This window comes from Mesorhizobium sp. B1-1-7 (assembly GCF_006442705.1).
GTDB lineage: Bacteria > Pseudomonadota > Alphaproteobacteria > Rhizobiales > Rhizobiaceae > Mesorhizobium > Mesorhizobium opportunistum.
The window spans coordinates 1-108238 of the sequence record NZ_VFWQ01000017.1 but is presented as its reverse complement, the minus strand read 5'-3'; the positions used below and the strand labels follow the sequence as shown (position 1 = coordinate 108238).

Sequence of the window (108238 nt, the reverse complement as noted above, 5' to 3'; positions counted from 1 at the left end):
GACGCGCAGGCCTGTCCGGATCGTCGCTCCGGCCTCGCGGGCGGCATGGGCGAAGGCGTGTGTCGCTCCCATCGGCTCCAGCGTCCATGCGCGGCCGACGCTGTAGCCGCCGGCCACCTTGAAGCCGATGCGCGGATGGTCGCGCGCCAGATCCTTGCCCATGATCTTTTCCATCGGTACGCCCGCCGCCCGGTAGCGGTCCGCCACCGCGGCAGCGGCTTCGAAACTCGCCTCATCGTCGGAGATCAGCAGATGCGCGATTGCCGCGAATTCGAAGGGAACGGGTCCGTCGGCAAGCTCGGCATAGATCGCGACGCTGGCGTCCAACAGTTCGACCACTTCTCTCTGCGGGCCGCTGAGCAGGGTGCCGGTGTTCCGCCCCGAGGATTCCGCCGCGATCATGCTCTGCTCGATGATGGTCGCCTTGAGGCCCCGGCGGGCCAGTTCATAGGCAAGCGTGCAGCCGGCAATGCCGCCGCCGATGACCAGGGCGTCCACCGGCGCCTTGCCGAAATCCCTGACGATGGCCATCGTGATCCCTCCATCAATGCCTTCATTCTCGTATACTCGTATACGAGAATGAAGGGCCGCATTCAAGAGCTTCCGGCTGCCACGCAATCAGCACGGCACAATTTTGCCGGACCAAGGCCCGTTCTTTACGATTTTCCGTGGCGTCTACGAGGCTCGCATGAGTTTGCCATAGCGCTTGACCAGCCGATCGCGCTTCAGGCGCGTCAGCCTGTGCGTCCAGAAGAGCCCGTCGAGCTGATCGATCTCATGCTGGTGACAAACCGCCAGCAGACCATCGGCGTTCTCGAACTGCTCATTGCCATCCAGATCCTGATAGCGAACGATTATGCGCGCGTGTCGCTCGATATCCTCGGTGACGCCGGGCATCGAAACGCTGCCTTCCGCATGACGGATCATTTCGGTCGAGGCCTGGATAACAGATGAATTGACGTAGAGCGCCGGCTTTGCGGCGGAAGGCAGCTGGATCACCACCAGGCGTCTCAAAATGCCGATATGCGGGCCGGTGATGCCGATCCCGGGCGCCGCGTGCATGGTATCGATGAGGTCGTCGGCCAAACTGTGCAAGTCGCTGTCGAATAGTTCCGCCACCGCGCGGAGGAGGGGATTGGGGAACGTTATGATCGGCCGAACCGCCATGGAGCTCCTCCTACGTCACGATTCGGCTAGGCAAGCACGGATTTCCGCATCGTGTTCGCCACGCGCCGGGCTTCCGGCAGGCGAGCAACGCGCCCTTGCCGAAAAACGCGGGGCCGCCGCCGCTTGAAGAGCACCGTCCACCGTCAGCCATGTACCGCGGGCGGCCATGTGCGGATGCAGTGCTGCCTCCCACGGGCCAAGTACCGGCCCGACGCAGGCGTCCGACCCTTCGAACAGCTTGACCCATTCGCCGCGAGATTTCTCTGCAAAGATCGCCGCCAGCCGGTTGCCGAGCTCCGGCCAGAGATCGCGGTCGAATTGGTTGGCGAATTCCGGATCGGCGGCGAGGCCAAGCCGGTCGAGGAACAGCGCATAGAATTTCGGCTCGATGCACTGGACGCTGATGAAGCCGCCATCCGCGGTGCGGTAGACGCGGCACCAATGCGGCCCGTCGAGGAGGCTTTGGCCGCGCTCGGCGGCGAGCGCGCCGGATGGGGCAAGCGACATCAACAGGTTCATCATGTGGGCCGAGCCGTCGACGATCGCCGCGTCGACGACGCTGCCTTTGCCACCGGCGCGCGCGTTCATGATGGCGGCGAGCATGCCGATCACCAGATAGAGCGCGCCGCCGCCTATGTCGCCGACCAGCGTCGGCGGCGACATAGGCACCTCTCCTGGCAAGGAGCCGTACCAGAGCGCACCGGACACGCCGATATAGTTCATGTCGTGACCGGCGGTGCGGGCGAGCGGGCCATCCTGGCCCCAGCCTGTCATCCGGCCGTAAACCAGCTTCGGGTTGACGGCGAGGCAGGCATTCGGGCCGAGCCCGAGACGTTCCATGACGCCGGGCCGGAAACCCTCGATCAATCCATCGGCGGTGGCGATCAGGCGCATCAGCACGGCGGCGTCGGCGGCATCCTTGAGGTCCAGCGCGATCGAGCGCTTGCCGCGATCGAGCAGCGAGCGTTCGGGGACGCCGGGCATCGGCGCCTGCTTGCGGTGGACGACGATGACATCGGCGCCGAGATCGGCAAAGAGCATGCCGGCAAAGGGGGCTGGCCCGAGCGCCTCGATCTCGACGATGCGGGTTCCCTTCAGCATTCCGCCCTCCATGGCGTTCAGGCTCGGCATCGCGCACTTTTGGTATCGCCTGCTTTTGGTACCGTGCAGGGCGACGGTGTGTAACCCTGCCGTTTTGGCATTGAAGCACGTGCCGCCGGCATATACTTCAGGACCATGAAAAAAATCGGTTTCCTGTCATTCGGGCATTGGACGCCCTCGTCGCAATCGCAGGTGCGCTCGGCGAGCGATGCGCTTCTGCAATCCATCGATCTTGCCGTCGCCGCCGAGCAGCTTGGCGCCGACGGCGCCTATTTTCGCGTGCACCACTTTGCCCGCCAGCTCGCCTCGCCATTCCCGCTTTTGGCGGCCGTCGGCGCCAAGACCAGCCGCATCGAGATCGGCACGGCGGTCATCGACATGCGCTACGAGAACCCGCTCTACATGGCCGAAGATGCCGGTGCCGCCGACATCATCGCTGGCGGGCGGTTGCAGCTCGGCATCAGTCGCGGCTCGCCCGAGCAGGTAATCGATGGCTGGCGCTATTTCGGCTATGTGCCGCCGGAAGGCAAAAGCGACGCCGACATGGCGCGGCACCACGCCGAGGTCTTCCTCGACACGCTGCGCGGCGAGGGCTTTGCACAGCCCAATCCGCGGCCGATGTTCCCCAACCCGCCCGGCCTGCTCAGGCTGGAGCCGCATTCGGAAGGCCTGCGCGAGCGCATCTGGTGGGGTGCGGCCACCAACGCCACTTCGGAATGGGCGGCGAAACTGGGCATGAATTTGCAGAGCTCGACGCTCAAGTTCGATGAGACGGGCAAGCCCTTCCACATCCAGCAAGCCGAGCAGATCCGGATCTATCGTGAGGCGTGGAAAGCGGCCGGCCATGAGCGCGAACCGCGCGTCTCGGTCAGCCGCAGCATCTTCGCGCTGGTCGACGACCGTGACCGCGCCTATTTCGGGCGCGGCAATGAGAGCCGCGACCAGATCGGCTTCATCGAGGAGAATACCAGGGCGATCTTCGGGCGCAGCTACGCGGCCGAGCCGGATGTGCTGATCAAGGAATTGGCGCAGGACGAGGCGATCGCCGAGGCCGACACGCTGCTGCTCACCGTGCCCAACCAGCTCGGCGTCGACTACAACGCCCACGTCATCGAAGCAATCCTGACCCATGTCGCGCCTGGGCTGGGTTGGCGGTGACAAGAGCGCCAAGATAGCGACAACTGAGGAGAGGAGATTCACGCGATGGCGAAGAAAGCCTTGATTGCCTGGGGCGGTTGGGAAGGCCATACGCCGGAGCGCAGCGCCAATGTCATCCGGGCCCTGCTCGAGCGCAACGGTTTCGCCGTCACGCTGGGCCAGGGCACGGCGATGTTTGCAGATCCGGAGTTGTCGTCATTCGATCTCATCGTACCTGTTATCACCATGTCGAAGATCGAAAAGGCCGAGTTGCAGAACCTGACGCAGGCGGTTCGCGGGGGAAGCGGGTTAGGCGGTTTCCACGGCACGATGGGCGACAGTTTTCGCAACGAGCCCGACTATCAGTTCATGACCGGCGGTCAATGGGTCGCGCATCCCGGCGACATTATCGGCTACCAAGTCGTCATCACCCGGCCGGACGATCCGATCACCAGAGGCGTCGGCGATTTCGCCTACCGGTCGGAGCAGTATTACATGCATGTCGACCCAAGCAACGAAGTGCTGGCGACGACCACTTTCACTGACACGCATTTTCCGGGTATTGGCGGCGTCGTCATGCCGGTGGTCTGGAAGCGCCGGTATGGTTCGGGCAGGGTGTTTTACAGTTCTCTTGGACACACGGCGGATGAGTTCGCGGTGCCGGAAATGGCGCTGATTGTGGAGCGCGGTTTGGTGTGGGCGGCGCGGGGGTAGCAGCGAGCGCGTTTTCGTGAAAATCTGGGCCGAATTCACAGGGCATCCATGGAGATATCCAATGAGTGATTTCGAGTGGTCCGGATCCGAAAAGAAGCTCGCGCGCCATGCCTTCGATACCGCCCTTGAGGCGGCGCTCGCAAAGACGATGGCCGACTTCAAAAGCAAGGCGAGTGCGGTGACGCAGCCCTCCGATATGTGGGAGATCGAAGACTATTTGCGTGAACAGCGACGGCAAATCGATCGCACGTTCGACTATCGCTATTCGCAGCTTCTCTTCGTGTTCGCGCAGCTTATTCGAGCAGGGTATCTCGATGAAAAGCTGCTTGCCGGTCTGTCGCAAGACAAGCGGGATGTCATTCAGCGGGACCTGGCCTTTGTGGCGAGACGCTCGGCCGGTGGCTGACCGGGGCGGCGCTCCCGGGTTCGCGATTGTCATTGACGGCACTTGTGCGACTATCCATAGGCTCCTGACTTCGTCATCCTAGGGCGTAGCAGGAGCGAAGCTCCGTCGCGGAGACCCTAGGATGACGAAGCCGGGGACGCTGAGACCCTCACCTGATCCCGCCCACAACCACATAGGCGCCAGCGCTTCGCCCATCCTCCAGCCGCACCACCGCCGTGATGATCGAGCCATACGGGCCGCGCCAGACGCTGTGGAACCGCTGATGCTCGGCGGCCGGAACGAGCGCACGCCCGACTAGGCGCGCGCCGCTTCGCTGCAATGCGACAGGCTCGCCGTTGATATGCACCTTGACGCTGGCATTCTCCGCCTCCGCGTCGCCGCGCAGGTCGACAGTGATGGATATCTCGTCCTGATCGCCCGAAGAACGCGTCTCGGCGGCAAGCGCGATGACAAGCGGTGGCGCCTTGCCGTCGCCACACCGGGCGGGCCGATCCGAAAACACGTCATCGGCCAATTCAGGTGTGCGTGGCGGACTCATGCGGCGCTGCGTGGCGCGTTCGAAATCTCCGGCCATGCGCAGCAAGCGTTCATCATCATAGGCCTTGCCAGCGAAGGTCAGGCCGACCGGCATGCCGATGTCGGCCATCGTGCCCATCGGCACGGTGACGGTCGGGATGCCGAAATGGCGCCAGACCAGATTGCCGTTGGCGACCCAGGTGCCGTTGCGCCAGGCGAGGGCGGCGGACGCCTCGTCGACGTCGGCATCGGCCGGGCCGACATCGGCGGCGGCGGGCAGCACCACGGCGTCGATGCCTTGTGCATCGAGCCAATCCTCGAAATCGATGCGCCGTGTCGCTTCAAGGCCCTTGAGACCATCCTCCATCGTCGGGATATCCCTGAAGGGCGTGACGCCGACTTTCGCCCGCTCGACATACTCCGCGACATCGAAGCCGCCTTCATAGCGGTCGGCCAATGTGCCTGGCGGCTGCGGGAAGATTTTCGGGCCATCGACCGAGGCGAGGTCGGGAATGTCAGGGTCGGCATTGGCGCGCAAAAAGTCGTCCCAGCCCCAGATGCAGAGGTCCCAGATTTCGCGGTCGGCGAATTCTTTCGGCACCAGCCCGCGCTCGACCATGGTGCGCGTGCCGGGGCGGTCGCGCTCATAGTTGGAGACGACGGGAAAATCGACTTCCACCACCTCGGCGCCCAGCCGTTTGAGATCGGCCGCCGCCTGTTCCCACAGGGCAAGCACGGAGGCCCGGGTTTCGATCGGCCGGTCGGCGCGGCTGTCGCGGCCGATATACATTCGGGGCACGCCGAGCCGCATGCCTTTCAGTGATCCTGCAAGCGATAGCTCGGTGTAGCGTTGCGGCCGCATTTCGGAGCTCTTCGGCAGCTTGACCCAGGGCTGCGCGCGCCAGAAATCGCCTCGCGTCTCGGGATCGTCGGCCACGATGACGTCGAGCAGCTCCAGCATATCGTTCACGGTCCGCGTGTGCGGCACGACGACATCCATGGTCGGCACCAGCGGCCAGTTGCCGCGCACGGAGATTACGCCGCGCGAGGGCGTGTAAGCAACCAGCGCGTTGTTGGTGGCCGGCGCGCGGCCGGATGACCAGGTTTCCTCGCCGAGCCCGAAGGCGCAGAAGCTGGCAGCGGTCGCGGTGCCCGAACCGTTCGACGAGCCCGACGCGAAGGCGGCGGTCAGATAGTCGGCATTGTAGGGGCTTTCGGCACGGCCATAGACGCCGCGTTGCATGCCGCCATTGGCCATCGGCGGCATGTTGGTCAGGCCGATCAGCACCGCGCCGCCGGCCCTGAGCCGCGCGATGGTGAAGGCGTCCTCATTGGCGACGAGATGCCCGAAGGCCGGCGAGCCGGCGGCGACCGTCAGGCCTTTGACCTTGTAGCTATCCTTGGCGGTGTAGGGGATGCCATCCAGCGGCCCGAGCGTGGCACCATCGCTTCGCCGCTGGTCGGAAGCGGCGGCCTCCTCGAACATGTCGGGGTTGAGCACGGGGACGGCGTTGAGGCTGATGCCGTGGCGGTCGAAATGCGCGATGCGGCGCAGATAGGCCGCGACCAGCTCGACGCTGGTGACCGTGCCCTCATCGAGCGCGCGGCGCAATTGTTCGATCGTCGCTTCGACGATGTGAAGGCTGGCATCGGTCATCAATGGTCCCTGGCGGTCGTTCCCACGCCATGGATGAGCGAGGCGGCCAGCTTCGGCAAGAGCCAATCAGCAGTCTTTGTCGGAAGATGTTGTTCCTGCGGCCGACCTGTCCGCCACGCTCAGGCAGCGCTCTCCTTCATGCGCTCGATGATCCCGGCCATCAGCGCCAGGTCGCGGCGCGAGTCGGCGAGGTCGGTCAAAGGCTTGGTGCCTTCGGTGATGTGGCGATGGAAAATCTCCAGCTCGTTGGAGAAGGCGTCGCCATAGAGCGGCCCGAAGCTTTTCGTCACCGGGCCGAGCGGGCCGGCCTCTGTCACCTCCAGCCGGGTCGGCAGGCTGCGGATATAGGGCGTGTCGTAGATGATGCGCACGCGCCTGGTGTTGGAGCGCACCTCGATCATGGCATCGAACAGGCCGAGATCGTCGACCACCGCGTCATAGAGACAGGCGAAATGGCCGTAATCGAAGGTGACGGATGTGTTGGCACCACCATTGGTGCGGTGCGCGGCGACGACGCGCGCTGGCTCGCCGATGAGCCCGCGCATCGCGGAGATGTGGTGCGAGGACAGCGCCGTCAGCCCGCGATAGGCGCGCACCAGGTCTGCGGGCGCGTCGGCGCCGACGACTTCACGGATCAGCGCATCCCGTTCCCTGGCGCCTCGCGCGAGGAGGGCAGGGTCGATGTCGTCGGGATAAAGGACGTTCCGGCTCTTCTTGAGGAAGTGCCGGCCCTCCGAAATCAGGTCGAAGATGCGGACATGGGTGATGTCGGCGTGGGCGGGAAGCTCGTCCCTGGCCGCCAGATAGGCCGGCGCGTAGCGGCGCATGTAGCCGACGAACAGGGTCTTTTGGTAGGCCGGCATCAGTGCCAGCAACTCATCGATCTCGCGCACCGTCAGGCAAGCCGGCTTTTCCAGCAGGATGTGCTTGTCGGCGGCAATCGCGGCGCGCACGAAGCGGCTGTGAGTGTCGTCAGACGACAGCACGAACACCACGTCGATGTCGGGTGAATTGATCAGCGCCTCGGCCGAGTCGTAGGCTTTTGCCGGCGCATATTGGGAGGTGATCAGCGCCACCAGGCTTGGCGACACGTCATGGACGCCCGCGATCGCCCAGCGGTCGCGCTGATCCGCCAGAACGGGCAGATGGATCGACTGAGCGACTTCTCCAAGACCCACAAGTCCGACACGAAGTGGTGCCACTCTCAAACTCCCCTGATTTCAAGACTGTTGTTCGAAGCTCACGCCGCGCCGGTGACCAGCGCGACGAGTTCGTTGCCGGTGGTTTCCGCTGCGCGCACCGTTGCCGCCATCTTGCCCGCCCGCATCACCCAGATCTGGTCGGACAGGCGGCGCACCTGATCGAAATTGTGGCTGACCAGGATGACCGAGACCGATTGTTCGCGCAGGCGCCGGATCAGCGCCTCGACATTGGCGGTCTCTTGCACGCCGAGCGCCGCGGTCGGCTCGTCCATCACCACCAGCTTGGCGCCGGAGCCGACGGCGCGGCAGATCGAGATCGCCTGCCGTTGGCCGCCCGACAGACGGCGCACGCGCTGGTTGATCGACGGCACGTTGATCGACAGGCGTGACAGCATGGAGCGCGCCTCGCGTTTCATCGCCTTGCGGTCTAGGAACGCGAAAGGGCCGATGCGGCGCACGAGCTCGCGGTTGAGGAACAGGTTTTGCGCCACCGTCAGTTCGTCGATCAGCGCCAGGTTCTGGTGCACGGTCTCGATGCCGGCCTTACGTGCTCCGTCCGGGTTGGAGAAGGGATGCTGGCGGCCGTCGAAGACGATCGAGCCGGCATCCGGCACATGCACGCCGACCAGGCAGCGGATCAGCGTCGACTTGCCGGCTCCGTTGTCACCGATGACGGCGGTGACTTCGCCGCGGCGCGCCTGGAAGGCGACATCGGTGAAGGCGCGCACGCCGCCGAAATGCTTGCTCAGGTCCTGGCAGGCGATGATCGCGTCCGAGGCGGGGAAGGGGAGGACCGCGCTCATTTCTGGTACCGCATGATCAGCGCCGCCAGCACCACGATGGCACCCACGGCAAGCGGTTGGTAGAAGGCCGAAACGCTAAGCAGCGTCAGCCCGTTGACCAGTGCGGTCAGCATCAGCGCGCCGATGGCCGGGCCAAGTATGCTGGCACGGCCGCCAAACAGGCTGACGCCGCCCAGCACCACCGCGGCCACCGAATTCAAAAGCAGGCTGGTGTTGATCTGCGGTTCGGCCGAGCCGATGCGCGCCACCAGGAGGATTGCCGCGATGCCGGCGCACAGGCCCGAGATGGTGTAGGCGGCGATCTTGACCCGATTGGTGCGGATGCCGAGCGCGCCGGCGCTTTCGACCTGGCCTCCGGTCGCCAGGAGATGGACGCCGAAGCGCGTGTGGTAGAGCGCGACATGCGCTGCGACGACCGCCGCTATCGCCACCCAGACCGGATAGCCGAATGGGCCGAAGGAACCTGAGGCAAGCCTGAGCAGGAAGGTCGAACCGACCATGGTCGGCTCGCCGCCCGACAGGATCAGGCCGAGCCCGGTGATGGCCGACAGCGTGCCGAGCGTCACCACGAAATCGGGGATTTTACCGGCGGTGATGATGAGGCCGTTGAGGAAACCGATGGCGCTGGTGGCCAGCACGCAGAGCACGCAGGCGATGAAGATGCCGTAGCCCGCCGCATTGACCAGACCGAGGACGATGGCGCCGAGCATGACGGCCGCCGCCAGCGACAGGTCGATGCCTGAGGTCGCGACGACAAAGGTCTGGCCGATCGACAGTACGACCAGGATGGACGCCGCCAGCAGCAGTGCCTGCAGATTGGCGATGCTGAGGAAGACCGGCTGGGCGATGCCGAAGACGATGACGAGACCGACCAGGCCGACGACGGACGCCCAGTCGGCCCAGAAGGAGGGATCCAGGAGGAGAGCCGACAGGGAGGGGCGGCTCTCCTCCGCCGCGCCCGCCGAATGGGCGGCGGGCGCGTTGTTGTTGGAACTGCTCACTTCAGCATCTCGCGGAAGGGATCGGGATAGTCGCCGCCGGGGCGCGGAAAATTCTTGATCGAGGCCTCGGCATTGTCCTTGTTGATGAGCAGCACCGGCGCCGGCACATTGGCTGGCAGTTCCTTGCCCTTGGCGGCGACGGCACAAGCTTCGAGGCCCATGGCGCCGACGACATAGGGATATTGGGCGACGGTGGCGGAGAGTTCGCCAGCGGCGATCGATTTCAGCGCATCGACGATGCCGTCGAGGCCGATCACCTTGACGTCCTTGCCCGAAGTCTGCACGGCGCGTTCGACACCGAGCGCCATGATATCGTTGGCGGCGAAGAAGCCGGCGAGATCCGGATGCGCGGCGAGGATGTCGGTGGCCGCCGTCAGCGCCTTCTCGCGATCCCAATCGGCGCTGACCATCACCACGACCTCGAGCTTGCCTTCGACGGCCTGCTTGAAGCCCTTGATGCGGGCATTGGAGCCGACGTCGCCGACGATGCCGGCGATCAGCGCGACCTTCGAGCCCTTCGGCACCAGCTTCAACATTTCCTCGCCGGCCAACGCGCCGGCGGCGACGTTGTCGGTCCCGATATAGGTCGAGACGGCAAAGCCGGCGGCCTTGGCCTGTTCGGCGTCGATGGTCGAGTCGATGTTGACGATCGGCTTCTTCTTCTGGGCGACCGGCACCAGCGCCTGGACGAGATTGGAGACGCTGATCGGGTTGACCAGGTAGCAACCGAAATCCTGCATGGCCATGGCGGTCAGGCGGTCAGCCTGGCCGGTGGCGTCGCCCATGTTGGCGGCAGCCTGGACGCTGACATTGACGCCGCTTGCCTTGGCCTGCTCCTCGATGCCCTTCTGCATGGTCTGGAAGAAGGGGTTATCGAGGCCTTTGACGATGGCCGCGACCTTTGCCGCGTCCTCGGCATGGGCCGGCACCGAAGCGATTGTTGCCAGCAGACCCGCGCTGAGCGCAAGGCCGTTGAAGATGCGCATTCTGTTCCTCCACCTTTTGATTGTCTGATCATGTCTCATTGGCAAGCCGTTGCGCACGGCGTGCCCTGTGGCTGGGGCTGCGAGAGCCTGGCCGGCATTGGCAACGTCGCGACCGACAGCCGGCGAGCGCCATGCGTTTCTCGGAGTCCGGGCCCGGTCGGGACCGTTTTCATGCCAGGCATTTCTCCTCCCAGAGTGCTGACCTAGCCCCGTCAGCATTTCCGCATGTTTTATAAAAAATTGACACGCGTCAAGATTTAAAATGGTGCGCAGTGATTTCGGCGACGTGGTCCACGTGCCGGTCGCATGCCCTGCGATCAGTTGCTCACTGCCGGCAAAAATCGTGGCCGCCAAAAAGGCACTGGGTGAGCCGATGTTGCCGTCGCTCTCGATGCTGAGCGGCTGTCGAGCCCATGACGATGCCAATTCCGGCCCAGATGACGGTCGACGAGATGATTTGGACGATCATCAACAAGATGGATTGCAGACGTAAGCAAAAGCTCGCGGAAGTTGCGTCAAAGGCATATTGTCGGGGGAAACCGTGCCGATCTCGCAGCATGAGAGGAGATCATGCCTGAACAGAATGCCCATATCCGCGCAGCCATCGGACGGGTGCTTTCCAAAAAAACCGGGGTGGCCGTCATTTCGATGAAGGAGAGTATCGCGGAGTTGCTGGCGATAACCGGTGTCGCGCTGACCGTCGAGAGCCTGCAGGATCTGCTGCTGGAAATGGCAGAGGTGCGCGGCATGATGGTGGTGCTCGATCTCTAGAGCAATTCCAGGAAAAGTGTGAAACGGTTTTCCGTCTGGAATTGCGTCAAAACAAAGAGTTAGAGCAGTTCACCGTTTCCGTTAAACGGTGAACTGCTCTGAGGCAATTCCAGGAAAAGCGCCTCAGGCCAGCCGGTAACGGCCAGTGGCGGCCTCTTCGAAACGTTCTGCCTTGAGGGCTGGCGCAAGCGTGCCGTCGCCGTAGATCATGCGGCCGGCGCGGAAGGTGGCGCGGACACGTGCCACCGGCTGGCGGTCGGCAACAACCAGGTCGGCCAGAAGCCCCGGCTCGATGGCGCCGCGATCGGTGAGCCCGAGCGCCGCGGCCGGGTTGGCGCTTGTCAGCGCGGCCGCCGCCGCGAGGCCGCCGTCGCGCACCTGTGCCAGACCAAGCACGGCCGGCAGGATCGAGGCTGGATGGTAGTCGCTGGCCAGCATGTCGAGCAATCCCGCCTCATAGGCCCGCCGGGCGGAAAGATTGCCGGAATAGGAGACTCCGCGCAGCGCGTTGGGCGCGCCCATTGCGGTGTGCATGCCGAGCCGGCGGGCTTCCTGCGCCGCTTCGAGCGTCACCGGGAATTCGCTGAGCACGGCGCCCAGGCCATGGACCAGTTCCACCTTTTCCAGCGTGTCGTCGTCATGCGAGGCAAGCACGATGCCGCAGGCGCGGGCGCGGGCCGACAGATCCTGCAGCGCGTTGAGTACATCGCCCTGGCCCTCGCGGCCGGCCATCCGCTGTCCGACGATCTCGGAGGCCATGGCAACGGACATGCCACGCTCCTTGGCGATGCGGGCGATGTAGAGTTCGACGTCGCGGTATTGTCCCTGTCCGGGCGTGTGGTCCATCAAGGAGATGAGGTGCAGCTTGCCTGCATCCATCAGCCTTTGCAGCATGGCGATCGCGGGCGTGAAGGTGACCTCGAATCGGGCATGGATGCGATGATCGACAAGCAGATCGTCCTTCATCCCGGCGATAGTCTCGATGATATCGGACGTATGATCTTCCGAGCGCAGCACGCCGCTGGTGACGCTGGCGCCGATGAAGGAGAGCGCGGCATAGGCCGTCGTCACGCCGCAGGAGGCGAGCTTCTTGTCGAGCTCGGCAATGCCGATCCGCATCGGCACGTGGACGCCGGTGCGCGGCTCGACTTCCTTCTCCACCATGTCGCCATGCATGTCGATGAAGCCCGGCAGGAGCAGGCGGCCGCCACCTTCGATGTCGGCATTCTCGACAGGCTCGTCACGGATTTCGGCAATCCGGCCGTTTTCGATCCTGACGGCGCCATTGGCAACGACGCGGTCGCGCAGGACAATTTCGAAGTCACTCAGCCACATGTGATGTTTCTTGCAAGGAAGCGGTTTTCAAGATGGGAAATGGTTTCAAAGTGAATTTCGGTGGCGACAAGCTCGGCGACATCGTCGGGTGATGGAAGGCGCCGATCATCGCGACGGTGCGCCGGCTTGCCGCCGCTTCGATCACGATCTCTCCAGGACATCCCGATGTTTCTAGTTCACCCGAATGCCGGTTTCCATTTGATTTTTATGACATTTACATGAAAGCGGAATAGGTGATGCGCGCGCCCGGAGCTCACTTTTCGCCTGCGCGGCCAGGAATAGCACCAGGACCGGCACCACGGACAGCAGGCTGGCGGCCATCAACGGATCAGCGAGCGCGTGCAGCTTTCGAGCGTGCTGCCGCAGGCGGCAAAAGCCAAGGTGAACGGCCGCTTACCCGCCCAGGATGAAATCGGCGCAGCGGTCAGCGATCATGATCACGGGCGCGTTGGTGTTGCCGCTGATCAGACGCGGCATGATCGAGGCGTCTGAGATGCGCAGGCGCGGTACGCCGCGCACGCGCAATTGCGGATCGACCACCGCGCCGTCGTCGGTGCCCATCCGGCAGGTGCCGCAGGGGTGATAGACGGTCTTGGCGCGTTCGAGGATGTGGTCTGTAATCGTCTGGTCGGAAAGATCCGCATCGTCACCCGGCGACAGTTCCTCGGCGACCACGGCCTGCAGGGCAGGCTGGCGCAGGATATTGCGGGCAATCTTCATGCCGGCGAGCAGCAGAGCGAGATCATGGGGATCGGACAGGAAGCCGGTGGTGAAGCGGATCGGGTCGGCGGCATCACGTGAGCGCAGGCCGACCGTGCCGCGCGACTTTGGCCGGAGGACACAGGGGTTGAGTTCCATGCCGTGGCGCTCGATCGAACCATGCTCGGCGCTTTCGATCATCACCGGCAGGACGTGGAACTGGACATCGGGCCGGCCGTCGCCGTCAGTGTCGAAGAAGCCGCCGCTTTCGACCACGTTGGAAGTGAGCAGACCGCTGCGAAATAGCAGGTACTGGATGCCGTGGCGCAGTGCCTTCAGGCCGCGATCCTGCCCGAGCAGCGAGATCGGTCGACGTGTCAATGCATAGACGGGCGCCGCGACATGATCCTGCAGGTCGCGGCCGACCGATGGCATGTCGCGGATGACGGGAATACCGAGCCCGGCCAGATGTTCGGCTGGTCCCAGTCCCGACAGCATCATCAGCTTCGGCGTCGCCAGCGCACCGGCGGTGAGGATCACCTCGGCCCCTGCCGTCGCTGTATGGTTGCGGCCGTCCGAAGTGGTGTAGGCGAGGCCGCTTGCCGCCCCGTTTTCCAGTGTCACGCCGGTGACCAGCGCTTCGGTGACCACGGTGAGGTTGGCGTTGCCGGCCAACGGCCTCAGGAACACTTTAGCCGCTGACTGGCGTTCGCCGTTCGCGGTCGTCGTCTGGTAGAAGCCGACGCCTTCCTGTTGCGCTCCGTTGAAGTCGTCATTGTAGCGATAACCGGCCTGTTGCGCGGCTTGCACATAGGCCAACGACAGCGGATGGCGGTGGCGTGGATCGGAGACGGGCAATGGTCCCTCGGTGCCGTGGCGTTCGCCGGCCAGCCGCTCGTTGCGCTCCAGCCGCCGGAACACCGGCAACACCTCGTCCCAGCCCCAGCCGGTGCAGCCGAGGTCGCGCCAGCCATCGTAATCCTGCGGCTGGCCCCTGACATAGAGCATGGCGTTGATGGAAGAGCCGCCGCCCAGCGTGCGGCCCTGCGGCACCGGCAGCCGACGTCCGCCGACGCTCGGCTCGGGCTCGGATTCGTAGATCCAGCTGCGCGCCGTGCCGATCACCTTGGCGAAGGTGGCGGGCATGTCGATGAGCCGCGTGTTGTCGGCAGGCCCGGCCTCGACGATCAGCACGCGCTTGCCCGCATTGACCAGCCGGTTGGCCAGCGTGCAGCCGGCCGAGCCGGCGCCGGCGATGATGTAGTCGTACTCTCCGCTCATGTCAGGCGTAGCGCATGATGACGGTCTTGGTTTCGAGATAGCCGTCGATGGCGGCGCGGCCATGCTCGCGGCCTATGCCGGACTGCTTGAAACCGCCGAAGGGTGCTGCGGGGTCGAGCGTGTTGTGCGAATTGACCCATACCGTGCCGGCCTTGAGGCCATGGATGGCGGTCATCGCCTTGCCCATGTCGCGGGTCCAGATCGAGGCCGACAGGCCGTAGCGCGTGTCGTTGGCGATGCGGATCGCCTCGTCGAGATCGGCGACCGGCATCGCCGCCACCACCGGCCCAAACACTTCTTCGCGCACGATCTCCATATCGGGTCGGACATTGTGCAGGATGGTCGGCGCCACATAATGGCCCCTGGCCGGCACCGGCCGCGCGCCGCTGACCCGTTCGACGCCGGCCGCCAGCCCACGCTGGACAAACCCCTCGACGCTTGTTTTGTGCTTGGCCGAGACCAGCGGGTTGATTTGCGCATCGGCGTCGCGCCCGGCGCCCAGCGTCATGCCGTCGGCGATCTCGGCCAGCCGCGCCAGCGTGCGGTCGTAGATCGACTTCTCGATCAGGAGCCGTGAGGCCGAGGTGCAGACCTGGCCCTGGTTGAAGAACATGCCGAGGCCCGCGACCAAAGGCTCGACGCCTTCCTCCATGTCGGCAAGCAGAATCATCGGCGATTTCGAACCGAGTTCCAGCGTGAAACGGGCGACGCGTTCGACGGCGGCATGGCCGACGCGTTTTCCCACTTCCGTCGAGCCGGTGAAGGTCAGCTTGTCGATGCCGGGATGGCGGATCAGCGCTTCGCCGGTGACGGAGCCGCTGCCGGTGACGATGTTGACGACGCCGGGCGGAAAACCCGATGCCTCGATCAGCTCGGCGAGCCGGAGCAGGCCGAGCGGGGTTTCCTGCGGCGGCTTCAGCACCACGGTGCAGCCGCAGGCGAGCGCTGGCGCGATCTTCCACATGCCGATCAGCAGCGGGAAATTCCACGGCACGATGGCGCCGACGACGCCGACCGGCTCCATCACTGTCATCGCCTGATGTTTCGCACCGGGCGGCACGGGAATGGAGACCTGGAAGGTCGAGCCCTCGATCTTGGTCGCCCAGCCGGCATAATAGCGCAGCCAGTCCACGGTGCCGGCCGCGCTCAGCATGCGGGCGACGCCGAGCGACTTGCCGTTCTCGATGCTTTCGATTTCGGCCAGCAGGTCGGCATCGGCCTCGACGGCGTCGGCAAGCCTCAGCATCAAATTCTGGCGGTCGACCGGCCGCATCGATGCCCATGGTCCATCGAGCGCGGCCCGCGCCGCGCGCACCGCCTGGTCGACCAGTTCGGGGCCACTTTCCGGCACGTGCGCGACGATCTCGCCGGAGGCGGAATCGTCGACAGCGAGGCCGTCACCGGCGAGGCCCTCGACGAAGCGGCCATTGATGAAGGGACGGTGCGGACGCGCCAGGAAAGCGGCGGCGGCAGGGCTGATCGGCGGCACGGTTCTCTCGTTCACGCCATCCTCCTCGATTGCTGATGAACATCCCGGCCGAGGATTATGGAGCGCATCGGCCTGCTTCAAGCCAAAGGCAGTGCGAGTGCGCGCTCAGTCAAAACAAAGTTCCCGCTCGGACAAGACGCTCGGTCCTTCGCCGGTCAAGATTGAAGAACGGATCATCGCCAACCCGGTCTTGCCGCTCCGCCCCCCTCATCCCGCCTTCTCCCCGCGGGGAGAAGGCGGCGACGTCGCAACTCTCCTCTCGCCTCGGGGAGAGGAGAGTTGGGCGAAGCGATGGCTGGGTGAGGGGCCGGCTCGGAGGAGAGTAGTTGAGCGCATTGCTGGGCAATCCGATGGTCACCACGGCGGCGCTGCCGCTTGTGCTAGGCATGGTGATGGCGCTGTTGGCAAGGGGCGCACTGCCGGCGCCGGTGCTTTCGCTGCTATGGGCCGGCTTGCTGCTGTTCTTCTACTGGAACACGCTTGGCCCACCTGTGGTGCCGCCGGTCGCGGCTAGCCAGAAGCTGATCTATCTCGCCTTTGCCGGCATCGTCATCGGCCTGTTGCCCGAACGCCTGCTGAGTGCCCCCATGACGAGCGTGCTCATCGTCATCGTCCTTGCGGCCGCCCTGCTGTGGCTTGGCTGGCGCCGCATTGCCGGCGGTTCGCTCGATCCGCAAATGGTCGCCGCCCTCGTCGCCGGCCTGCTGGCCATCGTCGGCAGCGCGATGCTGATGTCCTTGAAGGTCTCGCCATCGCCTGCCGTCGAGGAGCCGTTCCTGGTGCCAGCGGCGATGCTCGCTTTGTGCCTGGCCGGCGCCATCATCTCGGTGCTCGGCGCCTCGATCGTCACCGGGCAATTGCTGGGATCGCTCGCCGCGCTCGCAGGCGGCTGGTGCCTTGTCCAGTATATCGCGGTGTTGCGGGGCGGCACCGCCGTCGCCTGGAGCAAAGGCAACGGGCTGCTCCTCATCTTCGCCGCCGCCACGGTGCTGATCCAGGTGGCGCTGCTGGCGCCAAAGGCGAACCCGGCGGCGCTCGTGCTTTCGCCCTTACCGCTAATCCTGGCCGCCCTGATGCCCGGCGCGCTGCGGGGTCTTCTTCCTGGCGTCCGGCCCTTGCGGCCGCTGATTGCCGGTCTGCTGATCGCCATACCGGCGATGCTGGCCATCCTGACGGCGGTCCTGTGGGCGCCGCATGGAGCCGCCCTCGGCTTTTCCTGAGCCGGATTCAAAGAACGACAACCAACAATGGGGAGAGATACGTGACGATAGGAAAACTGACGGCCATGGCCTTTGCCTGCTGCGCATTCGCGTCTGCAGCACGTGCCGACACTTATGAGATCGACGGCCAGCACGCCTGGGTCACCTTCACCATCAAACACGGCATCTATGGCATCGCGCATGGACAGTTCGATGCCGTAAAGGGCGCCATCGTCATGGACAAGGCCGATCCGTCCAAAAGCAGCGTCAAGGCCGAGATCGATGTCGGCTCGGTGCACACCGCCTATGATCAGCGCGACAGCGATCTGAAAGGCCCCGACTTCTTCAACGCCGCCGAATTCCCGGCGATCTCCTTCGAAAGCACCAAGGTCGAGAAGGTCGGCGACAAGACCGGCAAGGTATCAGGCAATCTCAACATCAGCGGTGTCTCCAAGGAGATCACGCTCGACGTGACGCTGGTCAACGAGGCGCCGGCGCCGTGGGACGCGACGCTGACCAAGGCCGCGTTCACCGCCACCGGAAAAGTCAGCACCGCCGACTTCCCGATGGCCAAGGCAGCCGCCGGTTTCGGTCTCGGTCCCGATGTCGACATCGTCATCGACATCGAGGCGGTCAAGAAGTAGCTGGCGAACGGGCGCCGTGCGGCTCGCAACAGGCCGCGCGATGCTTTGCCAGCAGACGAAGTGCGCGCTCAGTCAAAACAAAGTTCCCGCTCGGACAAGACGCGAAATGGCGGATGCCGCACTATCCCTGGCGAAGATCGGCGCACAGCCGGCACAGCATCAATCGGGATGGAACAATGCGATTTTCGGGAAAGACGGCTTTCATTACCGGCGGCGGCACCGGCATCGGCGCGGCGGTTGCCAGGCGCATGGCGGCCGACGGCGCGAAGGTGGTGCTGATGGGCCGGCGGCGCGAGCCGCTGGAGGCCGTCACCAGGGATATTGGCGGGCTGGTGGTGCAGGGCGACGCCGCCGATCCGAAAGCGGTGCGCGCGGCACTGGCCGAAGTACATGACAAGATTGGGTCCGTAGACATCCTCGTCGCCAATGCCGGCGGCCATGGTGTCGGGCCGACGATCTCGATGAGTGACGAAACCTGGAGCCTGGCGACACGCACCAATCTCGACACTGCCTTCGTTTGCGCCCGCGAATGCCTGCCCGACCTGATCGAGCGCCGAGGCAACATCGTCGTCGTCGCCTCTATCGCCGGCCTGTTCGCCGGGCCGGACGCGGCCGGCTACGTCACCATGAAACATGCCTGTATCGGCTTCGGCAAATCGCTGGCGCGCGACTATGGCCGCAAGGGCGTGCGCACCAACATCATCTGCCCGGGCTGGGTGTCGACCGACATGGCCGACGAGCAGATGGAGATGATCGTCGAAAAGCACGGGCTTGGCTCGATCGAAGAGGCCTACAGGCTGGTGACCAAGGACGTGCCGCTCGGCCGGCCGGCAACGCCGCAGGAAGTGTCCAACGTCATCTGCTTCGTTGCCTCCGACGAGGCGGCGATGATGAACGGTTCGATCCTGACGGTCGATGGCGGCGCCACCGTCGTCGACCTACCCACGTTAGCTTTTGTCGATTGATGTGGAGAGCACCATGAACGACCAGAACAGGCCGGCCGACTGGAAGCATTTCGACGATTTCGCCGCGGGCATCGCCACCAACCGTCTGCCGACGACATCAGCGTTGCGCGGTCAGACCTTCAAGATCACGCTCGACACCGGCCGCACCATCGACCTGGCCTTCACGTCAGCCGACACGGTGGCCTGGAGCGAGGGCACGGAAGCTGGCGCGGACTGGTACGAGGCGCTCGAAGTCGCCTCCAGCGTGTTCTTCATCAACATGAGTTTCGCCGCCCGGCCGACGGAGGACGAGGCGCTCATCGTCAACACCAGTACGCGCCGCGTGCTGTCGGTGCGCGAACGGGTGCGTGAAGCAGGCGAGGCGCCCGGCGAGCCACGCGTGGCGCAGACCTGGTCGGCCGGTGTGTTCGGCGATCCCAGCGTGGCGCCGACCGGCATCGTGCCGGCACCGACCCGTGACCTGATCGGGCTCACCGCGCATTACACATACAGTCCCAACCACGTCTACGAGCATATTTATCTGAGCGCCGAGCGCTATGCCTGGCAGAACCTCGTCGGCGTGCAGCGCGGCCATGGCGACGTGGATCTCGCAACGACCTGGAAATTCGCCGAGAACCAGTATGTGTTCGGCTTCCGCGAGTTCATCATCCCGGTCGCGTCGCTGTTCTTCTACAATTGGGACACGATGCGCTCGACCGGCAAATTCCTTGGCGTGACCAGCCAGGGCAAGGTCGAGAACAAGCCGGCCGGCGCTCACATCGAGAAGAAATCCAGAACCGTCTACGACGAAGGCAAGGCGCCGGTCTGACCGCGCGGGAGAACGCCATGAACAAGAACTATGAAGCGATCAAGGCGCATTACGCCGGCTCCGACGCCATGGATCTGGCCGCGATGATGGCGCCGATCACCAGCCGCACCGCCTGGACCGAAATGGCTGGCTTTCCCTATGCCGGCACCTATGTCGGCCCCGACGCCATCATAGCGGGCGTCTTCAAGCGCATCGGCGAGGAGTGGGACGGCTACAATCTGAAGCTCGAAAAGCTGGTCGACGGCGGCACCACCATCGTCGGCATCGGTACCTATTCGGGTGTCTACAAAAAGACCGGCAAGCCGATGTCGGCGCGCGTCGTCCATGTCTGGGAGATGGAGGACGGCAAAGTGCTGAGTTTCGAGCAGTTCACCGACACCAGGCTGGTCGCGGCAGCGACAGCCTGAGACATGCGGCCGGGCGCGCTGACGCGCCCGCCCGATGAAAACCTGGGAGGATGAAATGGGAAACAGTCTGAAGGCAATGCTGGCGGGGAAGAGAATGCTGGCGGGCCTGGCCCTGTCGGCCGTGTTCGCGGCCGGCGGCACCAGTATGGCGAATGCCGGCGATACCGAGATCGTCATCGGTGCGCCGATCTCCCTGACCGGGCCGCTGGCTGGCGACGGCAAGGAGCAGAAGTGGGCCTACGAGCAGGCGGTGGCCGACATCAACAAGGCCGGCGGCATCATGGTCAAGTCGGCCGGCAAGAAACTGCCGGTGCGGCTCGTCATCGCCGACGACGAAAGCTCGGAAGGCAAGGTCGCATCGGCGCTGGAGAACCTCATCAAGGTGCAGAAGGTCGACGCGCTGCTCTCGACCCATTCCGGGCCGATGAACATCGCCGGTGCCATCGTCGCGGAAAAATACAAGAAGTTCTACATGATCACGACGGCCTTCCCGTTCGAATGGCAGCCGTTGAAGCTCAAATATTCGGCGCTGTTCTTCTTCCACCCGGGTCCGGGCGCCGAAGTGCCGTTCGAGATCTGGAACAAGCTGCCAGCCAATGAGAAGCCGAAGAACCCGGCGTTGGTCACCGAGGATTCGCCCGACGGCAAGGGCTTTGGCGGCGCCTTCGAGGCGGCGGCCAAGAAGTATGGCTACACTTTCGCGGTCGACGATCCCTGGGCGATCGGCGCCACCGACTATTCGGCGCTGATCACCAAGCTCAAGGCGGCAGACGTCGACGCCATGCTGGTGTTCGGTTCGCCGGCCGACACGGTGACGCTGCTGCGCCAGATGAAGGAGCTCGGCTTCTCCGTGCCTTATCTGCATGGCTGGAAGGGCACCTGGACGGGCGAGTTCCACGAAGCGCTCGGGCCGGATTCCGATTACATCCTGACCGACGGCTTCTGGTCGGCGAGCTACCCTTACAAGGGCGCCAAGGAGCTCGGCGACCGCTACGAGGCCGAGTTCAAGAAAGACTCCGTCACCGTCGGCGCCTTCTATGCCAACGCGCAGGTGCTGGCGCAGGCGATCGAGAAGGCGGGTTCCACCGACGCCGACGCGCTGCATGAGGCGATCTTCAACCAGGAATTCAAGGACACGGTGGTCGGCGATCTCAAATTCGACCAGACCGGCTTTGCCCTGATCCCCAGCGTCGCCACGCAATGGTGGCAAGGCAAGCACCAGCTGATCTACCCGGACGGCAACTGGACCTACAAGCCGGCACCGGCCTGGGACAAGCGCTGAGCAATCGGTGCGGCGGAATGGGGCGGGCGCCGCTTCTGTGTCCGCCCCAGCATCCTTGACGACAGACTGGAGAACGGAAACACGATGCAATCCGACGAAACCTTGCTTCGCCTCGAGGCGGTACAGAAGCGGTTCGGCGGGCTCGTCGTGCTCAACAACATCGACATCGCCGTCGGCGCCAACGAGCTGATCGGGCTGATCGGTCCCAATGGCGCCGGCAAGTCGACGCTGTTCAACCTCATCACCGCGCTCTACACCCCGACACAAGGGCGTATCCGGTTTCGTGGGCGCGACATCACCGGCACGGCACCGCATCGCATCTGCCGGCTCGGCATCGCGCGCACCTTCCAGCTGGTGCGCACCTTCCTGACCATGACGGCGTTCGAGAACATCATGGTCGGCGCGGTCTATGGCGGTGGCGGGCGCGTCAGGCACGCCACTGCCGCGGCCGAGGAAGCGCTGGAACTGGTCGGCCTGACCGCGAAACGCGATGTCCGCACCGCGCATATGACATTGTCCGACCGGCGGCTGCTGGAGATCGCGCGGGCAGTCGCGTCCAGCCCGGCGCTGCTCTTGCTGGACGAGCCGATGGCAGGGCTGAACCCGACCGAGATCCAGCGCATGGTCGATGTCATCCGCCGCGTGCGCAACGAGCGTGGCGTGTCGATCCTATGGGTAGAGCACAAGGTGGACGCCATCATGAAAGTGTGCAGCCGGGTGATCGTGCTCGACCATGGCGAGAAGATCGCCGACGGCACGCCACGCGAGATCGTCGCCAACCGCAAAGTGATAGAGGCCTATCTTGGCGAACCGGCTGCTTGAAGTGAACAATCTGGAAGTCGCCTATGGCGATGTCGGCGCGCTGTGGGGCGTGTCGATCCATGTCGACCCCGGCACGATCGTCGCCATTGTCGGGGCCAATGGCGCCGGCAAGACGACGCTGCTGAAGACCATCTCCGGCCTGCTCAAGCCGAAGCGCGGCGAGATCTTCCTCGCCGGCGCGCCGCTGGCCGGCAAGGCGCCGGAGGAGATCGCCGGCATGGGCATTGCGCATGTGCCGGAAGGGCGCGGCCTGTTCCGGCAGATGACGGTGCTGGAGAACCTCGAACTCGGTTCCTTCCAGCCCAAGGTGCGGAAGCGCTTCAAGCAATCTTTGGAAAAGGCCTACGCGCTGTTTCCACGACTGAAGGAGCGGGCAGGGCAGAAGGCCGGTTCGCTTTCGGGCGGCGAGCAGCAGATGCTGGCGATCGCTCGCGCCACCATGTCGGACCCATCGCTGCTCATCCTCGACGAGCCGTCGCTGGGTCTCAGCCCGATCGTGGTGCAGCAGATGTTTGCGCTGATCGGGACCTTGCACAGTCAAGGCGTCACCATCCTGCTCGTCGAGCAGAACATCCACCAGGCGCTGAAGGTGGCCGACTATGCCTTCGTGCTGAAGACCGGCGAGCTCGCCATGCAAGGCACGGGCGCCGAACTGCTTGCCGATCCCGAAATCCAGAAGGCCTATATGGGCGTGTTGGAGTAGTGATGACGTTCAACATTCCGCCTCCCGACATCCTGCTGCAACTGTCGCTCAACGGCGCGCTGGGCGGCGCCATGTATGGCGTCGCCGCCGTTGGCTTGAGCCTCATCTTCGGCACCATGCGGCTGATTTTCCTGGCGCAGGGCGCGATGATCATCCTGGCCGCCTATTTCGTGCGGGCGCTGTTCTACGGGCTGGGCATCGACCCGTTCCTGTCGCTGCTGATCGTCATTCCGGTCGGGCTCGTCGTCGGCTGGCTGATCTACCAGGGCCTGTTCCGCAAGGCAGCCGCAGCGGAGGACCGCAACATCTCGCTGCTGATCGCCGTCGGCCTGATGTTCCTGATCCAGAACCTGATGACGGTGGTGTGGGGCGGCAATACCGCAGCGATCGTCACCTCCTACACGGCGAGCGGCATCGAGATATTGGGCGTGCGCACCTCCTTCACCCGCTCCATGGGCTTCCTGATCGCACTCGCCGGCACCGGGCTGGTGGTGCTGTTCCTGCGCAAGACGCTGGTCGGCAAGGCGGTGCGCGCGGCATCCGAGGACATGGAAGCGGCGACGCTGATGGGCATCAGCCCGCATCGTGTCAACGCGATCGCCTTTGCCATCGGCATCGCGCTGGCGGGAGCGGCCGGCGTCGCGGTCGCGACCACATTTCCATTCAACCCGTTCGCCGGTTTCATCTTCAGCCTGAAGGCGTTGGTGGCGCTGGCGCTGGGCGGCATCGGCAATGTCGCGGGTGCGCTTGCCGGCGGCATCCTGCTCGGCCTGATCGAGGCCTATGTGCAGTATTTCATCTCGGGCGGCTGGACCAACGCGATTGCCTACGGCGTGTTCTTGGCGGTGCTGATGTTCAAACCGGAAGGCCTGTTCAGCCGGCCCTACAAGAAGGCTTGAGCACCATGCTGAAGCAAATCTGGAACAACCAAGCCAAGGCGGGAATTGCCATTGCCGTCGTCGTGGCACTCGCCCTGGTGCCGCTGCTGCCCGGCGCGATCGACAGTTACGCCTTCTCGTTCCTGTTCTTCGTCTTCATCTACGCCATAATGGCGCAGGGCTGGAACATGGTTGCCGGCTTCGGCGGCCAGATCAGCCTGGGCAACCATGCCTTCTTCGGGCTCGGCGCCTACACCACCGCCATCCTGTGGAGCGGCAACTATCTCTGGGGCTCGCTCTATGACGCCTATCCGCGCATCTACTATTTCGACCCGGTGACGATGGTGCTGGGCGGACTGGTGGCGGCTGTTGCCGCCATCATCATCGGCCTGCCGCTTTTGTCCAAGCTGCGCGGCGACTATTTCGCGCTGGGCACGCTCGGCTTCGGCGAGATCGTCAAGGTGATGTTCATCAATGGCGGCGACTTCACCGGCGGCGCCTTCGGCGTGGTGGCGCCCGCCAGCACCTTCGACACGCTCTTGCCGCACTATCTGGTCGGGCTCGGCCTGATGGTCGGCACGGCACTTGCCATCCGCTTCTTGATGCGCTCGCGCTACGGGCTGGCGCTGATCGCCGTGCGCGACGACGAGATGGCAGCGTCGGCCAACGGCATCGACACGCTCAGGGTCAAGGTCGCCGCCTTCGCCGGCAGCGCCTTCATCGCCGGCATCGCGGGCAGCCTCTACACCTACTACATCTTCCATGTCGGCCCGGACTCAGTGTTCGCCCTCGACTGGATGCTGCTTCCGCTGATGATGACCGTAGTCGGCGGCACCGGCACGCTGCTCGGCCCGATCCTCGGTGCTTTCGTGATGTACGGGGTGTTCGACCTCGCGCGGATCGTGGTGCCGGACTACCACCCGGTGATCTCGGGCCTGACGATCATCCTGGCGATGCTGTTCCTGCCGAAGGGGCTGATGCGAAGTTTTGCGGGGAGGGTGGCGTGACGCGGTTCAGATTTGCAACGACCCTCAAGAAAACCGAGCCGGCCGAAAGTTTGCAAGGAGCGGGTGCTCTCTTCCGGTGGCGATCTCGCCGGCAAGCAGCTCGCCGGCGATCAGGCCAAGCGTTGCGCCGCTGTGGCTGAAGGCTACGTAATATCCCTTGATGTCCTTGAATTGGCCGAATACCGGATCGCCGTCCGCGGGGATCGGCTTGGGGCCGACGCCATAGCTTTCCAGCTCCAGCTTCGGATGGCCCTCGAGAACTTTCGAGGCTTCGTCGAGAAGCCCCTGAAGGGTCGAATCCTTCACGCCATAAGTACCGTCCGAATTGACGACCACTTCTTCTTCCGACCAGGCGGAATCGAGCGCAAGGGCTCCGCCCGGCGTCGGGCGGATGGCGACACGCGGCGTGTTGAGCACGGCCCGAAGGGGCAAGTGCAGCGGCTTGGTCCTGACCAGCAGCGCGATCGGCGTCCCGTCGGCAATATATTGGCCGGAGTCCGCGACCATTCGCGGCACAGCACCGCCGGTCGCCAACAGCACCGCGTCGGCGGCGAAGCTGATGCCGCTTGTCGTGGTGACGCCGGTGGCGCGGCCGTCGACGACCGTGACCGCCGCGCTTCCGGCATCGGTGACCAGTTGCCCGCCGCGCTCCGTGAATTCCCCAATCAGTAGCTCGATCAGCGACGGCAGGTCGACCCAACCTTCGCCCGGATTGAAGATCGCGCCCTGGGGCGTGACAGCATCTGCAGCGATACCCGGGGTGACCGACGCTATGGCGCCCGCGGACAGATGCTGCGCGTCATAGCCAAGAATTTTCTCATGAGCGAAGACATCCGCGATCTCGTTTGAGGCGCTGTCCGCATCCCATGTCAGGCCGCCGTCGAAACGCAGCCAGGCAGCATCCGGATATCTCGCCGACAGCGTCCGATAGCGATCGATACCGATCATGCGCAGGCGATGGTATTCAGCCGACCGCTTGCGGGCGGAATTGAGCCAGGCGAGCGAGCGGCCTGAAGCTCCCTTGGCAAGTGGCCCGTCATTGACCAGGACGGTTTCGATGCCGAGCCGTGCAAGATGAACGGCCGAAGAGACGCCGAAGATACCGCCCCCGACAACAACGACCTTTGCGACCGAATGTGATGTAGCCATGGGATGTTCTTTCGCTGTGTGGAGGTGGATTGGTCCATGCGGTGGTGCGATCAAAGCACTTCGGCAAGGAAGTGCTTCAGACGCGCGCTTTTCGGAGTGTCGAAGATCGCGGCAGGCGTCCCGGCCTCGATGACGCGGCCTTCATCCATGAAGACGACCTGATCGGCGACCTTGCGGGCAAAGCCCATTTCATGGGTCACGACGACCATCGTCATGCCGCGGCGGCCTAGGTCCGCCATCAGGTTGAGGACGCCCTTCACCAGTTCGGGATCGAGAGCGCTCGTTACCTCGTCGAACAGGATGACCTCCGGGTCCATGGCAAGCGCACGGGCGATTGCCACACGCTGCTGCTGGCCGCCGGAAAGGCTCCCGGGACGATGGTGTTTGCGGGCGGCAAGGCCAACATCGGCCAGGCGCGCCTCGGCGATGCGCTCGGCCTCCGGCACTGGAATGCCCTTGACCTTGGTCAGGGACAGCATGACGTTTTCCAGGGCTGTGTGGTCGGGAAACAGGTTGAATTGCTGGAACACCATGCCGACACGCCGGCGCAATTTTTCGGGCTTCATCGCCAGGATGCTCGCGCCGTCGAGCAGCACGTCGCCGCCCTTGGGCTCGACCAGGCGGTTGAGGCAGCGCAGCAGGGTCGACTTGCCTGAACCCGACGGACCAATGACGCATGTGACCGTGCCCGGCTTGACCGTCAGGCTGACCCCCTTGAGGACATCGAGATCGCCATAGGCCATGTCGAGATCGGTGATGGCGAGACTGCCGCCCTTGAACCGGGGAAGCGCCGAGCTGCCGCCGGGGCTGGTCTGCGAAGATGGACCGCCGATCGCGCTTTCCAGTTCGCTCACCTCGGCGAGGCCGCTGGTGACGAGGCCTGCCTTTTGCTTTCCGACCCGCAGCGAGTTGTCGATGTAGTTGACAACGTGGGTCAACGGCACGGTGATGACGAGATAGAACACGCCAGCCAGGAGCAATGGCGACAGGTTTCCCGTGACCACCGCCTGGTCCTGGCCGACACGAAAAATCTCGCGCTCCGACGCGAGCAGGCCGAGGAAGTAGACCAGGCTCGAATCCTTGACGTTGCCGATGAACTGGTTGACCAGAGCCGGCAGGACGCGGCGGATGCCTTGCGGGACCACGATCAGCCGCATGCCCTGTCCGTAGCTCATGCTGAGCGCCCTGCAGGCTTCCATCTGTCCGCGCTCGACGCTCTGGATGCCGGAGCGGAAGATTTCGCCGATGTAGGCGCCGGCAATCAGGCTGAGGGCGAGAATGCCGAGCGGATAGGGCGAAGGCCCGAAGATTTCACGGCCGATGCGGGCGAAGCCCTGGCCGATCAGCAGAATCGTGACGATCGCCGGAAGGCCCCGGAAAACGTCGGTATAGATCCGGGCCGGAATGCGCAGCCAGCGTGATTGCGAGATGCCCATGACAGCAAGGATCATGCCGAGGACAACACCGATCACCGTGGATGCAGCGGCGAGGATCAAGGTGTTCTTCAGCCCGATGGTGATCATGCTTGGCAGCACGTCCGCCATGGCTTGCCAGTCGAGGAAACTGCGCCGCAGGTTTTCAAGCCAATTCATTCGGCCCCTTTCCATTGCTCCGTTCGCGCAGCCAAAAGCTGGGCGAAAGCGTGTCCGCAGCCGCCGGCCATCACGACCGGCGGCCGCGTGCGCGGTTACTTCTGGGGGAGGTACTGGTCAGGCATCGGGGAACCGGGGAACCACTTCTCGTAGAGCGTCTTCCAGGTGCCGTCCTGCATCGCCGCATGCAGGGCGGTGTTCAATGCCTCGCGAAACTTGTCGTTGCCCTTGCGCAGGACGAAGCCCGCGGGTGCGTCGAAGGAGGGGATGTTCACCGCGATCTTCAAGTCCGGATAGCGAACCGCATAGTCCTTGGCTGCCTCGTAATCGAGGAAATGAGCGTCCACCGTGCCATTGTTGAGCGCCGAGACGGCCGAATTGTTGTCAGGAAATTTGACGAGATCCGTTCCGACAAAATTCTTCGCTGCGTAGATTTCCTGCAGCGTACCCTGGACGACGCCAAGACGCTTGCCCTTGAGCCCGTCCGCCGACTTCATGGCCTTGTCGGCGGTAAGCACCGAGAGATAGCCTGCGAGATAGCCATCCGAAAAGTCGACAGTCTTCTTGCGCGCATCCGTCGTGCCGATCGCGGCGACCGCGACATCGAAGCGCCCGTTGGCAACCGAGGGCATAAGCGCCGAGAATTCCTGACCGGTGAAGATCACCTGGTCGGGTTTGAATCCCAGGCGGCCGGCGACGTTGCGAAACAATTCAAGGTCGAACCCGGTGAATGTGCCATCCGCCTGGGTGAAAGCGTATGGCTTGGCGTCTCCCATGGTGCCGACGCTGATGACCTTCGCATCGATGAGGCCATAGGGATTGTCATCCGCCGCGGCAGCCCGCGAAGCCAGACCCGCTCCGACGCATAGAACCATAAGTGCCATTGCGCCGGTCTTTACCGGCGACATCAACGACTTGAGAATTCCCATCCTGCTCATGTCTTCTCTCCACTCTGAAGGGTTGTTTTTCTTGGCACGTTCTTCTTGGCGTTTGCGTCGAGCCGGTAATTTCAGGCCTCACATCGTTGGTCGCCGCGGAAGCGGCTCGCACGGTGGCCGTCATCATGCCTCCTGGCTCGCGCATCTCTAAAAGAGACCGGTCTCTTATTGCGTGAGACCGGTCTCTTTGATAATGGTTATCGCCAGATTGACCTTCCGTCAACAACTCTTGTAGTCGTTCGTCCGATGAAAAGAACCGCGCCCAAAACCCGCTCGATAACAGTCAGCGACGTCGCCCGCGCGGCGGACGTGTCGAAGGCGACAGCCGCGCGCGTGCTCGGCGGATACGGTATTGTCAGCGATACGATCCGCGCGGACGTGATGGCTGCGGCCAAGGCACTGGATTATCGTCCGAACGAATTGGCCCGCAGCATGACGACCGGCCGGTCCGGCATCATCGGGGTGGTTGTCGGCGACATCGAGAACCCGTTCTTCAGCCTGGCGGTGCGCGGCATCAGCGATGCGGCAAGGGCGGCCGGGTTCAACGTGATCCTGGCCAACTCCGGCGAGAGGATCGAAGTCGAAAAGGCGGCCGTACGGCTTTTGATCGGCAAGCGTGTCGACGGGCTGATCGTCACGCCGTCGGAATCGCGCGACATATCACACCTGCGCGACATCCATCGTTCTGGCCGGCCGCTTGCGCTGCTTGACAGGGCGCTGCCCGATCTGGATGTCGATACCGTCACCGTCGATGATCGCGGCATAGCCATGCGGGCAACCAGCATCCTTGCGGATGCCGGCCACCGCAACATCGCCTATGTGACGGCGGTCGACGCCGAAGGGCAGGAATACCGCAATCTCGGGCAAATCTACACCTCGTCGGTCCGCGAGCGTATCGACGGTTTCCTCATCGTGTGCCGAGAGGCCGGAATGGACCGGCCAGAGCGTCACGTTTGCCTTGGCGCAACAAGCCCTGTCGAAACCCGTAGGATTGCTGACAAGCTGCTGTCCGGACCAGATCGTCCGACGGCGATCCTTGCTTCCGACAGCGTCATAGCGCTGGAGATATTCAAGGTGATCCGCGAGCGCGGGTTGCGGGTTCCGCAGGACATTTCGCTGATCACCTTCCATGATGCGGATTGGACCAGCGTGACAACCCCGCCCATCACCGTCATCGACCAGCCCGTCTACGCGCTTGGCAAGGGGGTCGCGGAATTGCTCATCCGGCGGTTGAAGGGCGACACACAACCGCCCGAAAGGCTCATCCTGCCGACCACGATCATTGAACGCGGATCCGTTGGCCCGCCCTCAAACAGAAGGCCGTAGGCGCCAGTCATTCGTGGTGCCGCGACTGCAGCTCAGCCCAGCAGATTGCGTGCCGTGCGCATGAAAATCCTCGAGCCGATCGGGATCAGGTCGTCGGGAAAATCATAGTCGGGATTGTGCAGGGCAGGGTGCCGCTCGCCGGCGCCGAGGAAGAACATGGCCGACTTGGCGCTGTGGCCGAACAGGCCGAAATCCTCCGAGGCGCGCATCGGCAGGGCTTCTTGTCCGTGCGCCACACCCTCTTCGTCGAGCGCGCGCTGAAGATGCTCCACGGCGTCCGGTGCGTTGACGCTGGCGACGAAGATCTCGTGATAGTCGAAGCGCGCGGAAAGCCGATGCCGGCCGGCGATCTCGGTGACCAGAGCCTCGGCTGCAGCGCACAGATCCGCCATGCGCTCGTCGCGGCGGGTGCGCAGCGTTGCCCAGACCTCTCCATGCGCGGGCGCGATGCCGAACACGGCTTCGCCCATCGCGGCATGGGTGACGGTGACCATCGAGAAATCATCGTCGGCGAAGGTCGCGCGGCCGAGCGCGGGCAAAGCCGGCATCAGCTCGCTGATCGCCAGCATCGGCGAGATGCCGGTCTCGGGCATGGACGAATGCGCGGTCTTGCCCTCCAGCACGATGCGCATGCCGCGCGAGGCGCAGTTGACCACGCCGGGCTTGAGCCGCACCTCGCCGAACGGCACGCCGGGCAGATTGTGCAGCGAAAACGCAAAATCCGGCGCGATCTCGCCGAAACGGGGATCGGCGACGACGCCGGCCGCGCCATTGCCAGTCTCTTCCGCCGGCTGGAACATCAGCACGACGCGGCCGCTGGCGGGCCGCTCGCGCCCGAACTGGCGGCCGAGCGAGGCGAGGATTGCCGTGTGCCCGTCATGGCCGCACATATGCGACTTGCCCGGCACGCGTGAGGAATGCGGCACGCCCGACAGCTCCTCGATCGGCAGCGCGTCGAGTTCCGAACGAAACAGGACGGTCGGTCCGTTTTTGCCGCTGTCGTAGATGGCCGCGACGCCGTGGCCGCCCAATCCGGTCAACACTTTGTCCGGTCCCGTGTCGGCGAGGAAGGAGACGACCTCTTGTGCCGTCTTCTCTTCCTCGTTCGAGATTTCAGGCTGCTGGTGCAGCTTGCGCCGCCACTCGGTCAGCTCAACGATGTCGCGATTGGTCAAGGTCATGCTTTGCGCTCTGCATCAAAAACCGATGATGAATTGCTAGCGACAAATGACCGTGCCTGCCACAGTCCAAGTGCCGGGCTTCAGCGGGCCAGAGGCGCGGCGACGCGCGCGAGAACGGTGTGCACCCCGTTCGCAACGGCCGACGCCGCTGTGAACGGGGCCTGGGATTTGCCTTACTGGTTGATCTCGGGTTCGACCAGCTTTGCCAGGTTCCTGAGCGATTCCTGCCAGCCGAGATAGCAGGCCTCGACCGGAATGACGTCCGGGATGCCGGCCTGGGTGATGTCGATTTCGGTGCCGACCGACACTTTTTTCAAGATCACCGTCACCTGGATTTCGCCTGGCAAATTGGGATCGTCGAACCTGTCGGTGTAGCGCAGGCGCTCGCCGGGAACGAGTTCGAGATACTCGCCGCCGAAGGAATGGCTGTCGCCGGTTGTGAAGTTGCGGAAGGACATCTTGAACGTGCCGCCGACCTTGGCTTCGAATTGATGGACCGTGCAGGTGAAGCCGTTCGGCGGAAGCCACTTGGCCAGCGCGTCGCCTTCGACGAAGGCGCGATAGACTTTTTCCGGGCTGGTGGTGAGAACGCGGTGCAAACGTACGGTACCGGGCATATCCTATCCTTTCATGATGCCTGTTCGACGCCCCTAGGACGAACGGGGCCTGGCCAGTCCGACACAGGCTGTCAGATTTTTCGGGGCTCGGCTACGGGCCTGTCTGGCCATGGCCCGCGGCGGATCAGGCCGATTTGGGACTCGATTTTATGACGCCTGGCCCAATCGCCGAAAACCAGGAACCGGATAGCCATTATGAGGAGAGTGTTTATAACGGTCGCTGAGATCGAGATACCCAAGGGGAGACGATGCGTTACATACGTCCGCTTTCAATAGAAGATGCCGTTGGCCAGTTGGCCGGATCGGCCGGCACATCGGCCATTCTCGCGGGAGGCAGCGACCTCCTGGTCAGGATGAAGGGCGGTTTTGTCGAACCCGACCTGATCGTCGACATCAAGGCGATCGCGTCCCTGGGCGAGATCAGGGAAACGGCCGAAGGCTTCAGCATCGGCGCCGCCGTGCCCTGCGCGGTGCTCGGCGAAAACAAGGCCCTGAAGAAGGCATGGCCGGGCGTCGTCGAAGCGGCCAAGCTGATCGGCTCGAAGCAGGTGCAGGGGCGCTGCACCATCGTGGGCAATCTCTGCAACGCCTCGCCGGCGGCCGATAGCGTGCCGGCGCTGGTCGCGGCCGGAGCCAAGGCTGTGATCGTCGGTCCCTCGGGCAAGCGCACCATTGCCGTGGAGGCCGTGCCGACCGCGCCGGGCAAGACGTCGCTGGCCAAGGGCGAGATCATCGAGGCAATCCTGCTCGACAGCCAGGCGCCGCGTTCGGGCGATGCCTATCTGCGGTTCATTCCGCGCACGGAGATGGATATCGCCGTGGTCAGCGCCGGGGTGAACCTGACGATCGACGAACACGGCGTCATCAAGGCGGCCCGCGTGGCGCTGGGTGCGGCGGCACCGACCGTGCTGCTGGTCGAGGAGGCCGCCGAGGCGCTTGTCGGCAGGAAGCTCGACGAAGCGGCACTGGAGCGGCTCGCCAAGGTCTGCGCCGGCGCCTGCCGCCCGATCGACGACAAGCGGGGTACAATCGATTTCCGTAGGAAGGTCGCGGGTGTGCTGGCCAGGCGTGCCGCCACTTCGGCCTATACACGTGCAGGAGGCAAATGATGGCCGGCGTAGCAGTCTCAACCACAATCAACGGCGACAGCGTCGAGTATCTTTGCCAACCTGACGAGACGCTGCTCGACGTGCTGCGCGACCGGCTCGGGCTGACCGGCGCCAAGGAAGGCTGTGGCACCGGCGATTGCGGCGCTTGCAGCGTCATCGTCGACGACCGGCTGGTGTGCTCGTGCCTGGTGCTGGGCGCGGAAGCCGAGGGTCGGCGCATCGAGACCGTCGAAGGCATGGCGCATGGCGACAAGCTGCACCCGCTGCAGCAGAAGTTTCTGGAGCACGCGGCGCTGCAATGCGGCATCTGCACGCCGGGATTCCTGATCGCGGCCAAGGATCTTCTGGCCAAGAACCCCGACCCGACCGAAGAGGAAATCCGCTTCGGTCTGGCCGGCAACCTTTGCCGCTGCACCGGCTACGACAAGATCGTACGCGCCGTCCAGGACGCCGCAAACGTGATGAAGGGAGCGCACGCATGAACTTCGATCCGCGGTTTTCCGGGCGTAAATTCGCATCGGTCGGCACGCGCCCGATCCGTCCCGACGGCGTCGACAAGGTGACCGGCCGCGCCCGCTACGGCGCCGACTTCAACATGGCCGGGCAATTGGTCGGGCGTGTCCTCAGAAGCCCGCACGCACATGCCAAAATCCGCAAGATCGACACCTCGAAGGCGGAGAAGCTTGCCGGCGTCAAGGCGGTGATCACCGCCGCCGACCTGCCGGACCTCACCGATGGCGATGCCGCCATGTACGACATCCTCGACAATTGCATGGCGCGCACCAAGGCGCTCTATGACGGCCATGCGGTGGCCGCTGTCGCTGCGGTCGATGCCCGCACGGCCAGGCAAGCGCTGAAGCTGATCGAGATCGACTACGAGGTGCTGCCGCACGTCACCGACGTCGACGAGGCGATGAAGCACATGGCACCCCTGATCAACGACGCCATCTTTACCGAGGGCCTCGAGGAAAAGCCGGTAAAACCCTCCAACGTCACCAAGCGCAGCCAGTTCGGCCATGGCGACGTCCACCAGGGTTTCGGCCACGCCGATTTCATCGTCGAGCGCTCCTTCAAGACCGAGCAGACGCACCAGGGTTATATCGAGCCGCATGCCTGCGTGGCGAGCGTCTCGTCCGACGGCACCGCGGACCTGTGGGTCTGCACGCAGGGCCATTTCGTCTACCGCCAGCATTGCGCGCAACTGCTTGGCATGGAAGCCTCCAAGCTGCGCGTCACCTCGTCCGAGATCGGCGGCGGTTTCGGGGGCAAGACCCATGTCTGGGCCGAGCCGGTGGCACTCGCTCTGTCGCGCAAGGCGGGGCGGCCGGTGAAGCTGGTCATGACCCGCGACGAGGTCTTCCGCGCCTCGGGCCCGACCAGCGCCACCTCGATCGACGTCAAGATCGGCGCCCGCAAGGATGGCACGATCACCGCCGCCGAAGCGACGCTGCGCTATTCCTGCGGCCCCTATGCCGGCTCCTGGGCCGAGATCGGCGCGATGACGGCGTTCGCCTGCTACAAGCTCGAGAACGTCAAGACGGTCGGCTACGAAGTGCTGGTCAACAGGCCGAAGACCGCCGCCTATCGCGCGCCGTCGGCACCGATGGCCGCCTTCGCGGTGGAAAGCGCTGTCGACGAGCTCGCCAAGGAGATCGGCATGGACCCTGTCGACTTCCGCATCAGGAACGCCGCGCAGGAAGGCACGAGATCGTCCTATGGGCCGGTCTACGGCCCGATCGGCATCGGCCCGACGCTGGAAGCGGTGAAGAACCATCCGCACATGAAGGCACCTCTGGCCAAGAACCAGGGCAGGGGCATGGCCTGCGGCTTCTGGTTCAATTTCGGCGGCCAGACCTGCACCGATCTGAACATCGGCATGGACGGGTCGGTGTCGCTTGCCGTCGGCACGGTGGACGTCGGCGGGTCCCGCGCCTCGCTGTCGCTGGTGGCGGCGGAGGAGCTCGGCATCGACTATTCCCAGGTCAAGGCCATCGTCGCCGACACGTCGAGCCTCGGCTACAACGACATGACCGACGGCAGCCGCGGCACCTTCTCGTCGTCGATGGCGACGATCTCGGCCGCCCGCAACGCGATCAAAATCCTGCGCGAGCGCGCCGCGCAGATGTGGGACATCTCCGTCGACGACGTGGTCTGGGAACAGGGCCATGCGGTCGCCAAGGGCGAGAAGCACGGCAATCTCGGTAAGCTGTCGCTGAAGGAGATCGCCGCCCAATCCGGCAAGACCGGCGGGCCGATCGCCGGCCACAGCGAACTCGTCGCCGATGGCGCCGGCGTGTCCTTCGCCACCCATATCTGCGACATCGAGGTCGACCCCGAGACCGGATCGACCAGGGTCATCCGCTACACGGTGGTGCAGGATGCCGGCAAGGCGGTGCACCCGACCTATGTCGAGGGCCAGTACCAAGGCGGCGCCGCGCAAGGCATCGGCTGGGCGCTGAACGAGGAGTATATTTACGGCAAGGACGGCCGGCTGCAGAACGCCGGCTTCCTCGACTACCGCATCCCGGTCTGCTCCGACCTGCCGATGATCGACACGCAGATCCTGGAGATTCCCAACCCCAACCACCCCTATGGCGTGCGCGGCGTCGGCGAAACCTCGATCGTGCCGCCGCTGGCGGCGATCGCCAACGCGGTGTCGAACGCGGCCGGCGTGCGTATGACCCACATCCCGATGTCCCCGCCACGGATTCTCGCGGCGATCGAGGCGGAACGGGAAGGGTAGGGCGAAAGCTAGGGATAAGGTGTGTTGAGATTCAGGTCAGGCCGAGCCGAAAGTGGCGGGTTCCGAGAACCGGAGCGGAGCGTACTTGAAGTACGTGAGCACCGGAAGCGCAGGAACCTGCCATTTGCAGGCCGGCCTCACCTGAATATCAGCACACCGTAGCGCCGATGGTCGAAGTCACCCTTTGGGGCGCCCTCGGCCAGCTCGCCGGCGGCAAGAGCAAGGTCGAGGTCGAGGCCAAGGACATAAGAGAGCTGTTCAGGAAACTGGCCGAACAGTATCCCGGGTTCGAGCCGTGGATCGATCGCGGGATTGCGGTGGCGATCGATGGGGTGATTTACCGGGATACGTGGTCGAAGAAGCTGCCGCAGGGGGCGGAGATTTTTTTGCTGCCGCGGTTGGCTGGGGGGTGAGGGGAGGCTGGCTCGCAATCGTTTAACATCGAACGTCTTGATAGGGCCGGAAGCGGTCGGTCCGCATTCGGGTCGTTACATCGGATAGGCGCCGCTGCCCCCACGAGTAGCCGACATATCGCTAAGCTTGTTCCTGCGGCGCAGCGTCAACACCAACTGCTGCCGCTCTGTCCAGTCGCTGAACAAGCCCCCAACTCTGAACCCGATATTTGTTCAAGGGGCTTTCCTCCTGAATCTGTTTGAGGGCCAGCCCTGCGTTTCTCATTATCTTCTCATGAGCCTCACTGGGATTCACCAGTTGCCTCCACTGCGTAAGGCCCCGTCGTATTTTCAGGAAATCCTCGCCTTCATGACGCTTCAATACCTGCACGTATTCCTCAACTGGAACGGCTGCCAAGGCCTCGGTGACGTCACTATTGTAACCCTCCCCGTCTAACGTCAGGAATAGCTCGTCAACCGCCGGCTTAGGATCTTGATCGACATCCAGTTCCGCAAGGCGGACTCGCAGATCCTCTGGCACCGGAGTTCCGTACATTTCGATGCCGCTAATATCAAAAGCGCCTTTGAAGTCGCGATTTGCCTGCACGTAAAACTCGAAGAGCTCGTTGCCCCGCACCGCCCGGTCAAGCGTCCGGTGGGCATTTACGACGCCTATGGTCTCGTTAAGAGAATAGTATTTGGCTTTGGTAGAAAAGCATTCCAAAAAGGGCGCCAAACCTTCGTCTACGGTGCCGTTGAATGTATCAAACAAAGTCCGCCACGCTCGCCGTATCTGCTCGGCAGCCTCGTTCGCCTCCACCCTATCATTGAGCGCGTCGGCGTGACGGTCGACATTTTCTTTCGAGAAATACCCATCCTGGATGCCATTCAATAGCACGGTATCAAGCTCGTCCGTGTGGGAGTACCCATAATCATCCAGCAACTTTACCCACTTCTGCTGCTCGGGCGTTAAAGCGCCTTCCTTGTCGTCGTTGTACCCAGCGTAGATACCCTGCCTGCTCATGATGAAGTTAACTGAGGGCGCCACCTCAGGTTGGAGATGGCACCACCCCAGCAGCACGATGGAACTAACCACACTTTCCAGAACGCCGGCCTTGTAACCCTTCACCAGCGGCTCGGCCTGCTCGGCGAAACCAAAAAGCTTTCGGATGACGCGTACGTTGTCGATGGAGAGGGCAGTAGCGCGGTCCTTCACCATCTCTTTAAGTCTTGCATCGCCCTCAAGGCCTTTGAGCGCTATCTCGACACTCTCCTGAGCGGTGGGCGTAAAGCTTAGGTTTATGTCGACAACCTTCTCCAAATATCCTTCGAACGCAGTGCGGTCGCGAAGCTGCTCATCGTTCAGGAGCAGGACAACTTTGCATTGTCGTTCTTCCTTGAGCTGGGAGATCAGACCCATTACGTCGGTGATCCGAAGCTGGTCTCCCTTTCTTTCAAGGTCGTCGATGCAAATCAGCCGATTGCGGATGAGGAGCGTCATTACTGAAATGGCGGCCCCGTAGTAATTTTCAAAAAGCTTCCCCACAAACCCGGAATTCTTTTTGAAGACCGAAACTCCGTCATTGTAGATCGAGCTTAAGTTGTTGGGATCGAATTCCGCGCCGATACGATCACGTGCGATGGTCTGGTTGACGATCTCTCGCTTCACATCCTCGACGTTGTTCAAGCCAAAGAGGGAAACATAGGCGTATTTTTCGCAGGCAAGGCCACCCTCGGCTTTGGCGGCAGTGTTAAGAACGTCGTTCCATGTGTAGGTCTTTCCTGTACCCCAGTTGCCGCGGATGCAAAGCACCTCCGGCAACCCAGACTTCAGAAATTCGACAATCTTTTCACGAACCAGCTTGGTCGACATCCTGAGCCCGAATCCTTCAGCGTTATTTCGTACCGATTTGTAGCAGAGACCGTAGTTGAATTTTAGGACACGCAAAGCTCAGACCGGAAAATCAAGGCAAAAGCGAAGCAACTGGGGATTCACTTCCCTGTTCCAAGTTGTGGAGTCGTCATACCCTCCGGGAATCAGGCGAAGGGCAGTTACGGGTCCTAATCTGGACATCACGCCGCCTGACCCGAACGTCTGCTTTCGGGAAACGACCAAGTAGACATCAATGGCCGCCATCGAGCGCAAAGCAGCCATTCAGGATCAGCCCTCGCCGCGGTCGTTCTCCGGCACCGGCTAATGGTGGATCTGGCCTTCGAGGGCGCCGTCTCACGCATTGCGGTCGACAACCGGCATGCCCGCAGCGTCTACTGACAAGGCATCCGTGCTTCGGCTACAGTTCTGCCGGGATCATCCAAGGGAGGACATCAAGGTGACCGAAGCCAACCCGAGGCCACTCGCGGAAATCGCCAGCTACCATGCCCACATCTACTACGCCGGGCAGGCCGAGCGGCAGCGGGCCGAATGGCTGCGTCTTCGCATTGGGGAACGGTTTCGGGTGCGCCTGGGGGCCTGGCATGACCAGAAGGTTGGGCCGCATGAGCAGGCGATGTTCCAGGTCTCGTTCGCCAACGACGTCTTTGCTTCGCTGGTCCCGTGGCTGATGCTGAACCATCGGGGCTTGAGCATCCTCATCCACCCGAATACCACCAACCCCAAGCGCGACCATCTGGTCGATCCGGTCTGGATAGGCCGGCCGCTGGGGGTGCATGGCGATGTCCTGCCGGACGAGCACGAGGCGGAAGAGGCGCTGGAGCCTAATACCGAGCCGACGCTCAAGGCATAGCGGTTCCCAGCGCAGCCGCGACCTCCAGCGTGGGCGCGGAGCGTCTGCTTCGAACAACCGCAGGGCATTGCGTGATGCCGTTGGGTGCGCTTCTATCCGTGACGGGGTATAAAGGGGGGGATCATCATTTGTCTGGCAGGAACCAAACGTCCACCGGCCACGAAGCGAGCGAGGCGGGCTGGCTCGACCTTCATTTCGAATCGTCGCGCCCCGAATATGAGGCTGCCTTGCTCGATGCCGGCATCCGCCCGGGCTGGCGTGTGCTCGACGCCGGTTGCGGCAGCGGCGGCTTCCTGCCGCTGATCGCCAGGGCCGTCGGCCCCTCCGGCTCCATCGCCGCACTTGACCTTGCGCCCGAAAACATCGCCCGGGTCGAGGCGCTCGCGGGAACGCTGTCCGGGCCGCCGGAAATTGCCACGCATGTCGGCAGCATCCTGTCGCTGCCATTCGCCGACGCATCGTTCGATTGCGTCTGGTCCGGCAATGTCATGCAGTATCTGACTCCTGCCGAATTCGAGCTTGCCGTCGGCGAGGCCAGGCGCGTCCTGAAGCCGGGCGGTATCTTCGCCGTCAAGGATTTCGATTCGACCATCCTGCAGATCCTGCCCATGGATCGCGCCCTGCTGGCGCGTTTCATGACGGCCAGGCTCAAGGGATTTCGCGACCGGGGCGTGCTCGGCACCGATTGCGGTTCGACGCTTCCGGCGCGCCTGCGACAGGCGGGCTTGGAGGTCGTCAGCCGCAAGGGCTGGCTGGTCGAGCGCTGGGCGCCCGCGCCTCGCTTCACGCGCGACTATGTTCGCGACCTGCTGGCCTATTTTGCCAGCGTCGCGCCAGGCTATGCCCTGCCTGACGCCGACCAGGCCTATTGGCGGGAGTTGAGAGAGCGGCCCGATCGCCTGCTCGACGACCCGGACTTCTGCTACCGCGAGTTCTTCGTCATGGCGGTCTGCCGGATGTAGGTCTGGCGGATCTAGGTCTGGCGGGTTTAGGTCTGGCGCAAGGGGCGGCGGACGGTTGCGCGGAAGCGCAGATCGCGCGTCAATGCACCACCGCCCGCAGCCGCTCGCGCAGCTCCCTCGGCGCCACGTCATACCGGCTCTTGAAGGCGCGTGAAAAATGGGCGCTCGAATTGAAGCCGCAGGCAAAGGCGATTTCGGAGATCGAGGCCGAGGCGCGGGCGGGCGACAGCAATTCTTCCTTGCTCCGTTCGAGCCGGCGGTCCCAGACGAAACGCTCCAGCGTAGCACCTTCGCCTTCGAAGGCGCGGTGCAGATAGCGCCGGGAGCAGCCCATGTGGCGGGCGATATCCTCGGCCGACAGGCTGCTGCGCGCCAGGTTGGCGTCGATATAGGCGACGATGCGCTCGCGCAGCGCTTCGAGCGGCGAGCGGCGGAATTCGGGCGCCATCGGCTTGGCCTGGATCAGGCCGTTGACGAGCTGGACCAGGCTGTCGCCGACGCGCCGGCTGCCGGCCTCGTCGAGCTTGTGCGCCTCGCCGATCGCCATCTGCATCAGGCCGGAGACGATGTGGGTCAGGCTGTCGCCATTGCCGGGCAGCGGCAGGGGCGCTGAGAGGCGGGCGAGCGTGTCGTCGCCGAAGGTCGAGCGCGGCACCTGCAGGATCAGCTGGTCGACATCCGAGAGGTTCTGCAGGGAATAGCTGCGCACCGGGTCGTAGATAACAGCCGATTGCGGGCCGAGGTCGACCGCGACCTGCTGCTGCTCGAAGCGGCTGCGGCCGCGCAGCTGCACCAGGATCTTGATCGCGTCGGGATCGAAGCTGCGCCAGAATAGCCGGTCGTTGATCACAAGATGCGAATTGGCCTTGATCTCGGATAGCCGGCAGGCGCCGAGGTTGACCGAGACGAGCTGCGGGATCGACGGCACCGTGCCGCGCGGGAAACGCTGGGTGATCGGGCCGAACAAAAGGCGCGATGTCGACAGGAAAGCCTCGCCGTCGGCGACGCTCACATGGTGGGCGTGCATTCTAGTTTCCTCCTCCAACAGCCTTCCGTTCTTGTCACGGGCCCGTCTTGGCGCGGGATTGTGGCTCGGGGTCATGCCCGGATGCAACGACCAACAACTTAACATGATAATTATCTCGACCGCAATGGCACTGATGCATGCCAGCCAATCCCGCAAATGGTCGGCTATTCGATCTAATTTCTTTGCAAGCCGTTAATTTGGCCGTGCTGTTAATAAGTTCTTTCTAATGCATGCCGACCGGAGCCGCGCAGCGGTTTCGGGATAAGGACATGCGCAAAACTGATTGGTTTGGCGCGGGGTACGCAATGACCAAGAATCTCGGCAACGCACGCTATGTGCCGCCCAAGGACACGAAAGCTTCCTTCCTCAGCAAGGCGGCGCCGGCGCTGTTTCCGCTCATCGTGGCGGCGCTGGGGTACATGATCGGGCGGCAGTTCTTCGGCATCTAGGCCGCAAAACCTTGGCCGAGGGCATCAGGCGCCGGTCTCGGTTGCCGCCTCCTCGGCTTCCGCTCGCCTGACGCGCTCGCTGGCCAGGAGCACGACCGGGCAGGCGACCGCGGCCAGCACCGCCGTGGCGGTGTCGCCGAAGAACAGCTCTTCGCCGGGCCGCTGGGTGACGCCCATCACCACCATCGCCGCGCCCTTGGTCACCTCCCTGGCGATCGCCTTGTCCGGCGTAGCGCGGGTGCGGATCGCGGTGTCGACGGCGACGCCGTAGCGGTCGGCGAGATCGACGACGTCCTTCAGCACGGCCTCCTCGCGGCGATGCGAGACCGAGTCCGGCCGACCGCCCTTGCGGACCTGTGAGACATAAAGGACCTTGACGCGGGCTCGGTGCGGCCGCGCCAGCGCCAGGGCGAAATCGGCGGCGCGCCGTGCGACCTCGGTGCCGTTGACGGGGACCAGTATCGTGGTGCCGGCGCGCAGCATCGGCATCTTGCCGGTGGATTTGGCGCCATTCAGCACCAGACAGAGCGGGCCGTCGAAGCCACTGGTGATATCGTTCAGCGCGCCGCTGAAGGTGGCTTTGTCGGTCAGTGCGTTCTCCAGCCCGACCAGCAGGAGGCCGTAGCCCTTGCGGGCTTCCGTCGCGATCGTCTCGGCGGTGGCTTCGAGCTCGGTGCGGGCCGTGAGGTGGACCTTGTCGACGGGCGTGTCCTCGGCCTTTCTGACGGCCCTGGCGCTTCTGGCCGCACCCTTCTTGACCTCCCTGGAGGCCCGTTCCGGACCCTTGTCGCGGACAGCGCCGGGCAGTTGCCCGCCCTCGAGGTGGAGAAGCGTGGTCGGCATGCCGCTGCCGCCGCCGACAAGGCCAGCGAGATAGGCCGTGAACTTGCCGGCCGGGCTGTCATCGACCAAAAGCAGCAGACGTTCCAGCCTGGAGACGAAGCCGCGCTCATCGAGCAGCTCGCGGTCGACGCGCTGCTTTTCGGCATTGCCGACGGGCAGCCTGCCGAGCGCCCAGCGCAGCATCGGCGGCATGGCAAGCGTGGTGATGACGGCCATGGTGACGATCATCGTGAACAAATTGTGGGACAGGATGTTCATCGACAGGCCGATGCTGGCGACGATGACCTCGGTCGAGCCGCGCGCGTTCATGGCGCTGCCGACGGCCGTCGCCTCCTTCAATGACATGCCGGCGAAGCGGCCGCCGATGAAGGCGCCGCCGAACTTGCCGACGCTGGCGATCATCACCAGAGCCAGCGTCAGCAGCGCCAGCGTCGGATCGGCAAGCACGGTGAGGTCGGCGGACAGGCCGGCCATGCCGAAGAAGATCGGCATGAACAGCGCTGTGATGACGCCGCGCAATTGGCTCTCGATGTGGTCCGACAGGATTGGCGATTCCCCGACCAGTATGCCGGCGACGAAGGCGCCGAGCACGGTATGCACGCCGATCAGGTTGGTGATCAGCGCCATTACGCCCATGATGATGAGGATGACGGTGATGACGGCGTATTCGCTGCGGAAACTGTCATTGCTCCAGCGGATCAGGGTGAACACCAGCCGGCGGCCGATGGTGAAGGAGAACACCATGAACAGCGCCACTTCGGCCACGGTGGTGACGAGAGGCAGCACCTGCAAGCTGCCATTGGTGGCGATGCCGAAGGTGACGGCGATGATCAGCCAGCCGATCGTGTCCTCGATGATGGCCGAGGAGATGATGACCTGGCCAAGATTGCGGCGCATGAAGTTCATCTCGCGCACGACCATGGCGACGATCTTGACCGAGGAGATCGACAGCGCGGTGCCGAGGAACAGACCGGCGACGATGCGCTGCGTCGGATCGGGCAGCAGTGAGCCCGGCAGGACCTGCGCCAGCGCGAAGCCGCAGGCGAAGGGCACGACGATGCCGGACATCGAGATCGAGAAGCAGGCGGCACCGACGCGGCGCACGAGGCGCAGATCCGTCTCCATGCCGGTCAGCAGCAGGAGGAGCAGGATGCCGAGCTGCGAGACGGCGTCGATCATGCTCTTCTGCGCCGGGTCGGTGGAGAAGATCAGATGCTGCGCGCCGGGCCATATCCAGCCGAACAGCGAAGGGCCGAGCAAGATGCCGCCGATCAGCTGGCCCATGATCGCGGGCTGGCCATAACGCTGGAAGATTTCACCCAGCCCACGCCCGACCAGCAGCAGAAGCACGATCTCGGCGACGAACAATCCTTCCGCCGAGCCGCCCATGCCGGAGGCGTGACCGGCCGGCTGCGCGGCCCAGGCCGTGCCCGCAAAGGCAAGAACGGCGAACGTGATGAAAATGGCAGGGAGAAATCTCGCTTGCGGGCAGTGCCTGGTCATCCAACCCCTCAACGCGGATCAAGTTGCACGCATTGCCCATAAACGTGCAATGCTGCGCAAGGTTGCGACGGGGGCGGGCCAATCTGTTTGGCAAATGCCGACATAGGCGGCAAGCTGCAGCGACCGAGCGATCTAGCCCGACTTTTTGGCGCCCGGCAAAGCCTCGCCTGGAGGCGGCTCCCAGCCGAAGACGCTGCGGCCGCCGAGCTGGTGCGACTGGTCGAACTCGCCGGCGACGATTTCCTTCAGGCTTGGCCCGGTGACATAGCGCTCCAGCCGCCGCGCCTGTCCGTCAAGCCGCTGCAGGGCACCTAGCTCTTCCTCGTTGCCGAGCTTGGCCTTGCGCACCGCGGACTTCATCACCGCGATGGTCTCGTCATAGACTTTCAGTGGCACCGGGAAGGGGTGCCGGTCCTTGCCGCCATGCGCCAGCGAGAACCGCGCCGGATCGGAGAAGCGGCACGGCGCGCCATGCACGACCTCCGCCACCATGGCCAGTGCCCGCACGGTGCGCGCGCCGACGCCGGGCACCAGCAGCAGTTCGGGAAAATCCGCCGGGCCGCTCTCGATCGCCGCGGAAATATTGCCGTGCAGCCGGCGCATGACGATATCGCTTTCGCGGACATCATGGTGGGCGGGCATGATCAGGTTGGGCAGCATCGGCTGGGCGGTGACGGGAGCCGCCGGCGGTTCGATGGCCGCGAATTCACGCACGATCCTGTCGGGACCGAGCTGGCGCAACAGGTCGAGCTGGCCGCTGCGCGAAGCCTCGGCGCGGTGGTCGGTCAGGTTGACGATCTCACCCTGACGCTTGCCCTCGATCGCGGCATGCGGCTCGTCGACGAAACTTTTCAGGCCCTCCGAGAGCCAGTGGTAGCGGCGCGCCAGCTTGCTGTCGCCGTTCATGCCTTGCTGGACGACCACCCAGCGGCTGTCGTCGGTAACGATGAAGCCGTGCAAATAGAGATCGAAACCATCCTGCACGGCGGCGCTGTCGACCTTGGCGACCAGCCGGCTGGCGGTGGCGAGTGCCGTGCCGTCGATGCCGACGCGCTCCCCGATGATTTCGAGCTCATGCGGCGTCTTGCGCGAATGGGTGCCGCGCCCGCCGCAGACATGGACGCCGAGTTCGCCCGACAGCGGCGTCAGCCCGCGCTTCAGCGCGCCGATGACGCTGGTGGTGATGCCGGAGGAGTGCCAGTCCATGCCCATCACCGCGCCGAAGGACTGGAACCAGAAGGGATGCGCCAGCCGGCGCAGCAATTCGTCGCGGCCATAGTGATGGATGATCGCCTCGCACAGCACCGCGCCTAGGCGCGTCATGCGATCGCCCAGCCATTTCGGAACCCGTCCGCCATGCAGCGGCAGGTCGGCGCTGCCGCTTCGCTGTGTCACTTCGTTTACGTCTCCCTGGCCGACGAGTCGCGCCGGCACCCATACGAACTAGATGGCATCGGCGCTGCGTTTTACAAGCGGAACCGAACATGCCGTTCGGATCCTGATTCAGGATTTCGCCTCATCCCGCTGTTCGGTAATGATTTTTGCGCCCTGCTTCGGGCTATACATGCACGTCGCCGAAGGACAGTTCGCCATCATCGCCGGGTGTCAGGAAGGCCGCGGCGAATAGTCCGGCATAGAGGACCGCGATCGCCACTACGATGACATATCCCGGAATCGGGCCCAGGGCCGCAGCGCTGACGGCTTGGCGCAAAGTGCCGACGAAACCGGCCGGAACGCCTTGGTCGATCAGGCTCGGTGTCGAAAGTTTGAGTATCCAGGCGAGCAGCAGGATCAGCATCATGTGGATGTAGTTGCGGCGCAAACGACGCACCAGCGCGACACGCTGAGAGACCAGGAATTTGGGCGCCCGCAGGCTTTCACCGAGGATCAGCAGCCAGTCGGATGCGAAGTCGGGCTGGGGCGAGAAGATCTGCGCGAAATAGTGGCGCTCGAACTGGCGCACGCGGGCACGATAGACATCGAAGAAGCGGTAGCGGCGCGCCTCGATCCACAGCAGCAGCAGGACCAGCAGCATGGCGAACAGCAGGACGCCGTGATGTGCGCTGGCCGTCGACAGCGACACGGACAACATGGCCGCGACAACGGTGATCGCCCAATTGCTGGTGCGGTCGAGGCGGTCACGCCAACCGGCCATGCGCGCAATTTCGGCGCGGTGGAAATGGGACATCACGGTAACCAGCTCGCCCGGCGACAGGGACCTGCCGATGGGCGTTGCCGGGGCGTCGTTCATGGTTTCCTCCGACCTGGATAGAACGTCTCGAAGGCGATCTCGTTCCGCAGCCTCACGGGGTGCGCGCGGGACGATTTGCCCGCGCGTAAGCTGTGGTCGACAGTATGGATCTGCCTCGCTTGCAAAGGCGGGAACCGGAGCTGTCGGGCCAATGTCCAGATTTGTCCGCGTCTGTCCTCAACTGCCTGTATCGGCGATCGCCCTGCAGATCGCTGGGTCCGGAACCGAGGGTGGTGGCGATGGTCCAGATCAGGTCCGCGCCCGCTACCGTCATCGCGTCGGACGTGGCTGTCATAGGCTGAGCGGTGAACTTGCATTGCCCCTGTGAGGGCGTCGCCGGAAACCGAGGATGAGGCGAGGCTTGCAAGCCCCCGATCACATTGCATTACTGGGCCTTGACCTCATCACCGTCCACGCCAGATCGACCGTGTCGGCTCCGGATCGGCCGGTGCAGCCGCGTGCGTCGGAGGCGATGAAGGCGCGCGAGGCCCCTGACGGGTCGAGGGCGTTCCAAGGTGGAGCGGACCAGAACAGAGCGAGCGCAAATGGGGCGAGGTCGGACGGCGCATTGTCCCCGGAGCATGGCAAACAGCGCAGGAAAAGGAACCACAAACAAGATCAAGAAAGGAGAAATGCAATGGCCATTCGTGATCTCATGCCGTGGAGCCGTGAAGGCAGCCAGGCTCCGACCCTCTTTCGTGACCGCGACCAGGACCCGTTCATGAACCTGCATCGGGAGATGAGCCGCCTGGTCGATGACATGTTCCGCGGCTTCGGTTCGCGGCTTCCGTCCATGGGCAGGTTCTCTTCGTTCGGCGGTGGTTGGCCCAGCGTGGAAATCTCCGAAACCGACAAGGAGATCCGCGTGACGGCCGAGATACCCGGCATGGAGGAAAAGGACATCGAGGTGTTGCTCGATGACGGCGTCCTGACGTTGCGCGGTGAAAAACAGGCGGAAACCGACGACAAGGAGCGTCAGTTCTCCGAGCGGTTCTATGGCCGCTTCGAACGTCGCATCCCGCTCGGCTTCGAAGTTGCGGAGGATAAGGTTGCGGCCGATTTCCGCAACGGCGTGCTGTCCGTCACCTTGCCGAAAACGGAGAAGGCGCAGAGCAGGACAAAGCGCATACCGATCGGTGGCGGCAGTACCAAGCACTAGAATCGGCGGCCGGATTTCGCGCCCGCCGATAGACCCTTGAGAATCCCCCAGCCTTCGGCAACATGGCGTCAAGGCTGGGAGCACCGGGATGAACGAAGCCATTTCCTCCGTATCGCCGCGCAAGTCCGCGCCGCGCAAGGCGCCGATGGCGCTGACCGAGGCGCTGGTGGCCCGTACAATGCGCGTTGTCGAGGATGCCGGGCCGACGCCGGGCATGGTCTACATGACCGACGCCGACTATGCGCGATTTCGCGACGAGATCCTGGGCTCGGCACCCGCCGGGCCGCTGAAACTGTTCGCCTACGGTTCGTTGCTGTGGAAGCCGGCCGGCGAGGTGCGGGGCGGTGAGCGGGCAGTGGCGCGAGGCTGGCACCGGTCGTTCTGCTTCACGGTGCAGCGCTTTCGCGGCACGCTCGAGCAGCCCGGCCTGATGATGGCGCTCGACCGGGGCGGCCAATGCCAGGGCATGGTGTTCGAGATCGCCGAGCCTGTAGCCGCCAATCTCGAAGCGCTGCTGCGCCGCGAGATGACCATCCTGCCCGCCGTCAACGTGCCGCGCTGGCTGCAAGTAAGAACCGGGGGCGGGGTGAGCCAGGCGCTCGGCTTCGTCGTCGACCCCGCCAATCCGCGCTATGCCGGCAAGCTCGACAAGCCTGAGATCGCGGCGACGCTCGCCAGGGCTGTCGGCCATTGGGGCTCGGGGGCCGAGTATCTGTTCGAGACGATCCGCCATCTCGATGCCTGCGGCATCCGCGACCGCAATCTGTGGCAGTTGCAGGAATTGGTGGCGCAGGAGATCGGGCGGGTCCACGCCGCAGTCCAGGTTCCCGCCGGCCTCTCCAAATCTCCTACTTGACGAATACATATCCCTGCGGTTATACGTCAACCAATAGCCAATGGGTTATCGATTACGGATGCCGGACGCTCACGACATGCTCTTCAGGACGCTCGCCGACCCGACCAGGCGGGCGATCTTCGAACGGCTATGCCGGCAGGGCGAGCAGACCGTGGGGGCGCTGACGACCCAGTCCGGCGTCTCGCAGCCGGCTGTGTCGAAGCACCTTGGCGTGCTGAAACAGGCCGGGCTGGTGCGCGACCGCCATCAGGGCCGGCAGACGCATTACAGCGCGCAGCTCGGCGCGCTGGCACCGCTGATGGACTGGACGCGCCAGATGGCGGGGTTTTGGGAAAGCCGGTTCGACGATCTCGAGGATTTGCTCAAAAGGATGGACCAGTGAATGAAGCGCCGATGCAAACCCGCACCGTCGTCGTGGAGCGGGAGATTTCCCATCCGCCCGAGAAACTCTGGCGCGCGCTGACGCAACCACATCTGATCGAGGAGTGGCTGATGAAGAACAATTTCAATCCGGTCGTCGGCCATCGCTTCAACATCAGCGCCGATTGGGGTGGCGTGCTGGATTGCGAGGTGCTTGCCGTCGAGCCGAACAAGACGCTGTCCTACACCTGGAACCTGGCCCATCACGACCCGGCCTTCGATCTCAGAAGCGTGGTGACCTTCACGCTCACCCCGACGCCGACGGGAACCCATTTGCGCATGGAGCAAGCCGGCTTCCGGCCCGAGCAGAGGCGTGCCTATGGCGGCGCCAAGATGGGTTGGCCACAATTTTTCGAGAAGCTGGAACAGCTTCTGGACCGGACGGACTGAGGTCCGCCGGTCAAATTGAAAACCACAGCTGATTTCACAGGGCGGTTCGCCGCCAGCAAAACCTATGGAGGAAGACGATGAAGATCAAATTGACCAGCATCTACGTGGACGACCAGGAAAAGGCGCTTGCCTTCTATACCGGCGTGCTCGGCCTGACCAAGAAGGCCGATTTCAGCAACGGGCCGTTCCGCTGGCTGACGGTCGCCTCGCCGGACGAGCCCGAGGGCACCGAACTGCAACTGGCGCTCAACGACCAGCCAGCGGCCAAGGCCTACCAGCAGGCGATGTTCGAGCAAGGCCAGCCGGCGGTGATGTTCTTCACCGACGACATCAAGGGCGACCACGAGCGCATCGCGGCGAACGGCGGCACGTTCACCATGCCGCCGACCGAGGTGACCGGCTCGACCATCGCCAAGCTGAACGACGGCTGCGGCAATCTCGTGCAGATCACCCAGTTGGCGCGCTGGTAAGGCGTCCTATTTCACGCGTTTTTCAAGGGAGGTAATCTTGGACTGGAGCAAATGGATCAGGCAAACGCATCGCTGGTTGTCGATCATCTTCACGGCAACCGTCGTCGCCAACTTCGTCACCATGGCGTTCGGGCAGCCGCCTGCCTGGGTGGTCTATTCGCCACTCCCGCCGCTCTTCCTTTTGCTGTTCAGCGGCCTCTATATGTTCGTGCTGCCCTATGTTGCTAAGACGCGCAGCGTGCAGCGTGCCCTCGGATAGGCCAACGGATAGGGCAGGAAGGCATGGCAAAGTCGACCAAATCCGCCAAGGCTGAGCCGAAGCTGCTTTCCGGCGGCAACCCGCAGATCGCCAAGGGCTATGGCGACGCGCCGGTGCAGGCCTATATCGCGGCCATGCCGGGCTGGAAGCGCGAGGTGGGAGAGCGCCTCGATGCGCTCATCGAGCGCGCGGTGCCCGGCGTGCACAAGGCCGTCAAATGGAACTCGCCGTTCTACGGCGTCGAAGGCGAGGGTTGGTTCCTGAGCTTTCACTGCTTCACCCGTTACATCAAGGTGGCCTTCTTCCGCGGCCTGTCGCTCGATCCGGTGCCGCCGGGCGAATCCAAGAGCAAGGACACGCGCTATCTCGACATCCATGAGGACGATGCGCTCGACGAGGCCCAATTCAGCGCGTGGGTGAAGCAGGCCAGCCAATTGCCTGGCGAGCGCATGTGAGTACTCCAGGGCATTTCCGGCGAAGGTCGCCTCCAATGCCCTGTCTTTGTTGTTCTACGCAATTGCGGATGCAAAACCGCTGCACACTTTGCCGGGATTGCTCTATCCATCGAAGCTCGGAGGAGAAACGACATGACAGACACCGAGACGCAGGACGGTAAATCTCCATCCCAGCTGATAGACGGCAGGATCGAGGAACTCGGCGACTGGCGCGGCGAGATGCTCAGCCGGCTGCGCGCCCTGATCCGGCAAACCGATCCCCAGGTGGTCGAGACGTGGAAATGGCGCGGTGTTCCGGTGTGGGAACATGACGGCATCATCTGCACCGGCGAGACCTACAAGAGCCTCGTCAAGCTGACCTTCGCCAAGGGGGCTGCACTGCCCGATCCGACGCGCCTGTTCAACTCCAGCCTCGAAGGCAATACACGACGTGCCATCGATTTCCAGAAAGGCGAGGAAGTGGACGAGGAGGCATTCAAGGCACTGGTGCGCGCGGCGATCGCCTTGAACAAGTCCAAGGCCACGGCCAAACGCTAGAGATTTCAATGCCGAACTGAATCAGAATCCGGCTCCAGTCCCTTGCTTTGGCGTGATCTTTTCCGCGCTGCCCAAGCGAGTATGGGCAGGCGTCATCCGTCCCGCAGCCACACCAGCATCTCGCCGGGCTCGCGGTTGTCCCAGGCGAAATAGGGGATGGCGGTCAACCGCGTCTCGACGCTTGCTGGCGGCTTCGAGCGGTAGAGCCCGTCCTGCCAGCCGGCGTCGGCTTGTGCCGTGGCTGAAAGCGTCACCACGCCGCCGAGAAGCCCGGGCTGATCATGCGCCTCTATATCTGCCGTGCGCGGCAGAGCGAGGCGGTGCAGCCGGGTCTCATTGTCCGTCGCCTCGACGCAGTAGATCAGCGGTCCGCGCGACAGCGCGACGCGGCCGGCATCCTGCTTGACGTCGGGATTGGCGTAGAGCCGCTCGATCGGCATTTCGAGATCGAGCCGGACGCTGTCGTCCTTCTTCCAGACACGCCGGATCGCGGCATAACCGTCGTTGGTCACGTCAGCGAGGTCGATCGCTTCGCCATTGACCTGGAGCGCAGCACTGCTGCTCCACGCAGGGATGCGCAGGTGCAGGGTGAACTCCACCGGCGCTTGAGGCTCGAGCGTGACCTCGACGGCGCCATCCCAGGGATAGCGGCTCGCCTGCGTCAGGCTGACAGCTACGCCACCAATGTCGAAGCGGGCGGTCGAGTCGCCGTAGAGATGAACGGCAAGTGCGTCATCCGCCAGACTGTAGAAATAGCTGCCGATCGAGGCGACCATGCGCCCGATATTGGGTGGGCAGCACGGGCAGCGGTGCCATTTCCATCTGTTGTGCCGGCCCCGGCTTTCCAGCGGATTCTCGTAGAAGAACAGCGAGCCGTCGAGCGACAGACCCGAGATCGAACCGTTGTAGAGCGCGCGCTCCATCATGTCGGCATAGCGCGCGTTCGGTCCCATGCCGAGCATGCGGCTTGCCCAGAACACCAGGCCGACGGCAGCACAAGTTTCGGCATAGGCGCTTTCGTTGGGCAGGTCGTAGTCGCTGGTGAAACCTTCATTATGGGCCGACGGTCCAAGCCCGCCGGTGATGTAGAGGCTCTTCGTGGTGAGGTCGTCCCACAGCCGGTCGAGCGCCACCCGCAGCGTGTCGTCGCCATATTCGGTGGCGATGTCGGCCATGCCCGAATAGAGGTACATGGCCCGCACCGCATGGCCGACGACCTTGTCCTGCTCGCGCACCGGAATGTGCGACTGGCTGTATTCATAGGTCTTGAAATGATAGGCCCTCGGGTCGGCGCCGCGGGCGCGCGCCTCCTCGTCGAAATAATGCGGCTGCTGGCCGCGCTGGTCGATGAAGTATTTCGCCAGATCCATGTATTTCCGCTCGCCCGTCACCCGCGCCAGCTTGACCAGGGCCAGCTCGATCTCCTCATGGCCGCAATAGCCCTTTTTCTTGCCGGGCTCGGGTCCGAGCACCGAGGCGATGTGGTCGGCATAGCGGCACATGATGTCGAGCAGCTTGCGCTTGCCCGTCGCCTGGTAGTAGGCAACCGCACCCTCGATCAGGTGCCCGGCGCAATAGAGTTCGTGGCAGTCGCGCAGGTTTGTCCAGCGCTTGCCGGGCTGGATGCGTTGGTACCAACTGGAGAGATAGCCGTCCTCTTGCTGGAGCTTGCCATACATATCGATGACGGCGTCGATCTTCTTCTCCAGCTCTGGGTTCTTGCGCCGGTAAAGCGAATAGGCAGCGGTCTCGATCGTCTTGCCGAGATCGGAATCCCAAAACATCTGCGTGGTGACCGTCGAACCGGTGAACTCGGCGCCCTGGCGGTCCGCTTCGTCGGGCGAGGGCGAGTGGAACGGAATGACGACGCCGGGCGAGGGGCGGTCCGGGTCGATCTGCTCCAGCATCCGGGCTTCGACGCAGCGATCGTAGAGAATATTGGCGGTGCGCGTCGCCACCGCGTCGGCGCGGTCGCCCCAGAAGCCGTGCACGTCGACCTGCGGCACCGGCAACGGGCGGAAGGCGAGCTTGGGTTTTCTCGTTGCGGCGGGCCGCGGGGATGGCGATGCGGTCATGAACTGGACTCCATTTGGTCGATTATTTGACGGCCCCGGCCATCAGGCCGCGGATGTAGAAGCGTTGTAGAGCGAGGAAGAGGATCAGGCACGGCACCATCATCACGGTAACGCCCGCCTGCACGGCGCCCCAGTCGATGGCGCCGAAGCGGCCCGACTGAAGCGCGGTCATCATCACCGGCAGCGTGAATTTGGACTGGTCGGTCATCAGCACGAGGGCTGCGAGGAACTCGTTCCAGGCGCCGAGAAAGGCAAACAGCGCGATAGTGACGACGCCCGGCCAGACCAGCGGCAGCATCACCTTGACCAGCATGGTGGCGTTGCCGGCCCCGTCCATGCGCGCGGCCTCCTCGATCTCGCGTGGCACCGCGTCGAAGGCGTTGCGCATCATGAAGATCGAGAACGGCAGTTGCAGCGTCACATAGACGCCGACCAGCCCGGTCAGCGTGTTGTGCAGGCCAAGCTTGGTCAGCACCAGGAAGATCGGCGTCAGGATCGACTGGAACGGGATCATGATCGTCGACAGGATGAGGACGAAGAACAGGTCCTTGAACGGAAAGCGGAAGCGCGAGAAGCCGTAGCCGGCCAGCACGCTGACGATGACCGACAGCAGGACGGTCATCACCGAGACGTAGATGCTGTTCTGCGCCGAAGCCCACAGGCCGTCGCCGAAGGAGTTGAGCGTGGCGTAGTTTTCGAGCGAGAAGCCCGTGGTCGGCCATGGCGGCAGCGGCGGCAGGCGTGCTTCGGCGGCCGGCTTGAAGGCCGACAGCACGGTCCAGACGATCGGCGCCACGAACAGCACCGAGGCGACGATGCCGGTGGAGTGCCTGGCCAAGCGGGCGGCGAGCTTGCCTCGGGCTGATATTGCCTGCGCCATCAGTCGATCCCTTCCGGCTTGCGCAGCAGCCAGAGCTGGATGAGGCTGAGCGCCACCAGGATCACCAGCAGCACCATCGAAAGTGCGGCGCCATAGCCGAGCTTGAACGAGACGAAGGACTGGTTGAAGATCCAGTAGACCGCCGTCAGCGTCTGGTTGCGCGGACCGCCGCGCAGGATGATGTAGAACTGGTCGAAGGCGAGGATGGAGCCGGCGACCGACAGGATCAGCGCCAGCGCGAGCGTGCGGCGCATCAGCGGCAGGGTGATCGCGCGGAAGCGGGCGAACGGCCCGGCGCCATCGATGACGGCCGCCTCCTGCAGATCCTGCGGGATCGATTGCAGGCCGGTCATCAGGATGATCATGGTGAAGCCGGCGACCTTCCACACGACCATGGCGATGATCGACCAGAAGGCCGGCTGGAAGGTGGCCAGAAGGTTGAACTTCTTGTCGATCAGGCCGAGCTCGTAGGCGGCCGGGCTGAACAGGCCGGAATCGACGTTCAAGAGCCATGACCAGAGCAGGCTCGCCGAGGCAAAGCCGACGACCGCCGGCATGAAGAAGGCGGTCCGGTAGAGGTTGGTCAGCGGCCGCGGTCTTTCGATAAAGATCGCCAGCGGAAAGGCAATGACGAAGATCGCGATGGTGACGATGACGGTGTAGTAGCCGGTGAATTTGAGCGCGTTCCAGAACCTGGTGTCGCGCAGGATCGCGAAGTAGTTGTCGAAGCCGATGAAGGAGTGCTCGCCCATCAACGGCCAGTTGTGCAGCGACATCCACGCCGTCATGCCGAGCGGGATGACGAAGAACACCATCACCAAGGCCACGGCCGGCGCGACGTAGATGAGGCCAATCCATTGCCGGCGCCCGGCGCCGACCAGTTTTCGGGCACGGGACGGGGCGGTGGTGGGTGTGGCGATGGTTGTCATGTCTGGGCGCCTACTTTTCCTTCTCCCCTTGTGGGAGAAGGTGGATCGGCGCGCAGCGCCGAGACGGATGAGGGGTGCGCCATGGAATGAGGCAACGGCAATTTCGAACCTGTCGCCAAGCTGGAACACCCCTCATCCGACCTCGCTGCGCGAGGCCACCTTCTCCCGCAAGGGGAGAAGGGGGAGCGCAACTTGCGACGCCCCGAACTGCCAATACAAGTTAGTGTTCTCAACGCCTTACTCTGCCATTTGAACGAAAAACGCGCCGGCCGCTCGCCCAGGGAGACAGGCGGGCGACCGGCAGGCGGCCGCTTACTTCTGCGGCGCCTGGTCGATGATCGACTGCATGGTCTCCTGGGCGTTGGCGATCGCGCCGTCGACGTCGTCGCCGAAGAAGACCTCGTTGATCATCTGCGTCCATGGGCCGTTGGCGGAGTTGATCAGATCGTTGAACACCACCGAATAGGGCGTCTTGCCCTTGGCCATGGCCTCGGCGGCGATCTGGTAGCGGGGATCGAGGTCTTTCAGCGCATCCTTGGCGATGTCGCCGCGCACCGGCAGGCTGCCATATTTTGCCAGGATGGTCTGGCCCTCCAGCGAATAGGCGAAGTCCAGGAATTCCTTCACAACGGCGAGTTTCTTGGTGCCCTTGGTGACGACGAAATTGTCGCCGCCGGCAAAGGACGACCAGCCGCCATCCTTGCCCGGCAGGAAGGTGATGCCGTAATCGACATCGGGATACTGGGTGTTGAGAGCGCCGATGGCGAAGGCCCCGGACGGCGAGATGCCGATATTGCCGGCGGCAAACGCCGCGAAGAAGTTGGCGCCGGTATCGGTCTGCGCGCCGGCCGGTACCAGATCCTTCTTGACCATCGAGCGGTAGAGATCGATGGCGCCGCGCAGTTGCGGGCTGTCGAGCGTCGCCTTCGAGCCGTCGGCGGAGAGGATGTCGCCGCCGGAGGCCCAGATCAGCGGCGTGAAGGTGAAGATGTTGCAGCCGCCGCAATTGCCGGAGAAGTAGAAGCCTTTGATGTTGCCGCCGAGCGCGTTGACCTTTTCGGCGTCGGCGGCGATCTCGGCCCAGTTGGCCGGGCCCTTTTCAGGGTCGAGCCCGGCCTGCTTGAACAGCTTCTTGTTCCAGATCAGCACCGAGGCGTCGGCCGAGAAGGGCAGGCCGTAAATATGGTCCTTGTAGGTGCCGGTCTTCACATGCGCCGGCGACAGGCTGGAGAAATAGGGCAGGGACTTGGCCCAGTCGGTGATGTCCTCCAACTGGCCGGCCGCGGCGAAGGAGGGCGTATAGATCAGATCGAGCGACAGCGCGTCGGGCGCCGTGCCGCCGGCGGCGGCCGCACCGTATTTCGGGATGATCTCGGCATTGGGAATGATGTCGAGCTTGACCTGGTCCTTGTGCGCCTTGTTGAAGGCGTCGACGATCCTCGGCATGAAATTCGAGCCGTCGGCGCGCACCCAGATGTTGGCCGTTTCGGCGGCGGCAGTGCCGAGGCCTCCGCCCAGAACGGCAGCGGCCAGGGCCAGTTTGGCAATCATGTTCCTCATGTTCTCCTCCTCCAGGTTGGCCGCTGTCCGCGGCTTGGCGCCGCTCGCGCGGCGCTTCGTTGTCAGCCGTCCATCGGACGGCCGCAGGAATGCCGCACCACCAACCGGCACGGCAGTTTTCGAATGCCCGGCGCGGCGGCTGTGCCGCCGACCAGTGAAAGCAGGGTTAGCCCGGCCTCGCGGCCGAGCGCGGTCAGGTTCATGTCGACCGAAGTCAGCGGCGGACGCGTCGCTTCCGCCACGATCTCCCAATTGTCGAAGCCGATGACGCCGACATCATTGGGCACGTCGAGCCCGCGCTCGCGCAACGCATCGATGACGCCGCGCGCAATCTGGTCGTTGCCGCAAAAGACGGCGTCCGGCCTGTCGCTTTTGCCGTCGAACAGTTGCGCTACCGCCTCGTGCCCCCAGGCCTCCGACCAGGAGCCGAGCAGCGGTTCGGTGACCGGCAGGCCGTTTTCGGCGAGCACGTCGCGATAGGCCTGGGCGCGGGCGTGGACCACGGCAAAGCTCGCCGGTCCGCTGACATGGACGATGCGTCGGCGGCCGAGCCGGCAGAAATGCTCGACGGCCAGCCGCGCGCCGCCGGCGTCGTCGGAGACGAAGGCGACGGCGTCGGGATCGGGCTGGGTGAAGGCATAGATCACCGGCACGCGCAGGTTGGAGAGGTCGATCGGCAGATGGCGGTCGATGCGCTTGCCGGTGGCGATGATGCCGTCGACGCGCTTATCGAGCATGGCGTCCACATGCATTTGGCCGAGCCGAGGATCCTCCTCGACATTGCACAGGAACACCGAGACACCCTTGTCGACCAGCGCGTCCGAAATGCCCGACATCAGCGGCAGCGAGAAGCGGCCATAAGTATCGTTGGTGAGCAGGCCAACGGTGAAGCTGCGGCGCCGAAGCAGGCTCTGCGCTAGGCTGTTGGGCCGGAAGCCGAGGCCGCGCGCCGTCTCGCGGATACGCTCGCGGGTCTCGGCGGTCATCCGCCCCTGGTCGTTGAGCGCCTTCGATGCGGTGGCGACGCTGACGCCGGCCTGCGCGGCCACGTCACGCAAGGTGACAGGCTTGGGAAAGACCGGAACAGGCTGATCATCCGATGGCATCGCGCCGAAAATCCTTAGCTTGAGAAAAGGTTTTCTCTTACAGGCCGAAACAGAGCCCGGTCGATTGCCGAGCTTGATCGGAATGTTTGGAAAAACCTTTTCTCAAGCCAAGGCTAGGCCAGATTGGGTGAGCGTTCAAGAGGGAAAAATGGTGGGGATTAAGCCAAGCGCTTCAAGGTCGAATTATCCTTCGCCAAGTTGGCGGCGACGTTCCGCATCTTCAAGGCCGAGCCCGGCGTGAAGGGTCGCAGCGCCGCCGCTTGAGCGTCAACCGCGGTTCCGGCTAGCATCATTGTACCATCGTTTCTGTAGTGCCATTCTTGATTTGGCATGCGGGCGCTGGCGAAAAGGGTGCTACGGAGGTCAAGCGACCATCCTTGCTTGCCGATTTTTCCCTGACATTCGAGGCCATCTTCGTGCGTGAACCGTCGCTGCTGCCGGTCTTTGGAAAACAGGGCGTCAAGGCGCCCGCCGCCGGGGCGGCGGTGCGAGCCCGGCCGACGGGTATCGTTCCGCGACTGCGCGAGGTCCTGGTCGCGCATGGCGGCATGGCGTTGAAGCTATCGGTCATAGCCTGGACGGTAATGATCCTGGCTGCCGTATTTTTCTTGATCAAGGGTTGAGGCTCGACAGAGCGGCCGGGCCGAAAGACGGGACGCCAGATGGCAAATCGCTACGCATTGCGCATGGAACTTCCCCAGAGCTGGACCATCATCGATGTCTTCACCGGCCAGCCCGCCGTGGTGCGGCAAAGAGTGATGGTGGGCATGAGCCCGCGCGATGCCGAGGACATGGTGGTGCAGATGAATATCCGCGACGTCAAACGCCGGGAGAGGGCGGAACGCAAGGGCTGATTCCCAAATCGCGTCGCGTGGAAACGGATTCATGCGATGCGCTTTGGGTCGTTGTTTTTATGCATGTCATCATCCCAAAACCGAGGCACTTTTGGGCGACATGCATTAGCCGTCAGTGCACTGCAATGCAGGAAGCAGGGCCTGATCCGGGCCACCGCGTTCGGAAGCGGGTCTCAGCGGAAATCGTCCGATGTCAACACATACATGCTCTTGCGTGTGCGGTCGTAGGCCTTCGACGCCACATCGCGGATGACGCTGCTTTCGATGTCGAAGGTGGCGAGGTAGCCGGCTTCGGTGGCGCTGGTTCGCGGCTGGATCTTGGTCATCGCATCGGCGGCGACGGAAAAGGAAATCTGGAACATGCCGTCATGGCCAACGAAGCGGATCCGCTTGCCGGCTTCATCATAGCTGCGGCTGTGGTTGGGAAAGGTTAGGCTCATGTTCTTGCCTCCTTTGTTTTGGCGCAATTCCCAAGGGAAAGCGCTCGCACTCTTCCTGGAATTGCTTAGGCTTTCTTCACCGCCCGCTTCTTCTTCGGCGTCGGATTCAAGGCTTCCGCGACCCGGTCGGCCTCTTCCTTGGCCAGGCGCAATTGCCTCAGCCTTGCCGTCTTGATTTCTCTGGCCCTTGCCTCGGACATGTACTCGGCGGTGGCCTTGTTGCGCTCCGCCGTCTTCTTCTGCTTGTCGACAAAGCGGGCTTCAGCTTTTTCCATGATCGTCTGATTGCCGTCGGCCATTGTGGAAATCTCCTTGTGCCCTGAAATCGTGAAAGTGAACTTGTCCGATAAATAGGCACTCGACCGGCAAAATTCAATTTTTTGAATTATTTGACCGGTTTTGGGTACCACGAAACCGGGTGCCGAAATAATACTTTTCAATATTTAATTTTGGTCGCGAATAATTTTGGCACTCCTATCTATCGAGTGCCAAAGCGCCTATAGGATGGGCGCGGCCGCCTAAGCCGGCCCCAGAAAGAAGTTCTCATGAAGTTTCGGCCACTCCACGACCGCGTCGTCATCCGGCGCGCCGAAGGCGACACCAAATCCAAGGGCGGCATCATCATCCCCGACACTGCCAAGGAAAAGCCGCAGGAAGGCGAAGTCATCGCCGTCAGCCCCGGCGCACGCGACGAAAACGGCGCGCTTGCGCCGCTCGACGTCAAGGCCGGCGACCTCATCCTGTTCGGCAAATGGTCGGGCACCGAGGTCAAGATCGACGGCGAGGATCTTCTGATCATGAAGGAAGCCGACATCATGGGCGTCATCGACAAGAGCGAGACTGGCGTCATCGACAAGAGCGAGACTGGCGTCATCGACAAGAGCGAGACTGGCGTCATCGACAAGAGCGAGACTGCCGTTACCGAGAAGAGCGTCAAGGCCAAGAAGGCCGCCTGACCGGCCTGGCCAGGCTCCGGCGAACTGCTTGCTTCACCACACGAACGGGATTGAAAAAATGTCTGCCAAGGAAATCAAATTCGCCACCGACGCGCGCGACCGCATGCTGCGCGGCGTCGAGCTCCTCAACAACGCCGTCAAGGTGACTCTCGGTCCCAAGGGCCGCAATGTCGTCATCGACAAGGCCTATGGCGCGCCGCGCATCACCAAGGACGGCGTCACCGTCGCCAAGGAAATCGAGCTTGCCGACAAGTTCGAGAACATGGGCGCGCAGATGGTGCGCGAAGTGGCCTCGAAAACCAATGACCTCGCCGGTGACGGCACCACCACTGCCACGGTGCTGGCCGCCTCGATCCTGCGCGAAGGCGCCAAGCTGGTCGCCGCCGGCATGAACCCGATGGACTTGAAGCGCGGCATCGACCAGGCCGTCGCCGCCGTTGTCGTGGAAATCAAGGCCAAGGCCAAGAAGGTCAAATCGTCGGCCGAGATCGCCCAGGTCGGCACCATCGCCGCCAATGGCGATGCCAGCGTCGGCGCCATGATCGCCAAGGCGATGGACAAGGTCGGCAATGACGGCGTCATCACCGTCGAGGAAGCCAAGACCGCCGAAACCGAGCTTGACGTCGTGGAAGGCATGCAGTTCGATCGCGGCTATCTCTCACCCTATTTCGTCACCAATGCCGACAAGATGCGCGCCGAACTGGAAGAGCCCTATGTGCTCATCCACGAGAAGAAACTCGGCAATCTGCAGGCGATGCTGCCGATCCTCGAAGCCGTGGTGCAGAGCGGCAGGCCGTTGCTTATCATCTCCGAGGACGTCGAAGGCGAGGCGCTCGCCACGCTGGTCGTCAACAAGCTGCGCGGCGGCCTCAAGGTCGCGGCCGTCAAGGCGCCGGGCTTCGGCGACCGCCGCAAGGCGATGCTGGAAGACATAGCGGTGCTGACGGCAGGCCAGATGATCTCCGAGGATCTCGGCATCAAGCTCGAAAACGTCACCATCGAGATGCTCGGCCGCGCCAAGCGCGTGCTGATCGAGAAGGATACCACCACGATCGTCGACGGCGCCGGCACCAAGGCGACCATCCAGGCGCGCGTTGCCCAGATCAAGGGCCAGATCGAGGAGACGACGTCCGACTACGACAAGGAAAAGCTGCAGGAACGGCTGGCCAAGCTGTCAGGCGGCGTTGCCGTTATCCGCGTCGGCGGCGTCACCGAGTCGGAAGTGAAGGAAAAGAAGGATCGCATCGACGACGCGCTGAACGCAACGCGCGCGGCGGTCGAGGAAGGCATCGTGCCCGGCGGCGGCGTGGCCCTGCTGCGCGCCAAATCGGCGCTGTCAGGCCTGAACGGCGCCAATGCCGATGTCACCGCCGGCATCTCGATCGTTCTGCGGGCGTTGGAAGCGCCGATCCGCCAGATCGCCGAGAATTCTGGCGTCGAAGGCTCGATCGTGGTCGGCAAGCTCGCCGACAGCAAGGACCACAATCAGGGCTTCGACGCCCAGAACGAGACCTATGTCGATATGATCAAGGCCGGCATCGTCGATCCGGCGAAAGTCGTTCGCACCGCGCTGCAGGACGCCGGCTCGATCGCGGCCCTGCTCATCACCGCCGAGGCGATGATCACCGACGTTCCACCGAAGGATGCGGCACCGGCGGGCGGCGGCATGGGCGGCGGCTACTAAGATCCTGCTGCGGCGCGCTGGCGATTGGCGAAACCGACGACGACATCGTCCCTCTTCCCGTGAACGGGGAGAGGGCGCTCGCGTCACCGCCGCTACCTCCCATTCAACTGCAGCACCACATCGCGCGTCAGCGGCGCGAGGTCGAGGCCATTGGCTGCTGTCGGATCCAGCCAGATCATCTCCTCGATTTCGGCCGCCGGCACCGGCTGGCTTTCGATCGACACCGTGAACAACTCCGCGTCGACCGTGTAGTCCGGCTCGTTGGCGGCCTGTGCCGAGAACAGGCCGAGCGGGGAGGCCGTGGCGGGATCGATCACCAGCCCGAGTTCCTCGTTCAACTCCCGCACAAGGGCGTCGAGCGGCTCTTCATGCGGCTCGATCTTGCCGCCGGGTTGCATGAAGCCGCTGGTGCCCCGCTTGCGCACCAGAAGCAGTCTGCCGGATGCGTCCGCGATGATTGCGGCGGCGATCCTGATCTTGCAGCTTTCGCGGGGGATGGAATTCACGCTAATATGGCCCGGTGGTCGTTTGGTGCAGCTTGCCGGAAACGGAACCGCGATTCTCAGCTCGGAGACAAGCCATGTTTGCCGCCAAGGCGATCGACACCTCGGACAAGGTCGCGTTCTACGGCGACCTTGCCACGCAACTGAAGGCGCTGCTCGACGGCGAGGGCGACTCGATCGCCAATGCCGCCAACACCTCGGCGCTAATCTTCCAGATGGTGCCCGACCTCAATTGGGCCGGCTTCTATTTCCTGGCGTCGGACGAGGAGATGGTGCTCGGCCCCTTCCAGGGCAAGCCGGCCTGCGTGCGCATCGCCGTCGGCAAGGGGGTGTGCGGAACCGCGGTCGAACTCGGCACCTCGATGCTGATCAAGGACGTGCACGATTTCCCCGGTCACATCGCCTGCGACGCCGATTCGCGCTCGGAACTGGTCGTGCTCCTGGAAGACGACAACGGCGTCTTCGGTGTGCTCGATCTCGACAGCCCGCTGCCCGGCCGCTTCGACAAGGCCGACCAAGCCGGCATCGAAGCGCTGGCCGCGATCTATGTCGCGGCAAGTTCGTTCGAGGACTAATCAGCCTACAAACTTCACCAGCATCAGGCTGAAGCCGCCGATGAACAGGAAGGCCGAGAAGGCGAGGGCCAGCGGGCGCAGGCCACGCGAGCGCAGCTGCGAAATGTCGGCCTGCAGGCCCATGGCGGCCAGCCCCATGGTCAGCATGACGGCGGTGGCGAGCGCCATCGCCGTCTTCACTTCGGCGGGGATCGCGACAAGGCTGTTCAACGCCACGATAGCGACGAAGGCGACGACGAACCACGGCATGGGCGGCCGCGCCCCAGCTTGATCGCGGCTGCCGCGGCGGGCCATCAGGCCGAGCGCGACGACCATCGGCGCCAGCATGGCGACACGGGTGAGCTTGGCGACGGTGGCGATCTCGCCGGACTGGGTGCCGTTCTGGAAGCCGGCGCCGATGACCTGCGCGACCTCATGGATCGAGGCCCCTGCCCACAGGCCGAAAGCGTGCTGGTCGAGGCCGAGCACGGGAGCCAGCAACGGAAAGCCGAGCATGGCCACGGTGCCGAACAGTGTGATCGAGGCGACGGCGTAGGTGACGTCCTCGTCGCGCGCATCGGTGACGATGTTGGTGGCGACGATGGCCGAGGCGCCGCAGATCGAGGTACCGGCGGCGATCAGCTGCGCAAGCTTGGCGTCGACGCCGATCAGGCGGCCAAGCGTGATGGTGAAGACGAAGGTGGCGCCAAGGGTGGCCGCCACGATGCCGACGCCGCCGGCGCCGATCGAGACGACCTGGCCGAGAGTCAGCTGGAAGCCGAGCAGCACGATGGCGAAGCGTAGCAGGCGTTTTTGCGAGAAGGCGATGCCGGCCTTGGCATGGGCGGGCGTGCCGAGCATATTGGAATAGACCATGCCGGCGACGACGGCGAGGATCATCGGGCTGAACAGGGCGAAACCGGAGACATTGCGGGCCGAAAAGGCAACGCCGGTGATCATCGCGACAAGGACGATGCCGGGGATGATGCCGTTCCACACCGAATCGAGGCGCTTGCGGCCTGCGGCCAGATCGGCGGAAATCGTGCTTTTCGGAATATCGTTCGCGATGTTGGTCAGGGAAGGCAATGCAATTCTCCAGGCGAGTATCCTTGGAGAATGCCATTCCTGAAACGATCCTTCCAACGAATTGTTATTGTCGGAATGATCGATTTTTATGAACGGTCGGTTTTAACAATGGCACAGATCGCCCTAGCCACAACAAATCCTGCCACTGACGCAAGTTTACCACCGGCCGCAAGAAGGAGGCATCCATCACATGGCATCAAGCTGCGCTTCGATCGCTGCCTTGTCGATCACCGACCAGATATTCCTGATCCTGTCATCGAGAAACTCGTAGAAGACGTTCTCGCTGAAGGAGACTTTCCGGCCGTTGATGGGGAGGTCGAAGAAGGTCCCCTTCGGCGTGCAGTTGAACTGGAGGCGGCTGGCGATGAACGGCGGCTCGGAGATCAAGATCTGGACGTCGAAAAAGAGGTCCGGAATTTCCCGGAAGTCCCGCTCCAGCATCTTGCGATAACCCGACAGGCCGACCCGCTCACTGTTGTAGTGCACCTCGTCATGGACGAAGCGATGCAGTCGCTCCCAATCCTGATTGTTGAGGCAGTCGATGTAGCCTCGATAGAGGTCGGTCTCGGTCATCGCGATGGCTCCGGTGCTGACACCCTGGAAGATAGAACGACCGGCGACACAGTCCAGCCGCGCTAGAGCCTGTCCCATCCCGAAAGAATCGGAATGGGGCTCTATCTGTTTTTTGAGCATGATCCCTGGACAAGCGGAAACCGTTTGTCCGAGAAAACCGGGTTCCACTTTTCGGGATCACGCTCTACCCCCGATAGCGCAGCGCGTCGACCAACAGCGAGAAGGCCGGCGTCGCCTGGCGCCGGCTGGGGTAGTTGAGATGATAGCCGGGGAAAGGCGCGCACCAGTCGGCCAGTACCCGCACCAGGCGGCCATCGGCCAGATGCGCCGTCACCTGCTCCTCCGGCAGATAGGCGAGGCCGAGGCCGGCCAGCACCGCGTTCATGCGCAGCGCGCTTGTGTTGAACACCAGCTGGCCCTCGACACGCACCTTCAGTTCGCGCCCGGCCTTTTCGAACTCCCAGGCATAGAGCCCGCCATAGGTCGGCAGGCGCAGGTTTATGCAGTTGTGATTGGTCAGGTCCTGCGGCGTGCGCGGCTTTGGATGGATGGCGAAATAGGCAGGCGATCCGACCACCGCCATGCGCATGTCCGGGCCGATGCGCACGGCGATCATGTCGCGCGCCACCTGTTCGCCCAGCCGCACGCCGGCATCGAAGCGCTCGGCGACGATGTCGGTCAGGCTATAGTCGACGATGATCTCGACCTTGATGTCGGGATGGTCGGGCAGGAATTTCGCCAAGGCAGGCCACAGGACCGCATCGGCTGAATGCTCGCCGGCGGTGATGCGGATGGTGCCAGCGGGCTTTTCACGCAAGGCACTGAGCGCGGTGAGCTCAGCCTCGATCTCGTCGAGCCTCGGTCCGACCGAGCGCACCATGCGCTCGCCGGCCTCGGTGGGCGACACGCTGCGCGTGGTGCGGGTGAGCAACCTCACGCCCAGCCGCTCCTCCAGCGCGCGCACCGTATGGCTCAGCGCCGATTGCGAGACGCCGAGCTGCGCCGCCGCCCGGGTGAAGCTTTTTTCGCGCGCGACGGCGAGGAAGGCGGTCAGTTCGTTCAGATTATCGCGAGGCATTGATGAGCCCTTCTCATAAGTACATGCCGGATATAGCACCTAATCGCGGCTAATCACGGGCGCTAAATATACCCATCCAATCGGGCCGCCCGAAGTCGACGGCCTTGGAGCCATGGCGGTGAGTTGCCGGGCGCCGAGAAAAAAGGAAAAACCCATGGATATCCAGCGAAGCGGCTCGCAAGCCTCGGCGAAAGGCCCCGCGGAGTATTTCACCGGCACGGTGCGCATCGATGCGCCCTTCAAGGGCAGCGAACCCGCCCGGGTCAGCGGCGCCACCGTGACTTTCGAGCCCGGCGCGCGCACCGCCTGGCACACCCATCCGCTCGGCCAGATGCTGATCGTGCTTTCGGGCGCCGGCCTGGTGCAGCGTGAAGGCGGACCGGTCGAGCAGATCCGCCCCGGCGACATCGTCTGGTTCGCGCCCGGCGAGAAGCATTGGCATGGCGCCGCGCCGACCACGGCGATGAGCCACATCGCCATCGCCGAAGCGCTCGACGGCAAGGTCGTCGACTGGATGGAGAAGGTCAGCGACGAACAATACGGGGTTTGACACGGCGGTTCCCGGATCCATTTCCGGATACACCCTCAACGAAGGAAGCTCTCATGACAGACGCACCCAAAAGCCCATTCTCCGATATCGCACCCGCCCTCGGCAAATACACCGACGAGGTGTTGTTCGGCGAGGTCTGGAAGCGCCCAGGCCTTTCGCCGCGCGACCGCAGCCTCGTCACGGTCACCAGCCTGGTCTCGAACTACCGGATCAACGAAATGCCTTTCCACATGAAGCGGGCGCTCGACAATGGCGTCACCCGCGATGAACTGATCGAAACGATCACGCATCTTGCCTTCTACGCCGGATGGCCGACGGCAGCCACGGCCCTGGGCATTGCCCGCAAGGTTTTCGAACAGGCCGACGGCGAGAAGAAGGCATAAGGAAATGCCGTGGTCGAAGGACGAACTCGACAAGATCGCGGCAGCCGACGATCTGTACATCTCGCCGTTGCGCGATGACGGCGTGACCTTGGGCACGCCGACCTGGATCTGGTCGGTCGTCGCCGACGGCGCACTTTATGTGCGCGGCTACAACGGCCGGCAGTCGCGCTGGTATCAGGCGGCGACCACCCAGAAGGCCGGCCGTATCACTGCTGCCGGCATGACCAGGGATGTCACCTTCGAGCCGGTCGAGGGAACCGTCAATGAACGCATCGATGATGCCTACCGGGCGAAATACGCGGCGAGCCCTTATCTCGCGCCGATGATCGCCGCGCGCGCCCGCGCCGCCACGGTGCGGATCACACCGAAGGAGAATTGAAATGCAAAAGCGCATACTTGGAAACAGCGGCCTCGAAGTCTCGGCTATCGGGCTCGGCTGTATGGGGATGAGCCAGTCCTACGGGACACCGATGGAAACGCCGGATGCCGTCCGCCTGATCCGCGCCGCGTTCGAGCGCGGCATCACTTTCTTCGACACGGCGGAAGTCTATGGACCGTTCAAGAACGAGGAGGTCGTCGGTGAAGCGCTGCAGCCCATCCGAGACCAGGTGGTGGTCGCGACCAAGTTCGGCATCGACATCGCCGGGACGGCCGGACATCAGGGCATGGACAGCCGGCCGGAGCATATTCGCGAGGTCGTCGAGGCTTCGCTCAAGCGGCTGAGAACAGACCGCATCGACCTGCTCTATCAGCACCGCGTCGATCCGGCCGTGCCGATCGAAGACGTGGCGGGCACGGTGAAGGAGCTGATCAGCCAAGGCAAGGTGAAGCATTTCGGCCTCTCCGAGGCGGGCGTTCGCAACATCCGGCGCGCGCATGCGGTGCAGCCGGTCGCCGCCCTGCAAAGTGAATACTCGCTCTGGTGGCGCGAACCCGAGGAGGCGATCCTGCCGGTCCTCGAAGAACTGGGGATCGGCTTCGTGCCCTTCAGCCCGTTGGGCAAGGGTTTCCTCACCGGCGCCATCAACGCCGACACGACGTTCGACAGCAGCGACTTCCGCAACACCGTGCCGCGCTTTGCGGAGGAGGCCAGGCGAGCGAACCAGGCGCTGGTCGACGCAATCGCCGCGATCGCGGCGCAGAAGAAGGTGACTCCGGCGCAGGTCGCGCTTGCGTGGCTGCTGGCGCAAAAGCCCTGGATCGTCCCGATCCCCGGCACCACCAAACTCAACCGACTGGAGGAGAACATCGCGTCGTCCACCGTGGCGCTGACGGCGGATGATCTTGCCAACATCGAGAACGCGGTCTCGGCGATTGCGGTGCAGGGAGCGCGCTACTCGCCGCAACAAGCGGCGAGGATCGACCGCTGAGGCGCACGCGACCCCCGGAGATGGCGACGCTGCCTTGACAGCGCTGCCCTTCCTATTCCAGCTTGGCGGCATGTTCGTTCTCGCGCCTACCCTCGCCAAACGACGCCGCCGCAGTTCAGTGCGGAGGGGCAAGCTGATTGCGCGACGACAAAACCCGGCAGGATAGATCCGGTTCGCTCGTTTCCAGCCCCGCCCGCGACACCCACCGGCGGGGTTTTCCATGTCTGGAGCCCTGTCATGACCATCAATTCCTCCATCCGGTTCCGGCCGGCCGAACCCGCTGACGCCGCCGCGATCAGGGACATCGTGCGATCAGCCTATGGCAAATGGGTGCCGCTGATCGGCCGCGAGCCGCTGCCGATGCGCGCCGACTATGAGAAGGCCGTTGCCGAGCATCCGTTCGACTTGGCCATCGAGGAGGGCCGCATTGTCGGGATGATCGAAACCATGCTTGCCGACGACCATCTCTGGATCGAGAATATCTGCGTCGCGCCGGAGGCGCAGGGCAGGGGGATCGGCCGGCTGCTGCTGGAGCGGGCCGAGCGCAAGGCGATCAAAGCAGGCCGTCCGCTGCTGCGCCTGCTGACCAACGGCGCTTTCGAGGCCAATGTGTCGCTGTATAAACGGCACGGCTATACGATCGACAGGGAGGAGCCGTTCATGGGCGGCATGACGGTCTATATGAGCAAGAAATTGACGCGATAGCGGGCAAGCGGAGGAATGGTACGATGATGGCTGCCAGGATCAAATTGAAGCAACTTCCAGGGATTTACGCGATTTCACGGCTCGGGGCGAGCGACAGCATTCCCGGCTGGGCGGACGGGCCGGGCTTCGTCAGCATCACCAGGACCGATGACGAGCTTTCGATCACTTGCCTGGAGGATCGCGTTCCAGGCACGGTCAAGCACGATGGCGACTGGGTCGCCTTCAAATTGCAGGGGCCGTTTGCTTTCGACGAAACCGGCATCGTGTTGTCGGTTATCCGGCCGCTGTCGGAAAACGGGCTGGGCATCTTCTTGGTGTCCACTTTCGACGGCGATCATCTGCTGGTGAAAATGGCGGACCAGGATGCGGCGAGACAGCGTCTGGTCGAGGCAGGACACACGCTGCTGTAGTTCATCCTGTACCATCGAAAACGGCTGGGTTCGCTGGCCCAACGCGTCTGGCTCAATCACTGGCGTGCTGGCTCAACCACTTCGGGGGTTGCGTTTGACAGCGGCGTTTGCGCATCGTTATTTCTAGCCATATATCACGGCCGAAACAGCCATGCGACGCGCCCCCAGGAGAAAACCATGTCACACAATCTGCAGTTCTATATCGATGGCGCGTGGGTCGATCCTGTTGTGGCCAAGACGCTCGATGTCATCGATCCGTCGAACGAGGATGCCTTCGCGCAGATTTCGCTCGGCTCCAAGGCCGATGTCGACAAGGCGGTGGCCGCGGCCAAGCGCGCCTTCAACACATTCGGCTTCACCTCGGTGGAGGAGCGCCTCGACATCCTGAACCGCGTCATCGCGGTCTACAAGAAGCGCAGTTCCGACCTGGCGCTCGCCGTGTCGCGCGAGATGGGCGCGCCGCGCCAGTTCGCGCTCGACAGCCAGGTGGGCGTCGGCCTCGCGCATCTGACGAAGATGGCCGAAGTGCTGAAATCGTTCGAGTTTCGCCACGTCAAGGGTTCCTCGCTGATCGTCAAGGAGCCGATCGGCGTCGTCGGCCTGATCACGCCGTGGAACTGGCCGCTGAACCAGATCACCTGCAAGGTGGGCCCGGCGCTCGCCGCCGGCTGCACCATGGTGCTGAAGCCATCGGAGATCGCGCCGATCGATGCCATCATCTTCGCCGAAATCCTCGACGAGGCCGGCGTGCCGAAAGGCGTGTTCAATCTTGTCAACGGCGACGGCCCCGGCGTCGGCCAGGCGCTATCCAGCCATCCCGACATCGACATGATGTCGTTCACTGGTTCGACGCGGGCAGGCATCCTGGTGGCCAAGGCGGCCGCCGACACGGTCAAGCGCGTGCATCAGGAGCTTGGCGGCAAGTCGGCCAACATCCTGTTCCCCGATGTCGACCTCGCCACCGCCGTCAGCAAGGGCGTCGCCGGCTGCTTCAGCAACAGCGGCCAGTCCTGCAATGCGCCGACGCGCATGTTCGTGCCGCGCGACCGTCATGACGAGGCGGCGGGCTACGCCAAGGCGGCGGCGGAAAAGTTCGCGGTCGGCCCCGCCGACGGCGCCAACACCAAGCTTGGCCCTGTCGTCAGCCAGGTTCAGTTCGACAAGATCCAGGACCTGATCCAGGCCGGCATCGACGAGGGTGCGACGCTGGTCGCCGGCGGCCCCGGCCGCCCCGCCGAACTCAACCGTGGCTACTATATCAGGCCGACCGTGTTCGCCGACGTCACCCACGACATGCGCATCGCGCGCGAGGAGATATTCGGGCCGGTGCTGGCGATCATGCCCTACGACACGGTCGAGCAGGCGGTCGAGCAGGCCAACGACACGGTCTACGGCCTGGCCTCCTACATCCAGGCCAAGGACATCCAGAAGGCCCGCGACGTGGCGGCGCGCATGCGCTCCGGCAATGTCTACATCAACTATCCGACCTGGGACGCCGGCCTGCCCTTCGGCGGCTACAAGCAGTCGGGCAACGGCCGCGAGTATGCCGAGTATGGGCTTGAGGATTTTCTGGAGATCAAGGGTATCGCTGGGTATGAGGCGGCGGAGTAGGCACGACACTGGCGCCGACCTTGCAGGAGTTCCTCGCCCCAACGGAGTGGGGGAGAGGTGGCCGCGAAGCGGTCGGAGAGGGGGCTGCGGCGCTGATGAGGTCGCGCTGAATTCTTCCAGGGCTGCGCCATCCCCCGCTCCGTCTCGGCTTCGCCGAGCCACCTCTCCCCCATCTCATGGGGGCGAGGAACGTTAGCTCCCGTACTTGCCAATTGGCAAATACATGCTATATCTCTGCCAATAGCAAGGGTGAGCAAAATGCAACTTCAGTCCATCGTCGCCACGCCGGCCACGGTCGGCAGCGCCATTTCGGAGGAAGAGGCCGGTGCGCTGGCGCGCACCACTGTCAATCTGTTCAAGGCGTGGAACCTCACAGATCTCGAGGCCTGCATCCTGCTTGGAGGTATGTCGGCGCGGACCTGGGCGCGCTGGAAGGAAGGCGGCATCGGCCGGATCGACCGCGACCTCCGCACCCGCATGGCGCATCTGATGGGCATCCACAAGGGCCTGCGCTACCTCTTCACCGAGCCGGCGCGCGGCTATGCCTGGATCCGCAAGCCCAATGCCATTTTCGGCGGCCAGTCGGCGCTCGACCTGATGCTGCGCGGCGAAATCTCCGACCTTGCGGCCATGCGTGAATGGCTCGATGCGGAGCGTGGTGCATGGTGAGTGGGCTCGCGGGCCGGCGCCGCGTCCACTGGCACCAGACTTTTCGGATCATCCGCTCCATCCATCCGCCGATCGACCTCTTCGAGGACATTGCCGACCCGCGCGACTGGGAGGCGCTGGCCGCCGTCGAGGAGAAGACCAATCCGCGCATCCGGCTCGAGATCGGCGAGCTCGGCAAGGTGCCTGCCGCAAGGCGGGTGTCGGGTCCTGGCGCAAGCTTCGTGATGGCGCCCTTCGTGCATTGTTCGACGCTGCGGCCCGGCCGTTTCTCCGATGGCAGCTACGGCATCTACTATGCCGGCGACAGCGAGGACGTGGCGCTGGCCGAGACCATCCACCACCACCAGAATTTCATGCGCGCCACCAGTGAGGATCCGGGCTGGACGGCGGATTTCCGCGTGCTGATCGGCAGCGTCGACCGTGACCTCGACGACGTCAATGCGGTGCCCGGCGTGCTACACCCCGACGACTACACCGCCTCGCAGGCGGAAGGGCGGGCGCTGCGGGCGCAAGGCAGCGACGGGCTGGTGTGGAACAGCGTGCGGATGGCGGACGGGCAATGTATCGGCATCTTCTGGCCCGATGTCATCCCCGTCCCGGTGCAAGGCCGGCATTACTCCTATCACTGGGACGGCTCCCGCGTGGATTTCGTACGTCAGCACGATACGGGCAAGGTGCTGTCGGTCACCTGATGGGAGCGCATCCCTCAACAGGCGACGGAAGCACCCGGCGGCGCTATTGCGGTCCGGCCGTGACCTGAGAGCAACGTTCTCCGATCACCCTCAAAAATGGCATGGATTTCCTGCCATATCGTCTCTATCCGATCTATATATCGGTTGAGATCGATGCGAGGTGAAGATGGACCACGACATCATATTAAAGGCGCTGGCGCACCCGTTTCGACGGGACGTCCTTGCGTGGCTGAAGGAGCCTGAACAGCACTTCGCCGCGCAGGCACATCCGCTCGAGATGGGCGTCTGCGCCAGCCAGTTCGACCACCGCGGCCTGGCTCAGTCCAGTGTTTCGGCACATCTGGCGACGCTGGCGTCCGCCGACCTCGTTACGACGCGGCGGGTCGCCCAATGGGTGTTCTACAAGCGCAACGAAGAAACCATCGCCGCCTTCCAGGCTGCCTTGTCCGATCTCTGACGATCCTCCCCATTCCCCCAAAATGCATGAAAGGCATTTCTCATGGCTACCCTCTTTGATCCCTTGCGGGCCGGTGACCTGACGCTGGCGAACCGCATCGTCATGGCGCCGCTGACGCGCAATCGCTCACCCAATGCGGTACCCGGCGACCTGTCGGTCACCTACTACGGTCAGCGCGCCACGGCGGGGCTGATCGTGACGGAGGCCACCGCCATCAGCCACCAGGGCCAGGGCTATGCCGACGTGCCCGGCCTCTACGAGGCGGATCAGCTTGCCGGCTGGAAGCGTGTCACGGACGCGGTTCATAAAGGTGGCGGCAAGATCGTGGTCCAGCTCTGGCATGTCGGACGCATCTCGCACAACTCGTTGCAGCCTGGCGGCGGCAAGCCGGTGGCGCCATCGGCGATCAGGGCAAAATCCAAGACGTTCCTGGTCAAGCCGGATGGCAGCGGCGAGTTCGTCGACACCTCCGAGCCGCGCGCGCTCGACGCGGCCGAAATTCCCGGCATCGTCGATGATTTTCGCCGCGCCGCAAAGGCGGCGATCGAGGTAGCGGGCTTCGACGGCGTCGAGATCCACGGTGCCAATGGATATCTCGTCGACCAGTTCCTGCGCTCGGGCACCAACCATCGCACCGACGATTATGGCGGCTCCATCGAAAACCGGGCGCGCCTCCTGTTTGAGGTGGTCGACGCGGTCACGGGCGCTGTCGGCGCCGGCAGGACCGGGATCAGGCTGTCGCCGGTAACGCCCGCCAACGACGCTTCGGATGCCGATCCGCAGCCTCTGTTCAACCATGTTGCGGCGGGCCTGGGCAGCCGGGGCCTCGCCTATGTCCACATCGTCGAAGGCGCGACCGGCGGCGCGCGCGACTTCAGCCAGGGCGACAGGCCGTTCGATTACGAAGACCTCAAGGCCTCCTACCGCAAGGCCGGCGGCACCGGTGCCTGGCTGGTGAACAATGGCTATGACAAGGAATTGGCCGAAAAGGCTGTCGGGGACGGCTACGCCGACCTTGTCGCGTTCGGCAAGCTGTTCATCGCCAATCCCGACCTCGTCAGCCGCCTGAAGCGGAATGCCGAACTGAACGCGCCGGACAAGGCGACGTTTTATGGTGGCGACGCCAGGGGCTATACGGATTACCCGACGGCGGCCTGAGCCCAGACGGTTTGCCCTTTCGTCCGCGGCGAAAGGGCAGCTGGTCGCCTGGCGCGACGATCCGGACCGAATTTCGGTCCGAACGGCCATTGCATTCCAAGCCCAACGGTCCTCAGTGCCTGAGAATCTTGCTCAGGAAGGCACGGCTGCGGTCGGTCTTGGGGTGCGAGAAGAACTCATCGGGCGTGCCGCTTTCGACGATGGCGCCGGCATCCATGAACACCACGCGCTGGGCGACCTTGCGGGCAAAGCCCATCTCGTGCGTCACCACCATCATGGTCATGCCTTCCTCGGCGACCGCCACCATGACGTCGAGCACTTCGGAAATCATCTCGGGGTCGAGTGCCGAGGTCGGCTCGTCGAACAGCATGATCTTGGGCCGCATGCCGAGGCAGCGCGCGATCGCCACGCGCTGCTGCTGGCCGCCGGAGAGCTGCGCCGGATAAGCGTTGACCTTGTCGGCGAGCCCCACCTTGGCCAGCAATTCGCGCCCGGCATGCTCGGCCTCGGCGCGCGGGATCTTGCGGACATGGATGGGCGCCAGCGTGACATTCTCGAGCGCGGTCTTGTGCGGGTAGAGGTTGAACGACTGGAAGACGAAGCCGATCTCGGTGCGCAGCTGCGTCATGTTGGTGGCGCGGTCGCCAAGGCGCTGGCCGTCGACGACGAGATCGCCGTCCTTGATAGTCTCCAGTCCGTTGATGCAACGGATCAGCGTGCTCTTGCCGGAGCCGCTCGGTCCGCAGACCACGACCACTTCGCGCGGCTCGACGCTCAGCGTGATATCCCTGAGCACGTTGAGCGAGCCGAACCATTTGTTGACGCCGCGAAAGTCGATCATGCCCGTTTTGTTGAGACCCGCATTGGTCATGTCTGTTGGCCCTTTGGGGTTCGATGTCACAGCTGCACCTCGCCATGGGCCGCGCCCATGCGGCGTTCGAGCCGGCGAGCCAGCATGATCAGCGGATAGCAGACGATGAAATAGCCGACGCCGACAAGGAAGAACACCAGGAGACCGTTGGGTACGCGCTGCACCACCAGCCAGCCGACGCGGGTGAGGTCGGTCAGGCCGATGGCCGAGACGACCGAAGAATCCTTGATCAGCAGCACATATTGCCCGACCAGCGGCGGCAGCACGATGCGCATCGCCTGCGGCAGCACCACTTGGCGCATGCGCTGCCAGCGCGACAGGCCGGATGCAAGGGCTGCCTCGACCTGGCCTGTCGGCACGGAACGGATGCCGGCGACGACGATCTCGCAGATGAAGCAGGCGGCCAGATTGGTCAGCGCGATGATGCCGGCGGTGAAGGCGTCGAGCTCGACGCCGAATTCCGGCAGGATGAAGAAGATCAGGAATATCTGCACCAGGAACGGCGTGCCGCGGATCAGGTCGACCCAGGCGCCGATGACGCCGGCGATCAGCCGGTTGCCGCCGGTGCGCAAGATGCCGAGGCCGAAGCCGAGCAAGGTGCCGAGCACCAGGCTGATCAGCGACAGCACGACGGTCATGCCGAGGCCGCGCAAGGCGAGGGGATAGGAGCCGGCGAGGCTGAGGAACTGTTGCCAGATCATGTCCGCGCCCCCGCTGTTCCGAGCCAGCGGCTGGACAGCACGGCCAGCCCTTTCAAGCAGTAGTAGAGCAGCAGGTAGAAGGCGGCGATGGTGAGAAAGCCTTCGGCCGGCATGAAGCGGTCGGAAGCGAGCAACTGGCCGGCGCGCGTCAGCTCGGCGACCGAGATCAGCGACAGCAGCGCGGAATCCTTGACCAGCACGATCGCCTGTCCGAGCAGCGGCGGGATCGTCACCTTGAAGGCTTGCGGCAGCACGACCAGGCGCATGCGCTGGACGTAGGTCATGCCCGAGGCGACGCTGGCTTCGACCTGGCCGCGCGGGATCGACAGGATGCCGGCCCGAATGATTTCAGCGACATAGGCGCCGCTGTTCAGTGACAAAGCGAGGATGCCTACGACCAGCTCGGGCAGCACGAAGCCGAGCCGCGGCAGGCCGAAATAGAGGAAATAGAGCTGTGCCAGCAACGGCGTGGCACGCACGGCATCGATATAGGCCTTGGCCGGAACCCGAAACAGCCAGCCGCGCTGCAGGCCCATGGCGCACAGCACGATGCCGACGATCAGCGCGCCGACGAAGGACAGCGCCGACAGCCAGACGGTCGTGACCAGGCCCTGCCCGAACAGGGGCAGATATTCGACGATGGTGCGGAAACTGAAATTTTCGAGCATGGGCGTGAACAGTGAGTAGGGAGTAGTGAGTGGGGAGTAGCGAAGCGTGTCCGGAATGGGCGATTCTCCATTCACCGGTCACTATTCCCTACTCACTACTCCCCTACTCCCTACCCCCTATTTTCTCAGTGATCCTTCTTCCAGGCGTCGGAATTGACCCAGTAGTCGAGGTTCTTCTGCAGGCGGCCGTCGATGGTGACCTGGTTGAGGAAAAGGTTCATCCAGGTCAAAAGGTCCGGCTCGTCGTAGCGAGTGGCGAAGGCAAGCGGCTCCTTCGACAGCAGGTCGGGCATGATGGTGAAGGTGCCGGCCGGGTAGGCGGTCGACTGGCCCTTGACCGCCGAGACGTCGTTTACGCCGCAGTCGGCCTGGCCGTTGTTGACGGCGTCGAGCAGCAGCGGACCGCCGCCCTTGTAGCTCTTGATGTCGGCATCGGGGAAGGCGGCCTTGGCTTCCTTCTCGCCGGTCGCGCCGAGCAGCACGGCGATCTTGGTGCCCTTGGCCTTGCAGTCCTCGGTGGTCTTGAACTTGCTGTCGGCCTTGGTGAAGACGGTGCTGCCTGTGTACATATAGGGCGTGGTGAAAGCGACCTTCATGCCGCGCGCCAGCGTCGGCGTCATGTCGGCGACCAAGAGATCGGCCTTGCCCGACAAGAGTGCGGGGATCAAGCCATCCCAGTCGAAGTCGAGGAAGGTGATTTTCACACCCATTTCCTTGGCCATCAGTTCGGCAAGTTCGACCGAACTGCCGGTGCGCTCGCCATTGGCGCCGACCAGCGAGAAGGGCGGTCCCTGGGTCTGCACGGCAACGCGCAGTTCGCCGCGCTTGGTGATGTCGTCGAGCGCGCCGGCACTGGCGGCCGTGGTGAGGCCGGCGAGTGCGAGTCCGGCGATGAAAAGTCTGGCAATCTTCATTTGGCATTCCTCCTTGTTTTATGTTCCACGTTGTTGTTTCACCCTTCGGGGTGCTTTTTGAGCGGCAGCGCCGTTGCCGGCGGCGGCCACCGTTCGCAAATCTCTCTCCTCAGTCCCGGGCCACCGTCTCGGAAACCGTGATGCCACGCCGGGCCAGTTCGTCGAAGAAGCTGATGTCCGGCACGTCGAGCAGCGGGTTGAGCAGGCCGGGCTTGGTGATCTCGCCGCGCGCCAGCATCTGCGCCACGATGCTGGCGGGATAGCCGACGCCCAGGCTCATGCCGAACAGGCCCGAAGCCAGGTCGCGCTCGATGATCAGGTCCGAAGTGACCGTCTTGGCGCGGCCGCCCTCGAGGCCGGAAAAGACATTGCGCATCACGCACAGATCCTTTTCGCCGGGGCCATATTGCAATTGCGGGCCGAGCAGCCGGCCTAGGAATTCGCGCGGACTGGCGCCCGTGCCGGGCACCTTTTCTTCCGAGAGGAAGCCGAGTTCTTTCAGCGGTGCCCAGAAGGCCGACCATCCCGGCCAGCGCAGCGTATAGCGTCCGGAGCGGCGCAGCCCTTTTGCTGCGGGAAGCATCTCGACGTAATGCAGCGCATCGCCGTTGGGGAAGGCTTCCAGCATGCCGAGGCCCGCGACCTCGATCTCATGGATGAAAGGATTGTGATGCTGCTGGCCGGCCGGCACCGCGACGCGTTGCCCGTCCTCGATCATCACGCTGTCGCGGTTCTGGCTGACCAGAACCATGTCGAAGTTCCAGCTCACCTTGTAGCAAAGCGGCTTGGCCATCGCCTTCGGCTCGGGGATGCCGCCGCAATAGGAATCGATCGCGGTGATCGCGTCGAACTGGCGCGCGGCGCGCGCGTAGAGCACGAGATCGATGCCGGGGTCGAGCCCGCATTCGGTCATGATTGCCACACCGGCCTGTTCGGCGGCCGGCGCCAGGTCGGCGATCGCCTTGCCGTAATTGGTGGTGACCAGCGGCGTGCGGGTTGCGATCGCGGCTTGCACCGCCTCGCGCATCAGCGGTTGCGGCAGCAGGTCGATGACGGCGTCGACATCGGCCAGCACGGTGGTCAGGGCCGGGCCGATCGCGCCCTCGGGTACGACGAAACGCACGCGGGAAAGATCGGTCAGGCCGTCAAGCCGGGCAGGGCCGTCCGGTGCGGTATCGACGCAAACCACTTCCTCGACGCCACTGGCGACGAGATCGGCGATGGCCGCCCGGCCTTGCAGGCCGAGGCCTCCGAGAACCGCGATCTTCATGCCGGCTCCTTGCGATCGTCCGACCAGCAGCCTTCCGGCAGGCTGACCCATTTGTTGCAGGACGCCATGACGACAAAGGTCTCGCTGCGCACGACTTCGCCCGGCTCGCCGGCACCCGGGATCAGTTCGCTGGTGACGCGATAGAGATCGGCGACGTCACCGGCCACCGTCACGTCGACGATGATATCGAAGCGCCCGGTGACCACCGAGGCCGAATTGACGAAGGGCAGTTCCGAAATGCGCTGCGCCAGTTCGCGGGCACGGCCGCGACCCTGGGCGTTGATGCCGACAATGGCCGAGATCAACTCGGGCCGCTCTGTGAGGTTCAAGAGCCCGACGACCTTGAGCAGGTTGCGGTCGAGCAGGTTGCGCAGCCGCGAGCGCACCGTCGGCACCGAAATCGCCAACATCTCGGCGAGGCGGTTGATGCCCGGCTGCGCATCCTGCGACAGCTGCTTGACGAGCCGCCGGTCGGTCAGATCGAGATGTTCCCGCAAAGCCCCCGTCTTTCATAAATAGAAAGAAAACTGGCAATTATTTTGCCTATATGCAAATAAGCTATGTCACAGACTTTTGAAAAGCAAGGTGTTGTTTTAGCGTGGACGGCAACAGCGCACCGCTTTGCGCGCGGTTGCCACCGCCGGCGTCCGTTGTCGGGTTCAGGCCAAGGCTGCGGCGAGCAGCTTTGCCTGCGGCGTGAGTTCGTCGAAGCTGCGGACGCAGAGATTGAGCTGGCGTGTTGCCCAGTCGTCGGTCAACCGTAGGCTGCGCAACGTGCGGGCGGAGCGGCGCGCGGCACTTTCGGGCACGATGGCGATGCCGGCGCCCTGGGCGACCAGCCGGCAGACATTATCGAGGCCGGGCACGCGGATGCGGAAGTGCAGATGGCCGCCAAGGCGGGCGGCCTGGCGGGTGATGTGCTCCTGCAAGGGATGGCCGGCGCTCAGGCCGACAAAGGCTTCGCCGAGCAGGTCGCCGAGGCTGGCGGTGTGGCCTTCGAGGCCGGGCCAGTCTCGCGCGGCGATCACCACGAGCCTGTCGATGAAGAACGGCTTCTGCTCCAGATGCGAGAGGCCGGCCCAGGTCGCGGCGATGCCGAGATCGGCGGCACCGCTTGCCACCGCCTCGGCGATCTCATGGCTGGGGCGCTCGTCGAGGTCGATGTCGATGCCGGGATGCGCGACGAGGAAGGCCGGCAGCATGTCGCGCAGCAGCGCGCTGGTGGCGGCCGTGTTGGCCATCAGCCGCACACGGGCGCGCAAGCCCGTGGCATAGGCGCCGAGGTCGCCGGCCATCGCCTCGATCTGGTTCTGCACCGCACGCGCATGGTGCAGCAGCGCCTGTCCGGCGGCCGTCGGCACCACGCCGCGCCGGCGCCGCTCTAGGAGCGGCGCGCCGAGGCTTTCCTCCATGCCCTTGATGCGAGCGCTGGCGGAGGCGAGCGCCAGGCCCGCAAGTTCGGCGCCGTGGGTGATGCTGCCGCGCTCGGCGACCAGCAGGAACAGCCGGAGATCGGTAAGATCGAAGCGCATCTTTCTTCTCCTGCAAGGTTTCAGCCTTCGGTGCAGCCGAAGGCTGACAGCGTAACTTCCACATTGTGGGCGGCCGGCATGTCAGTCAAATCTTTTGCGATGGAGATGCGCGATGAGCGAAAAGGCGACAGGCCGGCATGGACCCGGCATACTTGAAAGCGCGGCGATCGTGCTTGCGATCGCGGTGGCCTCGCTTGCCATGGCGCGAGCGGAGCCCGGCCAGCGCGGTTGCGTGGCGATGGCTGATCCCGTCCACCATGAAGCGACGCCTGCAAAACCGGCACCCGATGATGATGCGGCGGACATGCTGTTGCATGACTGATCGAACCGGCGCCCCGAAGGAACGACCGTGCTGAGCGTCGGCGTCATTGCCTGGACCGGCGCGGTCTTCCTTGCCGCGGGTTTCGTCAAGGGTGTCGTCGGCATGGGGCTGCCGACCGTGGCGATGGGGCTGCTGGCGGTAACGATGCCGCCGGCGCAGGCGGCTGCCCTGCTCTTGATCCCGTCGCTGGTCACCAATCTTTGGCAGTTGTTCACCGGCCCATCCTTCGGCGGACTATGCAAGCGGTTGTGGACGATGATGGCCGGCGTCATGCTTGGCACCGTCGCCGGGGCCGGCCTGCTCACCGGCACACACTCCGGCGTTGCATCGGCCGGGCTCGGTGCGGCGCTGGTGCTTTACGCCATTCTCGGCCTGCTCAAGCTTGGCTTCACCACGCCGGCGCGCCACGAGGCCTTGATGTCACCGCTGGTCGGTGTGGCGACCGGACTGGTCACCGGCGCCACCGGCGTCTTCGTCATCCCGGCCGTGCCGTATCTGCAATCGCTGCGGCTGGGCCGGGAAGACCTCATCCAGGCGCTCGGCCTGTCCTTCACCGTGTCGACGGCGGCACTTGCCCTTGGCTTGTTCAAAGCAGGCGCGCTCGCATCGCCGACAACGCAACTGGCGGGATCGGTCCTGGCGCTTGCGCCGGCGCTCGCTGGCATGTTCGCCGGCCAGGCGCTGCGCCAGGCGATGAGCGTCGAGACGTTTCGTACGGTTTTCTTCGCCGGGCTGCTGGCACTGGGGGTGTATCTCGTCGTGGAGACCGCGCTCTAGAGCAATTCCAGGGAAAGTATGACACGGTTTTCCGTCCGGAATTGCGTAAAAACAAAGAGATAGAGCGGTTCGCCGTTTCCGTGAAACGGTGAAATGCTCTAGCCTGGCCTTCCCAAGACAGGAAGGCCGTCAACCGAGACTCGCGCCGAGGTCGGCGAGCGTGGCCATGAGCGTCAGCGGCTCGACTGGTGAAGGCTCGAATCCGACAGCCATATAGAAGGCTCGGGCATCGTCGGATATCGCATGCACCAGTATACCCCTGATTCCCAGTATTTCAGCGGCCTGAAGTATCCGCAGACCGGCATCCCTTACCAGCGCACGGCCGATGCCACGGCCGTGATGGCTCTGGTCGACCGCCAACCTGCCGAGCACCACAACCGGGATCGGGTCGGGCATGTTGCGCCGGAAGCGGCCGGGAGCTTCGACCATCCGCACTCCTCCGCTGGCAATAGCGTAGTAGCCAACGACACGGTTGCCCATGCAGGTCACATAGGTCCGGGATGCACCGCCTGCCTGGTTGGCGCGCGCCCGTTTTTTCAGCCAGTCGTCGAGTGAGGGTATGCCCGATGAAAAATCATTGAGGTCGTGATGGTCGGCGAGCGGAACCGGGGCCGACAGGCTCACGCAGCGTCCCACGGAGCCTTTGTTGCCATCGTACGCCGCAACCGGTCGTTCGGATGCGGCGACATGTCGAGACGCGCCAGAAACGCAGCGTAGGCATCCGGCTCGGCAGTAAACACGAGACGGTTGAGCAGCGCGTCCTCGGCGGCGCGTTGCGACGCCTCCAGCATGAAGTCCGTGCGGTTCTTGCCAAGCAGTTCCGCTGCCCTGTCGATCAGATTGCGGACCTCTGGCTTGACGCGGATATTGAGCGGAACGCTCTTCGGCAACGGCTGATGTGAGGCTGGCATCGATAGCTCCTTCTTGTTCAGATCTAGCATAGCGTAACGATATTGTCATTACACCATGCTGTGCGGGTGACCGATGGAGCCCGTGATCCGGGGCGGTCCTAGCGCACCACCAGCACCGGGATTGCGGTGTAGGACAGCACTTCCGCCGTCTGGCTGCCGAGAAGCAGCCGGCCCAGTCCGCGGCGGCCATGCGAGGCCATCACGATAAGGTCGCAGCCCAGCGCCTGCGACAGTTCCAGGATCGCCTCGGCGGGCCTTTTGTCCTCGACATGGACGACCTCGGCGGAGACGCCGGCCGCATCGGCCGATGCCTTGCATTTGTCGAGAACCTGCTTGCCATATTTGCGCGCTTCCTCCTGGTAGGCGGCCAATTCATCGCCCGCGGCATAGCCGGCCATGGCGCCGCCCCAGGCCAGCATGGGGAATTGTTCGGAGACTGTGACGAAGGTGACACCGGCGCCGAGATCCTTGGCCAATGTGAGGCCATGGGCGACACCCTTATCGGCCAGTTCCGATCCGTCGGTGGCGATGAGCAGATGTTTGTACATGATGATCTGACCTGTTGTGCGAGAGCTGGCGCCCTTGGGTAGCGGGAGCCTTGGAGGCTCACCTTGATATAGTTGCGTCACCGGGCAACTCACAGGGCCAGTGTCACGTGGATCAAGGACAGCCGAGATTGGACCAATCGTCGATCCCGGCGCCGTCTCCCGTTGCCCTTCCAGGCATTTCCCCGCACCCACGCTTTCGGCGTCCTCCGAATTCCCCTTTGCCACGGCGTCCTCTAAGGTGCCGGCGACATTGAGGGGCATCCCATGAGCAGCGCGTTTCCGCAGATATATCTGGTCCGGCATGGCGAGACGGCATGGAGCCTTTCAGGGCAGCACACCGGCCGCACCGACATGCCGCTGACGCCGGCCGGCGAGGCCGCCGCGCGGGGCGTGACGGAGCGGCTGGAAGGCCTGTCGTTCTCGGCGGTGTGGTCGAGCCCCTCGCAGCGCGCCTACAACACAAGCGTGCTTGCCGGCTTTGGCGCAGAGAGTGTCAGAAACGACGATCTGCAGGAGTGGGATTACGGCGCCTATGAAGGGCGCACCACCAAGGCGATCCTGGCCGAGCGACCGGGCTGGAATGTCTTTCGCGACGGCTGCCCGCAAGGCGAGACGGCGGCCGATGTCGGCGCCCGCGCCGACAGGATCATCAGACAGCTTCGCGAAGCTGGCGGCTCGATCCTGATCTTCTCCAGCGCGCATTTCCTGCGCGTGCTCGCCGCCCGCTGGCTCGGCCTGCCGCCGGAGGGTGGCGCGCTGCTCGTGCTCGACACGGCCAGCATCAGCGTGCTCGGCTACGAGCATGATCTCAGCGAGCCGGTTATTCGGAAGTGGAATCAGAGGTAGAGCGGAGAACGATCCCGGCTCGGCGCGGACGCGCCGTCGCTTCGTCATCCACGGGCGGAGCAGCCGCGAAAGCGGCGTCGCGCAGACCCGAGGATCCATGCCGCGACTTCAAAGCGTTGCTACGATGAAGAACTCTACTCCGTTGCACTCCAAGGCTAAGGTCGCGGCATGGATCCTCGGGTCTGCGCGACGCCGCTTTCGCGGCTGCTCCGCCCGTGGATGACGAACGCGCGGAGGCTTCGGCGATTCCCAAACTCTAGCCTGTCCCTGACGCTTCTACCTGTCGAACTTCCGGATCGCCTCGGCCGTCACCGGCGTGAAGAAATTCACCAGGTTGCCGTCGGGGTCGCGAAACAGCAGCGAGCGGTTGCCCCAGGGCATGGTGGTCGGCTCCTGCACCATTGCGCCCTTGATGGTGTCCGACAGCCTGGCGAATTCGGCATCGACGTCGCTGACGCGGAATTCGATGATGGCGGTGTGGTTGTCGGCGGGACGGGCGATGTCGCCGCCGAACAGCATCAAGGTGCGCGTGCTGCCGATCGCCAGCGTGCAGGCCGGCGTCGCCAGTTCGGCGAAATCTTCCGTGTACACCGTCAACGGCATGCCGGTGATCTCGCCATAGAAGCGTACGAGGCGCTGGACATCGGACGTGATGATGCGGACAGAGACGAAATTCATGGCTTGGCTCCTTGGTCGCCGAAGCCGCGGTCGGGCTTCCCAACCGATCTATAGGCCAGGTCTCCTGCCAGCTTTCTGTCAGGAGAAGTTTGCGGTGGCTATGCTTCCGGTTCAGGCCAGACCGTCGGCAGGCCGAAGGCGGCGAACAGGTCGGGGCCAAGCGGGCCGACATAGACCGTCAGCGATGCGATCCCGCCATCGGCCGGCTCGATGACATGCAGCGATTGCGCGCGCCATTCCGGCTCCTGATGGCGCCGCGCGTAGATCGCAACCGCGGGCTGACCGTTGGCCCTTGTCGCCACCGGGAAGTAGCCGGCGAAATTGCCCCACACACACCTGAAGAAACCGTGGATCGCGGGGCGTCCCTGGTACCAGTCGTGCCATGGCGGCATGTGATAGGTGGCGTCGTCGCGCAGCAGTTCGATGAAGCCGTCGAGATTGGCGGCCCGCCAGGCGCTGATATAACGTTCGAGCAGCAAGCCCTCTTCGGGGTTGGGCTGCGATCGCTGCAAGGGACGCCCGGCGGGATAATGCCGCGCCAGCGTCGCGCGCGCTCGCTGCAGGGCGCTGTTGATCGAGGCGGTCGAGCCGCCCAGCAACTGCGCGGTCTCGGCCGCCGACCAGCCGAGCACGTCGCACAGCAGAAGCGATGCGCGTTGCCTTGGCGGCAGCAGTTGGATGGCGGCGACGAAGGCGAGCCGGATGGCTTCGCTTGTCTCGTAGCGCGCCTCCGGGCCGGGCTCGCCGTCCACAAGGTCGGGCAGCTCGACGTCGGGGTAGGGCTCCAGCCAAGAAAGCTCGGCGGCTGGCCCGGCAGCGGCGCGGCCTTCGGCCGGCGGCCGGTCGGGCTGCTCGAGAATTCGATGCCTCGTGACCCGCGTCTTGATGGCGTTGAGGCAGGCGTTGGTCGCGATCGTATAGAGCCAGCCGCGCGGCGAGCCGCGCCCGTCGAATTGAGCGCGGCCGCGCCATGCGTTGAGGAACGTCTCCTGGACGAGGTCGTCGGCCTCGTGCAGCGAGCCCATCATCCGGTAGCAATGCAGCTTCAGCTCGCGGCGGTGGACCATCGTCAGATGCTCGAAGGCCGGCCGATCGAGGACCGGCCGGGCGGATGGTTCAGAAACGCCGGGAGCGTCTGTCATGTCGAGCCTGCGGTGCGGAATTCGGCCATGCTGATTTCGGTTGGCATCCTGCGCGTCTCATGCCGCGTCAGCAAGGCCGCTGCCGCTCACCGTGAAGGCAGTGCCTTGCCGCTTGCCGCCGGCGAGCGCGACCACGGCGCGTCCGACGTCGGCCGGTGTCTGCATATCGCTCAGGCTGGCCAGGAAATCCGCCGGGCTGATGCCGAGATAGGCCGAGATGCTGGATATTCCGCGCTCGCCGACGCCGGTGCCAGCCATGATGCGCATCGGCGCCAGCGCCATGAAGCGCAGGCCAAGACCGAGCCGATCCGCTTCCTTCTGGCTGTGCGCGGCCAGGAACATCTGCATGCACTTGGCGCCGGAATAGCCGCCCGAGTTCGGCGGGCCGCCGCTGAATGCCGCGCCGCTGGAGATCAGCACGACGCGGCTGCCCGGCTTCAGCCCGCCGCGCAACGCTGCCCTGCAGAACAGGAACGAAGCCTTGACGTCCGTCTCCCAATTCGCTGAGAAGTCACTCCAGCTCTGGTCCTGGATGGGTGCCGACGCAGCGAAGGCACCGGCCGAGATCACCAGCACGTCCGGCTGCATGGCGGCGAACACCGCGTCGGGCGCGGTGTCCTGCGTGGCGTCGGTCGCTAGCGTCTTGACGCCCGACGCTTCCCAGGAGAGTTCCTTCAGGGCCGCTGTCCCGCGGGCGACGGCAAGCACCATCGCTCCCTCGCCGAGAGCAGCTTCCACGATCGAGCGGCCGACACCCCTGCTGCCTCCGACCACGACGACATTTTGACCTTTCAACGATCCCATGGATCACCTCGCTTGTCCGGCCCGGAGAATTCCGGCGCCTATGGGTGAAGACAGCGCAGGAGGGCGGAAATCATCGGTGGGGACGAAATTTTTTCTGAGAATCCGGTACGCGCCGTCGAGTTCTATGGCGCCCCCCTCTGTCCTGCCGGACATCTCCCCCACGAGGGGGGAGATTGATGTCATCGGGGCCTTCGCTGATCTTCGACGTTGCAGGAGGAGAGCCGGCGATCGAGCTGCCGATCTCCCCCCAAAGTTGGGGGAGATGTCCGGCAGGACAGAGGGGGCGCCACAGGACGTTACCTCCGGCCCGTTCGCTCACCCACCCAGCAACGCCAACTCCTCCGCCGTCAAATGCCGCGCGGTGCCCTTGGCGAGGTCGCCTAGGCGCAGGCCGCCGATGGCGATGCGGATGAGGCGCAGAACCTCGATGTCGTGGGCGGCGAGCAGGCGGCGGATGTGGCGGTTGCGGCCTTCGTCGAGCACGATCTCCAGCCAGGCGGTGCGGCCGCCGCTGCGCAGAAGGTCGATCGAATTGGCGGTCAGGATCTCGCCGTCGACGGTGACGCCGGCGCGCAACGTCTCCAGCATCGCCGCGTCGGGCACTGTACCGATCTGGACGTGATAGGTCTTGGGCAGATGCGAGGCCGGGTCCATCAGCCGGTTGGCGAAGCGCGTATCGTTGGTCATCAACAACAGGCCCTCGCTCGCCTTGTCGAGGCGGCCGACCGGCGAGACGAAGGGCAGGTCGAGCCCTTCCAGGCAGGCATAGACCGTGTCGCGCTCTTGCGGGTCGTCACGGGTGGTGATCAAGCCGCGCGGCTTGTTGAGCATGACGTAGACCTTACGCTCGGCGATCACCTTTTCACCGTCCACGACGATGCTATCGCGATTCAGATCAACGCGCAGCGCCGGATCGCGCACCACCTTGCCGCCGACGCGCACGCGGCCCTCCGTGATCAGCAGCTCGGCCTGCGTGCGCGAGCACAGGCCGAGTTTTGACAGCGCGCGGTTGAGGCTGACGCCCAGCGGTTTACCGGTGGGCGGTTTGGGCAGCTTGCCCGGGCTGGCGGGCTGCGGTGGTCGTCGTGAAGCCATGCTGGTGTGGATCGGTCCGTTGTGACGGACAGATGCCACGGGCAGCGGCGGCTTCGCAAGGTGGCGCGGGTCGAACCGCCTCAGGCGGCTGCCTTCTCGCCGGCGATGCCGTTCAGCACCTCGATTGCGTCGGCCGGCAGCTTCAACTCGGCCGCCGCCAGGTTTTCCCTGAGATGGCCGACCGATGAGGTGCCGGGGATGAGCAGGATGTTGGGCGCGCGGCGCAGCAGCCAGGCGAGCGCTACCTGCATGGGCGTCGCGCCAAGTTTCTTGGCGACATTGGCCAGCGTGTCCGACTGCAGCGGGGTGAAGCCGCCGAGCGGGAAGAACGGCACATAGGCGATGCCTGCCACGGCAAGCTCATCGATCAGCGCGTCATCCTCGCGGTGCGCGATGTTGTACTGGTTCTGCACGCAGACGATGTCGACCATGCTGCGTCCCTGCGCGATCTGGGCCGATGTGACGTTGCTCATGCCGATATGGCGTATCAAACCTTGACGCTGCAGTTCGGCGAGTGTGTTCAGCTGTGGCTCGAGCGACCCTTCCGCCGGTCCGTGAATGCCATGCATGGAGCGCAGGTTCACGACATCGAGAATTTCCAGCCCAAGATTGCGCAGATTGTCGTGCACGGCCTGCGTCAGCTCCTGCGGTGACATTGCGGGGATCCACGATGCATCGGCGCCGCGCCGGGCACTGACCTTGGTGACGATGGTGAGGTTGGCCGGGTAGGGGTGCAGCGCCTCGCGGATGATCTGGTTGGTGACGTGCGGGCCATAGAAATCCGATGTGTCGATATGGTCGACGCCGCTGGCGATCGCCTCGCGCAGCACGGCCACTGCCGCGTCGCGGTCCTTCGGTGGGCCGAAGACGCCGGGTCCGGCCAGTTGCATGGCGCCATAGCCGAGGCGCTTCACGGTGCGGTCGCCGAGCTTGAAGGTTCCGGCCTTGCTGATATCGGTCATGGTCTCATCTCCTTTGGATCGGCCCAATGTAGACAGAGCGCACCTGCACGATAATATGGTGCAATCGGCACAGCCTGTACGGAGAAGCGAACAATGGCGGCAGATCTGGGTGATCTCCAGGCGTTCATGGCGGTGGCGCGCGCCGGCGGATTTCGCGAGGCAGCCAGGGTGAGCGGCGTCAGCGCTTCCAGCCTCTCCGAGACGGTGCGGCGGCTGGAGACCGGGCTTGGCGTGCGGCTCCTCAATCGCACCACGCGCAGCGTCGCTCCCACCGAGGCCGGCGCGCGCCTGCTGGAGCGGCTAGGCCCGGCGCTGGGCGAAGTCGAGGCGGCGCTCGACGTCGTCAACGGGTTTCGCGGCCGCCCGACCGGCACGCTGCGGCTCAACGTGCCGGTCGTCGCGGCGAAACTGGTGCTGCCGCGCCTGTTGCCGCCTTTCCTTGCGGCCTATCCCGACATCCGCATGGAAGTGACCGCCGAGGACAGTTTCGTCGACATACTGGCCAGCGGCTGCGATGCCGGCATTCGCTATGACGAGCGGCTGGAGCAGGACATGATCGCCGTGCCGATCGGCCCGCGCCGGCAGCGCTTCGCCACCGGCGCCGCTTCGACCTATCTCGACCGGCGCGGCCGGCCCGGCCATCCGCGCGACCTGCTCGCCCACGCCTGCCTGCGCGGCCGCTTCGCCAGCGGCCTGACGCCGCCCTGGGAGTTCGAACGCGACGGCGAGGTGGTGAGCGTCGAACCGACCGGCCCGCTTTTGGTCAGCACCGGCACGGCAATGGCCCTTGCGCTCGAGGTGGCGGTCGCCGGCGGCGGCATCGTCTCGCTGTTCGAGGACTGGCTGCGCCCCTATTTCGACGATGGCCGGCTGGAGCCTGTGCTGGAGCCCTGGTGGCAGGAATTTTCCGGCCCGTTCCTCTACTATCCCGGCCGCCGCCTGACGCCGGCGCCGCTGCGGGCGTTCATCGATTTTGTCGGAACGATGCGGTGGGGGTGATCTGGGGACGATGTCTTGCTCCCTTCGACCAATGCCCACCGTAACACTTTGTTGTCATTGAGGGCCTATCGAAGAGGCGGTACGGCGAAAGCCTGGTGACAGGAAAGGCGCGCAATGGGTTCGCCCTGGTCCGAATTGCTGGCCAATCTCGCGGTCGTTGCGATGTTCGTTTCGGTCTGGATCCACACGCATGTGTGGCTGGACCGCAGGCCGGCCGCGGCGAAGGCCGCGGCTTTCGGCCTCTTGATGGGCACTGGCGCCATCATCCTGATGCTGACTCCCATGCAGTTGCAGCCGGGTATCCTGGTCGATCTCAGGGCGACGATGATTGCCGTTGCCGGCTTTTTCGGCGGTCCTATAGCCGGCATCGTCGCCGGCGTCATGGCCGGTGCCTTCCGGACCTTCGAGGGTGGCATCGGCGCGTTTGCCGGCGCGGTGGGGATCGCGGCCACCATGCTGATCGGCGTTGCCGGCAACCTTGCCCTGAAGGGGCGTTCGCCCGGCATGGCCGACATCATGATCCTGGGTGCCGCGACCGCGTGCGGATCGCTGCTTGGCCTCAGCATGCTGCCGCAGTCCGTCATACAGGCCGTCCTGCCGAAGGTGGTTTTCCCCTCGACCCTTCTCATCTTCGTCTCGGTGGCGTTGTCGGGGCTTACGCTCTACCAGGAGCGGCGTCGCATCGAAGCGCTGCAATCCCGGCGCATCTTCAAGGCGGTGGTCGAGACACTGCCCGATTGCCTCAATGTGAAGGATCTCGACGGACGGTTCATCGTCGCCAATCCGGCAACGGCCGAACTGATGCATGCGACGGATGCCAAGGCGCTGATCGGCAAGACCGATTTCGATTTCTATCCGCGCGAGACGGCGCAGGGATTCCGCGAGGACGAGCTAGCCGTGCTGGCCACGGGCGTTTCCACCACCATCGAACAGCGCCTTCACCACGAGGACGGCACCGATGGCTGGCTGGCGACCTTGAAAGCGCCGTTTCGCGACAAGGCCGGAGCGATCGTCGGCCTGATCACGCACAACCGCGACATCACCGCGCGCAAGCAGCTCGAAAACGAACTGGCAGCGAGCCAGGCGAGGCTCGGAGACGCCCTGACGCACATGGCCGATGGCCTGGTGATGTTCGATCCGGATGGCAGGCTGCTGCTTTGCAACGCCCGCTACCGCTCCATGTTTCCGAAGACGGCCGACATACGGGTGCCCGGTGCCGACTACCGCGATATCTTGCGCGCCTCGGCGGCGCGCGGCGAGGCGATCACGCCGCCGGACGCGGTCGAGGACTGGGTCGCCGCCATCATGGCCTCGCAGAAGCTCGACAGCCACCGCCAGATCCGGCTCGCCGACGGGCGCTGGCTCGATGTGCGGACCCGGCCGACCGGCGATGGCGGAAGCCTCAGCGTGTTTTCAGACATCACCGAGGCCAAGCAGGTCGAAGCCGCATTGCTGTCGGCCAACGAGAAGCTGAACCTGCTGGCGCATCGCGACGGCCTGACCGAACTCATGACGCGGCGCGCCTTCGACGAGGCGCTGGCGCGCGAGTTTGCGCGCTGCAGGCGCAACGCGACGCCGCTCAGCCTGCTTCTCGTCGACGTCGACTGGTTCAAGCGGTTCAACGACCATTACGGTCATCCGGCTGGTGATGATTGCCTGCGCGCCGTCAGCCGCTGCATCGAGGCGGCGGCGCGGCGGCCGGCCGACGCGGCGGCCCGCTACGGTGGCGAGGAGTTCGCACTCATCCTGCCCGAGACCGACGCGCGGGGCGCCTTCGTCATTGCCGAGAACCTCAGGACCAAGGTGCGCGATCTCGGGCTGGCGCATGCCGGCAGCGAAAAGGGCATCGTTACCGTCAGCATCGGGGTCGGCACCTTCGACGCGGGCAGTGCTTCGATCGAGATCGCCGATCTTGTCAGGCGCGCCGACGAGGCGCTCTATGGCGCCAAGGCCGCGGGACGGGATCGGGTGCATGGCTGGCGCCCGCATCTCAGCCAGCCACGCTCGACCGGTTCCCAGCGCAAAGCGTGAGCCTTCGCCGCGTCATCGCGGTGGGCGATCGCCCGGCTCTTGCCCCGGGAGGCGCCTCGCCAGGTCGCGGATGCGGTCGGCGACCTTGCTGTCGACCGGGTTGTAGACGGTCAGGCTCAGATCCGGCCGGCCGTCGACCGCGAACCCCGAATATTCCAGTTCAATGTCGCCGAGTACCGGGTGCTTCAGGCGCTTTGTCCCGTCGCCATGGCTGAGCACGTCGTTTTCCCGCCATAGGGCGGCAAACTCCGGGCTGGTGCTGCAAAGTTCGTCGACGAGGTCGCGCACCTCGGACACCGCGCCGGCGCGTGCCGCATCGGCTCGGAACGATCCGACCACGAAACGGGCGAGGTTTTCCCAGTCGTGCTGCTTTTCGCGGATGGCGGAGCTGCGGAACATGAAGCGCAGGATGTTGCGCTGGCCGGCGGGCAGGGCGCCGTAATCGGTCAGCACGATTTGCGCGGCGCGGTTCCAGGCAACGACGTCCCAGGTGGCGGTCTTGATCAGGGCCGGGCTTGCCTCGAGCGTGTCGATGAGGCGCTGCAGGCGCGGACTGACGCCCTCGACGCCGATATAGCGGACCTCGGGCGGGCGCCCCAGCCCGAGCATGAAAAGATGTTCGCGCTCGGCTTCGGTCAGCATCAGCCCCTTGGCGATGCGATTCAGCACATCGGCCGAAGGCGCGCCGCCGCGGCCCTGTTCCAGCCACGTGTACCAGGTCGGGCTGATGTTGGCGCGCTGGGCGACTTCTTCGCGGCGCAGCCCGGGCGTGCGCCGGCGCCCGGAAAACCCGAACGAGGCCGGGTCGAGCCGGGTGCGCCGGTCTTTCAGGAAGGCCGCGAGCGTGCCGGCGGAATTGATGGGCATGGCCGATCCTGTTAGCAATTATAATAGGATAAAGTCACTACTTTAATGGAATAATAGACTGGCGATACTGCGCGGGCAACTGTGCAGGAGATTTTGCATGCGTATCTTTTTGACCGGCGCGACCGGCTTCATCGGTTCGGCGCTGGTTCCCGAACTCATCGGCGCGGGCCATCAGGTGGTCGGCGTCACCCGCTCCGACGCCGGTGCCGAGGCGCTGGCCGCCGCTGGCGCCGAAGTGCATCGCGGAACCCTTGAGGAGCCCGAGGGGCTGCGCAACGGCGCGGCGAAGGCGGACGCCGTGATCCACACCGCGTTCGATCATGATTTCTCGCGGTTTGTCGAGAATTGCGAAAAGGACAGGCGCGTCATCGCAGCCCTCGGCGCCGCCCTTGCCGGATCCGACCGGCCGCTGGTGATCACCTCAGGTGTCGGCGCGGGCAGCCCAGGACATGGCCAACTGGCGGTCGAGGACGTCTTCAACCCGAGCCATCCCAATCCCCGCATCGCCTCCGAACTCGCCAGCAATGCCTTGCTGGAGGCCGGGATCAACGTGTCGGTGGTGCGCCTGCCGCAGGTCCACAACCCGGTCAAGCAGGGGCTGATCTCGCCGCTCATCGAGATGGCGCGTCAGAAGGGCGTCTCGGCCTATGTCGGCGAGGGTCGCAATCGCTTCTCCGCCGGCCATCTGCTCGACGCCGCGCGCCTTTACCGGCTCGCCGTCGAAAAGCGCCAGCCCGGCGCACGCTATCACGCGGTCGGCGAGGAAGGTGTCGAGGTGCGTTCGATCGCCGAGGCGCTTGGCCGGGGCCTCAACCTGCCTGTCGTTTCGATCGCGCCGGAAGAGGCGGCGGAGCATTTCGGCTGGATGGCGATGTTCGCCCCCATGGACCTGCCGGCCTCCAGCGCGCTCACCCAGGCACGGCTCGGCTGGCACCCGACCGGCCCGACGCTGATCGCCGATCTCGACGCGATGCAATACTGAGGAAGCGGCTTCAGCCAGGCCTGACGGTGTAGCGCAGGTGGACGAGCCCGTGCACCAGCGCTTCGCAGCTTGTGAGCGACAATTGCATCCTGCCCGCCAAGCCGCTTTCGCCAAACTCGACAAACCCCTGGTTTGCCGCCCGCCCGTCGATGGCAGGAGCAACGAGCAGGCTGAGCTCATCGACAAGCCCGGCCGCGAAGAAGGAACCGTTGATGCCGGCGCCGCCTTCCAGCAATAGCCGGCGGATGCCGAGTTCGCGGCCGAGAACCTCGAGCATGGCGGCAAGATCGATGTCGGGCGTTTCCGACACGATGTAGGACACGCCATCGGCGGCGAGTTCGGCGAGATGGCTGTCGGCGACGTCGCGCCCGAGCAGCACCACGACATGGTCGCCGCCGATGTCGGGTTTGGCAAAGTGCAGCTTGCCGGAAGCATCGAGCGCCACGGCATAGGTAGCCGCGTGGCCTTGCGCGAAATGATAGGGCCGGTGGACCTGGCCGGCATTAGCCGGCGGGTGCGCGGCGGCCTTGCTCATCTCGGCCATCGTGATGCGGCCGACGATCCAGGCGTCGCCCGCCATGTCGTTGTGGATGTGCTCGTAGAGGCTCGACCACTCGGCCCGGGTGCCATCGGGGCTGCTGGTGTAGCGGCTCGGATGGAGGCTGCCGTCGAGCGACGCGAGCATATGGCAGATGATTTGCGGCTTCATGATTTCTCCGGTTGTGGCCTTGAGAAGTGCCCAAAATAGTGTCGCGCCCGGAGAATGGAAGCCGTCGCCCCCTTCGTCGCGCGACTCTGGACTCGTGTTCTTACGTTCCTGGAGTAGACAAAGCTGCTTGTCCGGGAATCCAAAATTCCGACAATTCCGATAATAGCTCAGCCAACTCTGTTATATCGATGTTGCACAAATGGTTGACCCTGGGTTAGCATCCCGATGCTGATGCCGATGGGAGGCAGTTTTTGCAACGGTGATCAGCTGGAGCGGCATGCGTTCTCGGGCGCAAGGAGGATGCTCCAACACTTTGAACCGACGCATGATCCTTCCTGAAACCGGCCCGGTTTCCGGGGCCGTGCGTTCTTGTGGAGGAGGATCAACCATGAACAGACGTGAATTCCTGCTGTCGTCCGCGGCTTTCAGCGCCATGATGGTGGCGGCGCCCTCGGTATTCGCCGAGGACAAGCTGACCATTCTCGGCTCGGTGCCCAGTCTCGGCTTTCCGTTCTTCGTGCACATGCTGAACGAGATCAAGGCGGAGGCCGCCACGCAAGGCGTCAACCTGACCGAGAGCGACGGCCAGAACTCGGCCACCAAGCAGACCGCCGACATCGAGGCGGCACTGGTGCAGAAGGTCAACGCCATCGTCATCTCGCCGCTTGACGTCAACGCGCTGGCGCCGGCCATCGAGGAAGCCGTCAAGGCCGGCGTTCCCGTGGTGACGATCGACCGCCGCGTCGACGGCGTCGAGGGCATCCTCGCCCATGTCGGGGCCGACAACGTCAAGGGTGGCGAGGCGGAAGCCAGCGCCATGGTGGCGGCGTTCCCGAATGGCGCCAAGCTGTTCCATCTGCAGGGCCAGCCCGGTGCCGGCCCGGCGATCGACCGCAACAAGGGCGTGCACAACATTCTCGATCCGCTGAAGGACAAGTACCAGATCGTCTTCGAGCAGACCGCCAACTTCGCCCGCGCCGAAGCGCTGTCGGTGACGGAAGCCGGGCTCGCCGCCAACGGCAAGCCCGACGCCATCATCTGCGCCAATGACGACATGGCGCTCGGCGCGCTCGAGGCGTGCGCGGCGCGCAACTTCACCGACGTCAAGATCTACGGCTTCGACGCGCTTCCGGAAGCGCTGGTCGCGGTGCGCGACGGCAAGCTCGCCGGCACGGTCGAACAGTTCCCGGGCAAGCAATCGCGCACCGCCGTACAGATCGCGGTCGCCTACGCCAAGGACAAGACCGAGCCGAAGGAGAAGCTGGTGCTCTTGACGCCGATCGTCATCGGCAAGGACAATCTTGATAAGGCCGAGAGGCTGAACGAGACGAAGTAGGCTCTCAGGCTAGGGTAAGCCGGCGGGACAGCACCCCCTCTGTCCTGCCGGACATCTCCCCCGCAAGGGGGGAGATCGGCAGTATCGATGTCCGCTTTCTCCTTGCGGCGTTGAAAATTGGCGAAAGCGGAATGGACAGCCAATCTCCCCCCTTGCGGGGGAGATGTCCGGCAGGACAGAGGGGGGTGTTCAAGCGCTGACGTCGAGAGGAACTTTTGTCGAGAGAGCCATCCTTGCCAGTTGAAGCCGCACCACCCGTCCTGCTCGCCGTCCAAGGCGTCACCAAGCATTTTTCCGGCGTCACCGCGCTTAGCGATGTCTCGCTCGACATCCGCCCCGGCGAAATCCTCGGCCTGCTTGGCGAGAACGGCGCAGGCAAATCGACGCTGCTCAAAATCCTCTCGGGTGTCATGCCGCCGTCGAGCGGCCATATCAGTTTCGATGGCGCCGACTACCAGCCGTCGAGCCCGCAGGATGCCAAGCGGCTCGGCATTGTCACCATCTACCAGGAACTCAGCCTCATCCCGACGCTGACGGTGGCGGAAAACATTTTCATCGGCCGCGCGCCGACCGGCCCGTTCGGGCTGGTGAGCTGGAAGCGCATGGAGCGGGATTCCCGCGATATCATCGCCCGCGTCGGCCTCTCCATCGACCCGATGACGCCGGTGTCGGCGCTGTCGGTGGCCGAGCAGCAGCTGGTCGAGATCGCGCGGGCGCTGTCGCTGAAAAGCCGGCTGATCATCATGGACGAGCCGACCTCGGCGCTGACCGAAACCGAGGTGCAGCGGCTGTTGTCGATCATGGACCGGCTGCGACAGGACAAGGTCGCCATCATGTTCGTCACCCACCGGCTGGAAGAAGCATCCGCTATTTGCGACCGCATGACCGTGCTGCGCGACGGCAGGCTGGCAGGACATCTCGACCGCCAGGGCGGGCCGATCGCACTGCCAAGGATCATCGAGAAGATGGTCGGCCGCGCGGCCTCCGAGCTTTATGCGCGGCCGGCGCAGCGCGCGGTGGCCGGCGATGTCGTGCTGTCGGTGCGCGGTTTGCGCACCGTGCGCGACCCCGAGGCGCCGCACGCCATCGTGCTCGACGATGTCGACATCGACCTCAAGGCAGGCGAGATCCTTGGCGTTGCCGGCCTCGTCGGCTCCGGCCGCACCGAGCTGGCGCGCGCCATTTTCGGCGCCGACCGGATCGCTGCGGGAACCATCACGCTCGACGGCCGACAAATCGCGCCGGCCTCGCCGGCGGATGCCATCGCGCTCGGCATCGGCCTGGTACCGGAGGACCGCAAGCACCAGGCGATCTTTGCGGCACTTGGCATCCTGCCGAATTTCTCCGTCGCCTCGCTCGGCCGCTTCAGCAACGGTTTTGGGTTCATGGCCGAGCGACGCGAGCGCGATGCGCTGTCCGGTTTCCGCAAGATGCTGTCGATCCGCATGGCTTCGGCCGAGCAGGCGATCGAAGGCCTGTCGGGCGGCAACCAGCAGAAGGTGATCCTGGCGCGCTGGCTGGCACGCGACCCGAAAGTGCTGATCGTCGACGAACCGACGCGTGGCGTCGATGTCGGCGCCAAGGCCGAGGTGCACCAAATCCTGGTGCAATTGGCAGCGCGCGGCATCGCGGTGATGATGATCTCGTCCGAACTGCCCGAGGTGCTGGCGGTGTCGGACCGCATCGTCACCATGCGCCGGGGCCGCATCACCGGGCAGATGCCGGGCGTCGAGGCGAACGAGGAAAAACTGATGGAACTGATGGCGCTCGACAAGCAAGGTTCAGGGCAGGACGAGGGGCAGATGCGAGACGAGGGGCGGGCACGATGAGCGTGACGGAACAGAACGAGCGCGGCGGCATCAACTTCGCGCGGCTGCTGATGAGCTTCGGGCCGCTGCTGTTCCTGGCCGCACTCGTGGTCGTCTTCACAGTGCTGAAGCCGAGCTTCATCGACCCGATCAACCTGTTCAACATCACGCGCCAGATCTCGATCACCGGGCTGATCGCGCTCGGCATGACCTTCGTCATCCTCACTGCCGGCATCGATCTCTCGGTCGGCTCGCTGCTCGCCTTTTGCGGCATGGTCGCCGCGGTGGTCGCCAAGGGCGGCACCGCCAACACGCTGTCGCTGTCGACCTCGGGCACGCAAGGGTTTGGGTGGTTTGCCGCCCTGCTCGCCGCCGTCGTGGTGGGCGCGGCGGCCGGCGGCGTGCAGGGCCTGGCCATCACAAGGCTGAAAGTGCCGCCCTTCGTCGTCACGCTGGGCGGGCTGACGGTGTTTCGCGGGCTGACGCTGACCATCTCCAACGGCGGCCCGATCTCGGGCTTCGACGCTTCGATGCGCTGGTTCGGCACCGGGCTGATCGGCCCGGTGCCGGTGCCGGCGCTGATCTTCGCGGCGGCCGCGATCCTGTGCCACATCGTGCTGCGCTACACGCGCTATGGCCGTGCCGTCTATGCCGTCGGCGGCAATGCCGAGGCGGCACGGCTGTCCGGCCTGCGCGTCGACCGCATCCTGGTCTCGGTCTATGTCATCGTCGGCTTCTTCGCCGGGCTTGCCGCCTTCGTGCTGTCGGCCAGGCTGAACTCCTCGGAAGCGGTTGCCGGCATCGGCTACGAGCTGACGGTGATCTCGGCCGTCGTCATCGGCGGCACTTCGCTGTTCGGCGGCATTGGCTCGGTCGGCGGCACGGTGGTCGGCGCGGCGCTGATCGGGGTGCTGCAGAACGGGCTGCAGTTCAACAACGTGTCGTCCTACACGCAAAGCATCGTGATCGGGCTGATCCTGATCCTGGCGGTGGCGTTCGATAGGTGGCTTAAGTCGCGGGTGAGGCGGTGAGGAGAGGTTTGCGCCTGGGCCTCTGTCCGGCAGGTCAGAGGGGGGCGTCTCGCCATGCAGTTTGCCAGGAGGCTCCCTCGCATTCCTTGCAATAAAACCGTCCTTTGCTAGAAAGAATTGGGGCGGGTGGCATCGTGAGAGAGCCTCATGTTTGCCGACATCATCAGACCGATCAGCTTGAGTTTTACGCTGCTGCGGCGGTTTTGGCCGCAGCTCGTCGCGCTGGTGCTGGCAGGCGTGCTGGCCGGCGATATCCTGCTGCAACTGGCGGCGAAGGTGGCGCTTGCCAATCATTTCGCCGGGCTCGCCATGCTGACGCTGGTGGCGCTGGCGCGGCTGGTGGTGACGGTGGCGATGTTCCACGTGCTGCGGCCGGGCCTGCCCAATGTGCTTGCCGCGCAGCGCAGCGCGGACAAGGCCGCGACCGCCGACAGCCATAACAATGCCGCGGACCGGCGCGGCTCGCGGCTGGTGCGCATGATCACCATCGCGTTGTTGCCGTTCTTCGCCTACTACGCCGCATGGGGGTTCCTTGGCGACATCGTGCGGCAATATTCGCGCGAAACGCTCGACCAGGCCGATTTCGGCCAGAGCGCCAATGTGCTCGATGTGCTCGATTCGCGCTGGCTGCTGGTCTCGGTGGCGGTGTCCTGGCTGATCCGCCGGCTGGCCAAATTCATGCAGGGCAAGACCAAGGCCCTTTCGTTCTGGCAGATCGTGGTGGTGATCTGCGAGACCAACTGGATCTTCGTCGGTCTTTACGTGATCAGCCGCTGGAAGGACTCGGCGCTGCAATGGCTGTTGAGCCGCAATTTCTGGTCGGCCGTGCAGGCGTCGGTCGACGGGCTGACGGGCCCGGTGCCGATGGCGACGGCGGCACCCGTGGTGCCGGTCGAGATCACCTCGATCGCGCCGTCGACGGTCGCGGTGAACCTTTTCTTCTACATGCTGCTGCCGCTGATCTGGCTGGTCATGGCGGCGCTGATCTATGGCTATGATGTGCGCGACGACGCCGCTCTGATGCGCGTGCACGGCCGGCTGGAGCGGTTCGGCCAGCGCTATGCCGGCCTGCCGAAATTCCTGCGCGACTTCGTCGAGCATTTCGTCAAGGGCTACCGCTCGCGCTACCTGCCGATCGCCAACGGCGTGCGGCTGACGGTGAGTTCGAGCCTGGTGCTTCTGTGCACGCTGGTTGTCGGTTACCGCTTGCTCGACTGGGGTGCTGCCTGGCTGTGGCTGGGCGCGACGCGGCTGATCGGCCCGCACGAGCTCGAAGTCTGGCAGATCTTCTCGCGCGGCGTGACGCTGCTGTTCGGCAGTCCGTTCCAGGATTCCTCCACCGGCATGCTGATCGAGCCGCTGCGGATTTGCTTTCTCGCCGCCGTGCTGGAGACGGCGTTTTCGCTGTCGAAGGGGATGGGGACGGTAAAGGCTGACGCGGCGTAGAAGAGCGTTCTTCTCCCCGTCGCTATACGGGGAGAAGGTGCCGGCAGGCGGATGAGGGGCGGCGCCGACGCGAAAGAATTGAGCTTGGATATGCAAGCCGGCGCTGACAGCGACATTTGGCAAATCAGCCGCTTACCGAAGCGTTGGCTGCCCCTCATTGCCCTGCCGGGCATTTCTCCCCGTATAGTGACGGGGAGAAAGTAGCTACTTCGGCGGTCGCTGAAAACGCAGGTACCACGGCCGCTCGCTGCCGAGTCCGACGGCGGGGCGGATGGTCTTGATGGCATCCTCGGGCACGATGAAGATGTCGCCGATAGTGATGACGTCGCCCTTCCTGGCGCCGGAGAAGATCGCCGAGGTGCAGTTCATGACGCCGTCCGGCAGGCTGACGCCCGAGATGAAGTCGGGCAGCCAGCGGCGCCCCTGCGGCGTCGGTCAGCATCAGCTTGCAGCCCAGCCACTGCTTCTGCAGGTCGGTGTCGCCGATGGTTACGGAGAAGGTGGCGATGACGGCGAAGGCATGGTCGGGCAAGCGGCCGGCCTTGCCGCCGCGCAGGTCGGCCAGCCGCCAGTCGCTGCCGCCGAACGGCACAGATTGGCCGAAGTCGACATCCCTGGCGACGAGATCCTCGCCGCGCAGCCATGCGCGCACGCTGTCGTAGCTGGTCTCTGCCAGCGTCAGCGGCAGCAGGATGGCAAGTGCCGCCAGGCTGAGCCGGCGCCATTTTTTCTCGGCCTGCGCATTGGTGGTGGCTGGCTCCTCATTGGTGGAAACGGCGGTCATGTTCCACCTTGCTGCGCGTCCAGATCAAATTCCGGTACGATGTCGGCCGGCTGACCGTCTGCCCCGGTCTGTACGGCGTCGAGACTGATACGGGCCTGGGCGTCGAGCGGACCGAACCGACGCGAGGCGATCAGCAGCCTGGCGCCGCGGATCTGGTCGGATGGCACTTCGAAGACGAACAGGCCGCGTTTTTCGAGGCCCGGATCGACACCATGCGGCGGCATGTCCTGGCGATAGCCGAGCCGCTCCGTCTGGTGGTAGCGCAGCCCGGTCGGGCCTTGCCAGGTGCCGTCGGCGATCGCGGTGGAGGAGCCGGTGGCGGCGAGGTTTGTCGTCACCACCGCCCACAGGCCGCCGGTCGTCAAAAGCTTCTCCTGGCCGAACTGGTTGGTCTTGAGCTTGCGGGCAAAGACGATCTTGTCCAGGCGGACATCGAAGCTGCGTGCCCGCACCGTGTCGTGCATGGCGCCATCGACCGGGATCGGCGCGGTGAGGTCGGCATAATGCGGCTTGGAGACCTGCATGCCATAGCTCAGCGCGACTGTGGCGGCGAGAATCACGAGATTGCCGAGGACGCGGATTCTCATGATCCGCTCCCCGGCGTCTCGGTCGCCGGCACATCGGCGACCGGCAAGGTGACGGTGCCGAGACGCTAGGGATTGTACCAGCCGGGCGTGCCGTAGAGATTGTCGCGCGGCTTGAATCTCGGCGGTAATGCCGAAGGCGAGCGTTGGTGGGACGGCCGCATCGCCGGCCAGCGGCCAGACATAGGCCATGCGCTCGGTCATGCCGGGGTGCAGTTCCGGCGTCAGCGTCGCATCGCGGGTTAGCGCGATCATCGGCTGACCGCCGGGCAGGTCGATCCCGTCCGGCTTGAAGACGTCGAAATAGGCCTTGTCGGATTGGGCGGTGCGGTTGGTCATGTCGGCTTCCAGCACCAGCGCCTTCTGGCCGGGCTTCAAGGGCACGCCATAAACCTTGGCATGGCTGACATAGGCGTGCACCGGCCGCACGCGCCAGCGCCCGGCATCGATGGGGGTGTCCGGTGGCAGTTGCGGCGGTGCGTGGGCGGGCAGGGCGCCGAAGGCTCCCATCAGGCCGGCGACGAACAGGGCGGCAATGGTTCCCGCGCCGGCCGTTATCCAGGTCTGAAGTCTTGAGCGGGCAGTCTTGAACATTCCAAACTATGCACGTCGAACGAACAGCCACCCGTAGGCAATGTAGAAAGAAAAAACGACTGATGGAACCCGCAAATGGCTGGTCCAGGCGTGCCTGCCTCAGGCTGCTTCGAGCGCCCACAGACGGTGTGCGTAGCGGCGGAAGAAGCGCGCCACGAGCCGCTGCTGCCTGGCCCGGACCAGATCGGGCAGGCGACGCTCCTGGCGCCAGCGCGGCATGTTGCGCCAGCAGGCGATGAAATGGGCGGTGTCCTCGATAGCTTCTTGCGCCGTCAGCGCCGGGCCTATCGCGGCCAGGAACAAGAGCTGCGACTGTTTCAGGTCGTCGATAACGGCCTTGCGCCTGAGATGATCCTGCCGGGCGTGCGCGATGCCGTTGCGGCGGATCGCCTCGAAGGCCTGGAGCAAGGCAGGACTGTCGCCGGTGTAGCCGCAGGCGCGGGCGAAATCGGCGTCATCCATCGTGGCTCCCGTGTCTGGCGCGGCGCTCGCCGGCCGACTCACATCTGTGAGGACGCGCAAGCATAACTCAAAAATACGGAGAAGGGAAACTTTTGGGAAAGTCTTGAAAGTGCGACTCGACTCTCGATGCAAAACGCAGGAATATAAGAACAAATCACGAACAAAAGACGAGGAGGGGCGATGGCGTTGCCGGGCAGGGAAGCAGTAATGGCGCAGGTCGCTTCGATCTCCGTCGAATGCGCCGATTGCGGCCGCAACAGGTGGTGGCGGGCCGATCAGCTGAAGCGGTTCGGGGTGAATGGCAACACGCCGCTGGCCGCGCTTTCGGGTCGCATCGTGTGTTCCGCCTGCCGCGCCGACGGGCTGCCGGGTACGGCGGTGTCGATCCAGGCCGCGTTCATCGACGAGCGCCAGCGCGTCCGCAGCGAAGCGCAAATGCTGAGCGACCGCGAGGTGCCGCTGGAGGGGACGAGGCGGGCTTGATGGAGTGGCGCTGGTTCTTCCTTCTCCCCTTGTGGGAGAAGGTGGATTGGCGCGTAGCGCCAATACGGATGAGGGGTGTTCCAGGGAACGCCGACGTCTCGTCGCTATGGATCTCAAGAATGGTCTAGTTGGGTGAGAGCGCAAGATCTCCAGCGCCTCATTCCGTGACGCACCCCTCATCCGTCTCGGCGCTGGCGCGCCGATCCACCTTCTCCCGCAAGGGGAGAAGGAAGGGCGCCCGCTTCTAATACCCCAGCAATTCCTTGAGCGGTATAACCCGCCATACGTGTTTGATGGCGTAGCGGTTGAAGGTCAGTGTCTTCGGCGGATTGTACTGTTCGACCACCAGTTCGCCCGCCGTGCGCTTGACCAGCTTCTTGATGAAGGCCTTGCCGTTGCGCTCGTTCTCTTCCGGGAAGGTCTCGATCACCACATGGTCGCCGGGGACGGCATCGCGGCCGCCGCAATAGAGCATTTCGCCGGGCTCGTAGCGCGGCACCATGGAATCCGAAAGCACGTGTAGTGCAAACACTTTTCGCAGATGCGCGATACCGGGCGGGCGCTGGACGTAGCCGGCAACCTCGCCGTTGAAGGTGAAGTCGCCATCGTCGCCTCCGACGGCCGCGCCCAGAAGCTCGATGTCCATCGGTCCGGCGGGCAGGGGCCCGGCATCGGTGACGATCTCGGCGTCGGCCACCGGACCGGCATCGTCGAGGAAGACGACCTGCCCTTGGCCGAGCGCGACTGGGTCGACGCGCAGGAAGGCGGCGGTCTTCAACAGGTTCTCGGTCTTGGGCAGATTGCGGCCGGTTTCCCAATTGCCGACGGCGGCGACATCGGTGTCGTTGTGCTCGGCGATGTGGCGCATGACCAGGCCGCGTTGCTTGCGCGCCTGGCGGATCGCCGCCCCGACCTTGATCGACAGTTCCGTTTTTGCCATGGCACCCATGTGAGCGATGAAAGCTGCTCTCGTCTATGAAAGAATGGCTTGCATATGTTTTTGAGTTATGCTTATATCTGGCCATGCAAAACCTGTCCAGCTTCGATGGCGCGGTAGCGCCGGCCTCTTGCGAGGCGCTTCCGACGGCTGAAGTCGCCAGCCATTCCCTTCCGCTCCGGCCGTCCTCCTCCCCGGCCGGAGTGAAGCCCGAGGCCCCGTGCTTGATTGCACCAGCCTCGGGTCCGGTCCGCCCGTCAGCGGCGACCGGAACGGCCGGAGTCGCCGCTCCCCTCGGCTCCGGCCCCCAATTCGACGCATGTGTCCCGGGCGATCCTGCATCCGCACGCAGGACGGCACCGTCATCCTGCTGGAGCCCGCAACGGGCAGGGCGGTGTCCGCCTCCGATAGAAAGACGGCCGAGGCGCGGCTTGCGCGCCTCGCCGGGCAATCGATCCGCTTCGGCTGATCGCCGGCGAGAAGCCGGCGTTCGCATCGAACACCCTGACCGCGGCCCAGACCGGGCCCAACCCTGACGCCTGGCCGACGGCGCGCTTTCAAGCGTGGCCGAAGGCGGATCTTTGGATGGAGCCTGGACATGGCAAGCTATACAGACGCCGAACTGCAGGAGATCGCCCGCTGGCTGAAGGAGGGGCTTTCGGCCTCGAGGATCGCCGCCGCGTTCAGTGCGCTGCGCGGCAGCCCGGTTTCGCGCAATGCCATCATCGGCATCGTCCACCGCAACGCCATGCTGGGTGCGGTCGGCTTTGCCAACCGCGGGGGACCGCCGGCCAGCGTCAAGCGGGTTGCGGTGAAGAGCAGGCGACAAGGCCGAACGCGGGAAAAGAGTAGGGCAACCGGCAAGGTTGCCGTGGAAAAATTGCCCGACGCACAAATGGCCGGGGGCGGCGCCGCTCGCAAAATCCAGACCAGGCCTGATCCTTCGCCGGCCTGGCTGCCTACGCGTCGGTTGGTGCGCGAGGTGGGTGTGCTGATCGCCGATGGCGAGGCCTATCGCCTGGAGGTGCCGGCGCCGCAGCGCGTACCCATCGGCCGTCAGCCGCATGGCGTGGCGATGCGGTTCATCGACTGCCTGTTTTCCCGCTGCCGCGCACCGCTGGACATGGCGCTGGAGGAAGACCCCGAGAAGGATGCACCAGGCGGGCGGCCGGGCGCCGACATGCTGTGCTGCGGCATGCGCATCAAGGCGCTGAAAAGCTATTGCAGCTATCACCAGGCGCGATTCCAGCGGCGGGTTTGCGGGGTAACGCCCGGATAACCGAAGGGACGCGAACGCAAATCGTGCAGGTGTCCGCCAGCCGGCGGATTTGAGGATTTCAAATGAAACAAGCCCGGCACGAACGAACTCTCGCCGCCCTATTTCGGCATCTGCCGTCCCTGTTTGGGCAGGCGGCTTTGCGCTGTCCGGGCCTCGAGCGTCATCGCCGGACCGCTGTCTCCAACCAAAATGCCGGCGACACGGGCAAAGCCTGTGAACACTTTTATCGCATCGGATTCCGATATCTGCGCGGCAATGGCCGCGCTGCAGGCGTTGAGCGCGCTGCGGTAGACGTGGCCGCGCCGCTCGATCGGCCAGCGTTGCAGGAAATCGGCGGCGTCGGCCACGTTGTCGATCTCCTCGACATGGCCGTCCAGGCAGACTTTAAGCGGCACTCCGGTTTTCATCGTACCCACGGCGTTCACCTTCGGTCTTGCAGTGCGCGCGGCTTTCAAGCCGACGCTCATAAACGCGCGAGACCAGCAGGCGGTTGCATGGCGGTCGGACCTGCCTCACGGGCGGGCGGCGGCGTCCAGCCAGTCATGCGCACGGCTTCTCCGCCTGGCCACCAATATGCCCTGCTGCCCGGCGGCGCGGATGAATGCTTCGAAGGCGGTGCGCGGGCAGCAACTGCCCTCGACCGCCAGCCGCACCAGCCGTGCGGCGTCGAGATAGCCGGGCGAGGTTTTGTCGGGCCATTGCTGCCGAAGCGCCGTCGCGGCATCGGCCACCGAGCCGACCAACATGGTCTTGTTGTCGCAGAAGCGCAGCGTCACGGGCATGAAGGCCGTCATCGGCAATTCTCTCCTTGGAATCGACGCGAAACAACGTGCGGGCTGGAGGCTGGTTCCATCAACCGTGACCATGAGCGCGGCGCGGAGGCGGGCATGAGCGAACGGCCGTTTATGCCGCTCCCCGTCTCCGATTTCGTCGGCGACATGATGTCCTTCTCCACCGCACGAACCGGTGGCGAGGCGTGGGGCGCAAGCGCTCGCGAAGCCGACGGGATGATCATCCCGCCAGCCTCTCCAACCACCCCAAGAACCCAAGGAGCCAACCAATGCCCAAAAAAGCCAAAGCCGCCAAACCGCAGGCGCCGAAACTGCCGAAGGGCGAGGCCGAGCAGGTGCGCATCCGCCGCGAGGTCGGCCACGATTTCGCGCTAAGGGATGACGCCTTCGGCCGCAAGCGGCTCAACGCCGGAACGCAGGAGGCACGGCGCGTCTACGAAGTGTCGAATGACGGTTTCACCTCCACCGGCGGCATCGTACGGGTGCGCAATGTCGATCCGCTCACGGGCATCACCTCGCTGTCGCGCCAGCAGCGTGAGGCCGGCCAGCGCTACCGCGAGGATTTCCAGTGCAGCCAGCAGGCGAGCGTCAAGCCCATGCGCTGGACCGAACGCGTCGACGGCGGTCGCCAGGGCGGCGGCATTGCCGACAGCGTGCTGGACGCCGGCCGCGCCAACGCCGCCGCCACAAGGGCGCTCGGCCACTGGGAGGTCGCCGCCGTGGTGCAAAAGGTCTGCTGTGCCGGCGGGTCGATCAAGAGCCTGGCCGAACAGACCGACGAGGGCCGGGACGTTGTGACCAAGCTCTTGAAGGTGGGGCTGGATCTGCTGGCGGTGCACTACGGGATGATGATGGGGCGGTGAGCGTGGGATAACGGCGCAAAAACCCGACCGGCAGATGCCGGCCGGGTCAGTTTCAGAAGGTCAGGTCAGCCGCAGACGCGGATTTCCTCAACGATCCTGTGGTGGTGGCGCCAGTGTCTGACCACTTCGATGTGGCAACGGTGGTGCCTGTAGGAATAACCCCGGTGGTGCCGATAAAAATAACCCGGCCTGTAGCCGTTGTCGTAGTCGTCGTCGTAGGGGCTATAGACGTAGCGACTGCCATAACCGCCATAGCCATCGTAATAATCGTTGCCGTAATAATCGTTATAGCCGCCGCCGATGCCGATAAAAACGTGACTGCGCGCATCCGCCGGGGCGATCATCGCCGCCGCCGAAGCAATGGCGATAACCGAGACGAGTAGGAGCTTCTTCATGGCTACCTCCTTTTCAAGGTTGGCCTAATATAAACTCCCGAGATGCAGCCTCGTTCCGAAAATTCGCCAGCTGTGACGAACCAGGCGTTCACCGGAGCGACCGATGCAATGGGGCGGTGAGGGGGGCGGCTCAGAAACGTGTCTTGGCTACCGAGCCCAATCCGCGTCGATTTCGGTTGGCTTTGGCAGCCGAGATCGACGCAGCACGACGAGGCCGACTGCGAAGGTTATGATGTAGATCAAGAGGCCAACATGCCCCCCAAGGTTTGGCTGCCTCCATATTCCCATGCGCGTAACGCTCGACCACAGGGAGAAGGAAAGAGCGCTCTTCCACTTCCCTAAAACAGCGCCTTCTCCAGTGGTCCTTCCAGCGTTTTTGCAAAGGCTGTCGCCAGATGGTGCCGGTCGCGGAAGGCGAGTTTGCCGTTGATGAAGACGTGGCATTCGGTGGCGCCGCAGAAGCGGTCGGTCAGGTCGACGTAAAGCGTGCCGGGCACGCTTTTCACCACGGCGCGCTCGGCCGCCGCCACCCCGTCATTGGCGGCCTCGGCCCTTGGCGTGTCGCAGCGCGAGGGTGCCTCGCGCCACCACAGGGCGCGGGCCACGCAGGAGTCGGCGAAGCTGTCGCTGATCGGCGTGTCGCGGATGACGGCGGTCTCGACGCCGGCCTGGCTGAAGGCCTGCAAGGTGGAGCGCAGGCCGGCCTGCCAGCGCGCGGTCTCGGCTTCGCGGGTGGCGTCGGGCATGTCGCGGGTCAGATTGCCGAAAGAGAATTCCGAGATCACCACCAGGCGCGGCTTGCGGCGGATGATTTCTCCAATCGCCTGTTCGCGCCAGGCGTCGCATTCGGTGTAGTAGCGCTTCAGCACCGCGTTGAAGGTCGAAAGCCGCGAGGCCCGGCACGAGGATTTGAGGTAGGTGACCACTTTGGTGTTGTTGCGTTTGGCCGCCTCGACCAGCGGCGTCGACCAGTGGTCGGCATGCGAATCGCCGAACAGCACGATGGTGTGGGCTGCGTCGGCTGGGCCGAACGCACAGGGTTTCGGCTTCACCGTGTTGAAATCGAGCAGGCAGCTCTTGTCGAGGGCGCGCGCGGTTGAGGGCTGCTCGGCCGCCTGCTTGATGCCGCGCTGCGCGGGGTCGATGTTGCGGGTGGCCAGATGCGCGTTGGCATAGGCCACCGCCACGCCGGCACCCGTCAGCGCCAGCGCGGGTGCCAACGCCCGGGCGCCGGCCGTCAGCCAGCCGAAACGCCGTCCCGGGTTCTCGATCAGGTGATAGCTGAACACCGACAGCGCCAGCGCCAGCGCGCCGCAACCGAGGCGCTGCGACGCATTGAGATCCGGCACCAGCATTTGCGCATAGACGATCACCGGCCAGTGCCAGAGATAGAGCGAATAGGAGAGCGCGCCGACCCATTGCAGCGGCGGCAGCGACAGTGCGGCGGCGGGCGCCCGCCAGCCTGTCAGTTCCCGCTCGCCAGCGCCGCTCAGCAGCACCAGCACCGTGCCGGCAACCGGCAACAGAGCGTACCAGCCGGGGAAGGGCAGGTCTTCGCTCAAGCAAAGGTAGGCCGCCGCGATCAGCGCCAGGCCGAGCCAGCCCTGCGCGGCCCGCAGTTGCGGCCGGCACGAGGCCGTCGGCGCCAGCGTTGCCAGGCCGCCCGCGGCGAACTCCCAGGCGCGCAGCGGCGAGAAATAGAAGGCCCAGGCCGGCGAGAGGCTGGTCAGCCACAAGCAAGCGGCGAAAGAGGCGAGGCCGGCCACGCCGATCACCGCCACGGCGGTTCGCCGGCCAGGGCGCAGCCAGGCGGCGAGCAGAAGCAGCGTCGGCCAGACGAGGTAGAATTGTTCCTCCACCGACAGCGACCAGAAGTGGATGAAGGGGTTGCTCAAGGCATCGGCGGCGAAATAGTCGAATGACCAGCGCAGCAGCCACAGATTGATCGCGTAGGCGCTGGCATACATGGCGCCGCGCGAATAGAGCGCCTGTTCCTGCGGCGCCAGGATGAAGTAGCCGACAGCCAGCGTGACCAGGATGACGAACAGGGCGGCGGGCAGAAGGCGCCGGGCGCGGCGGGCATAGAAGCGCCAGAGATCGAGCCGGCCGGTCTCCGTGATCTCCTGCATCAGATGCGTGGTGATCAGCCAGCCGGAAATGACGAAGAAGATGTCGACGCCGGCGAAGCCGCCGGGCAGCGCCGTAAGCCCGAAATGATAGGCAACGACGCCGCCGACGGCGAGCGCGCGCAACCCTTGTATGTCCGGCCGGAACGATGCCGACACGAGGCCTCCTTCGTGCAAGCCCAGCCCGCCAGCCCAGCTCGATGCAATGTCGGCCGGGACGGTCGATATCGCAATGCAACAAAATTATCGCAATGCAACATGGCCAGAAAAAGGAGGCGGGCGCCACAGGGCAGCGGAGCGGCAATGGCGTACGGCGGCGGACGAGCACCAATGCCCGACAGTCACAAAAACAGCCCCGCGAACGGGGCTGTTTGCCTGTTAAGGCGAACGGCGGGTTACTTGCTGCCGCCGTTCTGCTTCACGCTGCTGCAGAATTCAGGATGGGTGTTGGTGGGGTTGGCGTTCTTGGCCTCGTCGGCGCAGGCCGTCATCATAGCGGTCTGGTCTTCCGGCGTCAGGGCCTTCCAGGCTTTGACGAAGTCGTCGTTGCTGCGCAGCGTCTTCATGCTGGAGTCGGTGTAGAAGGGCTGCATCTTGGCCGGGTCGTCGAGAGCGGACGTGCCGGTATTGCCTGCGGCAAGAGCCGAGCCAGCGACCATAGAAAGCGTCATCGCGCCAAAACAGATCATCTTGATGTTCATGGTAGGATCCTTCCCTGTTGCCTTATGACCGTATAAGCAACGGTCAGGCCCGGAACGGGGTCGGGATAGGGAAAGTTCCGGATAGACGCGCCGTAGGCGGCGGGTTTTATCAAATATTGTTTTGCATCTTGGAAACTTTTCGCCGGTTTCTTCGTTCGCCTGCAAGTGGCCTGCCGTGGCACCATCGCGGGGGATGTTTCCGTCTGACGAAAGGCAGCCACCGGTCCAAGTCCAGGTCGTAGACTCATTACTGCGTAGCCAGATGCGGATGGCAACGAGCTTAAGGGCTGCGAGGTAGTTCTCAGCGAGCTTGTCATAGCGTGTGGCTATGCGGCGAAACTGCTTGGCCTTGTT

General features: G+C 64.3%; 118 protein-coding genes and 2 pseudogenes (1 of these 120 cut by a window edge). 60 read left to right on the top strand and 60 right to left on the bottom strand.

Features of this window, described 5'->3' with window-relative positions:
- The 3 genes from FJ978_RS26190 to FJ978_RS26180 all read right to left on the bottom strand — a co-directional run.
- On the bottom strand, nucleotides 1-531 hold the 5' end (the start) of the coding sequence (locus tag FJ978_RS26190; protein WP_140575140.1) for an FAD-dependent oxidoreductase. Its footprint begins 696 nt before the window's first position; only the first 531 of its 1227 coding nucleotides appear in the window; its start codon is at nucleotides 529-531; its stop codon lies off the left edge, out of view.
- Between the two features lie 144 nt (nucleotides 532-675).
- The gene (locus tag FJ978_RS26185) at nucleotides 676-1167 is read right to left on the bottom strand and encodes a peptide deformylase (RefSeq protein ID WP_140575137.1); all 492 of its coding nucleotides are present in this window, start codon (nucleotides 1165-1167) and stop codon (nucleotides 676-678) included.
- A 15-nt stretch (nucleotides 1168-1182) separates the two neighbouring features.
- Entirely contained in the window at nucleotides 1183-2268 is a 1086-nt protein-coding gene (locus tag FJ978_RS26180; protein WP_140575134.1) for a CaiB/BaiF CoA-transferase family protein, read from the bottom strand.
- A 135-nt stretch (nucleotides 2269-2403) separates the two neighbouring features.
- Between FJ978_RS26180 and FJ978_RS26175 the strand changes: the two genes are divergently transcribed.
- From FJ978_RS26175 to FJ978_RS26165, 3 genes are all read left to right on the top strand, one after another.
- Nucleotides 2404-3426, top strand: coding sequence for an LLM class flavin-dependent oxidoreductase (locus FJ978_RS26175; protein ID WP_013894186.1), 1023 nt, complete (start codon nucleotides 2404-2406; stop codon nucleotides 3424-3426).
- A gap of 45 nt (nucleotides 3427-3471) precedes the next feature.
- Nucleotides 3472-4119 carry a ThuA domain-containing protein gene (locus tag FJ978_RS26170; RefSeq protein ID WP_140575132.1) on the top strand — a complete coding sequence of 216 codons (648 nt, stop codon included), beginning with the start codon at nucleotides 3472-3474 and terminating at the stop codon, nucleotides 4117-4119.
- A 61-nt stretch (nucleotides 4120-4180) separates the two neighbouring features.
- Nucleotides 4181-4525 (top strand): hypothetical protein, encoded by a 345-nt coding sequence (locus FJ978_RS26165; protein WP_140575129.1) that lies wholly within the window; start codon nucleotides 4181-4183, stop codon nucleotides 4523-4525.
- Nucleotides 4526-4673: 148 nt separating this feature from the next.
- On the opposite strand, the gene FJ978_RS26160 is transcribed toward FJ978_RS26165, so the two are convergent.
- The 5 genes from FJ978_RS26160 to FJ978_RS26140 form a co-directional block, all read right to left on the bottom strand.
- Entirely contained in the window at nucleotides 4674-6698 is a 2025-nt protein-coding gene (locus FJ978_RS26160) for an amidase (protein WP_140575126.1), read from the bottom strand.
- Between the two features lie 119 nt (nucleotides 6699-6817).
- Nucleotides 6818-7900, bottom strand: a complete 1083-nt coding sequence (locus FJ978_RS26155; protein WP_140575123.1) for a Gfo/Idh/MocA family oxidoreductase — start codon at nucleotides 7898-7900, stop codon at nucleotides 6818-6820.
- A 38-nt stretch (nucleotides 7901-7938) separates the two neighbouring features.
- The gene (locus FJ978_RS26150; RefSeq protein WP_013894190.1) at nucleotides 7939-8703 is read right to left on the bottom strand and encodes an ATP-binding cassette domain-containing protein; all 765 of its coding nucleotides are present in this window, start codon (nucleotides 8701-8703) and stop codon (nucleotides 7939-7941) included.
- The gene (locus FJ978_RS26145) at nucleotides 8700-9704 is read right to left on the bottom strand and encodes an ABC transporter permease (protein ID WP_140575121.1); all 1005 of its coding nucleotides are present in this window, start codon (nucleotides 9702-9704) and stop codon (nucleotides 8700-8702) included. The genes FJ978_RS26150 and FJ978_RS26145 overlap by 4 nt, the downstream gene beginning before the upstream one ends.
- Nucleotides 9701-10690 (bottom strand): substrate-binding domain-containing protein, encoded by a 990-nt coding sequence (locus FJ978_RS26140; protein ID WP_140575117.1) that lies wholly within the window; start codon nucleotides 10688-10690, stop codon nucleotides 9701-9703. The genes FJ978_RS26145 and FJ978_RS26140 overlap by 4 nt, the downstream gene beginning before the upstream one ends.
- Nucleotides 10691-10952: 262 nt before the next feature.
- Here FJ978_RS26140 and FJ978_RS26135 point away from each other — a divergent pair, with 262 nt between their 5' ends.
- Complete coding sequence (locus tag FJ978_RS26135) at nucleotides 10953-11183, top strand: hypothetical protein (RefSeq protein WP_140575114.1); 231 nt, start codon at nucleotides 10953-10955, stop codon at nucleotides 11181-11183.
- 77 nt (nucleotides 11184-11260) lie between these two features.
- Complete coding sequence (locus FJ978_RS26130; protein WP_140575110.1) at nucleotides 11261-11461, top strand: hypothetical protein; 201 nt, start codon at nucleotides 11261-11263, stop codon at nucleotides 11459-11461.
- Between the two features lie 123 nt (nucleotides 11462-11584).
- Here FJ978_RS26130 and FJ978_RS26125 read toward each other — a convergent pair whose 3' ends face one another.
- The 4 genes from FJ978_RS26125 to FJ978_RS26115 all read right to left on the bottom strand — a co-directional run bounded on the left by FJ978_RS26125 (nucleotide 11585) and on the right by FJ978_RS26115 (nucleotide 16280).
- On the bottom strand, nucleotides 11585-12796 hold the full coding sequence (locus FJ978_RS26125; RefSeq protein WP_013894194.1) for an alpha-D-ribose 1-methylphosphonate 5-triphosphate diphosphatase: 1212 nt from the start codon (nucleotides 12794-12796) through the stop codon (nucleotides 11585-11587).
- Nucleotides 12783-12941, bottom strand: a complete 159-nt coding sequence (locus FJ978_RS32875) for a hypothetical protein (RefSeq protein ID WP_181176839.1) — start codon at nucleotides 12939-12941, stop codon at nucleotides 12783-12785. Before FJ978_RS32875 ends, FJ978_RS26125 begins: the two co-directional genes overlap by 14 nt.
- 248 nt (nucleotides 12942-13189) lie before the next feature.
- The gene (locus FJ978_RS26120) at nucleotides 13190-14776 is read right to left on the bottom strand and encodes a GMC family oxidoreductase N-terminal domain-containing protein (RefSeq protein WP_140575108.1); all 1587 of its coding nucleotides are present in this window, start codon (nucleotides 14774-14776) and stop codon (nucleotides 13190-13192) included.
- Between the two features lies 1 nt (nucleotide 14777).
- On the bottom strand, nucleotides 14778-16280 hold the full coding sequence (locus FJ978_RS26115; RefSeq protein ID WP_140575106.1) for an aldehyde dehydrogenase family protein: 1503 nt from the start codon (nucleotides 16278-16280) through the stop codon (nucleotides 14778-14780).
- A gap of 311 nt (nucleotides 16281-16591) precedes the next feature.
- Here FJ978_RS26115 and FJ978_RS26110 point away from each other — a divergent pair, with 311 nt between their 5' ends.
- The 10 genes from FJ978_RS26110 (at nucleotide 16592) to FJ978_RS26065 (ending at nucleotide 24980) form a co-directional block, all read left to right on the top strand.
- On the top strand, nucleotides 16592-17485 hold the full coding sequence (locus FJ978_RS26110) for a hypothetical protein (RefSeq protein ID WP_140575103.1): 894 nt from the start codon (nucleotides 16592-16594) through the stop codon (nucleotides 17483-17485).
- 41 nt (nucleotides 17486-17526) lie between these two features.
- Nucleotides 17527-18108: a YceI family protein gene (locus FJ978_RS26105; protein WP_140575100.1), complete on the top strand. Its 582-nt coding sequence runs from the start codon at nucleotides 17527-17529 to the stop codon at nucleotides 18106-18108.
- Nucleotides 18109-18284: 176 nt separating this feature from the next.
- Nucleotides 18285-19073: an SDR family oxidoreductase gene (locus FJ978_RS26100; protein WP_140575098.1), complete on the top strand. Its 789-nt coding sequence runs from the start codon at nucleotides 18285-18287 to the stop codon at nucleotides 19071-19073.
- A 13-nt stretch (nucleotides 19074-19086) separates the two neighbouring features.
- Complete coding sequence (locus FJ978_RS26095; protein WP_140575095.1) at nucleotides 19087-19881, top strand: MoaF C-terminal domain-containing protein; 795 nt, start codon at nucleotides 19087-19089, stop codon at nucleotides 19879-19881.
- A gap of 17 nt (nucleotides 19882-19898) precedes the next feature.
- A complete protein-coding gene (locus FJ978_RS26090; protein WP_023778972.1) occupies nucleotides 19899-20288 on the top strand; it encodes a nuclear transport factor 2 family protein in 390 nt (129 codons plus the stop codon).
- 55 nt (nucleotides 20289-20343) lie between these two features.
- On the top strand, nucleotides 20344-21570 hold the full coding sequence (locus FJ978_RS26085; protein WP_013894202.1) for an amino acid ABC transporter substrate-binding protein: 1227 nt from the start codon (nucleotides 20344-20346) through the stop codon (nucleotides 21568-21570).
- An 84-nt stretch (nucleotides 21571-21654) separates the two neighbouring features.
- On the top strand, nucleotides 21655-22392 hold the full coding sequence (locus FJ978_RS26080; protein WP_013894203.1) for an ABC transporter ATP-binding protein: 738 nt from the start codon (nucleotides 21655-21657) through the stop codon (nucleotides 22390-22392).
- Nucleotides 22385-23095 (top strand): ABC transporter ATP-binding protein, encoded by a 711-nt coding sequence (locus FJ978_RS26075; protein ID WP_181176840.1) that lies wholly within the window; start codon nucleotides 22385-22387, stop codon nucleotides 23093-23095. The genes FJ978_RS26080 and FJ978_RS26075 overlap by 8 nt, the downstream gene beginning before the upstream one ends.
- 2 nt (nucleotides 23096-23097) lie before the next feature.
- Entirely contained in the window at nucleotides 23098-23994 is an 897-nt protein-coding gene (locus tag FJ978_RS26070; protein ID WP_140575090.1) for a branched-chain amino acid ABC transporter permease, read from the top strand.
- A gap of 5 nt (nucleotides 23995-23999) precedes the next feature.
- The gene (locus FJ978_RS26065; RefSeq protein ID WP_140575087.1) at nucleotides 24000-24980 is read left to right on the top strand and encodes a branched-chain amino acid ABC transporter permease; all 981 of its coding nucleotides are present in this window, start codon (nucleotides 24000-24002) and stop codon (nucleotides 24978-24980) included.
- Nucleotides 24981-25004: 24 nt separating this feature from the next.
- Here the strand turns inward: FJ978_RS26065 and FJ978_RS26060 are convergent, their stop codons facing one another.
- The 3 genes from FJ978_RS26060 to FJ978_RS26050 all read right to left on the bottom strand — a co-directional run bounded on the left by FJ978_RS26060 (nucleotide 25005) and on the right by FJ978_RS26050 (nucleotide 28659).
- Nucleotides 25005-26129 (bottom strand): FAD-binding oxidoreductase, encoded by a 1125-nt coding sequence (locus FJ978_RS26060; protein ID WP_140575084.1) that lies wholly within the window; start codon nucleotides 26127-26129, stop codon nucleotides 25005-25007.
- Between the two features lie 50 nt (nucleotides 26130-26179).
- Nucleotides 26180-27721, bottom strand: a complete 1542-nt coding sequence (locus FJ978_RS33420) for an amino acid ABC transporter permease/ATP-binding protein (RefSeq protein WP_140575081.1) — start codon at nucleotides 27719-27721, stop codon at nucleotides 26180-26182.
- 95 nt (nucleotides 27722-27816) lie between these two features.
- On the bottom strand, nucleotides 27817-28659 hold the full coding sequence (locus FJ978_RS26050; protein ID WP_140575079.1) for an ABC transporter substrate-binding protein: 843 nt from the start codon (nucleotides 28657-28659) through the stop codon (nucleotides 27817-27819).
- 246 nt (nucleotides 28660-28905) lie between these two features.
- On the opposite strand from FJ978_RS26050, the gene FJ978_RS26045 reads away from it, so the two are divergent.
- Complete coding sequence (locus FJ978_RS26045; RefSeq protein ID WP_140575076.1) at nucleotides 28906-29985, top strand: LacI family DNA-binding transcriptional regulator; 1080 nt, start codon at nucleotides 28906-28908, stop codon at nucleotides 29983-29985.
- A gap of 32 nt (nucleotides 29986-30017) precedes the next feature.
- Here the strand turns inward: FJ978_RS26045 and FJ978_RS26040 are convergent, their stop codons facing one another.
- On the bottom strand, nucleotides 30018-31166 hold the full coding sequence (locus FJ978_RS26040; protein WP_140575073.1) for an amidohydrolase: 1149 nt from the start codon (nucleotides 31164-31166) through the stop codon (nucleotides 30018-30020).
- 173 nt (nucleotides 31167-31339) lie between these two features.
- Nucleotides 31340-31783 carry an SRPBCC family protein gene (locus FJ978_RS26035; RefSeq protein ID WP_023778963.1) on the bottom strand — a complete coding sequence of 148 codons (444 nt, stop codon included), beginning with the start codon at nucleotides 31781-31783 and terminating at the stop codon, nucleotides 31340-31342.
- 248 nt (nucleotides 31784-32031) lie between these two features.
- Here FJ978_RS26035 and FJ978_RS26030 point away from each other — a divergent pair, with 248 nt between their 5' ends.
- The 4 genes from FJ978_RS26030 (at nucleotide 32032) to FJ978_RS26015 (ending at nucleotide 36048) form a co-directional block, all read left to right on the top strand.
- Complete coding sequence (locus FJ978_RS26030; protein ID WP_140575070.1) at nucleotides 32032-32892, top strand: xanthine dehydrogenase family protein subunit M; 861 nt, start codon at nucleotides 32032-32034, stop codon at nucleotides 32890-32892.
- Nucleotides 32892-33374 (top strand): (2Fe-2S)-binding protein, encoded by a 483-nt coding sequence (locus FJ978_RS26025; protein WP_013894213.1) that lies wholly within the window; start codon nucleotides 32892-32894, stop codon nucleotides 33372-33374. Before FJ978_RS26030 ends, FJ978_RS26025 begins: the two co-directional genes overlap by 1 nt.
- Complete coding sequence (locus tag FJ978_RS26020; protein WP_140575067.1) at nucleotides 33371-35635, top strand: xanthine dehydrogenase family protein molybdopterin-binding subunit; 2265 nt, start codon at nucleotides 33371-33373, stop codon at nucleotides 35633-35635. The genes FJ978_RS26025 and FJ978_RS26020 overlap by 4 nt, the downstream gene beginning before the upstream one ends.
- Nucleotides 35636-35802: 167 nt before the next feature.
- Nucleotides 35803-36048: a MoaD/ThiS family protein gene (locus FJ978_RS26015; protein ID WP_140575064.1), complete on the top strand. Its 246-nt coding sequence runs from the start codon at nucleotides 35803-35805 to the stop codon at nucleotides 36046-36048.
- A gap of 121 nt (nucleotides 36049-36169) precedes the next feature.
- On the opposite strand, the gene FJ978_RS26010 is transcribed toward FJ978_RS26015, so the two are convergent.
- The gene (locus tag FJ978_RS26010) at nucleotides 36170-37900 is read right to left on the bottom strand and encodes a hypothetical protein (RefSeq protein ID WP_140575061.1); all 1731 of its coding nucleotides are present in this window, start codon (nucleotides 37898-37900) and stop codon (nucleotides 36170-36172) included.
- A 457-nt stretch (nucleotides 37901-38357) separates the two neighbouring features.
- Between FJ978_RS26010 and FJ978_RS26005 the strand changes: the two genes are divergently transcribed.
- The gene (locus tag FJ978_RS26005) at nucleotides 38358-38771 is read left to right on the top strand and encodes a DOPA 4,5-dioxygenase family protein (protein WP_140575058.1); all 414 of its coding nucleotides are present in this window, start codon (nucleotides 38358-38360) and stop codon (nucleotides 38769-38771) included.
- Nucleotides 38772-38899: 128 nt separating this feature from the next.
- Nucleotides 38900-39733, top strand: a complete 834-nt coding sequence (locus FJ978_RS26000; protein WP_246678207.1) for a methyltransferase domain-containing protein — start codon at nucleotides 38900-38902, stop codon at nucleotides 39731-39733.
- Nucleotides 39734-39812: 79 nt separating this feature from the next.
- On the opposite strand, the gene FJ978_RS25995 is transcribed toward FJ978_RS26000, so the two are convergent.
- On the bottom strand, nucleotides 39813-40760 hold the full coding sequence (locus FJ978_RS25995; RefSeq protein ID WP_181176838.1) for a helix-turn-helix domain-containing protein: 948 nt from the start codon (nucleotides 40758-40760) through the stop codon (nucleotides 39813-39815).
- Between the two features lie 305 nt (nucleotides 40761-41065).
- Between FJ978_RS25995 and FJ978_RS25990 the strand changes: the two genes are divergently transcribed.
- Entirely contained in the window at nucleotides 41066-41209 is a 144-nt protein-coding gene (locus FJ978_RS25990; RefSeq protein WP_013894220.1) for a hypothetical protein, read from the top strand.
- 24 nt (nucleotides 41210-41233) lie between these two features.
- Here the strand turns inward: FJ978_RS25990 and FJ978_RS25985 are convergent, their stop codons facing one another.
- The 3 genes from FJ978_RS25985 to FJ978_RS25975 form a co-directional block, all read right to left on the bottom strand.
- Nucleotides 41234-43441: a cation:proton antiporter gene (locus FJ978_RS25985; protein WP_140575200.1), complete on the bottom strand. Its 2208-nt coding sequence runs from the start codon at nucleotides 43439-43441 to the stop codon at nucleotides 41234-41236.
- Nucleotides 43442-43687: 246 nt separating this feature from the next.
- The gene (locus FJ978_RS25980; RefSeq protein WP_140575050.1) at nucleotides 43688-44950 is read right to left on the bottom strand and encodes a DUF763 domain-containing protein; all 1263 of its coding nucleotides are present in this window, start codon (nucleotides 44948-44950) and stop codon (nucleotides 43688-43690) included.
- Between the two features lie 163 nt (nucleotides 44951-45113).
- Nucleotides 45114-45806, bottom strand: a complete 693-nt coding sequence (locus FJ978_RS25975) for a DUF2270 domain-containing protein (protein WP_013894223.1) — start codon at nucleotides 45804-45806, stop codon at nucleotides 45114-45116.
- A 637-nt stretch (nucleotides 45807-46443) separates the two neighbouring features.
- Here FJ978_RS25975 and FJ978_RS25970 point away from each other — a divergent pair.
- The 8 genes from FJ978_RS25970 to FJ978_RS25935 all read left to right on the top strand — a co-directional run bounded on the left by FJ978_RS25970 (nucleotide 46444) and on the right by FJ978_RS25935 (nucleotide 50352).
- Nucleotides 46444-46965 (top strand): Hsp20/alpha crystallin family protein, encoded by a 522-nt coding sequence (locus FJ978_RS25970; protein WP_140575048.1) that lies wholly within the window; start codon nucleotides 46444-46446, stop codon nucleotides 46963-46965.
- A gap of 88 nt (nucleotides 46966-47053) precedes the next feature.
- Nucleotides 47054-47821 (top strand): gamma-glutamylcyclotransferase, encoded by a 768-nt coding sequence (locus FJ978_RS25965; RefSeq protein WP_013894225.1) that lies wholly within the window; start codon nucleotides 47054-47056, stop codon nucleotides 47819-47821.
- A gap of 58 nt (nucleotides 47822-47879) precedes the next feature.
- The gene (locus FJ978_RS25960) at nucleotides 47880-48203 is read left to right on the top strand and encodes a metalloregulator ArsR/SmtB family transcription factor (RefSeq protein ID WP_013894226.1); all 324 of its coding nucleotides are present in this window, start codon (nucleotides 47880-47882) and stop codon (nucleotides 48201-48203) included.
- An 11-nt stretch (nucleotides 48204-48214) separates the two neighbouring features.
- On the top strand, nucleotides 48215-48631 hold the full coding sequence (locus FJ978_RS25955) for an SRPBCC domain-containing protein (RefSeq protein WP_140575197.1): 417 nt from the start codon (nucleotides 48215-48217) through the stop codon (nucleotides 48629-48631).
- A gap of 77 nt (nucleotides 48632-48708) precedes the next feature.
- A complete protein-coding gene (locus FJ978_RS25950; RefSeq protein WP_140575045.1) occupies nucleotides 48709-49101 on the top strand; it encodes a VOC family protein in 393 nt (130 codons plus the stop codon).
- A 37-nt stretch (nucleotides 49102-49138) separates the two neighbouring features.
- On the top strand, nucleotides 49139-49360 hold the full coding sequence (locus tag FJ978_RS25945) for a hypothetical protein (protein WP_140575043.1): 222 nt from the start codon (nucleotides 49139-49141) through the stop codon (nucleotides 49358-49360).
- Nucleotides 49361-49383: 23 nt separating this feature from the next.
- Nucleotides 49384-49815: a DUF1801 domain-containing protein gene (locus FJ978_RS25940; protein ID WP_140575041.1), complete on the top strand. Its 432-nt coding sequence runs from the start codon at nucleotides 49384-49386 to the stop codon at nucleotides 49813-49815.
- Nucleotides 49816-49947: 132 nt separating this feature from the next.
- Nucleotides 49948-50352, top strand: a complete 405-nt coding sequence (locus tag FJ978_RS25935; RefSeq protein WP_140575038.1) for a DUF1801 domain-containing protein — start codon at nucleotides 49948-49950, stop codon at nucleotides 50350-50352.
- Nucleotides 50353-50444: 92 nt separating this feature from the next.
- Here the strand turns inward: FJ978_RS25935 and FJ978_RS25930 are convergent, their stop codons facing one another.
- The 5 genes from FJ978_RS25930 to FJ978_RS25910 all read right to left on the bottom strand — a co-directional run bounded on the left by FJ978_RS25930 (nucleotide 50445) and on the right by FJ978_RS25910 (nucleotide 56902).
- Entirely contained in the window at nucleotides 50445-52427 is a 1983-nt protein-coding gene (locus tag FJ978_RS25930; protein ID WP_140575034.1) for a glycoside hydrolase family 127 protein, read from the bottom strand.
- Between the two features lie 22 nt (nucleotides 52428-52449).
- Entirely contained in the window at nucleotides 52450-53307 is an 858-nt protein-coding gene (locus tag FJ978_RS25925; RefSeq protein ID WP_140575030.1) for a carbohydrate ABC transporter permease, read from the bottom strand.
- Nucleotides 53307-54236: a sugar ABC transporter permease gene (locus tag FJ978_RS25920; protein ID WP_140575026.1), complete on the bottom strand. Its 930-nt coding sequence runs from the start codon at nucleotides 54234-54236 to the stop codon at nucleotides 53307-53309. Before FJ978_RS25920 ends, FJ978_RS25925 begins: the two co-directional genes overlap by 1 nt.
- A 312-nt stretch (nucleotides 54237-54548) precedes the next feature.
- Nucleotides 54549-55796 (bottom strand): sugar ABC transporter substrate-binding protein, encoded by a 1248-nt coding sequence (locus FJ978_RS25915; protein ID WP_140575023.1) that lies wholly within the window; start codon nucleotides 55794-55796, stop codon nucleotides 54549-54551.
- A 62-nt stretch (nucleotides 55797-55858) separates the two neighbouring features.
- A complete protein-coding gene (locus FJ978_RS25910; protein WP_140575018.1) occupies nucleotides 55859-56902 on the bottom strand; it encodes a LacI family DNA-binding transcriptional regulator in 1044 nt (347 codons plus the stop codon).
- Nucleotides 56903-57279: 377 nt separating this feature from the next.
- Between FJ978_RS25910 and FJ978_RS25905 the strand changes: the two genes are divergently transcribed.
- Both FJ978_RS25905 and FJ978_RS25900 read left to right on the top strand, forming a co-directional pair.
- Nucleotides 57280-57525: a hypothetical protein gene (locus FJ978_RS25905; protein ID WP_246678206.1), complete on the top strand. Its 246-nt coding sequence runs from the start codon at nucleotides 57280-57282 to the stop codon at nucleotides 57523-57525.
- A 39-nt stretch (nucleotides 57526-57564) separates the two neighbouring features.
- The gene (locus tag FJ978_RS25900; RefSeq protein ID WP_140575015.1) at nucleotides 57565-57756 is read left to right on the top strand and encodes a hypothetical protein; all 192 of its coding nucleotides are present in this window, start codon (nucleotides 57565-57567) and stop codon (nucleotides 57754-57756) included.
- Nucleotides 57757-57929: 173 nt separating this feature from the next.
- On the opposite strand, the gene FJ978_RS25895 is transcribed toward FJ978_RS25900, so the two are convergent.
- Nucleotides 57930-58196 (bottom strand): DUF1488 family protein, encoded by a 267-nt coding sequence (locus FJ978_RS25895; protein ID WP_013894240.1) that lies wholly within the window; start codon nucleotides 58194-58196, stop codon nucleotides 57930-57932.
- A 65-nt stretch (nucleotides 58197-58261) separates the two neighbouring features.
- On the bottom strand, nucleotides 58262-58495 hold the full coding sequence (locus FJ978_RS25890) for a hypothetical protein (RefSeq protein ID WP_013894241.1): 234 nt from the start codon (nucleotides 58493-58495) through the stop codon (nucleotides 58262-58264).
- Between the two features lie 246 nt (nucleotides 58496-58741).
- Between FJ978_RS25890 and FJ978_RS25885 the strand changes: the two are divergent.
- A pseudogene (locus FJ978_RS25885) lies at nucleotides 58742-59032 on the top strand (co-chaperone GroES); the annotation flags it as partial.
- A gap of 178 nt (nucleotides 59033-59210) precedes the next feature.
- Entirely contained in the window at nucleotides 59211-60836 is a 1626-nt protein-coding gene (gene groL / locus FJ978_RS25880; RefSeq protein ID WP_140575007.1) for a chaperonin GroEL, read from the top strand.
- Nucleotides 60837-60928: 92 nt separating this feature from the next.
- On the opposite strand, the gene FJ978_RS25875 is transcribed toward groL, so the two are convergent.
- Entirely contained in the window at nucleotides 60929-61342 is a 414-nt protein-coding gene (locus FJ978_RS25875) for an NUDIX domain-containing protein (RefSeq protein ID WP_246678205.1), read from the bottom strand.
- Between the two features lie 74 nt (nucleotides 61343-61416).
- On the opposite strand from FJ978_RS25875, the gene FJ978_RS25870 reads away from it, so the two are divergent.
- On the top strand, nucleotides 61417-61914 hold the full coding sequence (locus tag FJ978_RS25870; protein ID WP_013894244.1) for a GAF domain-containing protein: 498 nt from the start codon (nucleotides 61417-61419) through the stop codon (nucleotides 61912-61914).
- Here FJ978_RS25870 and FJ978_RS25865 read toward each other — a convergent pair whose 3' ends face one another.
- From FJ978_RS25865 to FJ978_RS25855, 3 genes are all read right to left on the bottom strand, one after another.
- Entirely contained in the window at nucleotides 61915-62979 is a 1065-nt protein-coding gene (locus FJ978_RS25865) for a YeiH family protein (protein WP_140574998.1), read from the bottom strand. It lies immediately after the preceding gene.
- Between the two features lie 186 nt (nucleotides 62980-63165).
- Nucleotides 63166-63552, bottom strand: coding sequence for an ester cyclase (locus FJ978_RS25860; RefSeq protein WP_140574994.1), 387 nt, complete (start codon nucleotides 63550-63552; stop codon nucleotides 63166-63168).
- A gap of 184 nt (nucleotides 63553-63736) precedes the next feature.
- Nucleotides 63737-64630: a LysR family transcriptional regulator gene (locus FJ978_RS25855; protein ID WP_140574990.1), complete on the bottom strand. Its 894-nt coding sequence runs from the start codon at nucleotides 64628-64630 to the stop codon at nucleotides 63737-63739.
- 154 nt (nucleotides 64631-64784) lie between these two features.
- Here FJ978_RS25855 and FJ978_RS25850 point away from each other — a divergent pair, with 154 nt between their 5' ends.
- The 11 genes from FJ978_RS25850 to FJ978_RS25800 all read left to right on the top strand — a co-directional run bounded on the left by FJ978_RS25850 (nucleotide 64785) and on the right by FJ978_RS25800 (nucleotide 72635).
- Nucleotides 64785-65180, top strand: a complete 396-nt coding sequence (locus FJ978_RS25850; protein ID WP_140574986.1) for a cupin domain-containing protein — start codon at nucleotides 64785-64787, stop codon at nucleotides 65178-65180.
- A 53-nt stretch (nucleotides 65181-65233) separates the two neighbouring features.
- Nucleotides 65234-65563 carry a carboxymuconolactone decarboxylase family protein gene (locus tag FJ978_RS25845; protein WP_013894249.1) on the top strand — a complete coding sequence of 110 codons (330 nt, stop codon included), beginning with the start codon at nucleotides 65234-65236 and terminating at the stop codon, nucleotides 65561-65563.
- Nucleotides 65564-65567: 4 nt separating this feature from the next.
- Nucleotides 65568-65942, top strand: a complete 375-nt coding sequence (locus FJ978_RS25840) for a DUF2255 family protein (RefSeq protein WP_013894250.1) — start codon at nucleotides 65568-65570, stop codon at nucleotides 65940-65942.
- A 1-nt stretch (nucleotide 65943) separates the two neighbouring features.
- Nucleotides 65944-66933: an aldo/keto reductase gene (locus FJ978_RS25835; RefSeq protein WP_140574981.1), complete on the top strand. Its 990-nt coding sequence runs from the start codon at nucleotides 65944-65946 to the stop codon at nucleotides 66931-66933.
- A gap of 237 nt (nucleotides 66934-67170) precedes the next feature.
- Nucleotides 67171-67638, top strand: coding sequence for a GNAT family N-acetyltransferase (locus FJ978_RS25830; RefSeq protein WP_140574977.1), 468 nt, complete (start codon nucleotides 67171-67173; stop codon nucleotides 67636-67638).
- A 26-nt stretch (nucleotides 67639-67664) separates the two neighbouring features.
- Nucleotides 67665-68048 carry an ACT domain-containing protein gene (locus tag FJ978_RS25825; protein ID WP_140575192.1) on the top strand — a complete coding sequence of 128 codons (384 nt, stop codon included), beginning with the start codon at nucleotides 67665-67667 and terminating at the stop codon, nucleotides 68046-68048.
- Nucleotides 68049-68225: 177 nt separating this feature from the next.
- The gene (locus tag FJ978_RS25820; RefSeq protein ID WP_140574974.1) at nucleotides 68226-69659 is read left to right on the top strand and encodes an aldehyde dehydrogenase family protein; all 1434 of its coding nucleotides are present in this window, start codon (nucleotides 68226-68228) and stop codon (nucleotides 69657-69659) included.
- Between the two features lie 258 nt (nucleotides 69660-69917).
- Complete coding sequence (locus FJ978_RS25815; protein ID WP_140574971.1) at nucleotides 69918-70328, top strand: MbcA/ParS/Xre antitoxin family protein; 411 nt, start codon at nucleotides 69918-69920, stop codon at nucleotides 70326-70328.
- Nucleotides 70322-71020 (top strand): RES family NAD+ phosphorylase, encoded by a 699-nt coding sequence (locus FJ978_RS25810; RefSeq protein WP_140574969.1) that lies wholly within the window; start codon nucleotides 70322-70324, stop codon nucleotides 71018-71020. The genes FJ978_RS25815 and FJ978_RS25810 overlap by 7 nt, the downstream gene beginning before the upstream one ends.
- Before the next feature lie 166 nt (nucleotides 71021-71186).
- The gene (locus FJ978_RS25805; RefSeq protein ID WP_181176837.1) at nucleotides 71187-71477 is read left to right on the top strand and encodes a helix-turn-helix domain-containing protein; all 291 of its coding nucleotides are present in this window, start codon (nucleotides 71187-71189) and stop codon (nucleotides 71475-71477) included.
- Between the two features lie 42 nt (nucleotides 71478-71519).
- Nucleotides 71520-72635: an alkene reductase gene (locus FJ978_RS25800; protein WP_140574963.1), complete on the top strand. Its 1116-nt coding sequence runs from the start codon at nucleotides 71520-71522 to the stop codon at nucleotides 72633-72635.
- A 112-nt stretch (nucleotides 72636-72747) separates the two neighbouring features.
- Here FJ978_RS25800 and FJ978_RS25795 read toward each other — a convergent pair whose 3' ends face one another.
- The 7 genes from FJ978_RS25795 to FJ978_RS25765 form a co-directional block, all read right to left on the bottom strand.
- A complete protein-coding gene (locus FJ978_RS25795; RefSeq protein WP_013894259.1) occupies nucleotides 72748-73506 on the bottom strand; it encodes an amino acid ABC transporter ATP-binding protein in 759 nt (252 codons plus the stop codon).
- 26 nt (nucleotides 73507-73532) lie between these two features.
- Nucleotides 73533-74207, bottom strand: a complete 675-nt coding sequence (locus FJ978_RS25790) for an amino acid ABC transporter permease (RefSeq protein ID WP_140574961.1) — start codon at nucleotides 74205-74207, stop codon at nucleotides 73533-73535.
- A complete protein-coding gene (locus FJ978_RS25785) occupies nucleotides 74204-74875 on the bottom strand; it encodes an amino acid ABC transporter permease (RefSeq protein WP_140574958.1) in 672 nt (223 codons plus the stop codon). The genes FJ978_RS25790 and FJ978_RS25785 overlap by 4 nt, the downstream gene beginning before the upstream one ends.
- Before the next feature lie 125 nt (nucleotides 74876-75000).
- Nucleotides 75001-75789: an ABC transporter substrate-binding protein gene (locus FJ978_RS25780; RefSeq protein WP_140574955.1), complete on the bottom strand. Its 789-nt coding sequence runs from the start codon at nucleotides 75787-75789 to the stop codon at nucleotides 75001-75003.
- Between the two features lie 109 nt (nucleotides 75790-75898).
- Entirely contained in the window at nucleotides 75899-77059 is a 1161-nt protein-coding gene (locus tag FJ978_RS25775; RefSeq protein ID WP_140574952.1) for a saccharopine dehydrogenase family protein, read from the bottom strand.
- The gene (locus FJ978_RS25770) at nucleotides 77056-77556 is read right to left on the bottom strand and encodes an Lrp/AsnC family transcriptional regulator (RefSeq protein ID WP_013894264.1); all 501 of its coding nucleotides are present in this window, start codon (nucleotides 77554-77556) and stop codon (nucleotides 77056-77058) included. The genes FJ978_RS25775 and FJ978_RS25770 overlap by 4 nt, the downstream gene beginning before the upstream one ends.
- Before the next feature lie 162 nt (nucleotides 77557-77718).
- Nucleotides 77719-78591 (bottom strand): LysR substrate-binding domain-containing protein, encoded by an 873-nt coding sequence (locus FJ978_RS25765; RefSeq protein WP_013894265.1) that lies wholly within the window; start codon nucleotides 78589-78591, stop codon nucleotides 77719-77721.
- A 112-nt stretch (nucleotides 78592-78703) separates the two neighbouring features.
- Here FJ978_RS25765 and FJ978_RS25760 point away from each other — a divergent pair, with 112 nt between their 5' ends.
- Nucleotides 78704-78913 (top strand): hypothetical protein, encoded by a 210-nt coding sequence (locus tag FJ978_RS25760; protein WP_140574950.1) that lies wholly within the window; start codon nucleotides 78704-78706, stop codon nucleotides 78911-78913.
- Between the two features lie 27 nt (nucleotides 78914-78940).
- The gene (locus FJ978_RS25755) at nucleotides 78941-79690 is read left to right on the top strand and encodes a sulfite exporter TauE/SafE family protein (RefSeq protein WP_140574947.1); all 750 of its coding nucleotides are present in this window, start codon (nucleotides 78941-78943) and stop codon (nucleotides 79688-79690) included.
- A gap of 129 nt (nucleotides 79691-79819) precedes the next feature.
- On the opposite strand, the gene FJ978_RS25750 is transcribed toward FJ978_RS25755, so the two are convergent.
- The 3 genes from FJ978_RS25750 to FJ978_RS25740 all read right to left on the bottom strand — a co-directional run bounded on the left by FJ978_RS25750 (nucleotide 79820) and on the right by FJ978_RS25740 (nucleotide 81149).
- On the bottom strand, nucleotides 79820-80314 hold the full coding sequence (locus FJ978_RS25750; RefSeq protein WP_140574944.1) for a GNAT family N-acetyltransferase: 495 nt from the start codon (nucleotides 80312-80314) through the stop codon (nucleotides 79820-79822).
- Nucleotides 80311-80601 carry a DUF1778 domain-containing protein gene (locus FJ978_RS25745; RefSeq protein WP_013894268.1) on the bottom strand — a complete coding sequence of 97 codons (291 nt, stop codon included), beginning with the start codon at nucleotides 80599-80601 and terminating at the stop codon, nucleotides 80311-80313. The genes FJ978_RS25750 and FJ978_RS25745 overlap by 4 nt, the downstream gene beginning before the upstream one ends.
- A gap of 98 nt (nucleotides 80602-80699) precedes the next feature.
- Entirely contained in the window at nucleotides 80700-81149 is a 450-nt protein-coding gene (locus FJ978_RS25740; protein ID WP_140574942.1) for a universal stress protein, read from the bottom strand.
- 264 nt (nucleotides 81150-81413) lie between these two features.
- On the opposite strand from FJ978_RS25740, the gene FJ978_RS25735 reads away from it, so the two are divergent.
- Nucleotides 81414-81995, top strand: a complete 582-nt coding sequence (locus tag FJ978_RS25735) for a histidine phosphatase family protein (RefSeq protein WP_140574939.1) — start codon at nucleotides 81414-81416, stop codon at nucleotides 81993-81995.
- A 276-nt stretch (nucleotides 81996-82271) separates the two neighbouring features.
- Here FJ978_RS25735 and FJ978_RS25730 read toward each other — a convergent pair whose 3' ends face one another.
- From FJ978_RS25730 to FJ978_RS25710, 5 genes are all read right to left on the bottom strand, one after another.
- On the bottom strand, nucleotides 82272-82673 hold the full coding sequence (locus tag FJ978_RS25730; protein ID WP_140574936.1) for a VOC family protein: 402 nt from the start codon (nucleotides 82671-82673) through the stop codon (nucleotides 82272-82274).
- Nucleotides 82674-82771: 98 nt separating this feature from the next.
- Entirely contained in the window at nucleotides 82772-83815 is a 1044-nt protein-coding gene (locus FJ978_RS25725; protein ID WP_140574934.1) for a sigma-70 family RNA polymerase sigma factor, read from the bottom strand.
- Nucleotides 83816-83872: 57 nt separating this feature from the next.
- Nucleotides 83873-84619, bottom strand: a complete 747-nt coding sequence (locus tag FJ978_RS25720) for an SDR family NAD(P)-dependent oxidoreductase (protein WP_140574931.1) — start codon at nucleotides 84617-84619, stop codon at nucleotides 83873-83875.
- A 315-nt stretch (nucleotides 84620-84934) separates the two neighbouring features.
- Nucleotides 84935-85714, bottom strand: coding sequence for a pseudouridine synthase (locus FJ978_RS25715; RefSeq protein WP_181176836.1), 780 nt, complete (start codon nucleotides 85712-85714; stop codon nucleotides 84935-84937).
- A gap of 80 nt (nucleotides 85715-85794) precedes the next feature.
- Entirely contained in the window at nucleotides 85795-86676 is an 882-nt protein-coding gene (locus FJ978_RS25710) for an aldo/keto reductase family oxidoreductase (protein WP_140574929.1), read from the bottom strand.
- 93 nt (nucleotides 86677-86769) lie between these two features.
- Here FJ978_RS25710 and FJ978_RS25705 point away from each other — a divergent pair, with 93 nt between their 5' ends.
- The gene (locus FJ978_RS25705; protein ID WP_140574926.1) at nucleotides 86770-87675 is read left to right on the top strand and encodes a LysR family transcriptional regulator; all 906 of its coding nucleotides are present in this window, start codon (nucleotides 86770-86772) and stop codon (nucleotides 87673-87675) included.
- A gap of 114 nt (nucleotides 87676-87789) precedes the next feature.
- Nucleotides 87790-89706 carry a diguanylate cyclase gene (locus tag FJ978_RS25700; RefSeq protein ID WP_013894277.1) on the top strand — a complete coding sequence of 639 codons (1917 nt, stop codon included), beginning with the start codon at nucleotides 87790-87792 and terminating at the stop codon, nucleotides 89704-89706.
- 12 nt (nucleotides 89707-89718) lie between these two features.
- On the opposite strand, the gene FJ978_RS25695 is transcribed toward FJ978_RS25700, so the two are convergent.
- Complete coding sequence (locus tag FJ978_RS25695; protein WP_140574923.1) at nucleotides 89719-90573, bottom strand: helix-turn-helix transcriptional regulator; 855 nt, start codon at nucleotides 90571-90573, stop codon at nucleotides 89719-89721.
- Nucleotides 90574-90670: 97 nt separating this feature from the next.
- Here FJ978_RS25695 and FJ978_RS25690 point away from each other — a divergent pair, with 97 nt between their 5' ends.
- Complete coding sequence (locus tag FJ978_RS25690) at nucleotides 90671-91555, top strand: SDR family oxidoreductase (protein ID WP_140574920.1); 885 nt, start codon at nucleotides 90671-90673, stop codon at nucleotides 91553-91555.
- Between the two features lie 10 nt (nucleotides 91556-91565).
- On the opposite strand, the gene FJ978_RS25685 is transcribed toward FJ978_RS25690, so the two are convergent.
- Entirely contained in the window at nucleotides 91566-92264 is a 699-nt protein-coding gene (locus tag FJ978_RS25685) for a RibD family protein (RefSeq protein ID WP_140574918.1), read from the bottom strand.
- 388 nt (nucleotides 92265-92652) lie between these two features.
- Between FJ978_RS25685 and FJ978_RS25680 the strand changes: the two genes are divergently transcribed.
- The 4 genes from FJ978_RS25680 (at nucleotide 92653) to FJ978_RS25660 (ending at nucleotide 97885) form a co-directional block, all read left to right on the top strand.
- Nucleotides 92653-93600 carry a substrate-binding domain-containing protein gene (locus FJ978_RS25680; RefSeq protein ID WP_140574915.1) on the top strand — a complete coding sequence of 316 codons (948 nt, stop codon included), beginning with the start codon at nucleotides 92653-92655 and terminating at the stop codon, nucleotides 93598-93600.
- 233 nt (nucleotides 93601-93833) lie between these two features.
- Nucleotides 93834-95429: a sugar ABC transporter ATP-binding protein gene (locus tag FJ978_RS25670; RefSeq protein WP_140574910.1), complete on the top strand. Its 1596-nt coding sequence runs from the start codon at nucleotides 93834-93836 to the stop codon at nucleotides 95427-95429.
- Nucleotides 95426-96439 (top strand): ABC transporter permease, encoded by a 1014-nt coding sequence (locus FJ978_RS25665; RefSeq protein WP_013894283.1) that lies wholly within the window; start codon nucleotides 95426-95428, stop codon nucleotides 96437-96439. The genes FJ978_RS25670 and FJ978_RS25665 overlap by 4 nt, the downstream gene beginning before the upstream one ends.
- Before the next feature lie 147 nt (nucleotides 96440-96586).
- Nucleotides 96587-97885, top strand: a complete 1299-nt coding sequence (locus FJ978_RS25660) for a hypothetical protein (protein WP_140574907.1) — start codon at nucleotides 96587-96589, stop codon at nucleotides 97883-97885.
- A gap of 154 nt (nucleotides 97886-98039) precedes the next feature.
- Here FJ978_RS25660 and FJ978_RS25655 read toward each other — a convergent pair whose 3' ends face one another.
- From FJ978_RS25655 to FJ978_RS25640, 3 genes are all read right to left on the bottom strand, one after another.
- Complete coding sequence (locus FJ978_RS25655) at nucleotides 98040-98669, bottom strand: hypothetical protein (protein WP_246678204.1); 630 nt, start codon at nucleotides 98667-98669, stop codon at nucleotides 98040-98042.
- Nucleotides 98666-99847, bottom strand: coding sequence for a hypothetical protein (locus FJ978_RS33305; RefSeq protein ID WP_246678203.1), 1182 nt, complete (start codon nucleotides 99845-99847; stop codon nucleotides 98666-98668). The genes FJ978_RS25655 and FJ978_RS33305 overlap by 4 nt, the downstream gene beginning before the upstream one ends.
- Nucleotides 99848-99946: 99 nt before the next feature.
- Nucleotides 99947-100309: a hypothetical protein gene (locus FJ978_RS25640; protein WP_140575184.1), complete on the bottom strand. Its 363-nt coding sequence runs from the start codon at nucleotides 100307-100309 to the stop codon at nucleotides 99947-99949.
- Nucleotides 100310-100489: 180 nt separating this feature from the next.
- On the opposite strand from FJ978_RS25640, the gene FJ978_RS25635 reads away from it, so the two are divergent.
- Entirely contained in the window at nucleotides 100490-100792 is a 303-nt protein-coding gene (locus FJ978_RS25635; RefSeq protein ID WP_140574904.1) for a hypothetical protein, read from the top strand.
- A gap of 244 nt (nucleotides 100793-101036) precedes the next feature.
- Here FJ978_RS25635 and FJ978_RS25630 read toward each other — a convergent pair whose 3' ends face one another.
- A complete protein-coding gene (locus FJ978_RS25630) occupies nucleotides 101037-101741 on the bottom strand; it encodes a helix-turn-helix transcriptional regulator (RefSeq protein ID WP_013894290.1) in 705 nt (234 codons plus the stop codon).
- 586 nt (nucleotides 101742-102327) lie between these two features.
- Between FJ978_RS25630 and FJ978_RS25620 the strand changes: the two genes are divergently transcribed.
- On the top strand, nucleotides 102328-103008 hold the full coding sequence (locus tag FJ978_RS25620) for a GcrA family cell cycle regulator (protein WP_140574901.1): 681 nt from the start codon (nucleotides 102328-102330) through the stop codon (nucleotides 103006-103008).
- A 98-nt stretch (nucleotides 103009-103106) separates the two neighbouring features.
- Here FJ978_RS25620 and FJ978_RS25615 read toward each other — a convergent pair whose 3' ends face one another.
- Nucleotides 103107-103475 carry a DUF982 domain-containing protein gene (locus FJ978_RS25615; RefSeq protein ID WP_023767159.1) on the bottom strand — a complete coding sequence of 123 codons (369 nt, stop codon included), beginning with the start codon at nucleotides 103473-103475 and terminating at the stop codon, nucleotides 103107-103109.
- 45 nt (nucleotides 103476-103520) lie between these two features.
- Complete coding sequence (locus FJ978_RS25610; protein WP_023767160.1) at nucleotides 103521-103802, bottom strand: DUF982 domain-containing protein; 282 nt, start codon at nucleotides 103800-103802, stop codon at nucleotides 103521-103523.
- A gap of 266 nt (nucleotides 103803-104068) precedes the next feature.
- Here FJ978_RS25610 and FJ978_RS25605 point away from each other — a divergent pair, with 266 nt between their 5' ends.
- Complete coding sequence (locus FJ978_RS25605) at nucleotides 104069-104662, top strand: DUF6456 domain-containing protein (RefSeq protein WP_140574899.1); 594 nt, start codon at nucleotides 104069-104071, stop codon at nucleotides 104660-104662.
- 65 nt (nucleotides 104663-104727) lie between these two features.
- Here FJ978_RS25605 and FJ978_RS25600 read toward each other — a convergent pair whose 3' ends face one another.
- The 4 genes and pseudogenes from FJ978_RS25600 to FJ978_RS25585 form a co-directional block, all read right to left on the bottom strand.
- Nucleotides 104728-105057 (bottom strand): hypothetical protein, encoded by a 330-nt coding sequence (locus FJ978_RS25600; RefSeq protein WP_013894296.1) that lies wholly within the window; start codon nucleotides 105055-105057, stop codon nucleotides 104728-104730.
- Nucleotides 105058-105395: 338 nt separating this feature from the next.
- Complete coding sequence (locus tag FJ978_RS25595; RefSeq protein WP_140574896.1) at nucleotides 105396-107342, bottom strand: acyltransferase family protein; 1947 nt, start codon at nucleotides 107340-107342, stop codon at nucleotides 105396-105398.
- 236 nt (nucleotides 107343-107578) lie between these two features.
- Entirely contained in the window at nucleotides 107579-107884 is a 306-nt protein-coding gene (locus tag FJ978_RS25590; protein WP_023767165.1) for a hypothetical protein, read from the bottom strand.
- Nucleotides 107885-108136: 252 nt separating this feature from the next.
- A pseudogene (locus FJ978_RS25585) lies at nucleotides 108137-108238 on the bottom strand (IS5/IS1182 family transposase); the annotation flags it as partial.

What these genes read in the sequence shown, in the direction of transcription:
- FJ978_RS26185 (WP_140575137.1), bottom strand. Translation starts at nt 1,167, where the DNA reads ATGGCGGTTCGGCCGATCATAACGTTCCCCAATCCCCTCCTCCGCGCG.
- FJ978_RS26180 (WP_140575134.1), bottom strand. Translation starts at nt 2,268, where the DNA reads ATGCTGAAGGGAACCCGCATCGTCGAGATCGAGGCGCTCGGGCCAGCC.
- FJ978_RS26175 (WP_013894186.1), top strand. Translation starts at nt 2,404, where the DNA reads ATGAAAAAAATCGGTTTCCTGTCATTCGGGCATTGGACGCCCTCGTCG.
- FJ978_RS26170 (WP_140575132.1), top strand. Translation starts at nt 3,472, where the DNA reads ATGGCGAAGAAAGCCTTGATTGCCTGGGGCGGTTGGGAAGGCCATACG.
- FJ978_RS26165 (WP_140575129.1), top strand. Translation starts at nt 4,181, where the DNA reads ATGAGTGATTTCGAGTGGTCCGGATCCGAAAAGAAGCTCGCGCGCCAT.
- FJ978_RS26160 (WP_140575126.1), bottom strand. Translation starts at nt 6,698, where the DNA reads ATGACCGATGCCAGCCTTCACATCGTCGAAGCGACGATCGAACAATTG.
- FJ978_RS26150 (WP_013894190.1), bottom strand. Translation starts at nt 8,703, where the DNA reads ATGAGCGCGGTCCTCCCCTTCCCCGCCTCGGACGCGATCATCGCCTGC.
- FJ978_RS26140 (WP_140575117.1), bottom strand. Translation starts at nt 10,690, where the DNA reads ATGCGCATCTTCAACGGCCTTGCGCTCAGCGCGGGTCTGCTGGCAACA.
- FJ978_RS26135 (WP_140575114.1), top strand. Translation starts at nt 10,953, where the DNA reads ATGGTGCGCAGTGATTTCGGCGACGTGGTCCACGTGCCGGTCGCATGC.
- FJ978_RS26130 (WP_140575110.1), top strand. Translation starts at nt 11,261, where the DNA reads ATGCCTGAACAGAATGCCCATATCCGCGCAGCCATCGGACGGGTGCTT.
- FJ978_RS26125 (WP_013894194.1), bottom strand. Translation starts at nt 12,796, where the DNA reads ATGTGGCTGAGTGACTTCGAAATTGTCCTGCGCGACCGCGTCGTTGCC.
- FJ978_RS26120 (WP_140575108.1), bottom strand. Translation starts at nt 14,776, where the DNA reads ATGAGCGGAGAGTACGACTACATCATCGCCGGCGCCGGCTCGGCCGGC.
- FJ978_RS26100 (WP_140575098.1), top strand. Translation starts at nt 18,285, where the DNA reads ATGCGATTTTCGGGAAAGACGGCTTTCATTACCGGCGGCGGCACCGGC.
- FJ978_RS26095 (WP_140575095.1), top strand. Translation starts at nt 19,087, where the DNA reads ATGAACGACCAGAACAGGCCGGCCGACTGGAAGCATTTCGACGATTTC.
- FJ978_RS26090 (WP_023778972.1), top strand. Translation starts at nt 19,899, where the DNA reads ATGAACAAGAACTATGAAGCGATCAAGGCGCATTACGCCGGCTCCGAC.
- FJ978_RS26085 (WP_013894202.1), top strand. Translation starts at nt 20,344, where the DNA reads ATGGGAAACAGTCTGAAGGCAATGCTGGCGGGGAAGAGAATGCTGGCG.
- FJ978_RS26080 (WP_013894203.1), top strand. Translation starts at nt 21,655, where the DNA reads ATGCAATCCGACGAAACCTTGCTTCGCCTCGAGGCGGTACAGAAGCGG.
- FJ978_RS26070 (WP_140575090.1), top strand. Translation starts at nt 23,098, where the DNA reads ATGACGTTCAACATTCCGCCTCCCGACATCCTGCTGCAACTGTCGCTC.
- FJ978_RS26065 (WP_140575087.1), top strand. Translation starts at nt 24,000, where the DNA reads ATGCTGAAGCAAATCTGGAACAACCAAGCCAAGGCGGGAATTGCCATT.
- FJ978_RS26060 (WP_140575084.1), bottom strand. Translation starts at nt 26,129, where the DNA reads ATGGCTACATCACATTCGGTCGCAAAGGTCGTTGTTGTCGGGGGCGGT.
- FJ978_RS33420 (WP_140575081.1), bottom strand. Translation starts at nt 27,721, where the DNA reads ATGAATTGGCTTGAAAACCTGCGGCGCAGTTTCCTCGACTGGCAAGCC.
- FJ978_RS26050 (WP_140575079.1), bottom strand. Translation starts at nt 28,659, where the DNA reads ATGAGCAGGATGGGAATTCTCAAGTCGTTGATGTCGCCGGTAAAGACC.
- FJ978_RS26045 (WP_140575076.1), top strand. Translation starts at nt 28,906, where the DNA reads ATGAAAAGAACCGCGCCCAAAACCCGCTCGATAACAGTCAGCGACGTC.
- FJ978_RS26040 (WP_140575073.1), bottom strand. Translation starts at nt 31,166, where the DNA reads ATGACCTTGACCAATCGCGACATCGTTGAGCTGACCGAGTGGCGGCGC.
- FJ978_RS26035 (WP_023778963.1), bottom strand. Translation starts at nt 31,783, where the DNA reads ATGCCCGGTACCGTACGTTTGCACCGCGTTCTCACCACCAGCCCGGAA.
- FJ978_RS26030 (WP_140575070.1), top strand. Translation starts at nt 32,032, where the DNA reads ATGCGTTACATACGTCCGCTTTCAATAGAAGATGCCGTTGGCCAGTTG.
- FJ978_RS26025 (WP_013894213.1), top strand. Translation starts at nt 32,892, where the DNA reads ATGGCCGGCGTAGCAGTCTCAACCACAATCAACGGCGACAGCGTCGAG.
- FJ978_RS26020 (WP_140575067.1), top strand. Translation starts at nt 33,371, where the DNA reads ATGAACTTCGATCCGCGGTTTTCCGGGCGTAAATTCGCATCGGTCGGC.
- FJ978_RS26015 (WP_140575064.1), top strand. Translation starts at nt 35,803, where the DNA reads ATGGTCGAAGTCACCCTTTGGGGCGCCCTCGGCCAGCTCGCCGGCGGC.
- FJ978_RS26010 (WP_140575061.1), bottom strand. Translation starts at nt 37,900, where the DNA reads ATGTCGACCAAGCTGGTTCGTGAAAAGATTGTCGAATTTCTGAAGTCT.
- FJ978_RS25995 (WP_181176838.1), bottom strand. Translation starts at nt 40,760, where the DNA reads ATGCACGCCCACCATGTGAGCGTCGCCGACGGCGAGGCTTTCCTGTCG.
- FJ978_RS25990 (WP_013894220.1), top strand. Translation starts at nt 41,066, where the DNA reads ATGACCAAGAATCTCGGCAACGCACGCTATGTGCCGCCCAAGGACACG.
- FJ978_RS25985 (WP_140575200.1), bottom strand. Translation starts at nt 43,441, where the DNA reads ATGGGCGGCTCGGCGGAAGGATTGTTCGTCGCCGAGATCGTGCTTCTG.
- FJ978_RS25975 (WP_013894223.1), bottom strand. Translation starts at nt 45,806, where the DNA reads ATGAACGACGCCCCGGCAACGCCCATCGGCAGGTCCCTGTCGCCGGGC.
- FJ978_RS25970 (WP_140575048.1), top strand. Translation starts at nt 46,444, where the DNA reads ATGGCCATTCGTGATCTCATGCCGTGGAGCCGTGAAGGCAGCCAGGCT.
- FJ978_RS25965 (WP_013894225.1), top strand. Translation starts at nt 47,054, where the DNA reads ATGAACGAAGCCATTTCCTCCGTATCGCCGCGCAAGTCCGCGCCGCGC.
- FJ978_RS25960 (WP_013894226.1), top strand. Translation starts at nt 47,880, where the DNA reads ATGCCGGACGCTCACGACATGCTCTTCAGGACGCTCGCCGACCCGACC.
- FJ978_RS25955 (WP_140575197.1), top strand. Translation starts at nt 48,215, where the DNA reads ATGCAAACCCGCACCGTCGTCGTGGAGCGGGAGATTTCCCATCCGCCC.
- FJ978_RS25950 (WP_140575045.1), top strand. Translation starts at nt 48,709, where the DNA reads ATGAAGATCAAATTGACCAGCATCTACGTGGACGACCAGGAAAAGGCG.
- FJ978_RS25940 (WP_140575041.1), top strand. Translation starts at nt 49,384, where the DNA reads ATGGCAAAGTCGACCAAATCCGCCAAGGCTGAGCCGAAGCTGCTTTCC.
- FJ978_RS25935 (WP_140575038.1), top strand. Translation starts at nt 49,948, where the DNA reads ATGACAGACACCGAGACGCAGGACGGTAAATCTCCATCCCAGCTGATA.
- FJ978_RS25930 (WP_140575034.1), bottom strand. Translation starts at nt 52,427, where the DNA reads ATGACCGCATCGCCATCCCCGCGGCCCGCCGCAACGAGAAAACCCAAG.
- FJ978_RS25925 (WP_140575030.1), bottom strand. Translation starts at nt 53,307, where the DNA reads ATGGCGCAGGCAATATCAGCCCGAGGCAAGCTCGCCGCCCGCTTGGCC.
- FJ978_RS25920 (WP_140575026.1), bottom strand. Translation starts at nt 54,236, where the DNA reads ATGACAACCATCGCCACACCCACCACCGCCCCGTCCCGTGCCCGAAAA.
- FJ978_RS25915 (WP_140575023.1), bottom strand. Translation starts at nt 55,796, where the DNA reads ATGAGGAACATGATTGCCAAACTGGCCCTGGCCGCTGCCGTTCTGGGC.
- FJ978_RS25910 (WP_140575018.1), bottom strand. Translation starts at nt 56,902, where the DNA reads ATGCCATCGGATGATCAGCCTGTTCCGGTCTTTCCCAAGCCTGTCACC.
- FJ978_RS25900 (WP_140575015.1), top strand. Translation starts at nt 57,565, where the DNA reads ATGGCAAATCGCTACGCATTGCGCATGGAACTTCCCCAGAGCTGGACC.
- FJ978_RS25895 (WP_013894240.1), bottom strand. Translation starts at nt 58,196, where the DNA reads ATGAGCCTAACCTTTCCCAACCACAGCCGCAGCTATGATGAAGCCGGC.
- FJ978_RS25890 (WP_013894241.1), bottom strand. Translation starts at nt 58,495, where the DNA reads ATGGCCGACGGCAATCAGACGATCATGGAAAAAGCTGAAGCCCGCTTT.
- groL (WP_140575007.1), top strand. Translation starts at nt 59,211, where the DNA reads ATGTCTGCCAAGGAAATCAAATTCGCCACCGACGCGCGCGACCGCATG.
- FJ978_RS25870 (WP_013894244.1), top strand. Translation starts at nt 61,417, where the DNA reads ATGTTTGCCGCCAAGGCGATCGACACCTCGGACAAGGTCGCGTTCTAC.
- FJ978_RS25860 (WP_140574994.1), bottom strand. Translation starts at nt 63,552, where the DNA reads ATGACCGAGACCGACCTCTATCGAGGCTACATCGACTGCCTCAACAAT.
- FJ978_RS25855 (WP_140574990.1), bottom strand. Translation starts at nt 64,630, where the DNA reads ATGCCTCGCGATAATCTGAACGAACTGACCGCCTTCCTCGCCGTCGCG.
- FJ978_RS25850 (WP_140574986.1), top strand. Translation starts at nt 64,785, where the DNA reads ATGGATATCCAGCGAAGCGGCTCGCAAGCCTCGGCGAAAGGCCCCGCG.
- FJ978_RS25845 (WP_013894249.1), top strand. Translation starts at nt 65,234, where the DNA reads ATGACAGACGCACCCAAAAGCCCATTCTCCGATATCGCACCCGCCCTC.
- FJ978_RS25840 (WP_013894250.1), top strand. Translation starts at nt 65,568, where the DNA reads ATGCCGTGGTCGAAGGACGAACTCGACAAGATCGCGGCAGCCGACGAT.
- FJ978_RS25835 (WP_140574981.1), top strand. Translation starts at nt 65,944, where the DNA reads ATGCAAAAGCGCATACTTGGAAACAGCGGCCTCGAAGTCTCGGCTATC.
- FJ978_RS25830 (WP_140574977.1), top strand. Translation starts at nt 67,171, where the DNA reads ATGACCATCAATTCCTCCATCCGGTTCCGGCCGGCCGAACCCGCTGAC.
- FJ978_RS25825 (WP_140575192.1), top strand. Translation starts at nt 67,665, where the DNA reads ATGGCTGCCAGGATCAAATTGAAGCAACTTCCAGGGATTTACGCGATT.
- FJ978_RS25820 (WP_140574974.1), top strand. Translation starts at nt 68,226, where the DNA reads ATGTCACACAATCTGCAGTTCTATATCGATGGCGCGTGGGTCGATCCT.
- FJ978_RS25815 (WP_140574971.1), top strand. Translation starts at nt 69,918, where the DNA reads ATGCAACTTCAGTCCATCGTCGCCACGCCGGCCACGGTCGGCAGCGCC.
- FJ978_RS25810 (WP_140574969.1), top strand. Translation starts at nt 70,322, where the DNA reads ATGGTGAGTGGGCTCGCGGGCCGGCGCCGCGTCCACTGGCACCAGACT.
- FJ978_RS25805 (WP_181176837.1), top strand. Translation starts at nt 71,187, where the DNA reads ATGGACCACGACATCATATTAAAGGCGCTGGCGCACCCGTTTCGACGG.
- FJ978_RS25800 (WP_140574963.1), top strand. Translation starts at nt 71,520, where the DNA reads ATGGCTACCCTCTTTGATCCCTTGCGGGCCGGTGACCTGACGCTGGCG.
- FJ978_RS25795 (WP_013894259.1), bottom strand. Translation starts at nt 73,506, where the DNA reads ATGACCAATGCGGGTCTCAACAAAACGGGCATGATCGACTTTCGCGGC.
- FJ978_RS25790 (WP_140574961.1), bottom strand. Translation starts at nt 74,207, where the DNA reads ATGATCTGGCAACAGTTCCTCAGCCTCGCCGGCTCCTATCCCCTCGCC.
- FJ978_RS25785 (WP_140574958.1), bottom strand. Translation starts at nt 74,875, where the DNA reads ATGCTCGAAAATTTCAGTTTCCGCACCATCGTCGAATATCTGCCCCTG.
- FJ978_RS25780 (WP_140574955.1), bottom strand. Translation starts at nt 75,789, where the DNA reads ATGAAGATTGCCAGACTTTTCATCGCCGGACTCGCACTCGCCGGCCTC.
- FJ978_RS25775 (WP_140574952.1), bottom strand. Translation starts at nt 77,059, where the DNA reads ATGAAGATCGCGGTTCTCGGAGGCCTCGGCCTGCAAGGCCGGGCGGCC.
- FJ978_RS25765 (WP_013894265.1), bottom strand. Translation starts at nt 78,591, where the DNA reads ATGCGCTTCGATCTTACCGATCTCCGGCTGTTCCTGCTGGTCGCCGAG.
- FJ978_RS25760 (WP_140574950.1), top strand. Translation starts at nt 78,704, where the DNA reads ATGAGCGAAAAGGCGACAGGCCGGCATGGACCCGGCATACTTGAAAGC.
- FJ978_RS25745 (WP_013894268.1), bottom strand. Translation starts at nt 80,601, where the DNA reads ATGCCAGCCTCACATCAGCCGTTGCCGAAGAGCGTTCCGCTCAATATC.
- FJ978_RS25740 (WP_140574942.1), bottom strand. Translation starts at nt 81,149, where the DNA reads ATGTACAAACATCTGCTCATCGCCACCGACGGATCGGAACTGGCCGAT.
- FJ978_RS25735 (WP_140574939.1), top strand. Translation starts at nt 81,414, where the DNA reads ATGAGCAGCGCGTTTCCGCAGATATATCTGGTCCGGCATGGCGAGACG.
- FJ978_RS25730 (WP_140574936.1), bottom strand. Translation starts at nt 82,673, where the DNA reads ATGAATTTCGTCTCTGTCCGCATCATCACGTCCGATGTCCAGCGCCTC.
- FJ978_RS25725 (WP_140574934.1), bottom strand. Translation starts at nt 83,815, where the DNA reads ATGACAGACGCTCCCGGCGTTTCTGAACCATCCGCCCGGCCGGTCCTC.
- FJ978_RS25720 (WP_140574931.1), bottom strand. Translation starts at nt 84,619, where the DNA reads ATGGGATCGTTGAAAGGTCAAAATGTCGTCGTGGTCGGAGGCAGCAGG.
- FJ978_RS25715 (WP_181176836.1), bottom strand. Translation starts at nt 85,714, where the DNA reads ATGGCTTCACGACGACCACCGCAGCCCGCCAGCCCGGGCAAGCTGCCC.
- FJ978_RS25710 (WP_140574929.1), bottom strand. Translation starts at nt 86,676, where the DNA reads ATGACCGATATCAGCAAGGCCGGAACCTTCAAGCTCGGCGACCGCACC.
- FJ978_RS25705 (WP_140574926.1), top strand. Translation starts at nt 86,770, where the DNA reads ATGGCGGCAGATCTGGGTGATCTCCAGGCGTTCATGGCGGTGGCGCGC.
- FJ978_RS25700 (WP_013894277.1), top strand. Translation starts at nt 87,790, where the DNA reads ATGGGTTCGCCCTGGTCCGAATTGCTGGCCAATCTCGCGGTCGTTGCG.
- FJ978_RS25695 (WP_140574923.1), bottom strand. Translation starts at nt 90,573, where the DNA reads ATGCCCATCAATTCCGCCGGCACGCTCGCGGCCTTCCTGAAAGACCGG.
- FJ978_RS25690 (WP_140574920.1), top strand. Translation starts at nt 90,671, where the DNA reads ATGCGTATCTTTTTGACCGGCGCGACCGGCTTCATCGGTTCGGCGCTG.
- FJ978_RS25685 (WP_140574918.1), bottom strand. Translation starts at nt 92,264, where the DNA reads ATGAAGCCGCAAATCATCTGCCATATGCTCGCGTCGCTCGACGGCAGC.
- FJ978_RS25680 (WP_140574915.1), top strand. Translation starts at nt 92,653, where the DNA reads ATGAACAGACGTGAATTCCTGCTGTCGTCCGCGGCTTTCAGCGCCATG.
- FJ978_RS25665 (WP_013894283.1), top strand. Translation starts at nt 95,426, where the DNA reads ATGAGCGTGACGGAACAGAACGAGCGCGGCGGCATCAACTTCGCGCGG.
- FJ978_RS25660 (WP_140574907.1), top strand. Translation starts at nt 96,587, where the DNA reads ATGTTTGCCGACATCATCAGACCGATCAGCTTGAGTTTTACGCTGCTG.
- FJ978_RS25655 (WP_246678204.1), bottom strand. Translation starts at nt 98,669, where the DNA reads ATGACCGCCGTTTCCACCAATGAGGAGCCAGCCACCACCAATGCGCAG.
- FJ978_RS33305 (WP_246678203.1), bottom strand. Translation starts at nt 99,847, where the DNA reads ATGTTCAAGACTGCCCGCTCAAGACTTCAGACCTGGATAACGGCCGGC.
- FJ978_RS25640 (WP_140575184.1), bottom strand. Translation starts at nt 100,309, where the DNA reads ATGGATGACGCCGATTTCGCCCGCGCCTGCGGCTACACCGGCGACAGT.
- FJ978_RS25635 (WP_140574904.1), top strand. Translation starts at nt 100,490, where the DNA reads ATGGCGTTGCCGGGCAGGGAAGCAGTAATGGCGCAGGTCGCTTCGATC.
- FJ978_RS25630 (WP_013894290.1), bottom strand. Translation starts at nt 101,741, where the DNA reads ATGGGTGCCATGGCAAAAACGGAACTGTCGATCAAGGTCGGGGCGGCG.
- FJ978_RS25620 (WP_140574901.1), top strand. Translation starts at nt 102,328, where the DNA reads ATGGCAAGCTATACAGACGCCGAACTGCAGGAGATCGCCCGCTGGCTG.
- FJ978_RS25615 (WP_023767159.1), bottom strand. Translation starts at nt 103,475, where the DNA reads ATGAGCGTCGGCTTGAAAGCCGCGCGCACTGCAAGACCGAAGGTGAAC.
- FJ978_RS25610 (WP_023767160.1), bottom strand. Translation starts at nt 103,802, where the DNA reads ATGACGGCCTTCATGCCCGTGACGCTGCGCTTCTGCGACAACAAGACC.
- FJ978_RS25605 (WP_140574899.1), top strand. Translation starts at nt 104,069, where the DNA reads ATGCCCAAAAAAGCCAAAGCCGCCAAACCGCAGGCGCCGAAACTGCCG.
- FJ978_RS25600 (WP_013894296.1), bottom strand. Translation starts at nt 105,057, where the DNA reads ATGAAGAAGCTCCTACTCGTCTCGGTTATCGCCATTGCTTCGGCGGCG.
- FJ978_RS25590 (WP_023767165.1), bottom strand. Translation starts at nt 107,884, where the DNA reads ATGAACATCAAGATGATCTGTTTTGGCGCGATGACGCTTTCTATGGTC.